Below are 115,343 nucleotides of genomic sequence, written 5' to 3'. Positions count from 1 at the left end.
CGGCCCGCCGTGCCAGGAAGCCATCGTGCCCGTTGGCACTGTCGGACGGTATCAGGAGACTGATATTGGTCCCGATCAACGCGTCAGCACGGTAGTTGAACATTCGCTCGCAGGCCGGGTTGAAGGTTTCGATATGCCCCGCCCCATCGATGACGATCACGCCTTCGGCGATACCTTCGATAATGGCGCGGGTGCGGGCTTCGCTGGATACCAGCCCGGCCGTCACGTCGCTGAATGCGCGCGCCAGCGTGCCCACCTCATCCACCCGCTCGATCGGAAAATCCTCGATCTGGCGGAGTGAGCCCGCACTTTCGATCCGTGTCGACAACGCCCGGAAGGGGCGCATGACATGATTGATCGCCAGAACGGTGACGCTCAGGCTCGCGAGGATCAGGATGACCGAACTGATGACGATCACCGGCAGGTTTTCGAGCGCGGCTGCATTTACGGACGCGGTATCACGCAACACCGTGACGCGGAGGTCGAGCGGGGTTTCGATGTCGGAAAACTCGATCTGCCGGGTGGCGAATATCTCGCCATCGAATTCGCCGCGCGTTGGCCCGTGCGATGCTGTGACGTGACCGAGCAGTGGGTGGGCTTGGTAGGTGTGGTCTGCATGATAACCGAAGCGGATGTGTGTCTGGCCGGGATCGGTCGCCAGAAAATCGCCATTCTGGTTGGAAATGAGCAGACGGTTGGCCAAGGTTGTGGTCGCGATTGCCTGCCGCAGCAGTGCCTCATAGTCAGCATTGATGGCAATAAATCCGAATGGTGTGCCATCGCTTGTCGCGATGGGTAGCAGCAGGCGGATGGTGGGAATTTCGCGCGGGTCGACCTCGCCGAATTCCCGGTTCCACGTCACATCGGACAGATAGGCGCCATCCGGCGCGACGGCCAGGCCAGCCTGGAAATAATGCTCATCGCCCTTTTGCTGCAAGAGATTGGGTTCAACGACGAAATTCTCGCCATTGACATGATTGACGCGGACCAGCTCGCGACCTCCATCGGATAGACCGATATAGCGCATTTGCATGTAGGACGGGCGGGTTTGGGTTTGCATGGTCGAACTGAAGATCGACGCAAGTCGCGTTCGCCAGGTTCCATCGGTCGCGCCGCCAAGGGGGTCAATTCCACCATTGGCTGCGGTGCGGGCGAGGCCTTGAACCGGCGGAGTCTGGCCGATGATTTGCGCGTCGTTACGCAAGTTCCGAATGGCTTCTGACAAGGCAGCGGCGACCAGGTCGGCTTCGCTGGCGAGTTGTTCGATGGTAGCGCCGCGGGCCACACGGTAGGTCTGGACCTGGTTGACCCACGTCATGATCAGGGCAGAGAGCAGCGTGATCGTGCAGACAAGCAGCAAGAGCTTTGCCTGCATCGAACGGAATGCCGTCCACGGATGTGTCCGCTTGCTCACCTGGTTAAACCTCCCGCCGAAAAGTGCATGCGCATGTCGATAGCCCCTGGATCAGGCTTTTATCGATGCGAGATTATTGCAATTTCAGCGGGAGCGATACCCGGTCACAGCTCGAGGCTAGTGTGAGGCGGATGACCGGCGGCGCGAATTCTGTGCCGACGCCAGGGGCGCGCCAGCCTGCCAAGTGTCGGCAATGTTGAAATCTGTCGTCAACCGGACGAAATCGGCCCGCCGTCCCGGCGCGATCCGGCCGATGGCGGAGCCCAGTCCCATGAAGTCAGCCGGATTGGCGGAGGCCATTGCAAGCGCTGTCGCGATGGGAATGTCCATCAGGTGCGTCGCATTGCGGACCGCGTCGATCAGGGTGAGATGTGCACCTGCCAGCACGCCATTGGCATCACGGCATTGGCCGTCGGCGACGTGGATTGCCCGGCCTTGCAGCGTGAATTCCTTCATCGTGGTGCCGGCATTCGGCATCGCATCGGTGATCAGGATTAGCTTGTCGGCGGGTCGCAGCCGGGATGCCAGTTTCAGCATCACCGGATCAACATGGTGGCCATCGACGATCAGGCTGGTCCAGGCCGAGCCGGATTCCAGGGCGGCGCCGACAATACCCGGCTCACGGCTGTGCATTTGTGGCATGGCGTTGAACAGGTGGGTGAAGCCGGTCGCCCCGGCGGCCAGGGCTGACTGTGCGTCGGCATAGCGGCCATTGGTATGTCCGAGGGAGACCGTGACGCCCGCCTCGACGAGTTTGCGCACCTGGTCAGGCCGGCACATTTCCGGCGCCAGCGTGACCAGGGTGCGCCCACTGCGGAGGGAGGTCAGCAGTGCAATCGCGTCGTCATCGAGCGGAATGAAACGATCCGGATCGTGGATGCCGCACTTTTTGGGATTGAGGAACGGGCCCTCGATATGGATGCCGGCGATCATTGTTTCGCCCGCATCCCTGGCGGCTTCGACCGCGCGCATCCCGGCATCGACCACGTCCAGCGTGTCGCTGATCAGGGTCGGCAGCAGGCTGGTTGTCCCGTTGGCCAGGTGCGCCCGGGCGATGGCTTGCAACCCCTCGACGTCAGGCGTGTCATTGAACAGCACCCCGCCGCCACCATTGACCTGGATGTCGAAGAATCCGGGAACCAGATGATCACCCTGAAAATCGACGAAAACATCGGCGTCCGCGGTGTCGGCGTTCAGGGCCAGGACACGACCGTCCTCCAAGAGGATGGAGGCATCATCCTGGAAACCGGTGTCCGTCAGGATGCGAGCATGGGCTATGACTGTTCGCATCAAACTGTTTCCGTGACCTTTTTCAGCGCTGGCGGCTCGTCCGGATTGCGCCCGCGACTGATCGCGATGTCGGCTACGGCGCGATAGAAACTCTGGATCATCAGGACCGGCTGCACCATCGGGTGGGCGTCCAGTGTCGGCAGGGCAACCGTGCCCTCCTGTTCGCCGCCGGCTAGATAGACCGGCACGTCCATGCCGCTCAGGCGTTCGACCAGCGCTGACACGCTGGCACGCGTATCGTCACTCTGGGAGAAGATCAGGACCGGGAATTCCGGACCCAGCAGGGCCAGCGGGCCATGGCTGCATTCGGCGGCGCTGAAGGCTTCGGCGTGGATCTGGCAGGTCTCCTTGAATTTCAACGCGGCCTCATTGGTCACACCCAGGCCGACACCACGCCCGACAACAAACAGGTTCTCGGCGAAGGCGAGCGGGGCGAGCGGGGTTGTCCAATCGAGCGCCCAGGCGTCTTCCAACTGGTCAGGCAGGCGCTCCAGGGCGGCGATCAGAATGTCATCCTGGCGCCATTCGGCGGTGATCCAGAGCAGGTTGATCAGCGAGGCGATATAGCTCTTCGTGGCCGCGACGCTGGTCTCGGCACCGGCCAGGAGCGGAACCGTGATGTCGGCCGTGTCGCCGAGCGGCGATCCGGCCTCATTGACCAGGGCGAGGCAGAAGGCGCCGGCTTCGCGCATGGCGGCACCGGCGCGCACGATGTCCGGGCTGCGGCCGGACTGGGAAATGGACAAGCCAATCGCTTGTTCGAGGCGCATCGGTGCGCCGTAAACCGAGCTGACTGACGGCGCGCCCGATGCGACGGGAAGGCCAAGCCGTGTTGAAATCAGATACTTGCCGAAAACGCCGGCATGGTCGGAACTGCCGCGGGCATTGGTCATGACCAATTTTGGATCGCGCTCGCGCAGACGGGCGCCGACCTCGCGGAACAGGGTCCGGTTTTCGCTGTTGATCCGGCGCGCCGTTGCCGCCGATTCCGCTGCCTCCCGGTGCATGCGGGTGGGCAATGCGTCACTTTGCTTGCTCAATTCCATCCCCAGATCGGACAGGCTATTGCCCGATTCCCAGTTCCGCGACGAAGTCATATGCATCCCCGCGATAATAAGATTGTGTGATTTCAACGGTCTGCCCGCTTTCCAGATAGCCGCGCCGCTCGATATACAGGCCCGCAGACCCGTCCGGCACGCCCAGTTGCCGGGCAATTTCGCCCGTGAATGGTATGGCCCGCAGGCGCTGCAGGGCGCGAACCGGGCGATGGCCCGAGGCTTCCAGCGCCGCATAGAGTGATGAGCCGACCTTGTTGAAGTCACCGATCGAGGCGGCCGGAATGGTGGAATACTCCAGCGCCATCGGATCGCCGTCGGCCATGCGCAGACGGTGGAAGCGGAAAACGGCGGTGCCGGGGCTGAGACCCAGGCCGAGCGATTCGTCCGGCGTCACCGAGCCCCGGTCGCGCAGGATCCACTCACTGGTGGGCTTGCGGCCGCGTGCTTCCATGTCTTCGGTGAAGGAACTCAGCTTGGCGAAATTCTTCTCGATTCTCCCGGCCACGAAGGTGCCGGCGCCCTGACGCCGGGTCAAAAGTCCTTCGGCGACGAGGTTCTCGACCGCCTTGCGCACCGTGACCCGCGATACGCTGAGCGTTTCGGCGATCACGCGCTCGGTCGGCAGCATGGATTCCGGGGCGAGTGCCTGGGATTCCACCGCCTCACGCAGATTGCGCTGCAGCTGGACATAGAGCGGTTCGCCGCTTTCTGGTTCCAACGCTTTGAAGATGAGGTCATGTCCCATCAATGGCATCCCGTCTGTTATCGCCTTTTCCATAATTGGCATCGTACCATTAAAGTCAAATCCTCATGTGTGCACCCCGTAAAAATTCGAAATAGGGCTTGAAATGGCACATTTTTCGTGCCCTTTTGAAATTGGAAGCATACAAATAGACCAGCCACAGAGCATTGGTATTATCGTTTCCGGGGAGCAGAGGGGAAGGAGATCTCATGTTGAGCTTCAAGAGTGCCCTGTTGGGCATGACGAGTTTGAGTGTCGTTCTGGCCGGGGCCGCACAGGCCCAGACCAGCGATCAGGCCGAGGACGTCATCACCGTCCAGGGCATCCGCCAGTCCCTGGCGGCCGCCATCGATCAAAAGCGCGATTCCGATGCGATCATGGAAGTGATCAGCGCCACGGATATCGGGCGTTTTCCGGACAAGAATGTCGCAGAATCCCTGCAGCGTCTGACCGGTGTCACCATCCAGCGTGAATATGGCGAAGGCGAGCGTGTCGCCATTCGCGGTATCGCGTCGAATCGCAACCTGACCCAGTTGAATGGTCACGCGGTGGCCACGGCCGACTGGTTCATCCTGGACCAGCTGTCGGCAACGCGCAGTTTCAACTATCTGATGTTGCCGTCGGAAATCGTGTCCTCGGTCAATGTGTACAAGTCCGGCCAGGCCAATATCGATGAAGGCGGCGTCGGCGGCACGGTCAATGTCATCACCCGTCGCCCGCTTGATCTCGATGCCGGCGAAGGCCGTGTCAGCCTGCAGGGCGCCTATTCCGAGCTGGCCGACTCGATCACGCCTTACGCATCGGGCCTGTTCAGCTGGAAAAACGAGGCCGAAACCTTCGGCATCCTGTTCTCCGGCGTCTATCAGGAACGTGACCTGCGTCGTGACGGTCTCGAAGTGCTGGGCTATTCCGAGCGCGCGATTGCCGATCAGGGCGGGGCGACGTTTGAAGTGCCCGATCTCATCGGTTCGGCCCTGTTCCAGCAGACCCGCCAGCGCATCGGCGGCAATGTCACGGCGCAATTTCGTCCCAACAACCAGCTCGACGTGGTGGTGAATGCCTTCCACACCGAGATGGAAGCCAATAATGTCAACCACAACTACATGGCCTGGGTGTCCCAGGCGATGGGGTCCGGCGTGCAGCCGACCAATACTCAGGTTGGCGCCAGCGGCACATTGCTGGCCGGTGACTTCGCGGCCGGGACGGCCAACGGTGTTGTCTATGACGCCATCGTCCGCGATGCCCGCACGGAGACGTCGGCGTTTGATATCGATTTCGACTATCAGTTGTCCGACAATCTCTCGGTCCATGGTCTGGTCGGTTATACGACCGCGGAAGGGGCCACCTCGGCGCAACCCTTCTGGGAAACCAATGCACCGACCTCGTTCAGCTATGACCTGACCAGCGGTGTGCCGCAGGTGTCCTTCGGCGATATCGATCCCACTTCGATGACCGACGCCGAGTCCATGGTCCTGGGTTGGGCCTCGCACAACATCATCGAGAATTTCGACGAAGAATTCTTCGCCTATGGTGATATCACGCGCGAGTTCGACGACGGGCCGTTCACCAATGTCCAGGCGGGCCTGCGTTATTCCAGCCATGAGCGCGATGTTGTCGTGACCTATGGCCAGACCCGCTCGCTTCTCGATGCGGCTGGCTCACCGGCTTGCGGCGGGGCGCGTTGCACCCTGGCGACCGTGGCCAATGGTGCCACCACGCCGGGTAATTTCCTGTCCGGTCTCGGCGGCAATCCGCTCGACAGCTATCTCATCGCTGACGAAGCGGCCATTCGTGCGGTCTATGACCAGATCAGCTATGGCACGGACTTCCCGGACTTCTACCATTCCGGCCCGCTCGACAGCTTCACCGTTACCGAAGATGTCTTTGCCGGCTTCGTGATGGGCGAGTTCGACGTCGACCGTATCCGCGGCAATGTCGGTGTGCGCATCGTCAATACCGACCAGACGGTCGACGGTTATTCCGTCGGTGTTGACCCGGCGACGCCGGGCAGCTTCGACAATCCGTTCGGTCGCACCGTCCGCACCACGGAGAACCGCAGCTATACCGACATCCTGCCCAGCGCCAACCTGGTGTTCGAGCTGAATGACGACATGCTGCTGCGTGGTTCGGCGTCGCGGGTCATGGCCCGGGCCGACTACAACCAGCTGGCCGGTGCCGTCAGCCTGAACCCGACCCTGTTGTCGGGCGCCGGTGGCAACTCGTCGCTCGATCCTTTCCGGGCGACCGCCTTCGACTTCGGGCTCGAATGGTATCCGGGCGAGGATTCCCTGCTGGCTGTGGCGATCTTCTACAAGGATATCGGTTCCTACATCACCAATGCGACCTTTACCGAGCAACAGCCGGTCTCGATCGCGGATCCGGCAACCGATACCCGCGTTCTTGATCCGAGCAATAATTGCTCGTCGACACCGTCTGCCGGTGATCCCAATCTCTATACCTGTGACTTCGCGATCACCCGACCGGTCAACGGTCTAGGCGGCACGAACCGCGGTATCGAGATCAGCTATCAGCAGCCGGTCGGTGACAATTTCGGCTTCATCGCCAACTACACCTACTCGGATGCCGAGTCGGATGCGGGCGATCCGATCCCGGAAAACTCGCCGCACGCCTATAACCTGATCGGTTATTACGAGAACGAGGTGGTCAATGCCCGCCTGTCGCTCAACCATCGCGACCAGTTCTTCATCGGTGTGGATCGCAATCGCGAACTCTACCACCAGCCGATCACCACGATCGACGGGTCGGTGACCTGGTATTTCAACGATACCTATGCCTTCACCGTTGAAGCGGTGAACCTGACCGAGGAAACCCTCGAGCAGTACTATGTCGATGAAGGCCGGCCGGCCCGTCTCTATGACAATGGCCGGGTTGTCTTCTTCGGCGTGAAAGCATCCTTCTGATGTGAGCCGGGCCGGCTGGACTTTGTCCGGTCGGCCCCGTTCCCTGGGTGGGGACGCGTCCAGGCGCCGGGTGGCTCGCTCGCGAGCCGTCTGGCGTCTGTGCCATTATCCCCGTCGGTCAGAATGTGCGAATCCATGAACCAGACCTGCAATTCCATTCTCATCCTCGGCGGCGGAAGTGCCGGCTGGCTGACGGCTGCCTATCTGGCGCGCCGTCTTGGCAGTGGCCGGCCGGATGGGCCGACCATCACCCTGGTCGAGTCGCCGAATGTGCCGAGTGTCGGTGTCGGTGAGGGCACCTTGCCGTCGCTGCGTCTGACCCTGGCCACGCTGGGCGTGGATGAGGCCGCCTTCATGCGGGCGAGCGAGGCGACGTTCAAACAGGGCATCCATTTTTCCGGCTGGAGCCAGTCCCCCGACGGTTCGCCGGCCAGCTATTTCCATCCGTTCAACTCGCCGCGCCAGTTGGGCGGGATCGATCTCGCCCCCTATTGGTCACTGGGCGCAGCGGGCAAGGGCGACAGCTATACCCGCGCGATCACGCCGCAGCATGACGTTTACACCGCCATGAAGGCGCCCAAGCGCCTTGAGGATGCACCCTTCTCCGGTCCCCTGAACTATGCCTATCATCTTGATGTTCACCGCTTCGGCGAGTTTCTGAAAGCCTATGCGCTCGGGCTCGGTGTTAAACACGTCTCCGACCACATCACTGCCGTCGAACGCGCTGAGACCGGTGATATCGCCGGGCTGGACGGGGAAGCGTCCGGGCGTCTGACGGCGGATCTCTATGTCGATTGCAGCGGCTTCAAGGCGCGCCTGATCGGCGACGCCCTCGGGGAACCGCTGGTACCGGTCGGCGACAGTCTTTTCTGCGACAGGGCGGTTGCGATCCAGGTCCCGTGGGAACGGCCCGACGCGCCGCTGCCCTCGGCCACCATCTCGACCGCGCACGAGGCCGGCTGGACTTGGGATATCGGTCTGCGTCAGCGTCGCGGTGTCGGCTATGTCTGGTCCTCGGCACACAGCGATGCCGACGCGGCCGAGACCATCCTGCGACGCTATGTCGGTCAAGACGCCGACGATCACCCGGTCCGGCACCTGACGATGACCACCGGGTTTCGCCGCCGCCAATGGGTCGGAAACTGCGTCGCCGTCGGTCTTTCCGCCGGCTTTCTTGAGCCACTGGAATCAACCGGGATTCTCCTGATCGAGGCTGCCGCCCACCTGATCGCCGACAATCTCCCCCGCCGCGGCGACTTCGCCCCCGCGGCCCGGCATTTCAACAGTGCCATGGGTCAGCGCTTCACGTGCGCGGTCGACTTCCTCAAGCTGCATTATGCCTTGAGCAATCGCCGCGATACCGCGTTCTGGCGCGACAATGCCGACCCGGCGAGTTGGCCCTTGAGCCTGCGTGACAAGCTTGATCGCTGGCAGGTCCGGCTGCCCAACGCCCATGATCTCGACAGCGCTCACGACAGTTTCCGCCATATCAACTACGCCTATGTCCTGATCGGCATGGGCGCCGCGCCGGACCTTGCCGGCGACCGCGCGCGCTACCCGTTCATGTCCGAGGCGAGCGCCGAATTTGCCCGTATCCAGGACGCAACCGGTCGCGCCATGGCGGCCTTGCCGGATCACCGGACCCTGGTTGAAAGCCTGCAGACACACAGATTTGGCGCCGCCGCGCCGCGTACCGCATCAATGGGAGGGGCGCGATGAGCGCGATCACGAACCAGATATTCAAGCCCGGCCGGACCATTGTCATGGCGCTTGTCGCCAGCCTGGCCGCGTGTTCGCAATCGCCGACGGCGCCCGATGATGCCGGCAATATGGCAGCGACGCCGACTGTCCTGCCGACAAGCGAGGTCGCCATCATACCGCGCCCGATCGTGATCGAGGCAGGTGAGGGCGGGTTTGTGCTCGGCCCTGACACATACATCCTGACGGTCGGGGACCAGGCGGCCACGCGGCGCGTCGCGGATGAGCTGGTGTCACGGCTTGAGTTGGCGGGCGGTCCCGCGCTGGCCGTGGCGCATGATGCCCAAGCCGGCTCGCTTGTCCGTCTGGAACTCGATCCCGAGCGTGATTTCGCGTCTGAGTCCTACGCCCTGCGGGTGACAACGGACGGGGTCGACATCGTCGCGGCGGATGAAGCGGGCCTGTTTTACGGCATGATCAGCTTCTGGCAGATGGCCACACCCTGGTTGGGTGCGGCCGATGCCAATGCCGTTCGCATCCCGGCCATGGAGATATCGGACGGACCGGCCTTTGCCTGGCGCGGCGTGCTGCTGGACAGTGCCCGCCACATGCAATCGGTCGACTATATCAAGGACTTCATCGACTGGATGGCGATCCACAAGCTCAACACGCTGCATTGGCATCTGACCGATGACCAGGGCTGGCGGATCGAGATCAATGCCTATCCGCGTCTGACCGAAATCGGTGCCTGGCGGGTTCCCGCTGGCGCGGCTCCGGCGGCTGATATCGATCCGCCCACTGGCGAACCGCGCCTTTATGGCGGGTATTACACCCAGGACGAGGTTCGCGAGATCGTCGCCCATGCCCGCGCGCGCCATGTCACCATTGTCCCTGAAATCGACATGCCGGGCCACGCGCTGGCCGCGGTGATTGCCTATCCCGAGGTCGGGGTGAGCGATGACCTGCCCGACCAGGTGCTCGCCGATTGGGGAGTCTATCCCTATCTCTTCAATGTCGACGAGCCGACCTTCACCTTCATCGAGACGGTGCTCGACGAAGTGCTCGATCTGTTCCCGTCGACCTATATCCATGTCGGTGGCGATGAAGCGCCGAAAGTCCAATGGCTTGAGTCTGAAGCCGTGCAGGCCCGCATGGCTGAACTCGGGATCGCCGATGTCGATGCGCTGCAGGGCTATTTCACCCACCGGCTGGATGAATACCTGACCGCACGCGGCCGCCGCCTGGTTGGCTGGGACGAGATCGTGGAAGGCGGGCTGAGCGCCAATGCCACCGTGATGTCCTGGCGCGGTCTTGAGGGTGCAGAGGCTGCCGCTGCTGCCGGTCTGGACGCCGTGGTCGCGCCCGGCTCCAACCTCTATCTCGATTACCGCCAGTCGACCCTGGACAGTGAGCCGCCGGGCCGTGGTCGGGTCATCGCCTTGGCCGACGTGTTCAATTTCCGTCCCTTCGACGGTGAACTCGATGCCGACGTTCGCGCCCATGCGCTCGGCTTCCAGGCCAATCTGTGGAGCGAGCATATCCGCACCGAAGCCCGGATGTCGCACATGGCCTTTCCGCGCCTGGCAGCGCTGGCCGAGCTTTCCTGGTCAGACACCGCGTCGACGGATTTTGACGATTTCCTCGCTCGCCTGTCACCGATGATGACGCGTTATGAAGGTCTTGGCATTGCGGCGGCGGATAGTGCCTTCCGGCCGGCAATACATGTCGCCCAGGCCGGCGACGGCTATGCCGTGAGCCTGTCCAGCCAGACCGGCTTTGGCGATATCCGCTACACGACGGACGGGAGCGACCCGACCGCCACGGCCGCATTGTATGCCGACGCGTTCAGCGTCGTCGCCGGGATCGAGGTACGAGCGGCCACATTCGATGGCGCGCGCGTACTTTCCGGGATCGCCCATGGCGTGGTTGGGCCAGAGACTTTGCGCTACCGCAATGACAACCAGCTGCGTACTTGTGGCGATGCGCTGGTCCTCTATCTGGAAGACGATGCGCCGCTCGACGGGCCGCGCGATTATTTCCAGGTCGATATCATGGATCCGTGCTGGATCTGGCCGGATGCGCCGCTTGCCGGCATGTCCGCGATCCGGGTCGGTGTTGGCCAGGTGCCGTATAATTTCCAGCTCATGGCGGATATCGACAATGTCGTGGTCCGCCCGCGTCTGGCCGAGCATGACGAGTTGCTGATCCACACGCAGGACTGTGACGGGCCGGTGGCGGCCCGCCTCGATCTGGGTCCGGCATCGGAGGATCACGGGGTGACCCGTTTGACTGCCGATCTCGACACCGATGAGGCCGTCTCCGACCTCTGCTTCGTCTTCCACACCGGCGAAATGGATCCGATGTGGACGCTTGCCGATGTCCAACTTCTTGAAACCCGTCCGTGAGGCCAGCCATGAATTATCCGGTCAAGGATGTCCCTGCCATCACTGATGCCGCGCTGGTGATTGTCGCGCCCTGTCGCGGCGTGATCGTGCCGCTGACCGATATCCCGGACGCGGCATTCGCGTCCGGTACGCTTGGCCCGGGTCTGGGGATTGAGCCGTTGGAGGGTGTGCTCCACGCGCCCTGCGACGGCGAGGTCATTGCCATCAGCCGGACCCGGCATGCGATCACGCTGCGGGCCGGCAATGGTGCCGAAATCCTGCTGCATGCCGGGATCGATACGGTCCGTCTGGATGGCGAGGGATTTGAACCCAGGGTCATGGTTGGCGACCGGGTCGCGACCGGCGATCCGCTTCTCACCCTTGATCTCGACCTGATCGCCGGCCGGGCACCGAGCCTTTGCACCCCGCTCATCATTCTGGACGGGAGCCTGGCCGACGACGCCATACTGGTCCCGTCGGGACTGGTGGAGACGGGCACGCCGATCCTGCAACTCGCTGCCGGTTCACAGCCGGGGCCGGCGGATACCGCTGAGGGCGACGACCAGACCGTCACCGCGTCCATCCTGATCGAAATGGCCGATGGCATCCATGCGCGTCCGGCGGCGCAGATCGCCCGCTGCGCCAAGGCGCATCAAGGCCTTGTGCGGATCAGCACCGGTACGGACAGTGTCAATGGCAAGAGCGTTGCCGGCTTGATGGGGCTGGGCGTCAAACATGGCGACCGCGTCGAAATTTCCGTGACGGGCGCTGATGCTGACAAGGCGCTGACGGCGCTGCTGGAATTGATCCGTGACGGCGCTGGCGACGAAATTGTCCCGCTTGCCGCAAATGGCGATGGCGCGGCCACAGCCAACACGGCCGCGCCGGCCCGGGTGTTGAGTGGCGTCGCCGCAAGCGCCGGCGTGGTCGTCGGTCCCTTGGCCTTTCATGTCGGCGACGCGATTGATGTCCCCGACCAGGGTGATGGCCCCGCCGTCGAGCGCACCCGCCTCAGCGAAGGACTGGCGGCGCTGATTGCCGAAATCGATGAAGAGGCGTGCCCCACCCGCGGTGAACAGGCGGCCCTGCTCGCCGCCCACGCAGAAATGGCTGATGATCCGGACATGATCGACGCTGCCCGCCTTGAGATCGCCACCGGTCGGTCGGCCGGTCGGGCTTGGCAGGTCGCCACGGCGGCCCAGATCGCGCAGCTTGAAGCGACCGGGGACAAGCGGACGTCCGAGCGCGTCGCCGATCTTCGCGATGTCGAGGCCCGCCTGTTGCGCACGCTTTACGGCGCGTGCGGCGCGACCGATCTGTCGCATCTGAACGGGGCGATCCTGGTCGCAGAGGACCTGCTGCCCTCCGATTTCATGCGCTATGCCGCCGCCGGCATTGCCGGCCTTGCCCTGTCGGCGGGCGGGGCGACCTCGCATGTCGCAATCCTGGCCGCAGCCGAGAATATTCCGGCTCTCGTCAGCTTGGGCAGGGATGTGCTGCGTCACGCCGCCGGGGCAATGGCCCTGATCGATACCGCCGCCTGCCGTCTCGAGGTGGAGCCGGGTGACGAAGAAGTCGCCCGCATCCAGGCCAAGGCCGGGCGTCGCCGCGAAGCCGAAGCGCTCGCCGCGCTGGCGGCGGGCGATGCAGCGCGCACGCGGGACGGGCAGCGCATCCACGTCATGGCCAATCTGGCCTCGGTCGATGAGGCGGCCAGCGCCCTGCGCAATGGCGCCGAAGGCTGCGGCCTGTTGCGGACCGAATTCCTCTTCACCCATCGCCGCCAGGCGCCGGACGAGGCCGAGCAGGCGGAAGTCTACACGGCCATCGCCCAGTGCCTGAAAGGGCATCCCTTGACCATCCGCACGCTCGATATCGGCGGTGACAAGCCAGTGCCCTTCCTGGATCTTGGCGATGAACCCAATCCGGCGCTGGGTCTGCGTGGCATCCGGACACTGACGGCCCATCCGCAGATCATGCGCGACCAGGTTCGTGCCCTCCTGAAAGCTGCCAAGGGACGCGATGTCCTCGTCATGCTGCCAATGGTGTCCGGCCCGTCGGAGGTCACCGATTTTCGCGCCGTCGTGCGCGATCTCGCGCGAGAGATGGAGATCGAGACGCTGCCGAAGATCGGCACCATGATCGAGACACCGGCCAGTGCTGTGATCGCGGACCAGATCTGCCGCGTGGCTGATTTCGTGTCGATCGGGACCAATGACCTGACCCAGTACACATTGGCGATGGATCGCGGTCATGCGGCCCTGGCCGGGCAGATGGATGCCTTGCATCCGGCCGTGGTGGCATTGATCGGGCAGGTCGGGGCGGCTGCGGGTCGCGCCGATATTCCGGCCAGCGTCTGCGGCGGCCTGGCGTCGGATCCGCTGGCGGTGCCGGTCCTGATCGGTCTGGGTATCGGAAAATTGTCAGTGGTTCAGTCGATGATCGGGCCGATCAAGGCGATCGTGCGGGATCTGGATGCCGCCCATTGCCGCGAATTTGCCCGCGAGCTGCACACGCTCGACAGTGCCGCGGAGATCCGTGCGCGCATCGTGGCCGAATGGCCGCAACTTGATTGCTGGCTCTAGGGGGACAGGCGATGAAACAGATGATGTCAGGCGTACAGCAACTTGGTCGGGCGCTGATGCTGCCGATTGCCGTCCTGCCCGCAGCCGCGCTCCTGCTGCGCCTCGGCCAGCCTGACTGGCTGGAACTGATCGCCCCGGACATGGTCGGACAGGGCGATAACGCGATCAGCATGCTGCACGCGACCCTGCCCTTCATCGGCGCAGCGGGCGGTGCGCTCTTCTCGCAGCTCGGCATCCTGTTTGCCATCGGTGTCGCGGTCGGCTTTGCGCGGGAAGGGCATGGCGCCGCCGCACTTGCCGGCGTGGTGGCTTATTTCGTCACCCTGTCCGGGGCCGAAGCGCTGTTGACGGTGCCGCCGGACGTCCTGGCGGGCGTGCCGGACGGGCTGGCTGGTCTGGTTGCCAATGATTATCGCGACGGCCTGATGGCGCGCGTGCATGTGCCGGTCGGTATTATCTGCGGTGCGACGGCGGGCATGCTCTACAACCGTTACGCCAATATCGCCCTGCCCGAATATCTTGCCTTTTTCGGCGGTCGCCGCTTTGTGCCGATCGCCGCCGCGGTCGCCGGGCTGGGCTATGCCCTTCTGCTCGGCCTGACAGTCGAGGCAATCGTCGCCGGAATGGAGCAGGCGAGCCGCGCCATTCTCGATGCCGGCGGGATCGGACTATTCGTGTACGGCCTGCTCAATCGGCTGCTGATCGTGACCGGATTGCATCATATCATCAACAACTTGGCCTGGTTCCAGGTCGGTAATTTCCAGGGCGCGGCCGGTGACCTGAACCGTTTCTTTGCCGGCGACCCCGAGGCCGGCGGCTTCATGAGCGGTTTTTTCCCGGTCATGATGTTCGGCCTGCCGGCGGCTTGCTATGCCATGTACCGACAGGCCCGGCCGGAACGCCGAAAAGAGGTCGGCGGCATGCTCGGTTCGATGGCGCTGACGTCATTTTTGACCGGTGTGACCGAGCCGATCGAGTTCACCTTCATGTTCCTGGCACCGGCGCTCTTTGCGTTGCACGCCGTCCTGACCGGTGTCGCCATGGCTTTGATGGACTTCCTGCAGGTCAAGCTGGGCTTCGGCTTTTCGGCCGGTCTGTTCGACTATGTGATCAATTTCGGTGATGCCACCAATCCGTTGCTCCTGATCCCGGTCGGCCTGGCCTATGCGGCGATCTATTATTTCGTCTTCTCCTTTGCGATCCGCTGGCTCGACCTGAAGACGCCAGGGCGCGAGCCGGCTGCGGCCGGCATCGCGGCGGCATCCGGCAGCTCCGCCGCGGCATCCGGTGGCGGCTTGACGGCGGCGACCGGCTTCGTCGTGGCGCTGGGCGGGGCCGGAAATCTGGTCTCGATCGGGGCGTGCACGACGCGTCTGCGGTTGGAAATCAAAAAACAGGACCTGGTCGACGAGGCCGCGCTGCGCGCGCTCGGCGCGAAGGGTTTTGTCCGGCCGTCGGCGAACACGCTGCAGGTCATCATCGGGCCGACGGCTGAGCGTGTTGCCGACGAGATCCGGGCCGCGATGTCGGGTCCCGCGGCGGCCACCGCGCCTGCCGAGATTGCCGGGTCGGCCAAGACCACTGCGGGCAAGGTTCGCGCCGATCTGCCGGAGGCCATCGCACATCTCCTGGCCGGTCCCGCGGGACTGGGCGCGGCTTGGCTGGCCGGTACCAATCGGTTGATCATTGAGTCCGGCATCAGGGACAATCTCGACACTGATGCTCTGGCCAAACTCGGCGTATATGCCGTCAAGCCAGCCGGCGATGCGGCGGTCTCCCAATTCCTGATTGTTGACGACGCCCTTCGACAGCAGGTGTTCGCTTCGGCAAGTCTGGGCGCGTGACCAAAGAAAGTGATTGCGCGCCGCAATCGAAGGTGTGATTGCTTCTCAGGCACACGGATTTATTAACCTCGTAGCGCTAGTCTCCACCGGCATTAAGGAGGGACACAGCGACATGCTTTGGAGGCAGATCGACCGTTGGACGGGGGCCGACCCGCAAATCGATTTCGATTTTGCGGTCAAATCCCGCATTGCCGTTGCCTACACAGCGATCTTCACGCTCATGGGCCTGGTCAACGCCTCGGTGCTCACCTTTATCCTGGACGGACGACCGGGCATGGCCGAACTCGGCTTGGCATCGGCGGCCCTGGCAGCGACCGTCGGCTTTACGGGCCTGCGACTGCGCCGACCCAATCTGACCATTCTGGTCATGATTACCCTGGCCTCGATCGTGCTGTTTGCGGCCGCCTGGGCCAATCGCGGATCCTTCCCGCCTGCCACGCTCTACCTGCCCGGTATTGTACTCGGCGCCTATATTGCCTGGGGCGCCCGTGCGGCCCTGTTCGCGGTTTTGCCGCTCACCGCCTATTTCAGCCTGATCCTGGCAACCGCCGAATATTCGAGTACCGGACCGCTCGGTTTCAGGCCGACAGAACTGCTCAACATGCTGATCGCTACCGGGGCCCTGTCCTGCGTCTGGATCGTGTTGTTCGGATCGAGCTTCCGTTCGGCGACCACTGACGCGCAAGCGGCCCTCACCGAAGCCAACAAGCAATTGGAAACGGCGCTGATTTCGGCGCAGCAAGCCAATCGCGCCAAGTCCGATTTCATCGCCAATATGAGCCATGAAGTCCGCACGCCGCTGAACGGCGTTTTGGGTATGACCAATGTTCTCCAAGCCGATGAAAGCCTGTCGGACGAGCATCGCCGCAGCCTTGATCTCATTGATGACAGCGGCAAGGCACTGCTGGAATTGCTCAATGACATTCTCGACCTTTCAAAGATCGAGGCCGACGCGCTCGAGCTCGAAACGCGCGAGTTTGACCTGTCGGCGCTGGTCCGCAACACCACTGATCATTGGCGTCCGCAAGCTGAAGCCAAGGGCGTCGCGCTGACAGTCAACAACCAACTCGGCGAACCGGCCTTCGTGTCAGGCGACCCGATCCGGCTTCGCCAGGTGATCAACAACCTGCTCGGCAATGCGGTCAAATTCACCCATACCGGTCGCATCAGTGTCTCGCTGGCCACGGTCGGTGAAGTGCGTGATGGCAAGACCCGTATTCGTTTCGCGGTCCGTGACACCGGGATCGGTATTCCGGGCAATAAGCAGGACGCGATTTTCGACCCGTTCAAACAGGTGGATGCTTCGGTCACGCGAAGCTATGGCGGCACCGGGCTGGGTCTGGCGATCTGCCGCCGCCTGGTTGCGAAAATGGATGGCAAGATCACCCTGTCGAGCAAGATGGGGCGTGGCTCCACCTTCACCGTCGATGTGCCGATGGAACGTGTCGTGGCGTCCGAGCCGGATGTCGCCAAGCGTGACCCGGCCAGCATAGCGCCGCTGGCTGTCGCCGGACGCGTCCTGGTGGTCGATGATGTCATGACCAATCAGCTCGTGCTCAAGGCGATGGTGCAGCAGATCATCAAGGCCGACGAGCTGATCGTCGACTGCGCCTCGGGCGGTCGAGAAGCCGTCAACAAGGCCACCTCTCTGGCCTATGATGTCGTACTGATGGACATCCAGATGCCGGAGATGGACGGGGTCAGCGCGATGCAGTGTATCCGCGAGACCCGCAAATCGGCCGACGCCCGCATCATCGCGGTCACCGCCCTTGCCTCCGACGATCATCGCCGCGAATTCCTCGCCGCCGGCTTTACTGACTATCTGCCCAAACCGGTCGAGATCGCCGAACTGCGTCGGGTCCTGAAAACGGTGATGCCGCCGCAGTCCGCCGACGCAGACGCGCAACCGGACGAAGCGCGCCGCGCCGGCAGCTGACGATCAGATCTCCGCGACGATCAATTGTGGTCCGCTGGCCGCGAGCGCGCGCTTGAGGGCATCGTCGAATTCACCGGCGGTTGCCGCGCGCTGACCCGGCACACCAAATCCTTCGGCGAGCTTCACCCAATCCATTTTCGGATTGTCGAGTGACAGCATTTGCTGCGCGGCCGGTCCGGGATCTCCGGCCCCGACGCGGGCCAGTTCGACATTGAGCACCAGGTAGGAGTGATTGGCAAACACCACGTTGATCACGTTCTGCTTCTCGCGCGCCTGGGTCCACAGGGCTTGCAGCGTGTAGGCCGCCGCCCCGTCGCCGCACAGGGCGAAGACTTGCCTGTCGGGACAGGCGAGGGCGGCGCCGACCGCTTGCGGCATGCCGGACCCGATCGCACCGCCGGTCAGGCACAGCCAGTCATGTCGCGGACCATGTTCGATCCAAGGGAACACGCCCATGCCGCTTGTGGTGGCATCGTCACAGATCACCGAGTCCTCCGGCATGTGGCGGAGCAGGGAAATTCCGACATAGCCGGGATTGAGCGCTTCGTCCGGGAAGAGTTTCGGCGCTTGCGACAGGTCGGGCAGGTCCAGCGGCGTGGCGGTGATGTCCAGGGCGTCGGCGACCGCTTCCAGCGCTGCTATCACGTCATCAGCGGGTCCGGCCAGGGTCTCGCTGCGCGCGCTGCCCGGCGTCAATTCCCCCGGCTGGCCGGGATAGGCGAAGAAAGCGACCGGCGGTTTGGAACCGGCGATGACCAGCAAGTCGGCGTCGCCCAGCTCCTCGATCGCCTGCTCGCCGAAATAGGCAAGGCGTTTGGGTGAGACCCGGCCATGGCCGCGGGCGATGCGCGGCACGAATGTGTCCATGAACAGTCGGGCGCCGGTCGCTTCGGCAATCCGTCCGGCAGCGCTGAGACCGGCTTCGCGGCAGGCATCATTGCCCAGCAGGATGACCGGCTTGTCCGCCGCTTTCAGTGCGGCGGCGATATCGGCGATCCGGTCGTCGGCGACCGGTGTCGGGCCGGGCATGGCGACGGCATCGAGCACATCCGGCTCCTCGTCCGACCAGGCACAATCCGCCGGCAGGATCAGCGAGGCCACGCCGCGCTCGGGGCCATAGGACTGGCGGACCGCCTCGACGGCCATGGTCGACAACTCGGCGGCGTCGCTGACACATCCGACCCAGCGTGACATCGGCCGGCAGACCCCGGCTGCGTCCGATGTCAGCGGGGCGTCCAGCTTGATGTGGTCGCGGGCATGATCGCCGACAATGTTGACGACTGGCGCATGGGCGCGGCGGGCATTGTGCAGATTGGCCAAGCCATTGCCGGCGCCCGGGCCGAGATGGAGGAGGGTGCAGGCCGGCTTGTCCGCCATGCGGGCATAGCCGTCGGCCGCTCCGGTCGCGACGCCCTCGAACAGGCACAAAACCGATTGCATGCCCTCGGTGCGGTCGAGGGCGGCGACCATGTGCATTTCCGACGTGCCCGGATTGGTGAAGCAGACCTCGACGCCCTGATTGATGAGCGTGCGGACAAGGCTCTCGGCTGCAAACATGGATCGACCCCGTTGTGATGATTTGTTTGTTGGTTTGGTGTGAGCCTAGCGTGGCTGGCGGACAAAGTCCGGCGTCAATTCCGACAGGCGAGCGGCGCCGACCAGCGCCATGTCGCGTTCCAAGGCCGTCAGCAGGATGTCGAGCGCGCGCTCGACGCCGGCTTGGCCACCGGCGCCCAACCCGTACAGGTAGGGACGTCCGACCGCGACCGCATTGGCGCCCAGGGCCAGCGCCTTGATGATGTCGGTCCCGCGCCGGATGCCGCCATCGAGGATGATCTGGGCCTGGCCGCGCACCGCCGCGACAATGTCGGGCAGGGTGTCGATGGTGGCCGGGGCGGTGTCGAGCTGGCGGCCGCCATGATTGGAAATCCACACCGCATCGGCACCGGCATCGAGGCAGCGCCTGGCATCATCCGGGCGGGCGATGCCCTTGATCGCGAAAGGACCGCCCCAGATGTCCTTGATCCATTTCGCATCTTCCCAGCTCACCGTGCGGTCGAATTGCGAGTTCAGGAATTCGATGATGCCCATGCCGCCGGTATCCATGTCGGCCCAGTTGGCGGCGAGGATGTCCGGCGTTGTCGCCATGTCCCAGAGATAGCCGGGCCGGGCGAGGACCTGGCTGACCGTCTTGGCGTTGATCTTCGGCGGGATGGTGAAAGCGTTGAGATGGTCGCGTTCGCGATTGCCGGCCACCGGCACGTCGACGGTCAGGATCAGACCGGTGAAACCGGCGGCCTTGGCCCGCTCAAGCGCCTTTTCGACAATCGCCCGGTCCTTCCAGACATAGACCTGGAACCATTTCGGCCCGTCAGTGTGCTCTGCAATGTCTTCGATCGTGGTCGAGGCGAGGGTGGAGAGGCAATAGACCAGCCCCTTCGCCCTGGCGGCCCGGGCCACGGCGGCTTCGCCAGCGCGCGGGTTGAACAGTCGCTGGGCGGCGGTGGGGGTGACGATGATCGGCGCCTTGCTGGGCGCGCCCATGATCGTCGTTTCCAACTCGATATTCGAGATGTCGACCAGGGATTTGAAGTTCAGTTCGTAATCGCCATAGCGGCGGTCATTGCGTCCCAGCGTGATCTCGTCGTCGGCGCCGCCATCGATATAGTCGAACACCATGCGCGGCAGGCGTTTGCGGGCCAAGGCCCGCAAAGCCTCGATATTGTGGGCCTGGTCAATCGCTGTCATGGGCGCGAGCGTTGTCCGCTTCCCGCCACAGCGTCAAGCCTCGACAGGTGCTGGCAGCGCGTCATCCTTGCGGGGCTTTTCCGGTTTGATGCCGAAGAAGAGCGCGTACAGCACCGGCACGGCGATCATGGTCAGCACGGTGGCGAAGGTCAGCCCGCCGATAATCGTCACCGCCATGCCCTGGAAGAAGGCATCGCTGATCAGCGGCGTCATGCCCAGGATCGTGGTGCTGGCGGCGAGAAGGACCGGCCGCAAGCGGCTGATCGAACCATCGCGCACCGCCACCAGACGGTCAGACCCGCCGCGGATCCGCATATCGATCTCGTCGACCAGCACGATCGCATTCTTGATCAGCATGCCGGACAGCGACAGCAGGCCCAGAAGGGCGGTGAAGGAGAAGGCGACATTGGTGGCCAGAAGACCGATCACCACCCCGTTCACCGACATCGGCACAACCGCCCAGATGATCAGCGGCTGGCGGATGGTCGCGAACAGCAGGAAGGAGATGGTCAGCATCGCAATGAAGGTGAGCGGCAGCTGTCCGCCCAGCGAGGCATTGGCTTCCGCCGAGGCTTCATACTCGCCGCCCCATTCCAGCGAATAACCGCGCGGCAGGTCGATGGCCGCAATCACCGGCTGGAAGCGGGCAAAGCCCTCCGCCGCGGTCTCCCAGCCATGGGGATTGGCGCGCACGGAAATTGTCCGGGTCCGGTCCCGCCGCTGGATCAGCACGTCTTCGAACTCAAGCGCGAATTCCGACACGATCTGGCTGATCGGCACATAGGCGGCCTGTTGCGGGCTCCACACCAGACGGTCATCGAGATAGGCCGGATCGGCGCGTTCTTCTGCCGGCGCCCGGGCGAGGATCGGGATCAGGGTCTCGCCTTCACGATAGACGCCGATCTGATTGCCGTCGGTCGCGAAGCGCAGCGCATTGGCGATATTCTCACGGGTCACACCGATGGTTTGTGCTGTTTCCTCGATGATGACCGGACGCAGGACCGGGGTGCGATTGCGCCAGTCGGTGCGGATGTCGATGACATCGGCATCGGTGTGCAGCGCGGCCATTGCCTGTTCGGCCAGTTCGCGCAGAACATCGGCATCCGGTCCCGAGAAACGCGCTTCCAGCTTGGCGCCCGATGGCGGGCCGAAGACGATCCGGTCGGTGCGGATTTCGGCATCGGGGACCGTGTCGCGGACATGGGTCAGGATGCGGTCGGCCAGGCCCGGGATGGACTCAAGGTCGCGAGCCCAGACGATGATCTGGCCATAGGCGGTATTGGGCTGTTCGGCCGTATAGGTCAGCATGAAGCGGGTCGCGCCGGCGCCGACAAATGTATCGATGGCCGTGGTTTCCGGCTGTTCCGAGATGAAGCTGCCAATCTCCCGCATGGTGGCGTCGGTGGTCAGGATGTCGGTGCCTTCGGGCAATTCGACATTGACGTAGAAGACCGGCGTGTTGGTTGCCGGGAAGAAGGAATTGCGAACCGATCCGAAGCCGGCATAGCAGACAATCGTTATGACGATCAGCAGGGCCAGCACGATCCAGCGCCGTGACAGGGCGAGGTTCAATATCCCGCGATAGCCGTTGAACAGGCGGCCGGTATAGAGGTCTTGCTCATCATGGCTGTGATCGGCGGCGGCTTGCGCTGCGGCGCGTTGGGCCGAGAAGAGATGGAAGCCCACCATCGGCACGACGGTGACAGCGATGACCCAACTCAACAGCAGCGAGATCGCGATCACGGCGAACAGGGAGAACAGGAATTCCCCGGTCGCATCCGGCGACAGGCCGATTCCGGCAAAGGCAAGAATGCCGATCACGGTGGCACCGAGCAGCGGCCATTGCGTGGTGGCGACGGCCTCCTCGGCGGCCTGCATGCGCGGCTTGCCCCGCATGACGCCGGTCAGCATGCCTTCGGTCACCACGATGGCATTGTCGACCAGCATGCCCATGGCGATGATCAACGCGCCCAGAGAGATGCGCTCCATCTCCAGCGAGAACAGGCTCATGAAGAAAATCGTGCCGGCGATGGTCAGGAACAGCACGGCGCCGACGGTCAGCCCGGCCCGCCAGCCCATGAAGATGCACAACACGCCGATCACGATGGCGATCGACAGGGCGAGGCTGACAAGGAAGCTGTTGATCGCGCCATCGACGACCAGGTGTTGCTGATAGATCGGATGCAGCTCGACACCCAGCGGCAGGCTGGATTCAAGCTCTGCCAGACGCGCTTCGACCGCGTGGCCGACATCGACGATATTGGCGGTCGGCAGACCGGCCACGCCGATCGTGAAGGCCCGCACATTATTGTGATAGATCAGCTGGGTGGGGCGTTCGACCGTGTCGCGGCGGACTTCGGCAATGTCGGACAGTCGGATCGCCTGGTCGCTGTCGCGCGGCGTGATCAGCAGGTTGGAAATCGCTTCCGTGCCGCCAAGCGTTTGCGGAATGTCGACCCGGACAAGCCGGTCATTCAGCGGCGCCGACCCGGCCGCGACGACGGCATTTTCCTGCTCCAGATCCTCGAGAAGGTCGGCGTAGGACAGGCCGAGGCGGGCGAGATTTTCCTGCGGTATCTCGATATAGATGCGCTCGTCCGGTTCGCCCTCGACGGCGACCTTGGCGACGTCCTCGACGGTCAGCAATTCGCGCCGCAACATGCGCGCCACATCGCGGATACGACTGTCGGAATAGCCTTCTGCGGTGACAGCGTAGAAAATCCCGTAAGTGTCGCCGAAATCATCATAGACGACGGGCTCGCCGGCACCGGGCGGCAGGCTGCCGACCGTGTCGTTGATCTTGGCCCGCAGCCGGGTCCACACGGCCGGCATGTCGCCGCTGTCGATCGTGTCGTCGATCGTGACGTGGATTTCCGAGATGCCCGGCGAGGATTCCGACCGGATTTCATGCACTTCACCAAGCTGCTGGATGGCGATTTCCAGCGCCTCGGTGACTTCCTGTTCGACTTCTTCCGCAGTCGCGCCCGGATAGGCCGTGAAGATGATGGCTTCCTTGACGGTGAAGGCCGGGTCTTCCAGGCGGCCGACATTCATGAAGCCGGCCAGCCCGCCGAGCAGGCAGAACAGGATGACCATCCAGGTCAGGACGGGCTTTTCGATCGACAGGCGCGCAAGGGCGCTGGACGGGGTCGAGGCGGTACTCATTGCGGTTGTCCGAAACGGGTGCTGTCGGAGAGGGGACGTACGGGCATGCCTTCATGCAAGGCGTTGACGCCCGCCGTTACCACCCGGTCGCCGGCTGCGATGCCGCTTGTGACAATGATCATGTCGCCATCATATCCGTCGGACGTGATGGCCCGCGCGTTGACCACGCCGCTTTCAGCGTTGAACACCCAGACCCGCTGCCCACCATCCGGGGCCGCGGTGACGGCCGGCAAGGGCACCCGCAGCCCGGAAACCGACGCGCCATTGCTCGCGAACTCGGCATACACAGTCGCCGTCATGCCCGGCAGAATATTGGCCGGCATGTCGGCTGGCAGGGCGGCAATGGCGCGATAGGTGCGCGATGCGGCGTCCGGTTCGGACACCAGTTCGCGGGGTTCGAGGGCGAAGGTCTGACCGGGCAGGAAGGCGAAGGCGGCTTCGAGCGAGACGAGGGAGTCGCGGTCGAAGGTTGCGACCATGCTTTCGGAGATCGGTATCGAGACGCGCAGCTCCGAGACATCCATCAATCGTACCACCGGCTGGCCGGGCGAGACGATGGTGTAATTGTCGACGAGCCGGCGACTGACCAGCGCGTCAAACGGTGCCGTGAGGGTCGCATAGCCAAGATTGCGGCGCGCCGTCTGCAACGCCACTTCCCGCAGATCGTAATTGGTCTGGGCACTGTCCAGCGCCGCCTGCGAGGCAATGCCGCGCTCGTGCAGGGTCCGCTGGCGTTCCAACTCGGTATTGGCCTGCTGCAATTGGACGCGAGCTTCGCGTTCGGCGCGCTGGAAATCTTCACGGTCCAGTGCTGCGACCAGCGTGCCCTGTTCGATCAGGACGCCTTCATTGAGCGGCAGTTCGGCCAATTGCCCGCCGACCTGAAACGCCATGTCGACATTGAGGCGAGCCTCGACGCGGCCGACGAATTCATGCCGTGTCTCGCCGCTGTCGGCGACCACTTCGGCAAGCTGGACCAGGCGCGGCGGCGATGGCGGCGCGGCAATCTCCTCGGCGCAGGCCGCGAGGAGGAGGCTGGTGCCGAGGGCGGCGAGGAGCGGGAAGCGGGTCATTGATAAAGCTCGTGGGTCAGGCGCACCAGCCGATCGCGGATCTGGGTGAGCTGATTTTCAGGAATGGTGTCGAAGCCAAGCAGGGCAGAAAGTTTCAGCCCGTCCATGGCGAGAAGGAGAAGCCGGGCGCCGATCGGGTCCGGCGTGTCGTCGCTGAGGCGCTGGAAGGTCGATGACAGGAAGTCGCGCGCCGGGTCCAGCAGATCAGGGTGTTCCGCCGAGGCGGCCAGAAGCGCCATCGACAGGGCCTTGCGCGCGTCGTGCCGGTCGAACATGGCGTTGAAAACATGGACGAGCGGCGGCTCGCCGGCGGCATGGGCTGCGGCCTCGCAGTTGGCGAAGTCCTGGCTGACATCCGCCATCATCCGTTCGACCATGCCCTTGAGCAAGGCGATCTTGTTGGGGAAATGATAGAGGACACCACCCTTTGAGACACAGGCTTCGGCGGCGACCGCGTCGATCGTCAGACGGCGTGCGCCATCGCGACCGACCACGGTTTCCGCCGCGTCGAGAATGGTGTCACGGGTGGAGGGTTTGTGCGCAGTCATGTCGGTTCGGTCCTGAATTGTTGCAGCGCACATAAACCGTCCAGACGGTACAGTCAACACCGTCCAGACGGTATAGTCATGGTGGTCTGCACAGACCGGTCGACGCGCCGGGGCGAGGCCGTTCCAGGGCCTGCAGAATTAAATTTTCCCAAACCGCGACTATGGGTTGCGCCAGAGTCGCTCTGCCCGCCCTGACTAGTGGAGGTGGGCGGTCAGCTCTTCTAGAGACCGGGCAGGCACCGGGCGGGTGTCGCCATACCGGAGAGCTCGATGTCTGTCTTCCTGCGCACCCTGGCGGCTGCCAGCCTGTTGATCACCCTTGTCCCGACGGCGTCCGTGGAGGCCTATGGCCGCGATGGCCACCGTATCGTCTGTGACCTGGCCTATCGCTATCTCTCCGATGAAACCCGCGCTGAAGTCGATCGGTTGGTGGCGCTGGATACGCAATTCGACCATTTCCGCGATGTCTGTTCATGGGCCGATGAAGTGCGCGGCTCGACGCATCGTCACACTGCGCCCTGGCACTATATCAACCAGACCCGCAACGACCCGCATGTTGACCCCGAGGATTGCGCCGAAGGCGGCTGCATCACCTCCGCCATCGACTTGCATGCCGGTATCTTTGCTGATCGGGCCCGCGCCGACGCGGAGCGTCTGGAAGCCCTGAAATTCCTCGCCCACTGGATGGGGGACATCCACCAGCCGCTGCATGTTTCGATCGAGGGGGATCGTGGCGGCAACGACATCAATGTGCTGTGGCGCGGCGAACGTCACACCAATCTCCACCGGGTCTGGGACAGTGAGATCCTGCTCGACTATATGGCCGAGACCTGGCCCTACCTGGCCGAGGAAGACCGCTGGCAGCCGCTGGTCGAGGAGCTTGCCGCTGACATCCCGCTGACCGGCGTTGATGTCTATGCGCCGCTGGCCCCGATCGCCTGGGCCCAGGAAAGCCATGACATCGTCCGTTCGCGCGGCTTTGCCTATTATTGGGCCAATGCCGAACAGACGATCGAGCCGGGCGATGCCTATTACGAACGCAACCTGCCGGTCAGCATGCAGCAGCTCAAGCAGGGCGGCGTGCGTCTGGCCGGCCTGCTCAACCAGCTGGTCGAGGAGCGCCAGGTGTCGGGTCGGACCGCACCGGCTGCGGTGTCCGGCGCGCTGAACTAGCGCCTATTCGATTGCAAATACCGCACAGACGCGGGTCTCGAACCGCATAGGCTCGAAGTCGGCGGCGAGTGCGAAATTGCCGGATGCGGCGACCAGAGTGGCGGGATCGATGAAGCCGATTGCATTCCGCTGCTCCGCGTCGACAGTGGTCAACGGCGACGGGGCCATGACGTCGGTCCCCTGGATGCGACTGCCGGTCACAACCACGCGGTCGCCGTCATCATTACGACCAATCTGGCCGTAGTCGCGATTATCGAACCCGGCCGGTGTCGCCGGCGGGCGCAGGCAGGGTTGCTGGCCTTCCAGCAGGATCTGGACCGGTCCCAAGCGTCCACCGGCTGACTCGGCGACGATCCGGGCCCGCTCGGTCGCGTCGTCCACCGCTGCGGCAAACGCTTCGCGATAGAGTTCTGCGCTGGGTTGGATCGAAAAGCCAACATCGCCAGCGTTTGCTGGCCCGGCCGCCATAGCGGCACCGCGGACGGCGGCGAGGTGTTCAAGGTCAAAGGCGACGATGTTTACCGTGACGGAAGCTGTATAGCCAAGAAGGGCATCAGGGTGCTCGTTCTCCACCAGCTGGTTCTGATACCTCCCGGTCTGCCGCGTTAACTGCTCATAATAGGGCGAGACTGACAGGTCGGAGGTGATCCGGATATTGTCGCCATCGATCTCGCGCATGGCCTGGGTGGCCGAGTTGGCGCGGGCCACAGCTTCCGCGACCGCGTCCTCGCTGACTTCATTGCGCGCTTCAAACGTGACCGAGAACTGGCCGCGATTGGGCAGGACTTCGATATAGGCACGGCCAATCGCTTCGACAGACGCGGTGCGCGCCCAGACCGGCGCCCGTGTATCGGTGGACTCGCTCTTGGCGCCAAAGCCGCAGCCGGCCAGGGCAAGGGCTGGCAGGGTGGCGGCCAGCAAGACTGGTTTTTTCATCGGTGATCCCTCTCATTCCGGAAGGATTTGGCGGGCGATTCCCGCTCGTCGCCAACCACCATTGGTGCGCACCCGCAACGCCAGCGGAGATAATTGGTCGGTCATGGTCACCGCTCACGCTTTTGCTTGTTGCCGCCGTTAGCGTTTGGTTAATATCCGAGGCGGGCGTTGTGCGCGTTTGGGGGGTGGGTGTGATCGACGGTGTGGACAATACGGTGCTCTACGGTGTGGCCGGGGCCGGGCTGTTTGTCCTGATCCTGGCGATCAGTGCCATCTCGATGCATCTCAACCGGCAGCGCGCGGTCTCCGACGAGCGGCAGGTCTACAAGCTGCGGGCCAAGCGGGTGGCGCGCTATGAGGATGCCAAGAAGGAATACGAAAAGCATCGCAAGAAGATCGAGAGCGGCAATACCGTCCTGATCGATCTCATCCATGACCTTGGCGATGATTTCGTCGGCCGCGACAGCGCCCAGCAGCAGATCGCCTTTGACGAGGCGTTCGAGGCCGTTGCCTCGATCCGCCAGGCCAATCCGCGGGCGAAGATCGTGGTCGTGCTGCACACGCTGGGCGGTTATGCCCGCCCGGCCCACATGATCGCACTGGCCCTCAAGCAGCATTTGGCGAAAGCCAAGGCCAAGGGGCATTACAACCCCAAGCGCGAGCCGCAGGTGATCGCCTATGTTCCCTATGTCGCCATGTCCGGCGGCACGATGATCGCACTGGCCGCCGACAAGATCATGATGGACCCGACCGCCTCGCTGGGGCCGATCGACACGATCTATGGCGGCTTCCCGACCGAAGCCTACAAGGAGCTGCTGGCCCAGAAGGGGCCGCTGGCGACCCAGGATGTTCTGGTCATGCTGGCCCACGAGGCCGAAAAATATGACCGCTATGCCGGCAAGGTGGCGCGCGACATCGTCAATCCGGTGCACCGGGTGGATGAAAAGGCCGAGCACCACATTGCCGACACGCTGTCAGCCGGCACGCTGTCGCACAGCCAGGCCATCACGCCCAAGGACGCCAAGGATCTGGGCATGAATGTCTCGGCCAAGATCCCGGACCTGATTTACGGCCTGGTCGATGCCCGTATCCGCATGATCCACACCCGGCTGGAATTCGAGGCCCGCCGGATGGAGAGCGAGGACGGGCCGAATGAGGGCAAGGGGGATGAGGCCGAGCAGGCGATCGAGCGCGCCATACGCCAGTCGCTGCGCGGCAATGTCCGGCTCTGACATCGGCAATGATGACAGTTGAGAATATCCGGTGACTGTGGCGCGGGCTTGAACCGGCCCGCCGCCGACCCGATCTTCCCCGCGACCAGCGAGGAATGAAGTCATGAGCGCCAAGGCCGAACACTATATCGATGTCCGCAAGCAGATCGCCGCCGTGATCGCCGGCGAGACCAGCCGCACGGCGCGTCTCGCCACCGCCAGTTGCCTGCTGCGCGAAATGTTTGGCGAGCGCTTCTTCTGGACCGGCTTTTACGAGGTCGATCCGGCCAAGCCGACCGAGCTGGTCGTGGGTCCCTATCAGGGCACGATGGGCTGCCTGCGCATCCCGTTCGGCAAGGGCGTCTGCGGTGCGGCGGCGGCGACCGGCGAGACCCAGCGGGTTGAAGACGTGCACGCCTTTCCCGGCCACATTGCCTGTGACAGCCGCTCCAATTCCGAGATCGTGGTGCCGGTGCGTGATGCCGACGGCCGGCTGGTCGCCGTTCTGGACATCGACTCGACCGAGTTCGGCGCCTTCGACGCCGAGGACCAGGCCGGGCTCGAAGCCATTTGCGGTGAACTCCTGACGATCGCCTGACCGGTCGTCCGGAATGGGTCGGGGGCAGCGCCGGTTCGGGTTTGGGCATGACGCTGCCCCCTGTCCCGCCCGTTTGGGGCCCGCCATGATGGCGGCGAGCGGGATGTCGGTTGGGCGTGTCTAGCGCGCCACGATCTCGACCCGTCGATTGCGGGCGCGCCCGTCCTCGGTGCCATTGCTGGCCTCCGGCGCCAACGGACCAACGCCGGCGGAAACCAGCCGCTCCGTATCGATCCCGAATTGCTCGACCAGGGCTGTGACGACTGATGCCGCACGCCGGTCTGACAGGGACATGTTGTAGGTGAGCCGGCCGGTCATGTCGGTATGGCCGACGACGTAGAGCGACAGGTTTGGTCGCGCCGCCAGCAAGTCCCGCAAGGCTTCCAGCGCGACTTGCGATTCCGGTAGCAAGGTGTCGCTGTCATGGGCGAACAACAGGCCATCGACACGGACATGGCCGTCAGCATCCAGCCCGGCCGCCAGGGCTTCCGCTGAGACGGTGACCATGCCGCGATCCATCTCGTCGGTCTCGACGATGACGATCGAGGTGGTGTGGCGGCCGACGCCAACGGCGATATAGGCCAGTCGCCCGTCATAACTCAGGGTTCCGGCGGTGTAGTGGGAGTTCGGTCCGTTGATCGCGCGCATGCCATTGGCCTGGTAAAAGGCGTTGCGGGTCGAGCCGGTGGTGCAGGAGCCGTCGCGGGCGCAGGACCAGATCGCTTCATAGCCGGCGGCGTCGAGAGCCTCGCGGTAGTTGGTGAAAATCTCCAACTCCGAGCGATCATCCGGATTGTCATAGTCGAGGCGGGTGACGCGGCCCTGCACGGGCCGGGTGATTGCGGCACGGGCCTCGAAATCAAAACCGGTGACCAGTGCGTATTCGTCAAACTGCCAGAATTCGCCATCACCTTGCGAACCTTCATAGGGGGTGATCAGCGGGTGACCGCTCACGCTTTGCTGGGCAAGTACGGCCGTCGCGGTCGCGGCAAGGATGAGGGCGAGGGTGAGGCAGGCGGCGATGGCGCGGATCATGGCAGATCTCCTTCGCATTGGCTCATGGCGGCGAATGTGTTGGTCGGGGCGTGATAACAATGGGCGATGCGGTTATCGCCCTCGGCGCTTTCCGCGATCCGGTTGGTCGCATCGAGCACGACTTCGACCCGGACGAATTCATAGTCCTGGCCCCACTCGCCCGCAAAATCATCGCCCGCGCCCAGCAGGTTGGTGTCGACAGCGATCTCGGCAATGGCATTGGCGGCAAGATCGGGAATGCGTGCTGTCCACGGTGGTGACCAACCGTCTCCGCCGCGGGCGTCCGGTCCTTCATTGACGCGGACATGGACCTCGACCGGGCAATGATGGATGGCATTGAAGTCCCGGCTGCCGGCATTTTCGACCCGGATGTGGTGGGTCAGGCGGTTGCGTGTCATGTCGCCGCCGCCATTGGTCCGCGTCTCGATGCGCATGGCCATGTCTGACGAAAGCGGACCGGGTGTTGCCGGCATCTGGCCGAAACGGAACTCGATATCGAGATCGATCGGCAGGCGGTAGACATGGCAGGGATCGGCCTCCAGCGTCGCGCCTGTGATGTCCGGTGCGGTGCCGTCATCATCGGCGTCGCCATGGGTCAAACCAGGGTCGGCGGGCTGGGCGACCGGGCCCCCATTTTCGTCGGCATCATCATTGCTCCAGAACAGCGGCGGGTCGCCGATATTCTCGATGAAGATGACGCCATCACCGCGAAACTCCCCGCTGAGAACGAGATTGCCGAGGGTGACGGCGTGAACCGGTGCCGGATTGAACAGGCCGACATGATCGGAATGACCGGAGCGGGATTGCTGGTGGACCGTGCGCCAGCTCATGCCGGTGTCGTAACTGCGGACCTGGACGCGAAACTCGCGCGCGGTCTGGCAGTCCGGATCGGCAAAGGCGATGGCAGAGGTGATGCGGACGAAACCGTCGCTGTCGGCGGTGGTCGCGGGCCAGTTGGCGGTGTTCCAGAACCCACCAGGCGTGCGGGCCTGGACGCGGGTCTGAATCCCGTCGAGCGGCCAGGTTTGACCGGCAATGTTCCCGACGCCCGGCTGGCTGCCGACCAGGCGGGTCGCGACCTGCCAGCGGCAATTGGCCTCGGCCGACGCGGCAACAGCCAGCGTGGCGACCAAGCTTGCCAGAAGTACCAGAATCCGCATCGCGTCCTCCTGTCCCGTGGACGGGAATGAGAATACAGTTGTTGAATAAATATTCAATGAATATATTTTCAATGAACTTGTAACAAGCTCCGGAGCCGTGTGTGGCCAAGCGTAGAAGCGACCAGAAAGACGAAACCCGGGCCAAGCTGCTCTCGGCCGGCAGTATCGTGTTCGCGGCCAAGGGGATTGAAGGTGCCCGGATCGGCGATATCGCCCGCGAGGCCGGCGTCGCCATGGGCACGCTCTACACCCATTTTCCGGACAAGGAGGCGTTGTTCGCCGAGGTGATGCGGGCCGGCAAGGAAACGGTCCTCGCCGGTCTGGCGATTGCGCAGCAGACGCCGGGGTCGCGCGAGGTCAAGGATCGGGCGGCGATGGAGGGCGTGGTTGCCTTCGCCAGTCTTTACGGTGCGCTGTTCCGGCTTCTCCTCAGTCGCGGCGCCGGCACGGATCCCATGCAGCGCGAAGTCGTGGATGCGATCGCACAATTGCGGGTCACCGAGCTGGAGGCGGGCCAGCGCGATGGCTGGGCCCGCAAGGACCTCGACCCCCAAGCGGCAGCGCGTTGCGAGGTCGGCGCCGTCTTCCACCTTCTGGACTGGTGGCTGGATGACCCGACCCGGATGCGCGATGAACAGGTCGTCGAGCAACTCTGCCTGATCCGGCGGTTCGGCGTTGAAGGCCTGATCCCGGGCGGCGGCGCATGAGCGATCAGATCATCGAGCTGGCCGGCCGCGAGGTCCGCTTTTCCTTGCGGCGCTCGGCACGGCGAACCATCGGTTTCACGATTTCCCGCGACGGTCTGGCTGTCGCCGCACCGCGCCAGGCCAGTGAACGCGAAATCCGCCGGGCGCTGGAGACCAAATCGGGCTGGATCCTCGCAAAGCTCGACGCCTGGGCCACCCGTCCGGCAGCGCCCGAACTGGTACTGGAAAGCGGTGCCATCCTGCCCTGGCTGGGCGGCGAACTGACCCTCAATCTGCGCGGCGAGGGCGTGCGCACCATCGTGCGCCGCGAGGATGACAGCCTCGTTCTCAAGCATGATCCCGACCTTGCCGGGGAACTCCGCACCCGCACGCTGACCCGGGCCCTGCAGCGCTTCTACAAGCGCGAGGGCGCGGCGCTGATGACGCCGAAGGTCGAAGCCTATGCCCGCCAGCTTGGCAAGCCGGTGCGCAAGGTGATCGTGCGCGACCAGAAACGCCGCTGGGGCTCGTGTGCGTCGGATGCCACCATCCGGCTCAATTGGCGCCTGATGGGCTTTCCGGAAGACCTGATCGACTATGTCTGCGCCCACGAGGCCGCCCACCTGGTCGAGGCCAACCATTCGCCGGCCTATTGGCGTGTGGTGGAAAGCCTGATGCCGGACTGGAAACCGCGCCGCCAGCGCATGCGCGACGAGGCTGATCGCTGGGTGGTGTTTTGACTTTAGTCCCGGACAGGCGGATGGGGCGTGACGCCGGCCGGGCAATCGAGGCCGCGCCGCAGCTGGCCATGGCATAGGGAAACCGGCCCGAAATAGCGCTCAAGATTGATCGACAGGCGCTCGAAATAGGCGGGCCGTCCGGCGATCCAGCAGCCGGCCGAAAAAACACGCCCGTCCATCTGACCGTCTGCGCAGTACTGTGACCACTGGCCGGCCGGCAGGCCGGGCTCGACGCCGCATCCTGATTGGGCGACGAGCCAGCCATTGCAGTTGGTGACCCGGCCTGTATAGCCATCCAGATCGACCCAGACCGTGCGGGTGCTGCCGCTGTCTGTCCGGCAGCTTGCCTGCAGTCGGTCCGCTTGTGGCCAACTGGGGGAGTGGCAGGTATGGCGCCAGACACCGTCCGGAAAAGGCCGCGTTCCGGGCTGTTGTGGAGCTTGCCGTGCGGGAGCCGGGCTTGGCCGCGAGCGGGTCGGCGGTGACGGATTGTTGGCGACGGCCGGGCTGGTATTGCCGCAGCTGGTGCCGGCGGTCAGGCGGCCATCGCAATTGCTGAGTGTCGTGAAGTAAAGGTTGGTGTCGAAGCTGGCGCGGACAATTCCGCCATCATCCGTCCGGCAAAGGGCGATGAGATCACGGTTTTCCCAACGCGGGCTGGAGCACGAGGCCTGCCAGGACCCGGACGGAAAACCATCAAAGGCGGATGCGCCGACCGGTGTCGATGAGCCGGGGGGCCGGGGCGGCGTATTGGGTGTCTGAGGTCTGGGTTGGGGCGGTCGATTGCCGGGCGATGTCGACACCGGGGCTCCGGGTTTGACGCCTGTGCCGATTGTTGAAGTGATTGCAGACGAGGATTGCGGAACGGCCAGGCTGTCACAATTGGCACCGGCCATCAGTGCGCCATTGCAGATCGCCAATGGTCCCGACCATGTGCGGGTATCAAACCTCAGATATTGCGAGCCGCCAGCCTGCTCATAGCATCCCACAACAAGCGTGGTGCCTTCGAAGCGTGTGAACGCGCAATCGCGGCGCCACGAGCCCCCGGGGGCACGCATTTCCGGTGCGCCATCGCAGCGAGCTCGGGCAGTGAGTTCGCCATTGCAATTGAGCAGATCGGGCGTGCCGTTTCGCGTGTCCCAGCGGGTGTAGGCCATCTCCCCACGCAAATCGCGGCACTCCGCAACCAGGACGGGGCCGTCAAATCCGCGGATCTGGCAGGACTGCTGCCAACTGCCGCTCGGGACTGTGACCTCCTGGGCGCCTGCGGTTGCGATGGTAACCAGGCCAAAGCTGATCGTCAGCGCTTGGCGTGCGGCATGCCCGAGAGTTCTCATCATTTCAATTGCCCCAACTTTGTCAGGGTAGTGTGGCGGGCTATCAATGACTGCGCAATGATTGGTGCACCTGTCCCCGCTCAGCACCAATCGCGCCACGGCGCTTGCGCCTGGCGTTTTGGGCAGTTGAGGGGTGCGAGGTGCCTTGCCGGTGCCTAGCTATGTAAGTTTTGTGGGTGGCGCCGGGGGCACCTCGCACACGGAGATTTGGTCAGGTCCCTTGCGGGTCCCGTCTCGAAACCGACAGGAACAAACGGTCGAGCTTTGTGCCGCCGTCCTGCCGATGGCCACGCCGGGTTGGTCTGGCGGTGTTTCCAGGCAACCGGACGAGCTCCGTACTCCCAACGCCCCCGGATCACCAATCCGGGCCTCGAGTGACGCGGGACAGGGGGATTATGGGATGGCGCAAAAGGGGGGCGGATAAGTTTTTTGATTTTTCTCGCGGGGAACGCTTTCCCTCTCCCTGGGGAGAGGGGCAGGGTGAGGGGTAAATCCCGGTGGTCGCAGGAGAATTCCCCCTCATCCGGCCTTCGGCCACCTTCTCCCAAGGGAGAAGGAAAGGGGTGCACAGCGGGGATAAGCTCATGTTTTGCGAGCAAGCCTCGCCAAAATACAGCCCTTTCAAACCAAAACACATTTTTCCCGGCCGCAGCCCCGCAAAAGCGGGGCGGAGAGCCGGGACCAACGAAACCCTCCGGCAAGCGATGAGTCTCCGGTCGGTCCCGGATGGTGCTGTGCGCCTCCGGGAAAAATGAAAGGACGAGCAAAGCGGGAAGCCCCATGGCGCCTGCGGCACCACCCCTCCGTCCCGCCCTTCGGGCGCGACACCTCCCCACGATGTGGGGCGGAAAAGGCGGCCATCGCTTGGCGACAATCCCCCACACCCTTACTGCATTGCCCTTGCAGCCGCTCTCCGCTACACGGTGCGGCTCAAGATTCCCTGCCTGACAAGAGAGCCTCTCCCCCATGGCCGCATACAAATTCGTCTATCACATGGACAAGCTGTCGAAGACCTATCCGGGCGCTGCCAAGCCCGTCTTCGATGGGATTTCCCTGCACTTCCTGCCCGATGCCAAGATCGGTGTTGTCGGCGTCAATGGTGCCGGTAAATCGACCCTGCTGAAGATCATGGCCGGCATGGACACCGAATTCACCGGTGAGGCCTGGGCGGAAAAGGGTGTGAAGGTCGGCTATCTCGCCCAGGAGCCGCAGCTCGATGAGAGCAAGACGGTCTGGGAAAACGTGATCGAGGGTTCGGCTCCGAAACAGTTGCTGGAAGAATTCAACGCCATCTCGATGCAGCTCGCCGAGGATTATACCGACGAGCTGATGGAGAAGATGACCGAGCTCCAGGAGAAGATCGACAACGAGAACGCCTGGGACATCGACTCGAAGATCGAGATGGCAATGACGGCGCTGCGCTGCCCGCCTGCCGACTGGCCGGTCACCGACCTGTCCGGTGGTGAGCGCCGCCGCGTCGCCCTGTGCCGCCTCTTGCTGTCCGACCCGCACATGCTGCTGCTCGATGAGCCGACCAACCATCTCGACGCCGAGAGTGTGCAGTGGCTGCAGAATTATCTGGAAGACTTCAAGGGCGCCGTCCTGGTCGTCACCCACGACCGTTACTTCCTCGACTCGATCACCACCTGGACGCTCGAGCTCGATCGCGGCCGCGGCGTGCCCTATGAGGGCGGTTATTCGGCCTGGCTGGAACAGAAGTCCAAGCGCCTGGCCCAGGAAGACCGCGAAAAGAGCGCCAAGGATCGCGCCCTGATGCGCGAGCTGGAATGGATCCGCTCCTCGCCGAAAGCCCGTCAGGCCAAGTCCAAGGCGCGTATCAAATCCTATGAGGATCTGCGCGACGCGGCCGAACGCGCCGAGATCACCACGGCCCAGATCACCATTCCGCCGGGGCCGCGCCTGGGCGGTGTCGTGGTCGAGGTCGAGAACCTCAAGAAGGGCTTCGAGGACAAGCTGCTGATCGACGGCCTCTCCTTCAAACTGCCGCCGGGCGGTGTGGTCGGTGTGATCGGTCCGAACGGCGCCGGTAAATCCACCCTGTTCAAGATGATCACCGGTCAGGAAACGCCCGACGAAGGCACGATCCGTCTCGGCGAGACGGTCAAGCTGGGCTATGTCGACCAGTCGCGTGACACGCTCGACCCCAACAAGACGGTCTGGCAGGAAATCTCCGGCGGCAATGACATGATCGAGCTGGGCGGCAAGGAAGTCCCCTCGCGCGCCTATGTCGGCACGTTCAACTTCAAGGGCGGCGACCAGCAGAAAAAGGTCGGCCTCCTGTCCGGTGGTGAGCGCAATCGCGTCCACCTCGCCAAAATGCTGCAGACCGGCGGCAACCTGCTGCTGCTCGATGAGCCGACCAATGATCTCGACGTGGAAACCCTGGCGGCGCTGGAACAGGCGCTGGAAGCCTATCCGGGCTGTGCCGTGGTCATCTCGCACGACCGTTTCTTCCTCGACCGTCTGGCCACGCACATCCTGGCTTTTGAAGGCGACAGCCATGTCGAATGGTTCGAGGGCAATTTCGAGGACTATATCGAGGACAAGAAGCGCCGGCTCGGTCCGGACGCCGACATGCCCAAGAAGATCAAGTTCCAGAAGTTCGGGCGATAATTTGCTGTCGGACGACGAGCTCCGTGAATTGAGGGCCTGGCGGTCGCGTCAGGTCCTTTTCATGTTTGCTCTGTTTGTTTTGATTTTGCCGTTTCTTGGTATGTCGATTCACGGCGCCGTGCGCGACCCATCGGCTCTTTTTAACAGTCCCTCGGGACTCGTCCTGCTCTCGTTTCTTGGCCTCGCCATATTTCTCGCCCGCGCGCCACTGCGCTGGCGGCAGGCCAAGCGAGATGAAGCGGCGCGCCTTGTCCGGGAGGTTCGCGGGCATGCCGATATTCGCGGTCAGCGCGGAATTGGTCTGATCGCCCCGACACATGAAACACTGCATATCGGCGGTCAGCGCTTTCCGCTGGCCCAATTCTGGCGAGACCAGATCATGCCTGGACTGGTCTACAAGGTCCGCTTTGCGCCAGAGAGCCGGGCCATCCTGTCGATCTCGGCGGTAGAGAGCCGCGCTGTCCCGACCGATCACGAGCCGCTGCCAACGCATTTCGCCGAGCTTTCGGCGCGCGAGCACGCCCTGATCCGCCTGCTCGCCCGGGGCCTGACCGACAAGGATATTGCGCGCGCGCTCAATCTCTCGCCGGCGACGGTGCGGACCTATAACTCAGAGCTTTACCTGAAGCTGGGCATCCAGCGCCGCGGTCAGGTGCGCGCGCTGGCCGAGCGCTTTGGCCTTCTGGACGACCCGGCCGACAAGGCCTGACATCTGTTGACTGACAGATTGCCGACATCTGTCGATGGTCGGCTGAAGCGCGGCGCGACAACCTCCTTGTGAACATTCAGGGAGGCAACATGTCCGCCAAATCCGAAAATTTTGACAGTCCGTGGCGTTTCTGGCCCGGTGTCGCCATCCTCGCATCCGCCATGACGGGCTACATGCTGCTCAGCTGGGCGCACATGGAAATCGTGCGTCAGACCATCGGCATGGAGGCCTATCTGGGCGAGGGGCCGCGCCTGCCGCCCTCCATCCTGATGATCGGCCAGATCAACAAGGCCATTGCCGTGCTGGCCGCGGTTGCGATCGGGGCGCTGGCGTTGCACCGGGTCGGGCCGGGCCGGGTCGGACTGAGGTCGGTGTCCTGGCGCTGGATCGGGCTGGCCGTGCTGGTCGGTGCCATCGCCTTTGCCCTGCGGCTGGCCTTGGCAAAGCTGATGGTTGTTGTCATGCCCGACTGGATCGCCTTCATGGGCACCCCCTTCGCGCTCGACCCCGTCAACGGGTTGTGGATGAGCGTCGGCTTTCTGGTCATGACAGTTCTCGTCACGCCCTTCGCCGAGGAGGTCTTCTTTCGCGGTTTCCTGTTTCGCTGGATGTCCGGTCATCATCCGGTCTGGCTGGCAGCGGGGATATCGTCCGTGATGTTCGGCGTCGCCCATATCCTGCCGCCACAGGTCATTTCGGCGGCCTTGATGGCGCTGATCCTGTGCTGGCTCTATTGGCGCACCGGGTCGATCTGGCCGGCCATTGCCGCTCACATCACCAATAATGCGCTGGGCATCGGGCTGGGGCTGTTCTGGTCGCCCTAGAAACGCTTCGCCGAGAACGCCTCGGCCGGAACCGGCGGGGTCTCGCCAGCCATCAGTGAGGCCAGCACGTCCGCCGAACCCATCGCCTGGGTCCAGCCGAGATGGCCGTGGCCGGTGGTGATCCACAGGCCTTTGGCGCGGGTTTCGCCGATGACCGGTCGGCCATCGGCCGACATCGGCCGGAAGCCGCACCAGGCTTTTTCCTCGCCGGTCAACAGGCGATCGGCGAGGTCGGGATAGACCCGGCGCAGCAGCATGCGCAGATTGTTGACCCGCTCGCTGCGCATTGTGCGGTCTTCGCCGGCGAATTCGGCGGTGCCGGCGATCCGCAACGTGTCGCCCAGCGGGGTGACGATGGCGTGCAGCACATCGTCGACCACCGGCAGGGAGGGCCGCTGGTTGAGGTCTGACATGTCCAGGCTCAAGGAATAGCCCTTCACCGGGCGCACCGGAATGTGCAGGCCGAGCGGGGCGAGCAGGCGGCGCGAGGTGTGACCGGTGGCCAGCACGACCTGATCGGCCTCGATTTCCTCGGTCGGTGTGCGCACGCCGGTGATCTGCCCGGCCCGGTCAATCAGGCTCTCGACGGTCGAGCCATATTCAAACCGCACGCCCATGCCGGCGGCGATGCCGGCCAGGGCCTTGGTGAAAAGATGGGCGTCGCCGCTCTCGTCATCGGGAAAGAAGACAGCCCCGGCGAAAGCGTCGGCGACGTCGGCCAGCAAGGGTTCGCGGGCGACCATGGCGGCGCGGTCGAGTACTTCCCAGCGCAGGCCGGCATCGCTCAGCGCCCGGCTGGTCAGGCGGGCCGGTTCCAGCGCCCGCGCATCGCGGCAGATTTTCATCGTGCCGCGGGCGAGATTGGCAAACTCCAACGCATGGGCGTCGCGGGCCGCCTGGGTCAGGGCGAGCGAGTGTCGCGACAGGGCAAAATTCGCCAGCGACGCTGCTTCAAACCGTTTGCGGCTGGAATTGGCGAGGAATTTCAGGCCCCAGGGGATGAGGCCGGGCAGCGGTGCCAGGCGCAGCTTCATGGCGGAATGCGGATCGGGCAGGGAGGCCAGCAATTGCCAGTGCACACCCGGCGCATTCCATGGTTCCGGTTCGGACGGGGTCAGGGCGCCGGCATTGGCGAAACTGGTTTCCAGCCCGGGTCCGGCGTGGGCGTCCAGCACCAGCACGTCATGGCCGCGCTGACGCAGCGTGTAGGCGGCGGAAATACCGGCCAGTCCGGCCCCGACGATGATCACATCCTGTTTGGCCAAGTAACGCTCCTGAATCGGCCCGCCTGAGCGGCTCGGTTTGAACTTCGTGGGGATGCAGATAAAAGCAAGGCTGTTTTTGCAGGTTTTCCGGGATTACATGGACGCTGTCGTCACCCAGCTCAAAGCGCTCGCCGAACCGACACGCTTGCGCATCATTGCCCTCCTGTCGCGCGGGGAGCTGACGGTGTCGGAGCTTGTCTCCATCCTGGGTCAGAGCCAGCCGCGCGTGTCGCGGCATCTCAAACTCATGACCGATGCCGGCCTCGCCGAACGCCTGCCCGAAGGCGCCTATGTCTTCTATCGGCTCACCGATGCCGGCGGCGGTCGCAAACTGGCGCAGATGGCCAATGAGCTGGTGCCGGAAGATGACGCCGTGCTGACCCGCGACGTCTCCCGCCTCGAAGCGATCAAATATGCCCGCGCCCAGGCGGCGCAGGCCTATTTCGAAAGCGTCGCCGGGGATTGGGACACGATCCGCTCGCTTCACCTGGCCGATCACAAGGTGGAAGCGGCGATGCGCGAGCTGGCCGGTCCCGGCCCGTTCAGCCTGATGATCGATGTCGGGGTCGGCACCGGCCGTGTATTGGAGCTGTTCTCCGATCGTGTTGCCCGCGGCATCGGCGTCGACATCAACCATTCCATGCTCAATGTGGCGCGCCTGAATCTCGAGCGGGCCGGGCTGAAGCATTGTTCCGTCCGCCATGCCGATGTCGGAGCGCTGCCATTTGACAGTGCCGTCGCCGATCTCGTCACCGTGCACCAGGTGCTGCACTATCTCGAGGACCCGGCCCTGGCGGTTGATGAATGCGCCCGCGTGCTCAAGCCCGGCGGCAATCTCTTGATCGTCGACTTCGCGCCGCATCAGCTGGAAACCCTGCGCGAGGATCATTTCCACCGCCGGCTCGGTTTTGCCGATGAGGAAATGGCGGACCTGATCGGTCATGCCGGTCTCGAACTGGCGCATCAAAGCGCCCTGCATCCGGACGAGCCCAGCGGTCAGTTGACCATGAAGATCTGGATCGCCCGCCGCAAGCCAAGCGCTCCCGCCTGACGCGAATGCGCTTCACGCCCTCGCGATGACGGTGTAGCGTCTGCCTTGTCTTGCAGGGGGGGCAGACATGAAAACTGCGTTGAATCTTTTCAGTATCGTCGTTCTCGGTGCGATTGCCGGCGGCATTTATTTCGGGGCGGACAATCCGGAGACCGATCCGGTCGTGGTCGCTGACCCCGGGGCGGATCAATTGGCTGGCGATGATAGGGCGCCGGACCCGGCACCGGTCGTCGACAGCGTGCCCGACGATCCGCTGGTCGACGAGGTCATCGACCCGACCGCCAATGGCATTGTCTATACGGTCGAAGGCACCGCGTCGGGCTATTTCATCGCCACAGAAGAAATCCGCTTCGGCGATCTCGTCCTGGAAAATATCGAGCTGTGGCCGGCCATGCCGGAATGCGACGAGCCGGCCTATGTCCGCCTCGCCGTGGAGGACACGTCCGACCAGCTCGGCGAAAATGAGTACGGACCCTATTTCCGCCTCTACGCGATGACCATCGACAGCGCGTCCATCACTGATGACGGTGTGATGATCACCGCCACCGATGCCGAGATCGGCACGCTGGTCATCGAGGCGACCTATGTCGACGGTGCCCTGGCCGAATGGCAGACCGGGGCGGATTCGGTCGCTGAGCTTTTGGTCGGGACGGCAACGCTGAATGGCGACACCCAGCCGGCGAGTTTTGCCTTCTGGATTGGTGATTGATCGCGACGGGGCGCTCACCCTTCTTTCCTCCCCATTTCATGGGGAGGTGTCGCGCACGCAGTGCGTGACGGAGGGGTGACGCCGCTGGCGGCATGGGCCCTTCCTCGCTTGTGCTCGGACCCCATCGACCTCAGCTTCGCGATGCGAAGCTGAGCCCACTTCCCCACATCGTGGGGAAGAAAAGAAGAACCGGCCCGACCCTTCCCGCTTGCCTTTTTCCGCGCGCCGGTGCTTGCATGCCTTTGAACGCCCGACGGGAATGCCAGCGCCATGGTTCGCAAGACAAAATCGAAATCATCGGCCCAGCCGGGCGCGCCGTCGATCGTGGTGGGTTGGCGTGAATGGGTGTGTCTGCCCGATCTCGGCGCGGTCCGCGTCAAGGCCAAGATCGATACCGGCGCCCGCACCTCGGCCATCCATGCCTGGAAAATCCAGCCTTTCGACAAGGACGGCGAGAATTGGGTTCGCTTTGAACTGCATCCCAACCAGGACGACAACAAGACCCGTATCCCCTGCGAGGCGCGGGTGGTCGACAGCCGCTTGATCAAGAGCTCGAACGGGCAGGAACAACGCCGTTATGTGGTCCGCACCGCGATGCAGCTCGGCCCGCATGTCTGGCCAATCGAGTTGACGCTGACGCGGCGGGATGAAATGGGCTTTCGCATGTTGGTCGGTCGCACCGCCTTGAAGCCGGGTGCGCTGGTCAATCCGTCGAAATCCTTTCTGTGTCCGACCGTGGCTTAGGCTGCGGTCTGTTTCGTGTTACCCCGTCCCCAGGCAGCCGCCACACCGGAGATAATCTCGATGCATTTGCTCATGCTGGCCCGCAATCCCAACCTCTACTCGCACAAGAGGCTGGTCGAGGCGGCCGAGGCGCGCGGCCACGAGATCGACATCTATGATACGCTGAAGATGTATATGAACATCACCTCGCATCGGCCCGAGGTGCGCTATCAGGGCCGCATCCTGAAAGGCTATGACGCGGTCATTCCGCGCATCGGTGCCTCGATCACCAATTACGGCATGGCTGTGGTGCGCCAGTTCGAGATGATGGGTGTGTGGTCGGCGAATGAGTCCGTCGCCATCGGCCGGTCGCGCGACAAGTTGCGCTCGCTGCAGCTGCTGTCGCGCGCCGGCCTCGGCTTGCCGGTCACCGCCTTTGCCCACGACACCTCGATGACCGATGATGTGCTCGATATTGCCGGCGGTGAGCCGGTCGTGATCAAGCTCTTGGAGGGTACACAAGGCGTCGGCGTCGTGCTGGCGGAAACCCGCCGCTCGGCCAAGTCGGTGATCGAAGCCTTCCGCGGCGCGAAGGTGAATATCCTGGTCCAGGAATTCATCAAGGAAGCCGGCGGCGCCGATATCCGCACCATCGTGGTCGGCGGCAAGGTCGTCGCGGCGATGAAGCGCCAGGGCGCCGAGGGCGATTTCCGTTCCAACCTGCATCGCGGTGGCTCGGCCACCAAGATCAAGCTGACCCCGGAAGAACGCTCGACCGCCGTGCGCGCGGCCAAGGTCATGGGGCTCAATGTTGCCGGTGTCGACATGCTGCGCGGCAATCATGGCCCGCTGATCATGGAAGTGAATTCCTCGCCGGGCCTGGAAGGCATCGAAGCCGCCACCGGCGTCGATGTCGCCGACAAGATCATCGATTTCGTTGAAAAGACGGCTGTGCCCGGCAAGACCAAGACCCGCGGCACCGGATGATGCGCGAACCATTCGAGATTGCCGGCGAGCAGGTCGCGCCGGGGACCACGAAGATCGTCCAGATTCCGGTCTCGGTCCTGTCCGATCACACGCCGATGTCGCTGTCGGTGCAGGTGTTGCACGGCAAGCGACCGGGCCCGGTCATCTTTGTGTCCGCCGCCATCCATGGTGACGAAATCATCGGCGTCGAGATGATCCGCCGCCTGATCCGCACGCCGCAAATGCGCTCGATCGCCGGCACGCTGATCTGTGTGCCGGTGGTCAACACCTATGGCTTCATCACCCATTCGCGTTACCTGCCCGACCGGCGCGACCTCAACCGCTCCTTCCCGGGCGCGCCGACCGGCTCGCTGGCGGCGCGGCTGGCCGATATTTTCATGACCGAGGTGGTCGAGCGCTGCGAGGCCGGGATTGATCTCCACTCGGCCGCCGTCAACCGCACCAATCTGCCGCAGATCCGGGTCGACACGAAAGTGCCCAAGGCGCTCGAGCTGGCCCAGGAATTCGCCGCCCCGGTGATCGTGCATTCTTCCTTGCGGGACGGTTCGCTGCGCGAAGCCGCCCAGAAGCGCGACATTCCGGTGATCGTCTATGAGAGCGGCGAGGCGCTGCGCTTTGACGAGACGGCGCTGCGCATGGGGGTGAAGGGCATTCTGCGCGTGCTCGGCAAGCTGGGCATGATCCGCTCGGACAAGCGCATCAAGGCGACGCTGCGCTCGGAGATCGGCAACAAGTCGAGCTGGGCGAGGGCTTCAATGGGCGGCGTCCTGCGCATGCACCGCGATTGCGGCGAGCATGTCGAGGAAGGCACGCTGATCGCCACCCTGTCCGACCCGCTCGGCACCACCGAAGTCGAGATCACCGCACCCTGCGACGGCCTCATCATCGGCCGCACCGTCCTGCCCATCGTCAATGAGGGCGACGCCGTCGTCCATATTGCGGAAATCCTCAAACGCCGCAATGAGGAGCCGATGGTCCAGCTCGGCGAAGCGCTGAGCAATGACCCGCTGTTTGACGAGGACGAGATTATTTAGGCGGGGGGTGAGGGATGCACCGGAAACCGGGTTTGTCATCCCCGCCGGATGTCCGGCGAAGGCCGGACGCAGGGCGGGGACCTAACAGGTTACAACATTTAGGCCCCTGACTTTCGCCGCGCCGTCGCGGGGCGTCCATCAGGGATGACAACAGGCGTGCACGCGCTCTTTGATCCATATATCGCTTGTCAGCCAGCGGGCCGTATCCGCTTCTTCAAGTCAAGGGCGGCGCAGCCGCCGCTTCGCGGTTACACCCTTGACCTCAAGAACCGGATACGGCGATCTCTCGGCAAGCGGTTTATGGACGGGTGAGCGCGGGGCGCCTCTTGTTCACGCGCTCCTGCCACCGGTCGACTATGCCGCGATCTCGCGCCGGGCCAGGTCTGCGATGAAGGCCGAACGCGTGACGCCGCGCTCTCTGGCGGTCTCGTCGATGGCCTGAAGCAGGCCGGCATCCATCGTCAGGTTGGCCTTAACCGTGCGGCCGGTCATCGAGACGACCGGGATGGACATCAGAAACGCGCCGCTCGACATGAGCTTGGCATAAACGACGTCGTTGCGGATTTTCTCGTGCACGTCGGCGAGCGAACTCGGCGCGATCATCGCCTCATCCTCGAACCAGAGGGACAGCGCCTCACGTGCCTTGGCGGGAACCTCGTCGAGCGTATCGGCTGCCGAGAAGCAGCCAGGGAGGTCGGGGAAATGGATGCCGTGCGCACTGTCCCCCTCTTGGGTCACAATGGCGTAGAAATTGGGCATGGTTGAGCCTCCGTCCTAGTCGATCCAGCCGGCCTGCCGGTAGATCGCACGGACCAGACCGGTCGGCAGGTCCTTTTTGGGGTGCGGCACGACCAGGGTGATCATGCCCTTGCGATACTTGTGGTGCGACCCCTTCGTCGTGACGTGCTCGAAACCGTCTTTCTCAAGCAGCTTGATGAGCTTGCGGCTATTGGTTTCGAGCTCCATCAGGATCGCTCCATGTATACGCATTATTATGCGCCCTTGACCCTCCGTGGTCAATCGGTAATGCGCCTTTGCTCGGGCTGTCCTGGAGGCTGGGACAAGCACGATCCAAGGGCGCTCAGGTGTTGGTACCCAAAGCCGTTTTGCCAGACCAATTGTGTATGTCCTGGCTTTTCCTCGTTGCCTTCTCCCTTCCTTCAAGACATTTTTGTACCAATTCGATAGGTAGTGCGCGTGGGACGGGACTGCAGATGAATATCGAATTCGTGCGAGCCAATCTCGATCAGCACCGCGACTTGCTCATAGACTTCAATATTGAGTACCTCAGCTGGATCGATGACTCGGTGCAGGATCGGTACGGGCTCTCGCTGCCAAGCCTCCTGGGCATGCCTATCCCGGACTATGTCCACAGCTCGTTGGACAAGCTGTGTGAGGGAACGCCGCCAGACGGCGTTGTCTATCTCGTCTTTGATGGGGAGGTCGCGCTTGGGATGGGCGGGCTCCGCCGCATCCGAGACGGCGTTGGCGAGATCAAACGCATCTATGTCTCCCGCACGAGCCGCGGCGGAGGCGTGGGCGCAAAGGTCCTGAACCGGCTCGTCCGTGACGCGCGGAGCTTTGGCTATCAAGACCTGGTGTTGGACACGGGCCCCTTCATGACGTCCGCTCATCGTCTTTACGAGGCGGCGGGCTTTGCCGATATCCCGCCCTATCCGGAAGCAGAGGTGCCGGAAGCGCTGCACCATGGCTGGCGCTTCATGCGCTGTCGACTGGGCTGACCGATCGGCGGCCTTCGGCGCGACGCCGGCAATCCTGGGCTATTTGATGGCGTGCAGCTTGTCCCACATGTCAATCGGAGGCGCATCCTTCGTCATGTCGGCGACCATGGCGACAAAGTCGGCATTGAAATAGCCCTTGGTGACCTCCCAGAGCGCCCGACCGCGTTCCGTGCCAAGCACAAAGAAAATCACGCCGCGATAGGTCTCCCACGACTCCTTCGTGATCGCGCCGTTCTTGTATTGCAGCCACTCATATTCCCGAGCCCGCATCTGCCCGATCATCCAGAAAACGAGTTTCGTTTTTTCCTCGAAGCTTGGAGGTTCAGCCTTCGACATGATGAGGCCAAGTTCCGGGAAGTCGACGAATTTGTAGACGCCGGTCTGGTCATAGGTGAGCTGAGCCTGCCGAGCTTCGGACCGCATTTGCCGCGCGCCCTGGTGAACCTGCAGCGCGAGGTAGATAAGGGTCGCGGCAACGACGATAGCACCGACGATTTGCGCAACAAGTGCCGCTTGCTCAAGAGTCATGGTCGCATCTCCAAGTCCTTCTGAACCATGATAGGGCGCCAGAGTGTCGCCCGCCATCGAAAGCTCCGGCAGCGAAGCTCTTGTCTGGAAAAATGGCGACAGGAAAAAGGTGGTGTCAGGCACCAATTATTCGAAAGCCTGAGGGTTCACGTTCCCCGTCCTGCGCCCCGCGCGGACCCACCCATAAATTCCTTGTCAGCCAGCCGGCCGTATCCGGTTCTTGAGGTCAAGGGCGCCGCAGGCGCCGCTCCGCGGGCATGCCCCTTGAGCTCAAGAAGCGGATAGGGCTGTCTCCCGGCAAGCGGTTTATGGCAGGGTGTGCGCGGGGCGCCATCCCTTATAAGGGATGAATTTTGGCGTTGGTACCGCGCGACGGCCACTTTGAAACGCCACGAGGTTCCAGATATTGCGGCCAATTCAACATATTACAATGTCATGCGGGGGCTTGGGTGGCAAACTTGTAGTCCCTTATAAGAGGCAAGGCTGCCTTATAAGGGAAGCCTTCTCAGCGAGCGGTAGGCTTGGCCAGCGGTTTGACCGGTTTTTGACCGGGCTTTTCACCGGCTGAATCGATTTGTGATAGCTTGTGGCCTGCACTGGCCTGGGTCGGCCTGCACCGGGATTGCCGCGACTTGGTCCGATTGCCTGGCGTCATCCGCCACCTCGCCCCTATCAACCCATCCCGCCACCACCCGGCGTTTCAATCTCCACACTGTCGCCAGCCTCGACATCAATGCGGAACAGGCCGGGCAGGTCTTCGCTCTCACCGCTCGCCCGGATCACGCGCTGCCTGCCACTGAGGGCCTCGCCGCCGCCATCCAGTCCGAAAGGGCGCTCGATACGGCGGGAGGAGAGGAGGGCGACTTCCATGGGTTCCAGGAAGGTGAGGCGGCGGACCGATCCCTTGCCACCCGGCGCGCCGCCTTTACCGCCGGAGTCTTCGCGGATGCGGTGATGCTCGAGGCGGACCGGGAAGCGGCGTTCCAGGACTTCCGGGTCGGTCATGCGGGAATTGGTCATATGGGTGTGGATGGCGCTCTCGCCGGCGAAGGGTTTGCCGTCTGCGTCCTTGCCAGCGCCGGCGCCGCCGCAGATGGTCTCGTAATACTGGTGGCGGTCATTGCCGAAGGTGAGATTGTTCATGCTGCCCTGGCTGGCGGCGAGGCGGCCGGTGGCGCCGAACAGGGCGTCGACGACCAGCTGGCTGGTCTCGACATTGCCGGCGACCACGGCGGCGGGCGGTTTTGGGTTGAGCAGGCAAGCCTCGGGCAGGATGATCTCGATCGGCTTGAGACAGCCCTCATTGAGCGGGATGGCATCGCCCACCAGGCAGCGGAAGACATAGAGCACGGCGGCGCGGGCGACCGAGGCGGGCGCGTTGAAATTGCTCGGGCGCTGGGGCGCGGTGCCGGTGAAGTCGACGACGGCCGAGCGGGCCTCGCGGTCGACGCGGATGGCGACACGGATATCGGCACCATCATCCAGCTTCACCGTGTGAGACCCGTCCGACAAGGCGTCGATGACCCGGCGGACGGCGCGCTCGGCATTGTCCTGGACATGGCCCATATAGGCTTTGACCACGGCCAGCCCGTTGTCGGCGACCAGCCGGTGCAGCTCGCCCGCCCCCTTGGCGCAGGCGGCCAGCTGGGCCTTCATGTCGGCGATGTTCTGGGACGGTTTGCGGGCCGGATGCGGGCCGGAGGCGAGCACGCCCGTGACGACCTCTTCGAGGAAGCGGCCCTTCTCCATCACTTTGACATTGCGGAATTGTACGCCTTCTTCCTCGATCGAGGTCGAGAAGGGCGGCATGGAGCCGGGCGCGATACCGCCGACATCGGCGTGGTGTCCGCGGGCCGCGACATAGAAGATGCGAGTCCCGGTCTCGGGATCATGCACCGGGGTGACCAGAGTGATGTCAGGCAGATGCGTGCCGCCATCATAGGGCGCATTGACCGCGACCGCGTCGCCGGGGCCGAGGTCGGGATGCGCCTCGGCGGCGGCGCGGACCGAGGCCGACATCGAGCCGAGATGGACCGGCATGTGCGGCGCATTGGCGACCAGCCCGCCTTCGGCGTCAAAGACGGCGCAGGAGAAGTCGAGCCGCTCCTTGATATTGACCGAGTGGGCGGTGCGTTCCAGCGCCACGCCCATCTGCTCGGCGACTGACATGAAACGCTTGTTGAACAATTCCAGCCGGATCGGGTCGAGCGCGGTATCGCCGCTGGCCTCGGCGGCAGCAATGGCGCGTTGGAGGGAGAGGGTGCCGTCGTCCAGCCGGACCGCTTTCCAGCCGGCATCGACGACGATGGTCGCATTGGGGTCCATGATCAGGGCCGGGCCGATCTCCTCACCGCCGGGACCGAACTGGTCGAGCCTGTAGACCGGCACATTCTGCCAGCTACCCTTGTCGAACAGGCGGGCGAGGCCGGTGGGGCGCGGCGTGCCACCGCTTACCGGCGGCATCTCCACCGACCAGTCACCGGAGCCGGGCGGGGCGCATTCGGCCTCGGCGGTGACCGACTCGATGACCAGGTCACCTTCGGGCACGAAGCCGAACAGGCGCTCATGGGCGGTGCGGAAATTTGCGACCATCACCTCGGCATTGTCGGCGGCGACCGGGATGGAGGTGTCGGAACCGGAGACTTTCAGGCGCCATTCGCGGCTCACCCGGACCTCGGCGAGCGGCAGGCCCTGCGCGGCCAGCGCGTCACGGGCGTCGTCGGCCAGGCGGTCGGCGACGGCACAGGCGCTGTCGAACGCGTCGGCGAAGTCACCCTCGACTGCGGCCATGCGGGTCTCGCGAATGTCAGCCAGGCCGATGCCCAGAGCCGAGAGCAGCCCGCCATAGGGGTGGATGAGGACGGTTTTCATGCCCAGCGCATCAGCGACCCGGCAGGCATGCTGGGCACCAGCGCCGCCAAAGGCAGACAGGGCATAGCCGGACGGATTAACGCCCTGGCCGATCGAGATCTGCTTGATCGCCTGGGCCATGCTTTCCACGGCGACGGCGAGGAAGCCCTCGGCGGCGGCTTCCGGCGTGTCCAGGCCCATGGCGTCGGCGAGGTCACCCAGCGCCGCGCGCGAGGCGTCGACATTGAGCGGTTGGTCGGAGGTGTCACCGAAGACATGCGGGAACCAGTCCGGCTGGATGCGCCCGAGCACGATATTGGCATCGGTGACAGCGGCCGGTCCGCCGCGGCCATAACCGGCGGGACCTGGCATGGCGCCGGCACTGTCCGGCCCGACCCGGGCCCGTTCGCCGTCAAAGGTGAGGATCGAACCGCCACCCGCCGCCACGGTGTGCACCGCCATCATCGGCGCGCGCAGGCGATGGCCGGCGACCAGCGTCTCCTGGACCCGGTCATAGCTGTCGCCATCATAGCGCGAGACATCGGTCGAGGTGCCGCCCATGTCGAATCCGATGACCTTGCGATGCCCGGCCTGTTTCGCTGTCTTGGCCATGCCGACCACACCGCCGGCGGGACCCGAGAGCACGGCGTCGCGGGCATGGAAGGCTCCCGCCGGAGCGAGACCGCCGGACGATTGCATGAAGAAGAGTGGTGTCCCCTCCAGCCCGCGATCCACGCGGTCGACATAGTCGCGCAGCACCGGGGTCAGATAAGCGTCGAGCACGGTGGTCGAGGCGCGCGGCACGATCTTGACCAAAGGCGAAGCGATGGAGGAGCGGATCACCGTGGCAAAACCGGCTTCGCGGGCGAGCGTCTCCAGCCGCGCTTCGTGGGTGTCATTGCCATAGGCGTGCATCAGCGCGATGGCGACTGTGGCCAGCCCGTCCTTCCTGGCGGCATCCAGCGCCCGGCGGGCGGCCTCCTCGTCCAGCGGGGTCAGGACCTCGCCATTCGCGTCCAGGCGTTCGTCGATTTCCACCACGCGGTCATAGAGTGGGCGGGGACGTTTGAGGTCGAGGGCGAAAATGTCGGGCCGGGTCTGGTCGCCGATGATCAGCAGATCCGCAAAGCCGCGTGTGACCAGTAAGAGCGTGCGGGCGCCCTTGCGTTCCAGCAGGGCATTGGTGGCGACGGTGGTGCCCATTTTCACAGCGCTCACAGCGGCACCCGCCGACAGGCGCCGCACGCCTTCGGTCGCAGCATCGCGATAGTCGGGGCTTTCTGACAGGAGTTTGAGCGCGTGCAGGCGGCCATCGGGCGCGCGGCCGATCACATCGGTGAAAGTGCCGCCCCGGTCGATCCAGAATTCCCACGCCTCGCGCCCGCGCTCGCTCATGCCGTCGCACTCCGTTTCAATCTGTCGCGGAGGTTAAGCATGGCATGGCGTGGTGCAACCGGCTTAAGCTGGTCACCAACTGCACAAGACCGGCTCCGCCCACTCGCGCAATGAGTGCGCGCTTCCTACATGGGCGACCGGAGGGTGACGCGTATGGGATTTTGGCGAAATCTGGCCGACCGTATCAGTGGTCGCGATTGTTTCCTGGAGTGTGATGGCTGCGATGACCGCGCCGCCGCACACAAGGTCAATGACGCCGATTTCGCCATGGCATTGATCGGGCTGGGCGCCAAGATGGCCAAGGCCGACGGCATGGTCTCACGCAGCGAGATCCGCGCTTTCTACGAGGTCTTCAAGCCGCCGCCTGAAGGCCGCGACGCGCTCGACCGGGCCTTTGAACTGGCGATGCAGACCACGCTCGGCTTTGACGGCTATGCCCGCCGGCTGGCGCGCCGTTTCCGCTGTTATCCGGCGATCCTGGAAGATGTGCTCGACGGGCTTTTCCACGTCGCCAAGGCCGATGGCACGATCACCCCGGACGAGATGGATTATCTGCAGCGCGTGGCCGACATTTTCGGCTTCTCCGAAACCGAATTCCGCCGCATCCTGGCCGGCCATGTCGAGCCGGACGACAAGGACCCCTATGTGATCCTGGGCATCGAGGCCGGCATCTCCGACCTTGATCTGCGCACGGCCTATCGCCGTATTGCCTCGCAGAATCACCCGGACCGGTTGATCGCGCGCGGCGCACCGCTCGAAATCCAGCGTCTGGCCGATGAAAAAATGGCAGCCATCAACGCGGCTTACGGCGAGATCCTGGCGCAGCGTGGTTTGGTCACACCGCTCACCAATTGACCTTTGGCCCATTGATGCCAACATGGTGGGAAGCGGGGGCGAACACGGAAAGAGGTTCATGACGGACGCTCGACATACATTCGCATCAGGTTTCTCCGGACGCGCCGGCCGGGTGGTACGCGATATTCTCGCGGCCCTCATCGCGCTTGCCGTCGTCGGACTTGTGATCTTCCTTGCTGCCATGCTGACGGCCGCCTTCCTCGTGGTGGCCGGTATTGCCGTGCTTGCCGCGGCGGGTTTCTGGGTCTGGCGCAAGCTGCGCGGTGGCCGGGCCTCGGCCCGCACGTCGCAGGCACGCTCCAGCGGTCCTGAAATCTTGGTCGCCACGCGCGGTCCGGAAGGCTGGACCGTCGATGGCGTCGGCCCGAGCTCGCGCTGACGACCGGATAAAGCCCGGTTTCCACACACGATTGTGATTGGGTCGGGCGTCGGCTGCGGCTAGGCTTTGATGATGCTCCTTCTGACCATCCGGCCTGCCTCATGATCCGTGCGTTCCTGTTCCTTGTCGGCATCACCCTGCCGTTGATGCTGGTCGGCTGTGTGTCGATGGTCCTGCCACGGGTGTCGCCGGAGACGGCGGGCCCGCCGGCTGTCCCAGCCCTGCAATCCGATGACCTGACGCGCGAAGGCTGGGAGGCGGGGCGGGACGACCTGCTGGCCCGTTTCGAGGCCGAGGTTTACGGCGCCTGGCCGGGCGACGCGCCGGTCCATGTGACTGAGCGCCGCGAGATCGAGGTCGACGCCTTTGGCGGCCGGGGCCGGATCGAGGAATGGGATGTCGCGATGGGTTCGCTGCAGACCCGCCTCGTCGTGGTGCTGCCGTTAGCGGCCAGCGAACCCGTCCCGGTCGTTGTGATGCAGACTTTCTGTGGCACCCGCACGGCTTTTGGCGGTCGGACCGACCTGTCGGCGCCCACCAATCCGTCGGCCCGTGAGTGTGGTTCGGGTGGGGGATGGCAAAACCAGCTCATGTCCATGATCTTCGGGCGCTACATCGCCTCGCCACCGTTCGAACAGATCCTCGATCGCGGCTATGCACTTGCCTTCCAGCATCCCGGTGAGATCGTGCCGGACAATCCGGCCGGCGCGGCGCCGGCGCTGGACGCGTTGATGCCGGGGCGCGAAAGCGGTGCCATCATCGCCTGGGCCTGGGGTTACGCCCGCGCCATTGATGCGCTGGAAAGCGATCCGCGCTTTGACCCGGAACGGATGGCGGTGTGGGGGCATTCGCGCAACGCCAAATCGGCGCTTGTTGCGGCAGCCTTTGATCCGCGGATCGACCTGGTCTTGGCGCATCAGGGCGGAACCGGTGGTACGACGCTGACCCGCAGTCATGCCGGCGAGAGTGTCGCCCAGATCACCGAAACCTATCCGTATTGGTTCAACGAGACCTACGCCGGTTATGCCGGCAATGAAGCGGCCATTCCCGTCGACCAGCACCAGCTGATTGCCCTGATGGCGCCGCGTCCCTTGCTGATCAGTGGCGGTTGGCGCGATGCTTGGTCCGACCCGCAGGGCAGTTTCCGGGCGGCGCAGGCGGCCAGCCCTGTCTATCAACTCTATGGCTCGGACGGGCTGCGACAATCACGCCTGGGCGGTTTTGAGCCGGGCGCTGATATCGCCGCTTTCATGCGCCGCGGGCTGCACGGGGTGCAACCCTCGGACTGGGACGCTTTCCTGGAATTTCTCGACGCGCATTTCCACCATTCGCAATAAGCACTTGCTGCCGATGGTGTCGGAGTCCATGACTGGGGGCATGCGTCTCAAGGATTTTCTTCTCCTCGTCGCGGTTTGTGTCGTCTGGGGTTTCAACTTCGTGGTGGCAAAATTCGCGGTGACCGGTGCGCCGGGCTGGGTGCCCGGCTTTGACGGCGTGCCGCCGATCTTCTTTGCCTTTTTGCGCTTTGCGATGCTCTACGCCTTCCTGGCCCCATGGCTGCGTCCGCGGCCGACCGACATCAAGACGATGATCGGTGTGGCGCTGTGCATGGGCGCGCTGCAATACGGCCTGCTGTTTATGGGCATGCGCTGGGCGACGCCGTCGGGCATGGCCATCGCGGTGCAGATGGGCGTGCCCTTCGCGACCATCCTGTCGGTCATTTTCCTGAAAGAGACGGTCGGCCTGCCGCGCATTGCCGGCATGATGCTGGCCTTTGCCGGGGTGATGCTGGTGATCGCCAATCCGGCGGCGCTGGACATGTCGATCGGCATGTTGCTGGGCGTCGGCTCGGCCTTCGTTGCGGCGATGGGCATGATCCTGGTCAAACGCCTGCCGATGGATTCGATCCGCATGCAGGCCTGGATCGGCTTGTTGTCCTGGCCGCCACTCCTGCTCTTGTCGCTGACCTTCGAGCAGAACCAGATTGCCAGCGTGCTCGACGGTGGCTGGGCCTTTGGTCTGGCGCTTCTGGTCACGGTCGTGCTGGTCAATATCTTTGGCCATGGCGTGTTCTACAATCTGCTGCAGCGTTATGATGCGACCCTGATCGCGCCGATCACCCTGCTGGCGCCGCTGGTCGGTGTGGTGTCGGGCATCTTGCTGACTGGCGATCCGACGGGTTGGCGCTTGTTCGTGGGCGGCGCCCTGACCTTGGCCGGTGTCGGGATCATTGCCCTGCGTCAGAACAAGAAACTGCCAGCCGCGGCGCTGGCGCGGGAGAAGACCCTTTGATTTCCGATATAAGCCCGGATGTCGGCCTTGATGTGAGGGCGGCGCCGTCGCCGAACTTCAATGATCGCAAGACGGCGATCCGCCTGATCGTGCTGCACTATACCGGCATGGAGAACGGGGCGGTCGCGATCGAGCGCTTGTGTGACCGCGCGGCGCAGGTCAGCGCTCATTATGTCATCCGCGAGGATGGCGGCATTCTGCAACTGGTCGGCGAGGACAAGCGCGCTTGGCATGCCGGTGTCGCCAGCTGGCAGGGCGAAGGCGATGTGAATTCGGCCTCGATCGGGATCGAGATCGTCAATGGCGGGCATGATTTTGCTTTGCCGGCCTATCCGACGATCCAGATCGACCGCTTGATCCGGCTTCTGAAGGATGTGATGGCCCGGCATGGCCTCGGCCCGGAGTGCGTGATCGGCCATTCCGATGTGGCGCCGGGCCGCAAGCAGGATCCGGGCGAGCATTTCCCCTGGGGTTTGCTGGTCGCGGCGGGCTGTGCCCGTGCGACACCGCCGGCGGGTGAGCCGGTGGACGATATTGCCGCCGGTCTCGAGCGGATTGGGTACGGGCTCGAGCCGGGTCTGGATGCGGTCATCGAGGCCTTCCAGCGACGCTGGCGCCCGGCGCTGGTGAATGGTGTGGCGGACCGGGAAACCCGCGGGCTCATCGCGGCGCTGGCCGGGCGCTCTTGACGCTCGGCCCGGTCTGACCGATCTAGACCGCGATCAGGTGGCTGGGCGGTCGCGGCAACAAGGCCGGAAACGGTGTTGTCGAGGAAAGTCCGGGCTCCACGGAGGCAAGGTGCCGGGTAACTCCCGGCGGGGGTGACCCCAGGGAAAGCGCAGCAGAGAACAGACCGCCGGGCCTTCGGGCCGGGCAAGGGTGAAACGGTGCGGTAAGAGCGCACCGCCCCGACCGCAAGGAAGGGGGCTAGGCAAGCCCCACCTGGAGCAAGACCGAATAGGGACAGGCCGCAGCTTCGGCTGCACGTGCGCCTCCGCATGCTGTCCGGGTAGGTCGCACCAGGTCGTGCGCAAGCACGATCGCAGATGAATGACCGTCGCCCCGGCTCGTCCGGGGGACAGGACCCGGCTTACAGGCCGCCTGATCACTTTTTCCCAATCGGAACAGACCCGCCAAACCGGGACGCCTGGCGGCGCCCGGAACGGTTGCTTCATGCGTCTTTTTCCGGATCGGAACAAATCCACAAAAATCGGGAAACCATGGGAATTCGTGGGTTGATGCGGATCGAGCCTGTGGAAATTAACTTAATGTTCCGCGTCTGTTCTTGAATTTCGCATATTTGAATACTTCGATTGGCCTGCATATCCATGAAAAACGGGCTTCTCGTCATTGTTTCCCATCTGATCCCATGTTATCCCATCATTAACCATGCGGGGTAGCGTGCAGGGTCCGGGGAGCCACAAAGCGTGTTTTTGTCCACCACCATCAACGGCGTCGACGCCAAGGGGCGGGTTTCCGTTCCGGCCGATTTCCGTGCGGTGGTTCGGGGTGGGCCCTTTGACGGCATCATCTGCTGGCCCTCCTTCGATGGTCCCTATCTGGAAGGGGGCGGCCAGGCCCTGCTCGAGCGCTATCAGGCGCTGATCGAGGAGATGGACCCCTATGATGACGCGCGTGTCGCTTTCGAGCGCGCCATTTTCGGTGCCGCCCGCCCGTTAGCTTTTGACTCCAATGGCCGCGTCACCCTGCCCAAGGAATTCGCCGATCATGCCGGTCTCGATACCAAGGCGACCTTTGTCGGCCTCGGTTCGCGTTTCGAGATCTGGTCGCCGGAGCGGTTCGAGGAGCACAAATCCAGCGCCCAGAGCTTTGCCCGTGACAACAAGCGCGCGCTGAAACTGCCGCCGCGCCCGGGAGGCGTGTGATGAGCGCGGCGCCGCATATTCCGGTCATGCTGGATGAGGTCCTGCACGCGCTCGAGCCGCGCGGCGGGGCCTTGTATATTGACGGCACGTTCGGCGCCGGCGGCTATTCGCGCGGCATTCTCTCCGCAGCCGACTGCAAGCTGATCGGTATTGATCGCGATCCGGCTGTCCAGCCTGCCGCGACGCAGCTGGTGCAGGCCTCCGGCGGCCGTTTCTCCTTCGCCGAGGCGCCATTCTCGGAGATGGGCGAGGTTCTGGCCTTTCGCGGTATCGAGCAGGTCGACGGCATCGTGCTGGATATCGGCGTGTCCTCCATGCAGATCGACCAGGCCGAGCGCGGTTTCTCCTTCATGCGCAAGGGTCCGCTGGACATGCGCATGGCGGCCAGTGGCCCGACGGCGGCCGATGCGGTCAATCGTTTGAAAGAAGAAGAGCTCGCGAACATATTTTATGTTTACGGCGAAGAGCGTCGCTCGCGCCGGATCGCGAAATTCATCTGCACCGCGCGTTCGGAAGCGAAAATCGAGACGACGGACCGGCTCGCGGAAATCGTCACGCGCGCAACTGGCGGAAAACATTCCAAAATTCACCCGGCGACAAAAGTCTTCCAGGCGCTGCGCATTTTCGTCAATGACGAGTTGGGCGAGCTGGCCCGGGCGCTGGAGGCGGCGGAGCAGCTGCTGACCCCGCTGGGGCGGCTGGTCGTGGTTACCTTCCATTCACTGGAAGACCGCATGGTCAAGACCTTCCTGCGAAGCCGTGCCGGCCTCGCCGGAGGTGGTGGTTCGCGCCATGAGCCGGCGGTGGAAGCCGGTCCGGCGCCGAGCTTCTCCCTGCTGACCCGTCGCGCCGTGGCGGCCAGCGATGAGGAAGCCGCGGAAAATCCGCGGGCCCGTTCAGCCAAGCTGCGTGCCGCCATTCGAACCGAAGCGCCTGCCTGGACCGACAGTCCGGCGCTTCACACGAGTATTGTTCCGCTCGCCCGTCTGGAGGCCGCGCTATGATCCGCACGCTCAATGCGATTGCGTTCGTCGTTGCCGCAGCCCTCGCGGTCGCGCTCTATATCGCCAAGGCCGAGGCCAAGAGTTCGCAGGAGCGGCTCGAGGACATCCAGGCCCAACTCGCCGAAGAACGCCGTCAGATCAATGTGCTCAATGTCGAGATCGCCCATCTGGAAGACCCGGAGCGCCTGCGCGCCCTGGCCCGGCGCTATCTCGGTTTTGAGCCGCTGGACCCGTCGCGGGAGGTCGAATTGAGCGATCTGCCCCTGCTCGCCGATGCCCGCCCGGAAGAGACCGGCATGCGCCGTGACCAGACGCGGGTGCGTCAGGGGGAGGGCACCATGGCAATGGCCGAGCCGACCCAGGTCGGAGGTCCGGACTGATGCGTCTGTGGCCGTTCCGCAAACAGGTATCGGCCGAGGCGCGCACCCTGGCCCCGCCGCCGCTGGCGGAGGCGGCGCCGGCCGACATGCAGCGCCTGCTGCGGATTGAAAGCGACGAAACCCGGGCCATGGATGCCTCGCGCGGGCGTTTGCGTGTCATGGGCCTGTCCCTGGCGCTCGGCTTTGCCGTGCTGGCCGGTCGGGCCATTGAAGTGGCGGTGACCGGGCCGGCCGATGCCGCTTCGCCGATACGTCAGGCCGTGGCCGACACGGCCCGCGGCGACCTGTTTGACCGCACCGGCCAAGTGTTGGCCACAACGCTGGAAACCCACTCCCTCTACGCCGATCCGGCCCTGGTCTGGGATGCGGCGGAAACCGCGGAAATGCTGGCGACCGTGCTGCCCGGTATCGATATCGAGGCGTTGACGGAAGATCTCGGCTCGCGCCGCCGCTTCGTCTGGGTACGCCGCAATCTCACCCCGCGCCAGCGCCAGGCGGTATTCGCGCTCGGCCTGCCGGGTCTGGAATTTCGTACCGAACCGCACCGGGTCTATCCGCGTGGCCGACTGGCCTCGCATGTGGTCGGTTATACCAATCGCGACATGGATGGCCTTGCCGGAGCCGAGCGGGCTTTTGACAGTGCGTTGATGTCGGGCGATGGCCGCCCGGTGGCCCTGTCGATCGACATGGCGGTGCAATTCCATGTCGACGAAGTCCTGCGCGCTGCCATGACCGAATACCGGGCGCTGGCCGCCACCGGCATCGTCATGAATGTCCGCACCGGCGAAATCCTCGGCATGGTCTCGCTGCCTGATTTTGATCCCAACCGGCCCGCCGATGCCAGTCCCGGCGAACGCCTGAACCGGGCCGCACAGTCGGTCTATGAGATGGGCTCCACCTTCAAGGCTTTTACGGTTGCCGTGGCGCTGGAAGCGGAGACGGCCACGTTGGAGAGCCGCTATGACGCCCGCGCGCCGCTTGCCGTCGGTGGCTTTCGCATCAATGATTATCACGGTGAGGAGCGCTGGCTGACTGTGCCGGAAATCTTCACCCATTCCTCCAATATCGGCTCCGGCCACATGGCGCTGGAAGTCGGCGCCGAGGCCCAGCGCGGCTTCCTGGGCGATCTGCGTCTTCTCGAGCGCGCGCCGATCGAGCTCGCCGAAAGCGCCGACCCGCTATTGCCGCGCAATTGGGGTCCGACCGAGACCGTCACGATTTCCTATGGTCATGGCATCGCGGTCAGCCCGATCGCGACGATTGCCGCCTTTGCTGCGATCGCCAATGACGGTGTCTATGTGCCGCCGACCCTGCTGCCGGTGGCTGCGGACGAGACCATTCTCGGCGAGCGGGTGATGCGCTCCGAGGTCGCGCGTGATGTGCTGGCCCTGATGCGTGAGAATGTGGTGGGTGGAACCGGTGGCAGTGCCGAGGCTGTCGGCTATCTGGTCGCCGGCAAGACCGGCACCGCCGACAAGCCCTCGCGCGGCGGCTATGATGGTAACCGTCTCATCTCCTCATTTTCGGCGATTTTCCCGGCCAATGATCCGCAATATGCGATCCTTGTGCTGCTCGACGAACCGCAAATGCCCGAACCGACCTATCTTCGCCCGACCGGCGGCCGTGTGGCCGCACCGGCGGTGGGTGAGATCGTGGCACGGATCGCGCCCATTCTTGGTGTTGAACGGTCGAATGAAGACCCGGTCGGTCGCGCCGCCCTGGTTCGCGCGGCCCTGATGCCGGAGATGATCCCGTGACCCTGGATGAGTTGCTGCGCGGCGAAGATCTGGCAATCGGCAATGCCGACCTGGTCGTGCGCGGGCTGACGCTGGACAGCCGCAAGGTTGAGCCAGGCTTTGTGTTTGCGGCTCTGCCGGGCGTGAAAGTGCATGGGCGTGATTTTATCCCCAAGGCGCTGGCCGCAGGCGCTTCGGCCATCCTGACCGATGCGCCGGTCGAGGCGCCTGTGCCGGTGATCACCGTGCCGGAGCCGGCGGCGCTGCTGGCCCGCATGGCGGCGCGTTTTTATCCGCGCCAGCCGGAGCACATCGTTGCCATCACCGGCACCAATGGCAAAAGCTCGACCGTGGAATTCCTGCGCCAGATCTGGGCCGGGGCGGGGCTGGAGGCGGCCTGTCTCGGCACGCTCGGCGTCACCCGCGGTGACACGGTGGAAGTGACCGGATACACGACGCCCGACGCGGTGGCCTTGCAGGCGGCGCTGGACCGGTTGGCCGGCGAGGGCGTCACCCATCTCGGCATGGAAGCCTCCAGTCACGGCCTCAAGCAGCATCGTATGGACGGGGTCCGGCTCAGTGTGGGCGCTTTCACCAATCTGACCCAGGACCATCTCGATTATCATCCTGATTTTGCCGATTACTACGCATCCAAACTAAAGCTCTTCACGGAACGTCTGCCCGCCAATGGCCGGGCCGTAATCAATGTCGACAGCGAGTGGGGTGGCAAGATGGCCGAGACGGCCCGCGCGCGCGGTCTCGACGTTTTGACGATGGGTTGGCGCGGTGCGGACCTCACCATCCGCGAGATCACGCCGCGCCCGGCCAGCCAGAGTGTCGTTTTCGCCTGGCGCGGCCGTGAGCATGCGCTCGACATCCCGCTGGTCGGCGAGTTCCAGATCCTCAACGCGCTTGGCGCGGCCGCCATTGCCCTGGCCGATGGCGTGGATGAAGCCAGCGTGCTGGCGACGCTGAAAACCCTGACCGGCGTGCCGGGCCGGTTGGAGAAGGTTGGCGAAACGGCCGAGGCGGCGCCGGTCCTGGTGGATTATGCCCACACGCCGGACGGTCTCGACAAGCTGTTGCGCGCGGCGCGTCCGCACACCCGCGGCCGGGTGATCGTGGTGTTCGGCTGTGGCGGCGATCGCGATGCCTCCAAACGTGCAAAAATGGGCGTGATCGCCGCCAACCAGGCCGATCATGTCATCATCACCGACGACAATCCGCGCTCGGAAGACCCGGCCCTGATCCGCAAGGCCATCCTGAAGGGCTGTCCCGGCGCCGAGGAGATCGCCGACCGGGCGCAAGCCATTCGCCGCGGTGTCACCATGCTGCGCGCCGGCGATTGCCTGCTGATTGCCGGCAAGGGGCATGAGACCGGTCAGACCGTCGGCGATGTGGTGCACCCGTTTGATGATCGCGAACAGGGCCGTGTCGCCCTGGCCGAAAGGGAGGCAGCCAATGTCTGAGGAGGCGAAGCGCCCGCTCTGGACATCCGGTCAGGCGATGGCGGCCACGGGTGGCATGTTGATCGGCGAGCCGGGCTGGACCGCGACCGGGGTCTCCATTGATACCCGAACGCTGGAACCGGGCGATCTGTTCGTGGCTCTGCAGGACGCGCGCGACGGGCATGACTTTGTCGCTGCCGCCATGGAAAAAGGCGCCGCCGCCAGCCTGGTCGAGCGCGGTGATACCGGCGTCGAGCCGGCGCTGCTGGCCAAGGATGCGCTGCAAGCGCTGCGGGCGCTGGGCACGGCAGCGCGTGACCGCAGCTCTGCCATCCGGGTCGCCGTGACGGGCAGTGTCGGCAAGACCAGTGTCAAGGAAGCCATTGCTGCCGTCTTCCGCGCCGCCGGTCCGGCCCATTGGAGCGTCAAATCCTACAATAATCACTGGGGCGTGCCGCTGACCCTGGCGCGCATGCCGCGCGACAGCGAACGGGCCGTTTTCGAGCTGGGCATGAACCATGCCGGCGAGATCCGCGACCTGGCCTCCCTGGTCCGGCCGCATGTCGCCCTGATCACCCGCATCGCCCCGGCCCATTTGGAACATCTCGGCAGTGTCGAGGCGATCGCCGACGCCAAGTCGGAAATCTTTGAGGGGCTGGAACAGGACGGGGTTGCCATTTACCCGTCCGATGATGCGCTGGCCGAACGTCTGGCCCGCCATGCCAAGCATTCCTGCGCCGCCTTCATGCTCGATTTCGGGACCGACGCGAGCGCGGCGATCCGGATTGAAAGTTTCGAGACCGGTCTGGACGGGTCTCGCGGTGTCGCCAATGTGCTCGGCATCCGGGCGCCGTTCCGCCTTGCCGCGACCGGTGCCCACTGGGCCTGGAATGCCGGCGCCATCTTTGCGGCTTGTGCCGGGGCCGGCCTCGATGCGCGGGATGTTGCGGAGGCGCTGTCCGGTGTCGGTGCCGAGCCGGGCCGCGGCCGGGCCGTGCGGATCGCCTTGCCCGGCGGCGGTGATTTCACCCTGCTGGACGACGCCTACAACGCCAATCCTGTGTCGATGGCAGCGGCCATCGAGGCGCTGGGCTCGGCATCGCCGACCGGCGCCGGACGCCGGATTGCGGTCCTCGGCGACATGCTGGAACTGGGTCTCGACGAAAACCGGCTGCACGCTGCCTTGGCCGACAATCTCGCCGCTGCAGGTGTGGACGCCGTCCTGCCGTGCGGTCGTCGCATGAAGCATCTGCATGATGCCTTGCCGAACAATGTTCGTGCAGGCTATGCGCAGGATGCGGGCGAGGGGCTGGAACAGGTGAAATCCATGGTGCGGCCGGGCGATGTGGTGCTCATCAAGGGCTCCAATGGCTCCGGGCTTCACAAGATTGCCTCGGTTCTTGTCGATGGTACCGCATTCGGATTGACGGAGGCCTGATCCGCCCATGCTTTACTTGCTGTTTGCGCCGCTGGCGGAAGACCTGCAATTCGCCAACCTGTTCCGCTACATCACCTTCCGCACCGGCGGCGCGCTGATGACGGCGATGCTGATCGCCTTCATCTTCGGCAAGCCGATGATCGGCTGGTTGCGCCGCAAACAGGGCAAGGGCCAACCGATCCGCGCCGAAGGCATTGAGCGCCATGTGGTCGAAAAGGCCGGCACCCCGACCATGGGTGGCTTCCTCATCCTGTTGGGGGTGATGGTCGGCACGCTGCTCTGGGCCGACCTGACAAATGCCTATGTCTGGATCGTCATCTTCGTCACCGCCGGTTTCGGGGTGATCGGTTTCATTGACGATTATCTCAAGGTCACCAAGCAGACCACGGCCGGTTTCGGTGGCCGCTTCAAGCTGGTCGGCGAATTCGCCATCGCCTTGATCGCGGTCGTCTGGGCGACGCATACGGCCCGCACGCTGGGCGTCGAGCCCGGCGTCGAAACCTCGATCGCCTTTCCCTTCTTCAAGGATTTGATGCTCAATATCGGGCCGCTCTTTTTCGTCTTTGGCTGTATCGTCATTGTCGGCTCGGGCAATGCCGTCAACATGACGGACGGGCTGGACGGGCTGGCCATCGTGCCGGTGATGATCGCGGCGGCGACTTTCGGCGTCATCGCCTATGTCGTCGGCCGGGTTGATTTTGCTGAATATCTCCAGGTCCATTACACCGCCGGTGCCGGTGAGATCCTGATCTTCTGCGGCGCCCTGATCGGCGCCGGGATCGGTTTTCTGTGGTGGAACGCACCGCCGGCCATGGTCTTCATGGGCGATACCGGATCGCTGTCGCTGGGTGGCGCACTCGGCACGATCGCCGTCGCCATCAAACACGAGCTGGTGCTGGCGATTGTCGGTGGCCTTTTCGTGCTCGAACTGGTCTCGGTGATGGTCCAGGTCGCCAGTTTCAAACTCTTCGGCAAGCGTGTCTTCCGAATGGCGCCCATCCATCACCATTTCGAGAAGAAGGGCTGGGCCGAGCCGACCATCGTCATCCGCTTCTGGATTATTGCGGTCATCCTCGCATTAATTGGACTCGCCACCCTGAAATTGCGTTAGGATAGGCCCTTATGATCCCGATCCACGCATATGAAGGCCGCCGTGTGGCTGTGTTCGGATTGGGGCGCACTGGCATAGCCACGGCAAAGGCCCTCGAGGCAGGCGGCGCAGCGGTTTCGTGCTGGGACGACGCCGAGCCTTCGCGCGCCCGTGCCCAGGCGGAAGGTCTGACGCTGGACGACCTCAACCGACGCGACTGGGGCGATATCGCCGCGCTGGTCCTGTCGCCCGGCATCCCGCTCACCCATCCCAAACCGCACCGCGTGGTCGAGCTGGCCCGAGCCGTTGATGCGCCGGTGATCGGCGATATCGAATTGTTCGCCATGGCGATCGCCGACCTGCCGGACAAGCGTCGCCCGAAAGTGATCGGCATCACCGGCACCAATGGCAAGTCGACGACGACCGCCCTGATCGGCCATATCCTGCGCGAAACCGGCCGCAATGTGGTGGTCGGCGGCAATATCGGGGACGCCATTTTGGCGCAGGCGCCACCGCGTCCGGGCAGCTATTATGTGCTGGAGTTATCCTCCTACCAGATCGACCTGACGCAGACCTTGGCCTGCGATGTCGCCGTTCTGCTGAATGTATCGCCCGACCATATCGACCGGCACGGCGATTTTCAGGGCTATTTGCGCGCCAAGCAGCGCCTGTTCTCGATGCAACAGCCGGGCGGCGTTGCGGTGATCGGCATTGATGACAATGAGACATCAGCCTTTTACTCATCGCTGCGACAAGAGCGCCGGGAGGAGGAGGTCATCCCGATCTCGGCCGGCCGGGTGTTCGCGCGCGGTGTCTACGCGCTGGGTGACCGGGTTTATGACGCGCTCGATTGCGCCTCGCATCCGGTTGTCGATCTCGTCAAATCGCCCAGCCTGCCCGGTCGGCACAATGCCCAGAATGCGGCGGCGGCGCTGGCTGTGGTGCGGGCGCTGGGCGTGGCAGGGCGGGCGGCCGCCGATGCGATCGCCAGTTTTCCCGGCCTTGCCCATCGCCAGGAGCGGATCGCGACGATCAACGGCATCACTTATATCAACGACTCCAAGGCCACCAATGCCGAAGCCGCCGTGCAGGCGCTGGGCTGTTATGAACGTGTCCGCTGGATCGTTGGCGGGCGGGCCAAGGAGGGCGGACTGGCCGCAGCCCGAAGCCAGTTCCACCGTGTCGAAAAAGCCTATCTGATCGGCGAGGCGGCTGAGCGCTTTGCCCGTGAACTTGACGGGAATATCGCCTGTGAGCTGTGCGGTGACCTGGCCGGCGCCCTTACCGCCGCGACGCGCGATGCCGGAGCGGATCCGGCGCCTGGACAGATCATATTGTTGTCGCCGGCTGCCGCGTCCTTCGATCAGTTCACCAGTTATGAGGCGCGCGGTGACACATTCCGTGAGCTTGTCGGGACGCTGGTCCCGGCCGTTGCCGTGGCGGAGGGTGTTGCGTGATCCAGAGCTTCCCGAGGGCGCTGGGCATGTGGTGGCGTGGTATCGACCGGACCCTGCTTTTCGTCATTCTTGCCCTCATCGTAACCGGCCTTGTGCTGTCGATGGCCGCCAGCCCGGCTGCGGCCGAGCGCTTGGGCATTGATGACCCGTTTTATTTTCTCTACCGCCAGAGCGTCTTTGCCGGGGTCAGCCTGACCGCACTGCTCGGCATTTCCTCGCTGTCGCCCAAGGGCGCCCGACGTCTCGCCCTGGTGGCCCTGATGGGCGCTTTTGTCCTGATGGCGGCGACGCTGTTTGTGGGGCATGAGGTCAAGGGAGCAACGCGCTGGCTGCGATTTGGCCCGCTCTCGCTGCAGCCGTCCGAATTCATGAAGCCGGCGCTTCTGGTCACGGCGGCCTGGTTGTTTTCCGAAGAAAAACGCGGAGCGCCCGTGCCCGGGCGGATCATTGCCTTTGGCCTGTTCGCGCTCGCCATCGGCTTGTTGATGCTGCAGCCCGATTTCGGCCAGTCAGTCCTTTTGGCCCTGTGTTTCGGAGGGATTTTCTTTGCCTCAGGCCTGTCCTGGATCTGGGTGGCGGTGCTGGGCGGGCTGGCAGCATCGGGCTCGACGCTGGCCTATTTCACCTTCCCGCACATCGCCTCGCGGGTGGACCGTTTCCTCAATCCGGAGAGCGGCGACACCTATCAGATCGATCGCGCCACCGAGGCCATTTCACGCGGCGGCATCGCCGGCGTCGGGCCGGGTGAGGGCGAGGTCAAACACCTCCTGCCGGACGCGCACACGGATTTCATCTTCTCGGTTGCCGCCGAGGAATTCGGCCTGATCGCGTCGCTAGCGATCATCGGCCTGTTTGCCATCCTGGTGACCCGGGCCTGGATGCAGGTGATGCGATTGCAGGACGGCTTTGCGCAGTTGGCCGTTGCTGGACTTGCGCTGCAATTCGGACTGCAAAGCCTGGTCAATATCGCCGTAAACTTGAACCTCATTCCGCCCAAGGGCATGACCCTGCCCTTTGTGTCCTATGGAGGTTCTTCCATGCTCGCTCTTGCATTCGGCGCCGGCCTCCTTCTGGCCTTCACGCGCCGCCGTCCCGGCGCCTACACGCCGCGCTACGCCGCATGACACCCAGACGCTGCCTCATTGCCGCCGGCGGAACCGGCGGGCACATGTTTCCCGCGCGCGCGGCCGCCGAGGCGCTGATCGCCCGAGGCTGGCAGGTGCGCCTGGTTACCGATGCGCGCGGCCTGCGCCATGCCGCCGACTTTCCTGCCGTTGCGGTCGACGAGATCCATGCCGCCAGCCCTTCGACGAAAAACCCGATCAAGCTGGCCAAGGCGGCGCTGGAACTGACCCAGGGTTTTGCCCAGGCGCGGGCGATTGTCGGCAAATGGAAGCCCGATGTGATCGCCGGTTTCGGCGGCTATCCGGCCTTTCCAGCCTTGGCGGTGGCCCGCTCGATGGGCATCCCGTTTGCCATCCATGAGCAAAACGCCGTGCTCGGCCGGGTCAATCGTGTCTTCGCCGCCAAGGCTGGCTTCGTCGCCTCGGGCTTTGAACGTCTCGACCGCCTGCCAGCCAAGGCGAAGAAGCGTCATATCCTGACCGGCAATCCGTTGCGTGCGCCGATCATTGCCGCCCGCGCCGCCGGTTATCCTGAAATTTCCGGTGATGGTCGCCTGAACATTCTTGTCCTGGGTGGATCGCTGGGTGCGCGGATTCTGTCGGAGACCGTGCCGCAGGCGGTTGCCCTTGTCCCGGAAAAGCTGCGTTCCCGCCTTGATGTGGTCCAACAGACCCGCGAGGAATCCCTCCCCATGGCCCGCGAAACCTACCAATCAGCCGGCATTGCTGCGCGCTGCGAACCCTTCTTCGAGGATGTCGGCTCGCTCTATGCCGCCAGCCATCTCGTGATCGGGCGGGCCGGGGCCTCGACCGTGTCGGAAGTCGCGGGCGTTGGCCGTCCAGCCATATTCTGCCCGCTGGCGATTGCTGCTGATGATCACCAATCGGCCAATGTCGATGGTCTGGTCCAGGCGGTCGCCTGCGATGTCGTCCATGAGGGTGAGTTCACGGCGGAAAAGATCGCGACCCTTATTGAAACCCGTTTGTCCAACCCTGACGACCTTGCGAGCCGCGCCCAGTCGGCGCGCGCGCTGGGCCGCCCCGATGCCGCCGATGCGCTGGCGCGGGCGGTCGACGGCCTGGTCACCGGAGCCCTCGTATGAAATTCACTGCCCTGCCGTTTGAAGTCGGTCCCGTCCATTTCGTCGGCATTGGTGGCATCGGCATGTCCGGCATTGCCGAAGTCATGCTCAATCTGGGCTACAAGGTGCAGGGTTCCGATATCAAGGCGAACCCGAATGTGGAACGCCTGACCGGGCTGGGCGCGACGGTGGCGATTGGTCACAAGGCTGAGAATGTCGACGGCGCCGGTGCCATCGTCGTCTCCTCGGCCATCAAGCCGGACAATCCCGAACTGGTCGCCGCCCGTGCCGCCAAGATCCCGGTCGTGCGCCGGGCCGAGATGCTGGCCGAGCTGATGCGCCTGAAATTCGCGGTCGCGGTCGGTGGCACGCACGGCAAGACCACGACGACCTCGCTGGTCTCCGTGCTGATGGATGCGGCCGGCGTCGATCCGACCGTGATCAATGGCGGCATCATTTCCGCCTATGGCTCGAACGCAAAGATGGGTTTGGGTGACTGGATGGCGGTTGAGGCGGATGAGAGCGATGGCTCCTTCCTCAAGCTGCGCTCCACGGTCGCCATCGTCACCAATATCGACCCCGAGCACATGGAGCATTACGGCGATTTCGACACGCTGCGTCAGGCCTTCTTCCAATTCGTCGAGAACCTGCCCTTTTACGGTTTTGCCGTGCTGTGCACCGATCATCCGGAAGTCCAGTCCCTGGCCAGCCGGGTCGAGGACCGCCGCGTCATCACCTATGGCCAGAACCCTCAGGCCGATGCGCGGCTGGAAAATCTCACGATGGACCCGTCGGGTGCCACCTTTGACGTCCGCTTCCGCCTGCGCGGCCAGGAAGAGACGGTCTGGACCGGCATTTTCCTGCCGATGATGGGTGAGCACAATGTGCTCAACACCGTCGCGGCGTTGGCGACGGCACGCGAGCTGGGTCTCACGGAAGACGGCGCCAAGACGGCGCTGGGTGAATTTGGCGGGGTCAAGCGTCGCTTCACCCGGACCGGCGCGTGGAAGGGGGCGGCGATCATCGATGATTACGGCCATCACCCGGTCGAAATCGTGGCCGTGCTGAAAGCCGCGCGCCAGGCCGCCACCGGCAAGGTGATCGCAGTCATGCAACCGCACCGCTATTCCCGCCTGCACGATCTGTTCGACGATTTCTCGACCTGTTTCAACGATGCCGACAGCGTGCTGGTGGCCCCGGTCTACACCGCCGGTGAAAGCCCGATCGAAGGCGCCGACCAGGCCCATCTGGTGGAGAGCCTGCGCGCCCACGGCCACCGCGATGCCAGCGCCACGACGCGCGAAAGCGTCGCTGCTGATGTCGCCAGACGGGCCGGCGAGGGCGATGTCGTCGTCTGCCTCGGCGCCGGCGATATCACGCAATGGGCCTATGCCCTGCCGGGTGAGCTGGAGGCGTTGGGCACGTGAGGCGAACCGGCGACACTGTAGTTCTGCCCGATGGAGGGACATCGCTTGCCTTGTCATCCCGGCCGCATGCCCCGCGAAAGCGGGGCGCAGAGCCGGGACCCATAGCCACTGAATATGGCCGACAAGCGCTGCGATTCCGACGCCTGGCCTATCTCGGTGCGCGCCGGGATTATGGGTCCCGGCTCTCCGCCCGGCCCAGGGCCGGGCATCCGGCCGGGATGACAATTGGCTCTGTTTTTTGTTTGCTGGCTCAAGGCCGCGGATGGAAGACGGCATGACCCTGCTCGCCCAACTCCCGCCCGTCCGCGGCAAATATATCGAGGCCGCGCCGCTGAAGGACCTGACCTGGCTTCGGGTCGGGGGGCCGGCGGATGTGCTCTACCTGCCCGCCGACGAATCCGATCTGTGCCGCTTTCTGGCGGAAACGCCGGACGAGATACCGGTCACTGTGCTGGGTGCCGGGTCGAACACGCTGGTGCGGGATGGCGGGGTGCCGGGCGTGGTGATCCGTTTGGCCGGTGCCTTCGCGAAGACCGAGGCGCTGGACGGGCATCGGCTGCGCGCCGGGGCCGGCGCGCTCGACAAGATGGTCGCCAAGGCCGCGGCCAAGGCCGGGATTGCCGGGCTGGAATATCTGGTCGGCGTGCCGGGCACGATTGGCGGCGCGCTGCGCATGAATGCCGGCTGCTATGACCAGGAAACATCTGACGTGCTGGTCGAGGCGATCGCGCTCGACCGGATGGGGCGCCGCATCATCGCGACGCCGGAGGAGCTGGCCTATTCCTACCGCCATTGCGAGGCGCCGGAAGACTGGATTTTCACCGCGGTTGTCTTCCAGGGTCATGCCGATACGCCCGACGCGATCACCGAGCGCATGAATGCCATCACGGCGCGGCGCGAGACGACGCAGCCGATCCGCGAGAAGACCTCCGGCTCGACCTTCGCCAATCCCGATCCGCCCGGCACACCGAAGCAGCGCAAGTCCTGGGAGCTGATCGACAGTGTCGGCGGCCGCGGCTACCGCGTTGGCGGGGCGCATTTTTCCGAACAGCATTGTAATTTCCTGATCAATGACGGAAGCGCCAGCGCGGCTGATCTGGAACAGGTCGGCGAGGATGTGCGGGCGCGGGTCCGCGAACAACATGATATCGATCTGCGCTGGGAAGTCCGGCGTATCGGCCGGCCCGCCGGCGAGACCAAGAAAAGGGGCAATCCCGATGACTGATCCCATCGCCGCGGCCGTTGAGCCGATCCGCGAGAAATTCGTCCAGGCCTATGTGCAATGGCTGCCGGAAATGCAGAAACTTTTCCCGCAGGGCGTCAGTGAGCACCCGTTTGCGATCCAGCACGACAAGGCGCTGATCCGGAACCTGTACCGCATCGATTTTGCGACCCAGCTCGAGCCGAAGCCGGAATTCCGTGAATTCCGGCTCAATGACATGCTGGCCTTTAAGTCCTGGGACGGGCCGGTCGATGGCGTGCATATCCATCTCCACCCCTTCCGCTGGGACGCCATCGTGGTGCAGCTGCAGGGCGCAAAATGGGACATGGCGGCGTTGACGCGTTGGTTTGATCGCTGGTTCGGCCTGATGAAGGACACGCCGGTTGTCACACCCGGTGTCCAGACCGGCGGCTTCATCCACGCCGCCTCGGTCCAGGACGAGATCCTGCATGCCGATCTGGGAACGGCGCCGGTCGAGGCGCTGACCGAGTTGATCGCGGTGGCCCGCGCGTCCGGCGCGATCGCGATCGCGATCAGCGATCCGGTCGCCAAGCCGACCACCCCGAAAGACCAGTTGCAGTAGTGATTCCACCGGCCGCCGAAGGCCGGATGATCGCGCCAGCCAGGGTAGACAAATGAGCAAACGCGTTGCGGTTCTTCTCGGTGGCCTGTCACCGGAACGGGATGTGTCCCTCGTCTCGGGCGCAGCCTGCGCCAAGGGGCTGCGCGATGCCGGCTATGAGGTGGTCGAGATTGATGCCGGCCGCCATCTCTCGCAGCAACTCGCCGAGGCCGCTCCGGACATCGTTTTCAATGCCCTGCACGGCGAATGGGGCGAGGACGGCCTGGTCCAGGGTGTACTCGAACATTTCGGCGCGCCCTACACACATTCCGGTGTGCTCGCCTCGGCGCTGGCGATGGACAAGCAAAAGGCCAAGGACGTGCTGCGTGCGGCGGGAATTCCCTGCCCGGAGGGCGTCATTGCCAACCGCTTCGAGGCGGCCAGATCGCATGTCATGAAGCCGCCCTATGTCGCCAAGCCCAATGCGCAAGGCTCGTCGGTCGGGGTGCATATCGTGCTGGAAGGCGCCAACCGGCCGCCCGCCGAACTGGGCTCAACCGCTTGGGCGCTGGGCGATGAAATCCTGATCGAACGCTATATTCCCGGCCGGGAACTGACGGTCGCGGTGATGGAAGACAAGGCGCTATGTGTCACCGAGATCAAGCCGAACACGACCTTTTACGATTATGAGGCGAAATATTCCGCCGGTGGTTCGGATCATATTTTACCGGCACCGGTTTCCGATGAAATCGCTGAACTGGCAAAGGAACTGGCTCTGAAAGCCCATCGGGCCTTGGGATGTCGCGGTTTGACGCGGTCGGATTTCCGGTATGATTCGGCAGCCGATACACCACTATGGTTACTCGAAATTAACACCCAACCGGGCATGACTCCGACATCACTAGCGCCAGAACAGGCGCAGTATTGCGGGATCGAATTTTCCGATCTCGTTGCATGGATGGCGGAGAATGCGTCGTGTCGAAGGTGAGGCGTGCCGGATCGCGTAAAGCGGTCCGTCGCAAGACCAAACCCCAGTCCGCCGCGGTGTCCGCACCGCGGCGTTTGCGTAACTGGGCGGAGGCCCAGGTCCGGGGTGTCAGATACCGTATGGCGAATGCAGCCCGTTTCGGCGGGCTGGCCGTGATTGCCCTTTCGGCGGCCACGCTGGGCGGGCTTGCGCTTTTCGGACAGTTGGATGATGTCGCCGGCTGGGCCGGTGACCGGGTCGAGCGTCAGCTCACCGAGTCCGGTTTTGCCGTGCGCGCGGTCGACGTCACCGGTGCGGCCGGCGAGATGGCCCATGCCATCGTGTTGGCCTCGGAAATTCACGACGGCCAGTCGATCTTCTCTGTCGATCCGCAAGAAATCCGCACCCGTGTCGAGGCCATGCCGATGATCCGGCGGGCCCGCGTCGCGCGGCTGCTGCCGAACCGGATCGCCATTGTGGTGGAAACCCGCGAAGCCTTCGCCCTGTGGCAGGTCGAGGGCGGTCTGCATGTCATTGACCGCGACGGCGTCGTGATTGCCGATGCCGATGTCATGGATCCGCCGGCGCTGCCGCTGGTCGTCGCCGAGGGGGCCAATCGTGCCGCGACGGAGATCGTCGACGCGCTGGGCCATTATCCCGAGGTCGCCGGCCGGGTGGTCGGGGCGGTGCGGGTCGGAGAACGACGCTGGAATTTGCGTCTCGACAGTGGCGCCGATGTGAAATTGCCGGAGAGCGATGTGATGGCTTCGATCGCCATTCTCGCCCGCCTGCAGGCCGAGCGTGGCGTGTTGCGCCTGGCCGCCGAAAGTTTTGACCTACGCGGTGAGGGCGATCTGATCGTCCGGGCCCTGCCTGACCGGGCAGCAGCAGCCGGGATGCGGGAGCGTGAAGCGTGAGTGTGTTCGATCTTTTCCGGTCGCGTCAGCCGAGCGCTGTCAGCGGTGCCAAAGCCCAGGGCGTGTGCGCCGCGCTCGATGTCGGCTCATCGAAGATTGCCTGTTTTATTGCCCGTACCGACCAGACCATTGCCGGTCCGCGTCCGCGCGTGATCGGCGTCGGCCACCAGTCCTCGCGCGGTGTGCGCGCCGGTGCGGTGGTTGACATGGACGCCGCCGCCGAAGCGATCCGCTCAGCTGTTGAACAAGCCGAGCGCATGGCCGGCATTGCCGTCAATGCGGTCACCGTGACCCTGTCGGCCGGTCAGCCGGCCTCGACCCGCCTGGCGGCCGAGATTGACTTGCCGCAACGTGAAATCACCGAGCGCGAACCCCGCCGCCTGCTCGATGGTGCGTTGGCGGAATTCGAGATTGAGGATCGGGTCGTCCTGCACGCCATTCCGCTGTCCTGGTCGGTCGACGATCATCGCGGCATCAAGGATCCGCGCGGCATGTTCGGCAAGACGCTGGGCGTCGAAGTCCACGTGATCACCGCCGCCATCGGTCCGCTGCGCAATCTGTCGACCTGTATTGAACGCTGTCATCTCGATCTCAAAGGCGTGGTGGCAACGCCCTATGCCTCTGGCCTGTCGGCGCTCGCCGATGACGAGGTCAAGCTGGGGGCGACATTGATCGACATGGGCGCCGGCGCCACGACGGCGGCTGTCTTCGCCGAGGGCGCGCTCCTGCATATTGATGCCGTGCCGGTGGGCGGCTCGCATGTGACCTCTGATGTCGCGCGTGGCTTGTCGACGCCGCTGGCTGCCGCTGAACGTCTCAAGACATTGTATGGCTCGGCGCTCGACAGCCCGGAAGATGATCAGCAGATGATCGAAGTTCCCTCCGTCTCCGGCGAGAATGGCGCGCTTTATGACAGCGCTCCGCGGTCCTTGCTGAACTCGATCATCCGGCCTCGCCTGGAAGAAACCTTTGAACTGATCCGCGACCGTCTCGATGCCGCCGGTGTCGGCAAGACGTCGGGGCGGCGCCTGGTCCTGACCGGCGGCGGCGCGCAATTGCCGGGCGCGGCTGAGCTGGCGGCTCGCGTGTTTGGCAAGCAGGTCCGCATCGCCGGACCGTGCGGGGTCAGCGGGCTGGGTGATGCGGTCTCCGGGCCGGCCTTCAGTGCGGTTGCCGGTGTCGTGCGCCGCGAGACCCGCGGAGCGGCCGAAGCGATTGCCGGTCCGCCGCGCCTGAGCGGCTTGCCGCTGGTGCCGCGCCGGAGCCGGACCGAGGCCGGCAGCGGTCGTGCGGGATCGATGTGGCGCTGGTTCGCCGAGAGTTTCTGAGGCGCCACCACCCCTCTGGCATTTCATAATCAATTACCGGCTGCATTAAGGACATGCAGTGGTGTGACCCCTATGTCTTGCACCCTAGGTCGCATCAAGAGTGAAATGTCCTTCAACCGAATTACAGCCCTGCCGCAACACGCCTGTGTCGAAGCCATCATTGATGGCTATGAAGACTGGGACAGCGCCACTGACACCATCGTCGAGATGACGGAGATGGCCGAGGCGCACAATTGGCATCGCATCCTGATCGACTTCACGCGGGTCAACCTGCGGGTAGCGCTTGTGGAAGCGCCGGAGGTTGCGAAGTTTTTTGACTCTTTCGTTACCTCGACCAAGACGGTGGGGGTGGTGCTTCCATCAGATGAGCATGATGCCGCCGTGATCGGTGCCTTTGCCAATGCACTCTACGAGCTGGGCCATCTGATCACTTTTTTGCGCAACCCGATGGACCGTCAGGCTTGGCTGGATAACCACGGCAAGCGTGTGGTGAATGGTTGAGAAAAAGCCCGTGCTTGTGTGCGGGTGGTAACCATTTCCTGTCCGAATGACCGCCAGTTTAACCCCTGCTTAAGCGTATTGGCGCCAAACTTCATGGTGAATCGATGTTAACTCCAGTACCGAGCACGGGGTCTCCCATGACGCTGAACCTCTCAATCCCTGAAACGACCGAATTGCGGCCGCGTATTGTCGTCTTTGGTGTCGGGGGCGCCGGGGGCAATGCCGTCAACAACATGATCGAGGCCAAGCTCGAGGGTGTCGACTTTGTCGTCGCCAATACCGATGCGCAGGCACTGCAGCGCTCGCAGGCTGAAAAGCGGGTCCAGATGGGCGCGGCGATCACCGAAGGCCTGGGCGCTGGGGCGCGACCGGAAGTCGGTGAGCAATCGGCCGAGGACTCGCTCGAGGAAATCCGCGAGCATCTCGGCGGCGCCCACATGGTCTTTATTACCGCCGGCATGGGCGGCGGCACCGGAACCGGCGCCGCGCCTGTCGTGGCCCGCGCGGCCCGCGAGATGGGAATTCTCACCGTTGGTGTCGTGACCAAGCCTTTCCACTTCGAAGGCTCACGCCGCATGAAGCTGGCCGAGAGCGGCATTGAACAGCTCCAGGATCATGTCGACACGCTGATCGTGATCCCGAACCAGAACCTGTTCCGCATCGCGACGGAAAAGACGACCTTCGCCGAAGCCTTCTCCATGGCCGACCAGGTCCTGCATTCCGGCGTTCGCGGCATTACCGACCTGATGGTCATGCCCGGCCTGATCAATCTCGACTTTGCCGACGTCCGCGCCGTGATGAACGAGATGGGCAAGGCGATGATGGGTACCGGCGAAGCCGGCGGCGAAAAGCGCGCCGTTGAAGCTGCCCAGGCCGCCATCTCCAACCCGCTGCTCGATGATGTTTCGATGAAGGGCGCCACCGGCGTGCTGATCAACATCACCGGCGGTTATGACATGACTCTCTATGAGGTTGACGAAGCGGCGAATGAAATCCGCGCCGAAGTCGATCCGGATGCCAATATCATCGTCGGCTCGACGTTCGATGAAAACATGGAAGGCTCGATGCGCGTTTCGGTGGTTGCCACCGGGATCGACGCTGAATCCATGGTGCAGGCCGATCCGCGCGCCCGCCAACGCTCGGCGGCGCCGGCCCAGTCGAGCCCGAATGATGCTATCCTTCCGTGGAAGCGCTCCAACTCCGATCGCCCGGGCCGGGTCGCTGCCGAGCGTCCTGCCGAGCCGCGACAGTCCGAGCCTCGCGTCACTGAAAGCCGGCGTGAACCGGCGGTCCGCCAGGACGAACAGCCGGACACCGATCTCGACAATGAATTCCAGGTCGAACCGATGAAAAGGGCCGTCGGCGCTGAGGACTTGTCCGACGCCATCGCCACCAGCCCGATCAACACGGATCGCGACCCCTATGTTTCCGAGGTCCGTACCTCCCAGACCGATATGCGCGCGGAAGCGCCGCAGGTCGTGCAGGACCAGGCACGTCTCGCTGCCGAAGCCGCCCGCTTGAACCAGCGCTATGAAGAGCGTCGCTCGTCGAGTGCCGCGCCGCAGCCGGAAGCCACTGAAGAAAAACGCGGTTTCTCGCTGTTCGGACGTCGCAAGAAACCGGCCGAGCCGGCGCCGAAAGCGGCTCCGGTCACCAAGACAGCCCCGGTCCAGTCGGCGCCGCGCCAGGCCTCCGGTGACCTGTTCGGTGACAGTCTGGAAGAGGGGGATCTGGAAATTCCCGCCTTCCTGCGCCGCCAGGCCAACTGACGCGCGATAACCATCTGATTTTAAATTGCAAACGGGCGATCTGAAACGGTCGCCCGTTTTGCTGCAAGCGCGTAACAAACCGCAACAATGCTTTAATTGAAAGCAGACGGCGCCTGTCGTTCACTGCACAGGAGGGCGGCTGGTCAGTCGTCATTCGGACATTGGCGTAAACCACAAGCTAGATGGCGCGTAATTGTGATTAACCGGCACACCTTGGCGGCTCCTGTTGTTTTCGCAGGTATCGGTCTTCACTCCGGAGAGCGGGTCCGCATGGTGCTGCAACCGGCCAGCGCCGGTGCCGGCATCATCTTCGTGCGTTCGGACATCAACGATCGCGACAATCGCATCGCGGCGCGTGCCCACAATGTCAATGAAGTCCGCCTCGGTACCACGATCACGAATGATGCCGGCGTTTCCGTGGCGACCATCGAACATCTGATGGCGGCCTTGGCCGGCCTCGGCGTTGATGACGCGATCATCGAGGTCGAAGGCTCGGAAGTCCCCGTCATGGACGGCTCCTCCGCGCCTTTCGTGAAACTGATCCGCCAGGTCGGGTTGAAGTCCCACGCCATGCCGCGTCGTGCCATTCAGGTCCTGCGTCCGGTGATGGTCGAGGATGACGAGCGCAGCGCCGGTTTCCTGCCGGCCCTGAAACCGTCGATTGAGATCGAAATCAGTTTTGAACATGCCGCTGTCGGGCGCCAGTCCTGTGCCTTCGACATCGCGCCGGACATTTTCAGCGATGACATCGCTTCGGCCCGCACCTTCGGTTTCCGCAAGGATTACGAGGCCCTGCTCGCCGCCGGCCTGGCCCGTGGCGGCTCGATGGACAATGCGGTCGTGCTTGACGATGACGGCATTGCCAATCCGGAAGGCCTGCGCTTCAAGGACGAATTCGTCCGCCACAAGGCGCTCGACGCGCTGGGCGATATCGCCTTGGCCGGCGCGCCGATCCTTGGCTGCTATCGTGCCGCTCGTCCGGGTCATGCGATCAATAATGCCGCCGTCCGCGCCCTGCTTGATGATCCGACCAGCTGGAAATGGGTCAATTTGCGCGACGTCGAGGCCAGCGCCATGGCGATGGCGCACTGAGTCGCGCAACCGCCTGACGTCTTTCACGACCATCACGGTTTTCGGGACTGTCCCGACAGTTGTCGCAGGCAAGGCGCCTCGCTGTCTGTCGGTGCGGCAGGCCGCTCCTGCTGGTGCTTGCGGCCGGAAGACACGCTCATTTCGACCTTCACCTGACAGCGGCCTTTTGCCGGAGGCAATCATCCGCTACAAACCTATTCGAACGGGTGGCCCTTCCGGCCGCCAGAGCTGTTGAGCCGTGCTTTCATGACCCTTAAGTCGCGTTTTGTCCTTCCGCTTCTCCTGTCCGCCGCCCTGGCCGCCTGCGCCAACGGGCCGGACAATTCGGTTGCCTATGTCGAGCGGCCGGCCGAGACGATCTACGCGACAGCGTTTGAATCACTGGACCGGCGCCAGTATCCGCTGGCTGCGGCGCTGTTCGACGAGGTCGAGCGTCAGCACCCCTATTCGGAGTGGGCCCGTCGTTCGATGTTGATGGCGGCTTACGCCAACTATGAATCGACCAACTACGAAGAAGCGATCTCGGACGCCCAGCGCTTCATCTCGCTGCACCCGGGCAATCGCAATGCGGCCTACGCCTATTACCTGATCGCGATCAGCCATTTCGAGCAGATCATGGATGTCGGCCGTGACCAGGCCGCGACGCAACAGGCGCTTGCCGCGCTCGAGCAGGTGGTGCGCCGTTTCCCGGAAAGCCGCTACGCCACCGATGCGCGTCTGAAAATCGACATGACGCGTGACCACCTGGCCGGCAAGGAAATGACGGTGGGTCGCTGGTATCTGCGCCGTGGCTATCATCTCGCCGGGATCAACCGGTTCCAGAACGTGTTGCGCGATTATGGCAATACCAGCCATGTGCCCGAGGCCCTGCATCGCCTGGTCGAGGCCTATGTCTCGCTGGGTGTCGATGAGGAAGCCCGCCAGATCGCAGCGGTTCTGGGTTACAACTTCCCGGGCAGCGAGTGGTATGAGGACAGTTATGATCTCCTCACCCGCGAAGGGATTTCGATCGGTGAAACGATCGAGCAGGCCGATCCGACCTTCCTGGAACGGGCCATGCAACGTCTGTTCGGCTGATCCGGTCCGGGGGTGCCCAAGCGCTGAATGCTGCTCTCCCTCTCCATTCGAAATGTGGTCCTGATCGACGCGCTTGATGCGGTGTTCGAGGGTGGATTATGCGCGCTCACCGGTGAGACCGGTGCCGGCAAGTCCATCCTGCTCGGAGCGCTCGGCCTGGCCGCCGGTGAACGCGCCGAGCGGGCCCAGGTCCGCAGCGGTGCCGACGAAGCCCAGGCGACGGCCGAATTTGACCTGCCGGTCGGGCACCCGGCCTGGGCTGTGCTCGACGAGGCCGGCCTGGTGGTCGAGCCCGGTGAACCGCTCATCCTGCGCCGCCGCCTCGGCGAAGACGGGCGCAGCCGGGCGCATGTCAATGACCAGGCAGCCAGTATCGGATTGTTGCGAAGCCTCGGCGATGTCCTGGTCGAAGTGCATGGCCAGCATGATGGCCGGGGATTGATGAACCCCAAGAGCCATCGCGGCTATCTCGACATTTTCGCGGGCCATGATGACAAGCTGGCGGCTTGCCGCGATAGTTGGCGGGCCTTGTCGGCGGCGCGCAAACAGCATGATGCGCTGATCGCCGCAAACCAGGCCTCGGACAGTGAACAGGACTTCCTGCGCCACGCGCTGGAAGAACTCGACCGGCTCGATCCGCGATCGGGTGAAGAGGCCGAACTCGCCGACGAACGGCAATTCCTGCAAGGCGCCGAGCGCGCCCTGGGTGATCTGCAGGATGCCCAGCAGGCGCTGGCTGGCGAGGGCGGCGGGCTGGAAGCGCGTCTCAATGCGGCCCTGCGTGGGCTGGAGCGGGTGCGCGACCATATCGGCAATGGTGGCGGCGATGCCGGCAGTGCGCTTGAGCGCGCCTCGACCGCGCTCGACCGGGCCTTGATCGAATTTGCCGAAGCCGAAGATGCCCTTGGTGATGCGGCGCGCGCCTTTGATGTCGAACCGGGCCGGCTCAACGAGGTCGAGGAGCGGCTGTTTGCGCTGCGGGCGCTTGCCCGCAAGCATCATGTTGTGGCCGATGAACTGGCGGAGCTGCATGGCCGCCTGACCGACCAGCTCGACGGGATCGAGAATGCCGCCGACCGGATCGCCGAGGCGGAGAAGGCGGTCAAGGCCGCCAAGGCTCGTTATGACGATGCCGCCCATGCCCTGACCCGCAGCCGCGAAGCGGCCGCCAAGGCGCTGGCCGAAGCCGTCGCGGCCGAGCTGCCGCCGCTGAAAATGGACAAGGCGCGTTTTCGTGTGGCGATCACCACGGATGACGACCGCGCCGGCCCGGAGGGCCGCGACCAGGTCGTGTTTGAAGTGGCCACCAATCCCGGCTCCCCCTTCGGCGCCCTCGACAAGATTGCCTCGGGCGGTGAGCTGTCACGCTTCGGCCTGGCCCTCAAAGTGGCGCTGGCGGGTGATGATGACGGTCTGGTCCTGGTGTTTGACGAGGTTGACCAGGGTGTCGGCGGCGCCGTGGCTGATGCCGTCGGCCGCCGTCTCAAGCGTTTGGCCGCCCAAGGGCAGACGCTGGTCGTCACCCATTCGCCGCAGGTCGCCGCGCTGGCCGACCATCATTGGCAGATCGTCAAGACGGATGACGGCAAGGGCGGCGTGCGCACCACGCTGGTCAAGCTGGACGGTGCCACGCGCCGCGAAGAGATCGCCCGCATGCTGTCGGGCGCTGACATTACCGACGCCGCACGGGCCCAGGCCGATGCGCTGATGGCTGTCGAGGCCTAGACTGTCGGCCTGAATTGATTCCGCAGGGCAGGACCGATGAGCGCACTCAAGGATGTCGACCAGCTGACCGAGACCGAGGCCCGGGCTGAACATGCCCGGCTGGCCCGCGAGATCGCGGCCCATGACAAGGCTTACTACCAGGACGACGCGCCGAAAATTTCCGACGCGGCCTATGACGCCCTGCGCCAGAAGCTCGAGGCGATCGAGGCGCGCTTTCCGCAACTCGTGGACCTGCTCAGCCCGACCCAGCGGGTCGGCGCAGCGCCGTCGGGCAAGTTCGGCGAGATCCGTCATGCCGTGCCGATGCTGTCGCTGGGCAATGCCTTCAAGGATGAGGATGTCGCTGATTTTGTCGGCCGCATCCGGCGTTTTCTCGGTCTTGGCGAGGACGAGCCTGTCGCCATCACCGCCGAGCCGAAGATTGACGGGCTGTCGGCCAGCCTGCGCTATGTCGGTGGCAAATTGGTCAGCGGCGCCACCCGCGGTGATGGTCAGACCGGCGAGGATGTGACGCAGAACCTGCTCACCCTCGACGATATCCCCGACACCCTCCCGCCCGGCGACTGGCCCGATGTGGTCGAAGTGCGCGGCGAGGTCTACATGTCGCACGCTGACTTCGCGGCGTTGAACACCCGCCAGCTCGAGGCGGGCAAGGACGCCTACAAAAATCCGCGCAATGCCGCCGCCGGCTCGCTCCGCCAGATCGACCCGAAGATGACGGCGCTTCGACCGCTGCGCTTTTTTGCCTATGCCTGGGGCGAGGTGTCAGCACCACTGTCAGACACGCAGATGGGCGCGGTCGCGCGCCTCGGCGCGATGGGCTTTCCGGTCAATCCGCTGATGGCGCGCTGCGAAAGCGTCGACGGGCTGCTTGGTATTTATCGCGATATCGAGGCGAAACGGGCCGGGCTCGGCTATGATATCGACGGCGTGGTGTACAAGGTCGACCGGCTGGACTGGCAGGAACGGCTCGGCTTCGTCGCCCGTGCTCCGCGCTGGGCCATCGCCCACAAATTCCCGGCCGAGCAGGCGACCACCATGCTGGAAGCCATCGACATCCAGGTTGGCCGCACTGGCGCCCTGACCCCGGTCGCCCGGCTTGTACCGGTGACAGTGGGCGGCGTGGTTGTCACCAATGCCACCCTGCATAATCAGGACGAGATCGAGCGCAAGGATATCCGTGTCGGTGACACGGTGGTCATCCAGCGCGCCGGCGATGTCATCCCGCAAGTCGTGCGGGTCGTTGATGCGGATCGCGCGGGCCGCTCCGAGCCGTTTGATTTCCCCACCGAATGCCCCGTCTGCGGCAGCCAGGCGCTGCGCGAGCATGACGCCAAGACCGGCAAGCTGGACGTCGTCCGGCGCTGTACCGGCGGTCTGATCTGCGGCGCCCAGTTGAAAGAGCGCCTGAAGCATTTCGTGTCACGCAAATGCTTCGACATTGAAGGCCTGGGGATCAAGCAGATCGAGGCCTTCCACGAGGAAGGCCTGATCACCGAGCCGGCCCATATCTTCACGCTGAAGGCGCGTAACGAGGCCGGCGAGATCACCCCGCCGCTGCAGGACCGGGAGGGGTTTGGCGAGACCTCGATCGGCAATCTCTTCTCTTCCATTGAAGAACGGCGGACGATTGCCCTGGCCCGCTTTCTCAATGCGCTCGGCATTCGCCATGTCGGCGAGAACACGGCGGCCCTGCTGGCCCGAACCTATGGCAGTTGGGCCGATTTCAATACAGCTGCGGCCAAACTGGCCGATGAAAGCGTGCGCGCGGAGATGTTGGGCATTGATGGCATCGGTAACGCCGCCGTCGAAGCGCTCGACCAGTATTTTACCGAAGCCCACAACCGCGAATTGTTGGACCGCCTCGTCGCCCAGCTGACCATCGAAGACGCCGAAGCGGTTGCCAATGACAGCCCGGTCGCGGGCAAGACAGTGGTCTTCACCGGTGCCCTGGAACGGATGACGCGCGACGAAGCCAAGGCCAAGGCGCAATCGCTCGGCGCCAAGGTGGCGGGCTCGGTGTCGGGCAAGACGGACTATCTGGTGGCCGGGCCGGGCGCCGGCTCGAAGGCCAAGAAGGCGGCGGATCTGGGCGTGACGACGCTCACCGAGGATGAGTGGTTTGTGCTGATCGGGGAGTGAGCGGCGCCCGTCGGACTTATCCCGACGGCGACCCGGCCTGGCTGTCGGCGGGGGCGAGGTCTCGCGACATTTGCCAGTCCGCCAGGACCGATTGCAGGGTGGCGATCGAGGTCGGTTTTGGCAGGGTTGTCTGGAACAGTCCGGGCGGCAAAAGGCGTTCGCTCTGCGCCGCTTCCAGTGCCGAAAGCGCGACCAGCCAAGCCGAGTGACCATTTTCGCCCTGCCGGATGTGACGCGCAGCGGTTACACCATCCATTTCCGGCATCTGGATATCCATGAATATGAGGTCGAACTCGTTTCCACGTGCGGCTTCAATCGCGGCGGGGCCGGAATCGGCTTTCTCGATCGACAGTGAGGCGCCTGCGAGCACCTGTTCCAGTAGTGCCCGCAACACAATGTGGTTGGTCGCGACATCGTCAACCGACAGGATCCGCACCGGCCTCGAAAGGTCCAGCTCGGGTCGTTCAACCGGCGCCGGGGTGGCGGGTGTCTCGGCTTGTCCCGCTGTCAGGGACAGGGTGAGTGAAAAGCAACTTCCGCCGCCATCGGAAGACCTTACGGTCAGATCGCCGCCCATCAGGCGCGCAAGCTGGCGACTGATCGACAGGCCCAGGCCCGTGCCGCCATAGCGGCGCGTGATCGACGCATCGGCCTGATTGAAGGCCTCGAAGATTGTCTCGTGCTTTTCCGGCGGTATGCCGGTGCCCGTGTCGATAACGTCCAGCCGGGTTTCCCACCGGTCGAGGTTGGCGTCGGCAGCTTGGCTGACACGCAAAGTCACGTGGCCGGCTTCGGTAAATTTCAGGGCGTTGGAGATGAGATTGTTGAGGATTTGGCGCAGCCGGAGCGGGTCACCGGTGAGTACGGATTGTTGCAGCCCTGCGATGTCGAGGTGCAGGTCCAAGGCGCGGGCTTCCGCTTCCGGCCGCCAGCTTTCAGCTGTCTTCTGGGCAAGACGCGCCAGGTCGAAACTCACGGTCTCGGCGATGACCTGGCCGGTCTCGATTTTTGACTGATCCAGGATTTCATTCAGCAATTCCAGGAGCGTGGCGCCGGATTCCCGGATCAGCCGCAGGCGGTCATCCTGCTCAGGTGACAGACCGCCGACGTGGCGCATCACGTCCGCCATCCCCAGCATGCCATTGAGCGGGGTGCGAACTTCATGGCCGACATTGGCGAGGAATTCGCTTTTCGCGCGTTGAGCTGCCCGGCTGGACGACAGGGCCGCGGCCTGATCGGCATTGGCCAGCCGCAATTGCGACTCGGCCAGTTTTTGGACTGATCGGAAAACCGCAGCCAAGGATATCAGCCAGATGCAGGCGAGCATGAGCGCGACACTCAGGGGCACCACCGGGTATTCGGGCGGGGCGTCGACGATGTCGGCCAGCGCAAAAACGCCGAGAAAGGCCGCGCCGACTCCGGGCAGTGCGACATACAGGCTGCGCGGACCCCAGAATTGGTAGAAGCCGAGCAGGATGCACGGCAGATACGCGAAAGCTGGCGGCACGCCACCGCGATTGCCGTAGATGGCGGCCGCATAGACGAGTGCCACGCTGACAGCAATAAAGGTCATGGTGATCGATGGGCGTCGCAGCCAGATGCCAGCCAGCCCGCTGACCGCGACTGTCGCAGCGCTGGCCAGGCCCAGCAGCGCCATGCCGGGGCGGGCTTGGTCCGACAGTGCCAGCAGTGACGCATTGGCCAGCGAAATAAGGGTGAGCATGGCCGCAAACACCAGAGCGATGCGTGCGCGCAGGGTCGCCTTCAGATCGTCAGATCCGTTACAGCCGATAAGTCGATCAATCGGTGCCCAGATGGTCAATAGCCGACTCCCTGTGTGGGACGTTAGGCGGGGCGTATTAATAAACGGCTATTCGTCCTGCCGCCTATAAACGCCGTCTATCGGCATGTCCTCGCCCAAGGCGTCAACATAGCTCAACATGACACCGACCAGCCGGTCCCAATCATCGACCTGGCAATAGCCGCGCTCTTCTTCGTGCGGTGTGACGTCATAGCGATCGAGAATGGCGGCTTCGACATTGCGGCACTCGGGGGCGTGATAGGTGGCGATGCCGCCGGGGAAAACGCGAACCAGCCCGTAACTCCAATTGTCGTCATCGCGGCGCATGGCGATGAAGAGACCGTCGGCGATCTCTTTCAGGCGGATGCCGTCATGCGGAAAACCCTCATCATCGGAGACATAGCGGCCCCAGCTGCGCTCGATCTCGCCGGTCCAGGCCGGACGGTCGAACGGGGTGACGCCGTCGGCGAGATAGGGCGTATGGCTGTAGACGCCTTCCTCGAGCGGGTAATCCGCTTGGCCGCGACTGATCAGGGCATCCTCGGAATAAAAGCAGCCGCCCAGAAAGGCGGCTGCAATCAGGATCACACTGGGCAGGCGCACTAGGGCGTCGCTCCCGCGATCGGCTCGGTGGCCTTGATCAACCAGTCGGCGACCTCACCCTCGACCAGGGGCAGGACTTTTTCCCGCACCAGGGCGTGATAGCGGTCGAGCCAGGCGATCTCCTCGGCGCTGAGCAGATGGGTGTCGATCAGCCCCTTGTGGATCGGGGCGACGGTGACCGTTTCGAAGCCGAGCATGGGACGTTCGCCGCCGGGAATGTCGGCCGCTTCGGTGACAACCTGCAGGTTCTCGATGCGGATGCCGAACCCGTCTTCCTTGTAATAGCCAGGCTCGTTGGAGAGGATCATGCCCGGTTCCAGCGCCACCGCATTCGGTGCCTTGGAAATCCGCTGCGGACCCTCGTGCACGCCCAGGAAACTGCCGACGCCATGGCCGGTGCCGTGGTCATAATCAAAGCCGGCCTGCCACAGCGGGAAGCGGGCGAGAATGTCCAGCTGGGTGCCGGTCGTGCCCTTGGGGAAACGCACCATCGACAGCGCGATATGCCCTTTGAGCACGCGGGTATATTGCGTCTTCATCTCGGCGGTCGGCGTGCCGATGGGCACGGTGCGGGTGATGTCGGTCGTGCCGTCGGGATATTGTCCGCCACTGTCGACCAGGAAGAGCGAGCCCGGGGTGAGTTTCAGGTTGGAGGCTTCCGAGACGCGGTAATGGGCGAAAGCGGCATTGCCTTGGGCGCCGGAGATCGTGTCGAAGGAGAGGTCGCGCAATTCCGGCAATTGCTTGCGCAGGCTTTCCAGCTTCTGGGCCGCCTGGATTTCGTCGACCTCGCCGGACTGCGCCTCGGTGTCGAGCCAGTGCAGGAAGCGGGCAATGGCGCCGCCATCGCGGATATGCGCCTGGCGCGAGCCTTCCACTTCGGCCGGATTCTTGGCCGCCTTGGGACGCATGACCGGGTCTTCCAGCGTCTGCACCTCGGCGCCGCCGGATTTCAGTGTTTCAAGCACCCAGGCCGAGGCCGTGGTCGGATCGACCCGGACCTTCTTGCCTTCAAGCTCGCTGAGACCGGCGCCGAATTCACGCTCCGGACGGATCGCGATTTCATTGCCGAGATGACTGCGTGTCTCGGCGGTGAGCTTGTCCGGGTCGACGAAGAAAGTCGCGGTGCCGTCCTTGTGGATCAGGGCGGCAGACAGCGGCAGGGGAGAGCGGGACACATCGCCGCCGCGCACATTGAACAGCCAGGCGATGGAGGGCGGCGCGGTGATCACGGCCGCATCGGCGCCGCCGCGTTCAATGGCAATGCCGATCCGTGTCCGCTTGGAGGCGTGCTCCTCGCCGGCAAACTCGATCGGATGCGGGATGATGTCGGCTTTCGGCGCGGCCGGACGGTCGGTCCAGGCGACATCAATCGGGTTCTGCTCGACCGAGACCAGTTCGACGCCGGCCCGCATGGCGGCCGTCTTCAGGAGTTCCAGCGCGGCCGGGCTGTGCAGACGGGCGTCATAGCCGATCTTCTCGCCCTTGCGGGCGTTTTCCTCGATCCAGCCATACAGGCCAAGACCCACGAGGTCGCACTGTTCAAACAGCGTGGTGTCGGTCTGCTGGCGGCCTTGCGCGGTATAACGGCCATCGACCAGCAGAGCGGCCCGATCGGTCATGACAATCGCGGCGCCGGCAGAGCCGGAAAAACCGGTCGCCCACAGGAGCCGCTCATTGCAGTCCGGCAGGTATTCATTGTCATACTCGTCCTCATGCGGGACGAGGAAGCCATCCAGGCCAAGCGTTTTGAGCGCAGCGCGCAGCTTGGGCAGGTTCTCGCGGCCGTAGTGCGGGCCGCCCTTAACGTCGAAAGTCTGGGAGATCATCTGGGTCATGGGCGGCAAGGTATGCTCCTCGCGAAGCCGGTTCAATGCCTGTGATCGGGCCAGTGACAGGGCCAGAGAGAGGGCCGGGGCAGATGCCGATACAGACTCGGTTACCGGCGTGTGACAGGGGTCATGCAATTGCGCAGTCCGGGCTTGCGGAAGCGCTGCTTCGCAAGTGCAGCAATCCATGGCTAAAGCGCGGGGAATTCACAGGAGTTTCCCATGCTGTACGGGATTGATGACTGGCGCTCGATGAACGCCAACGACATGCTGAACCGCTCGCTCGACCGCAATCGCGAACGCGCCGGCCTGCGCCGCATGCCGCGCAATACCGACGTCAACGCCCTGCTGGCCAGTTTCGGACTGAAGGGCAAGCGGGCCTGATCAGGCCTTTCGGCCGGCCAGGCGTTCACGCAATCCGGCCACTTCGCGGCGGCTGGCCGGGATCGACGTGCGTGTTGCCAGAACGATCTGGTAACGGCTGCCGACCTCGCTGGTCAGCGCCTCGACATACGCCAGATTGACCGCATGTGAGCGATGAACCCGGACGAATGCGTCGGGTAGGAGATCGAGCAGGGCGCTCAGATTGCGATTGTCCAGATGGGTCACGCCAGCGCGCGTGTGCACCTCGGTATAATTCCCGGCCGCGGTGAGATGGACAATATCCGGGCAGGCCAGCCGTGTCAGGCGCCCGGTGGCCTGCAGTGCCAGTATCTCCGGCGGTGCGACCGGCACCGGCTGGAGCAGGTCCGGCCAGCGGATGGCCGGCAGCGCCAGCAGTCCCACAACAAGCGCGTACACGCCGCGGTCGATCAGGTCCGATGGCAGGGCCAGTGCGTAGAGCGGTATGATGGCCAGCCCGACCGCCATGGCGCGGGCCGGACCATCACCACGCCACGCGATCCAGACCACGGCTGAGCTGATGAGACTGGCGGTCACCGCTGCGGATTTGGCGTCATAGCCGGTCAACGCCAACAGGCCGGTCAGGGCGACGAGCCCGGTCGCCCCCATCCAGATCCAGGCCAGACGTCCGGTCGCTGTCCAGCGCGATTGCGCAAAGCGCAGAAGGGCGAGCCCGAACAGGGCGAGGCCGAGCAGGCTGAGCGCCTGGCGTGGCTGGTGCCAATCATAGGGGTAGTTGATCATCGCCCGTGAAATCTCGGCCAGCCCGGCCAGTGTCAGACCGGCCAGCGAAACCGACAGCCAGATGCCCCGCCCGTCGCCGAGTCGGCGAGACCGCAGGGCGAAGGCCAGTGCCAGGGCAACCAGTCCGGCACCGAGTATGACCAGCGGCAGATAGTAGCGCACGGATCGTCTCGTCTCCGAGCTGTAGGGCATGACGAACAGCGACTGGACCAGGCTGTAGGGCGTGTAGCCGGCGCGGTGGCTGGACAGGCGCATGACCAGCTGATTGCCGTCTGGTTCGATCAGGCGGGCCGGAACGGCAAACAGGCTGTCGATCGGCCCGGCCGTTTCGTCTGCGGGGGTCGCACCGGGCTGACCTTTTTCACCGATCCGCACACCATTGAACCAGAGTGTCGCCGAAAAGGGGCCGGAGGTGCTGATCGCTGGCGGCGGACCGTCCTGCGCAATCGGGACGTCATCCCAGACCAGCCAACCCGTCGTCTCGGGGCGTTCAATGGAACGATAGGCCAGCGGCTGTCCGGCGCCTGGGTCTGACAGGACGGTTTCCAGCCCGGCATCGACGTCGATATAGCGAACCGTTTCCGGCATTCGGGCGTCGATCCGGGGCGGCGGTGCGGTCAAGAGGAGGGCGAGCGCCACCAGAGCCAGCCCGGCACTTTCCAGGCCGGGCCGCAGGTCTGCCATCGCTTTGAGCCATCCAGCCATGATGTGAGCCATTCATCCTTTTGCGATGGGCGTGTCCCCGATTGCACGGCATGAGCGCCCCTTGCCGGGGGGCAAGTCAACAACAGGAATGCATATGCTGATGATTGGAAGTCTTTGGATTGCGAGTGCCGGTGCGGCAAGTCTCTGGCTGGGCGCTGCCAGCCAGGTCGCGACGCCGGTTCTCGCCGAACAGGCGCAGGCCGTCTTTGACCCGGTTGCCGAAACCTACCCCGCGCTCAACGCCACCGTAATGGTTGGCGGCGAGATTGTCTGGGAGGCCGAGGGCGGCTGGTCACGCGATGCGGCAGACGGTGTCGCCGCGTCCTACAATGTCTACTCGGTCGCCAAAATGTTGACCGCGCTGGCTTTTGTCCGGCTGGCCGAGACCACCGGGCTCGACCTCGACACGCCCGCCCGGCAGATCGACCCGAACTTGCCGGCACACTATGGCGCCGTCACCTTGCGCGAGCTGCTCGATCACCGTGCCGGGGTCCGCCATTACGCCTCGCGTGAGGACTGGATCGCCTTTTCCGACCGGCGCTGCGAGACACCGGCGGATGCGCTGGGCCATTTCATCGACGCGCCGCTCGCCGCTCCGTCCGAAGGCGAGATCGCTTACAGCACCTATGGTTACGTCCTCTTGAGCCACCTGCTGGTGCAACTGACCGGAACCGGCAGTTTCGATGCGGCAATGCAGGTGGCGCTTGGCGATACCTACCTTGCGCGGCGCGATCGCATCGATGCCGACAAGGCGGCCAACTGGGTTGATATGGGCGCGGGGCCCCAGCTGATCGAGGGCCTGTCAGCCGAGTGCAAATTCGGGGCGGGTGGCCTGCTGGCCAGTTCGCGGGAGCTGGCCGCGATGGGACACGCCCTGGCGGCCGGCGAGATGGTCGAGCTGGAGGGCTGGTCGGACCTGCCGGGGCCCTGGGCCGGTTATGCCGAGAGCGTCGATCTGCACTACGCTGCCCATTCCGGCGGTTCGCCGGGCGGTCGGTCTTTCCTGCTCGTCTATGTCGAGCCGCAGATCGCGGTCGCGTTGGCCGGCAATGCCGACAGTGAAAACCTGCAGGCCCTGTCGATTGAACTGGCCGACCTGTTTGCAGGGATCGACGAGGCGCCGACTGAGTAAGTCGCTAGGTCTTGCTCGCCACCAGGGTTTCCCAACCTTCCAGCGGTGGCTGGCGGTGGACGCTGAGGCCGGCGGCCTCATAGGCGGTGCGCACCATGGCTTCCTGTTCGGTCAACAGGCCGGACAGGATGACCTTGCCGCCGGGTGTCAGGATATCCGCGATGCCCGGGGCCAGTTCGACCAGCGGACCGGCCAGGATATTGGCCAGCACCAGCTCGAACTGGCGACCCGCCAGCTTGGCATGATCGAGGCCTTCGGCGACAAAACAATCAATGCCCGGCGTTTCGTTCTTGCGGCAGTTCTCGAGGCTTTCCTCGACCGCTTCCGGATCAACGTCGGAGGCCAGGATGTCGGCATCGGGCAGCGCCTTTGCGGCCGCGATGGCCAGCACGGCAGTCCCGCAACCCAGATCGAGGATACTGGTCGGTACGGCGCCGGCATCCAGCATTTGCGAGAAAGCAATCAGGCAGCCGCGTGTGGTGCCGTGATGGCCGGTGCCGAAAGCGGGGCCGGCCTCGATCTCGATGCCGATCTGGCCGTCAGCCACGGCGTCCCGGTCATGGGCGCCAAACAGGGTGAAGCGGCCCCCCTCGACCGGCTTGAGGCCCTTCAGCGAGAGGCGGACCCAGTCCTCTTCCGGCATTGGCGCGCAGGACAATTCCATTTCGGCCGGGAAACCGGCTGTTGCGCGCACGACCTCGATATCCGGGTCTTCGGTGAAGATCAGGTCGAGCCGGGCAATATCGCCTTCGTCAAACAGTGACCAGGACGACATCGCCTCCAGGCCCACCGCATCGAGATGTTCGACCACATTCCCCAGAAGGGCAAAATCGGCCTGCGTCGTCAGTCGCCAGAATTGTGTCATGGGCACTCCTTATGGCGCGAGGGTTTGGACGGTGATGGCGGGGAAATCAAGCGGGCAGGGTTTTGGTGCTGTCGCTGGAGGCTTACTCGCCGCCCAATGCCTCAATCAGCTCCGCCCGGATGTCCTGCCAGGCCGGGGAAGTCGGATCGATCAGTTCGAAATGTCCGGCCTCCGTCAGCACGACATGGCGGACTGTGTCACCGCGCGCCTGCGCCAATGCCGTGTAGTGAGCGCCCAGGGACAGCGGCACGATCGGATCGAAATCCCCGGACATGATGATCTGTTCGACGCCAATCGGCCCCATGGCCGCGGGTGAGACCTGCGCCATCAGCGCCGGCGTCTGGGTCTCCACCGGTCCGATCAGCTCATCCACGGTCGCGGGCTCGCCGCAGCGGCCCGGACCATTGGCGCGATAATCGGCCAGGTCATTGATGCCCGCAAGGGTGACCACGGCGTCCGGCAGCAAGGGGGTTTCGCGCCAGGCGGCACTGTTTTCGGGCAGATTGCCGCGCGCGGCCGCCCACAGCGCCAGATGGCCGCCCGCCGAATGTCCCGTGAAGACCAGCCGGTCGAGATCGAGCGGATGGTCCTGTGCGACCAGGCGCAGATGATCGATCCCGTCGGCGATGTCTGCAAATGTGCCAGGCCAGCCGCCGGTCTCATGCCCGATGCGGGCATATTCGAGATTCCATACGGCGATGCCATGCTCTTGCAGGTCCGCGGCGACATAGTCCTGCAGGATGGTGCCGGGTATTTGCGAAAGCCAGCAGCCGCCATGAATCATGGCCACGACCGGGAAGGGACCGTCGCCGTCGGGCAGCCAGAGTTCGCCAAACTCTAGCTCCCCCTCGCCAAAGGCGATGCGTGCCGTTGCGGCCTCGCGTGGCCGGTCGAGGAGCTGGTCCCAGCTGATCGGGCGGGCATCGGCATGCGGGTCGGCATACGGCACCGCCGTTTCAGGCTGGCAGGCGACGAGGAGGGTGCTGGCGAGCAGGAGGGAACGGATCATGGTGGCGCTTCGGCTGACTTCGAGCTCTCAACCTTCCCCGAAACGCAAATTTTGTCATCCCGGACGGACGCCCTGACTTGATCAGGGCACAGATCCGGGACCAGTACGCTCAATCCTGCAAGAGCGAGTGCTTACAGGTCCCGGCTCTCCAGCCCGCGTTCGCAGGCTGAAGCCTGCGCCCGCGAAGGCGGGGCGCCGGGGTGACAATGTGTGTTGAGGTGGTGCGGAATGAGGCCTTTCCCATTGATGGTGAAGGTGGGCCGGGTCGGTGGCCTGACGCGTCACCTTCGGCCTGCGTCGTTCAAAGGCGTCTTGCCGCTGAGGCGGCAATAATGTCTTCGGCGAGCTTTGTTGGAACGAGGGTGACCCCGAATGGGGCAAGAGCGACCGGTGCCAGTTTGAAATGAGCGAGGGCGTTGGGAAGGCAAATCGGGATGGTAATGAGGATGATGCAGGCGGCCAGGTTTGCCAAACCGGCAAGGATATGGGTGATGGCGAGAAGCAACCCGAACGTGAAAACCCAGACGAAATTGGCGAGGAATTTGATGACGGCTGATGCCCGTGAAAAGCCGTCATCCACAATCGGCATGTTGTTGGCTTCCTTATAGGCGTTCACCGCATCCCGGGAGACGGGCCGGCGGCCGAACGGCCAGTAGGAATAGCCGACCATCGGCAACAGGAATGGAAGCAGCGGAAAAAAGATGATGGCGCCGAGAAGGTAGAGGCTGCCCACAACGAAGCCGCCCAAAACGAACCATACGATGTTTCCGAGAAAGGCCATCGAGGCGCCGCTCCTGTTTGCAACCAATCGATTGTATAGCTAATATGTACGAGTTTTGGTTGTGGAGTCAATCAATGGTGTGCTGAGTCGCTCCGGTGCAGCTTGGCCATGCGAGTGCCGCCCTATGGCAATTCCCGCAAGAAATTCTCCACCACCTTCTTCTCGCCGGCCTTGTCGAATTTCACGGTGTATTTCGAGCCATCGGCCTTTTTCACCGTGCCGTAGCCGAACTTGTCGTGGAAGACGCGGTCGCCGGCGCGCCAGGTGCCTTGGGTGTCGGAGCCGCCGCTCTCGATGAGCGTGGCCTTGGCATTGATGGTGGGCGGGGCGGAGCGGCGGCCGGATTGCTGGTTGGCCTGATAGCGTTTCCAGCCGGGGCTGGAATAGCTGGACGCCATGGCGTCGGGCTTCTGGCTGAGGCTTTCAAAGCCCGGACCGCTGTCATAATAGCCGGTCTCCGAGCGCGCTTCGACATGGTCGACGGGCATTTCATCGATGAAGCGCGAAGGGATCACCGTCTGCCAGCGGCCATAGATCATGCGGTTGGCGGTGAAGGTGATGATGGTGCGTTCTCGGGCGCGGGTAATGCCGACATAGGCGAGGCGGCGCTCTTCCTCGAGCGAGCGCGTGCCGCCCTCATCCAGCGAGCGCTGCGAGGGGAAGACGGTCTCTTCCCAGCCGGGCAGGAAGACGAGCGGGAATTCCAGGCCCTTGGCGCCGTGCAGCGTCATCAGGGAGATCTCGTCTTCATCCGGCTTGCGGTCGGCATCGGTCAAAAGGGCGACGTGTTCGAGATAGGCTTCCAGCGTGTCGTACTCGCCCATTGAGCGGACGAGTTCCTTGAGGTTTTCCAGCTTGCCGGCGGCCTGGGGCGTCTTGTCCTCGCGCCACATGGCGGTATAGCCGCTCTCGTCGAGAATGATCTCGGCCAGCTCGTCCAGACGGCTCTGTTCAGACTGTTCACGCCAACGCTCGACATCGCGCAGGAAGACGGAAAGGGCGGTGCGCGCCTTGCCGCGGATCTCATCGGTGCCGAGCATGAGGCGGGTCGCCTCGGTCATCGGCACGCCCTGGGCACGGGCGGTCATGGCGATCTTCTGGACGGTGGTGTCGCCAATGCCGCGCTTGGGCGTGTTGACGATGCGTTCAAAGGCGAGATCATCTTCCGGTGAGCGCACCAGACGCAGATAGGCGTGGGCGTCGCGAACCTCGGCGCGTTCGAAAAAGCGCGGTCCGCCGATCACCTTGTAGGGCAGGCCCAGCATGATGAAGCGGTCTTCAAAGGCGCGCATCTGCCAGGCGGCACGGACCAGCACGGCACTGTCGGAATAAGCGCGCTGACCTGAGACCCAGTTCTCGATTTCCTCGGCGACAAAGCGGGCCTCGGCCTCGCCATCCCAGATGCCGCGCACCTGGACTTTCTCGCCCTCGGCATCATCGGTCCACAGCGTCTTGCCAAGGCGCGACCGGTTGGCGGCGATCAGGCCGGAAGCCGCACCGAGGATATGCGCGGTTGAGCGGTAATTGCGCTCCAGCCGGATCACGGTGGCGCCGGAAAAGTCCTTTTCAAAGCGCAAAATGTTGTCGACCTCGGCGCCGCGCCAGCCATAGATCGACTGGTCGTCATCGCCGACGCAGCAGATATTCCCCGTGCCCTGGGCCAGAAGGCGCAGCCACAGATATTGGGCGATATTGGTGTCCTGATACTCGTCGACGAGGAGATAGCGGAACTTGTCGTGATAAAGCTTCAGGACGTCGGGATTGTCCTTGAAGATGTGCAGCGTGTGCAGCAGCAGATCGCCGAAATCGCAGGCATTGAGGGTTTTCAGGCGCTCCTGGTAGATCTGGTAAAGGCCCTGGCCGCGCCCCTCGGCAAAGGCCCATTTGTCGTCCTCGCCCAGCTGGTCGGGCATCAGGCCGCGGTTTTTCCAGCCATCGATCAGGCTGGCGAGATGGCGCGGCGTCCAGCGCTTCTCGTCGATATTCTCGGCCTGGATGATCTGTTTCATCAGGCGCAGCTGGTCGTCGGTATCGAGAATGGTGAAGGAGGATTTCAGATCCACCAGCTCGGCATGGCGGCGCAGGATCTGGGCTGAGACCGAGTGGAAGGTTCCCAGCCAGGGCACGCCCTCGACCGCTTCGCCAATGATCTTGCCGACCCGCTCCTTCATCTCGCGCGCCGCCTTGTTGGTGAAGGTGACGGCCAGGATTTCCCACGGCCGGGCGCGGCCGGTGGCGAGGATATGGGCGAGGCGGGTGGTCAAAACGCGGGTCTTGCCGGTGCCGGCGCCGGCCAGAACCAGGACCGGGCCGTCCATGGCTTCCACGGCGGCGCGCTGCTCGGCATTCAGCCCGTCAAGATAGGGCGTCGGCGGCGCGGGACGCGCCATGTCGGAGATGGAAAGACCGGACATGCAATTCCCTGCTGCTTGGACGGCGGGTTCAACGCGGGTCCGTCGAACCGATTCAATCCGTCATACTGGACTGATTGGCGCCGGTCCCCAAGGGAGGGATGTGTGATTGTTCGTTTTTTGTTCGCATTGGGGTTGGTGTTGAACAGGTGAGTGGCTGATCCGCTCGTCGGCCCCGGATCTGCGCCCGGCTTTCGCCGGGCTTCGTCCGGGGGAAATGAGCTGGGATGTTTGCAGTTATCAGCTTTGGCATCCGGAGTTGGCAAGCTTCTCGTCGCAGATGACACACGCCTTCTTCTCAATCCACACGCATTTTTTCCGGACGCGCAAAGCGCGATCCGGGAGCGACGTTGGGCTTATCATTGCAGAACAGGCTCAGTCTTCGAGACACGTGACGATCGGCACCGCGTCGATCGAACTCACCCGAACAGCGCGTCCACATTGGCTTGGGCGGCTTCGTCGTCGAGTTCATCTTCGGTGGTGGAGCCGCCATGGATGGTGCCGGAGGCGGCGGAGATCAGCGGGCGGATTTCTTCGCTGGCCAGTTCCGCGATCCGGGCGCAGGCCTCGGGGCTGGTGGTCTCGCGCAGCACGGACTGGGCCCGCTCGACCTCGCCATTGATCTGCAGGATCAGGGTTTCCAGATGGGCGCGCACGGCATTCGGCGCCGCCCGGTAGGCGAGAATGGCCAATTCCTTGTCCTTGAAGGAGGAATTGGCGAAGTGGCTGGGATAGTCGGCCGGCGCCCAGTCCAGCACATCCTCGGCGCAATCGGGCATGTCGGGCAACATTTCCATCAACATCACCACTTCATTGAAATGGTTGAGATAGTCGGTCGCGAGCCCGGTTGTCGGGTTGATATTGGCCGTCCGCAACGCCTCTGCAGTCAGTGGCGCTTCGCCGAGCACGGCGCGCTCGCTGGCAGGAATGTCAAACCCGTTCGGTTCCATTGCGCGACCTTATCCGCGACATTCTTTCCAGAGCAATAACCTTGCTGAAGCCCGGCGAACGGTCTCAGCGATGCTCTTCTTCGCTGATCTCAGCGAGGCGGCGGGCATAGGCCGCCTGGGCATCGGCCTTGGTGATGATGCCGGTCACCGCCTGGGCGTCGGATCGTTCGCGTACGATGGCGCTGTCGATCTGTTCGGCGTCCAGCACGGCGAAAGCGCGGCCCAGCGTGTCGTCTTCATAGACGCAGGTGCCGTCCTGGATTTCCGCCTCGCTCCAGCTGCCCAGCGGTTCCATGACATCGCGCACCCGGACCATTTGCAGGACAAGGCGGCTGGCGCCGCCGGCAATATCATAACCTCGGCGGCGCATTTGCAGCTGGAAGAGCGAGCCGCCCAGCGTTGACTGGCTGAGAACGGTGGCGAGCGAGACCGCGACCAGCACCGCGACCGAGGCCTCATAGCTGGCCGTGAGTTCGAACACGATCAGCGTGGTCGACAGCGGCGCGCCCAGCACCGCGCCGGCCACAGCCCCCATGCCGATCACCGCGAAAAAGCCCGGGCCGGCGGTCTGGTCGCCAGCCAGTACGGCCAATGCGATGCCAAAGGCCGAGCCGAGCATGGCGCCGAGATAGAGCGAGGGCGAGAACACGCCGCCGGCAAAGCGGCAGGCCAGCGAGATGATCGTGGCCAGTGTCTTGAGAATGAGCAGGAGGGCGAGAAGGCCGAATGTGTACTCCGTCGCCAGCGCATTCGACGTTGCCTCATAGCCGACGCCGAGAATTTCCGGCGCCATCAGCGCGATCAGGCCGATCACCAGGCCGCCGGGAATGGGCAGCAGCCAGCTGGGCATGTGGATGCGTTCGGCCCAGCCGGCAAACAGGGCGGGCAGGTGCAGCGTGCCGCGATTGAAGATGATGGCCAGTCCTGCCGCCGCCACACCTAGCAGCGCCGCGGCCGGGAAGTCCCACAGGCTGGCAGCAGCCATTTCCGGCACGCCGAAAACCGGGGCCTGGCCGAAATGGAAGCGCACGATCAGGGCGCCGACCACGCTCGCGGTCGCCACCGGCGCGATCGAACGCAGGGCGTAATGGCCGAGGATGACTTCGAAAGCGAACAGGGCGCCGGCAACCGGCGCGTTGAAACTGGCCGAGACCGCCGCCGCCGCGCCGCAGGCCAGCATGATGCGCGAACCGCGCGCCGCCATGCCAATACGGCTGCCGATGAAGGCTGCGAGGGTGGCGCCGAGATGGACGGCGGGGCCCTCGCGTCCGGCACTGGCTCCACCGCCCAGCGAGACGGCCGACATCAGGGCCGAGTAGAGGCCGGAGCGCAGGTCGATGCGTCCGGCTTTCACGGCCCGCGCTTCCAGCACGTCGGCGACGCCGAGCCCGCGCCCGTCCGGGGACAGTCCGAAACGACGCCCCAGACCCAGCATGATGGCGATGATGATGCCGGTCATGAAGGGGATCAGAACCAGGCGCCAGGCTGGCAGGTCAGCAGCGGTGCTGGCCAGGCGTTCCTCAGTGGCGCCAAAGGCAAATTGCTCGACCCAGCCAATGCCCAGACGCAAGCCAAGCGTGGCGTAGCCGGCACAGATGCCAACCAGTATGGCCAGCCCCCAAAGGGCCGGGCCGCGACCATCGCGAAAGGCCTGTCCGATCCGGCTGATCACATCGTCCCGCCTGGAAGAATCAATCCTGTCCCCGGTGTGGCGCGGGTCGCGTGTCAGGGTCAAGCGAAGGTCGGTTTCGCACTGCCCTTGACATGAAACCAAACGGTATCATATAAGCGAAACCAGTTGGTTTCATGAGGTGGTGATGACGATCCAGGATCACGTGTTCAAGGCGCTCGCCGACCCGACCCGCCGGTCCATTCTCCTGCTGCTCGCAGAGGGGGACCGGACGGTGGGGGAGGTGGCGAGCCGGTTCGACATGACGCGGCCGGCCGTGGCCAAGCATCTCAAAGTGCTTGGCGATGGTGGTCTCGTCTCGGTCGAGGCACGCGGCCGGGAACGCATCAATCGTCTCAATCCGGAGCCGCTGGCGGATGTGGCCCGCTGGGTCGCCCGGTTCGAGGTGTTCTGGGATCAGCGCCTCGCAGCTCTCAAGAAAGAAGTGGAGACGACGCATGACTGAAGCCCGTATCGAAAAATCGGTCTTCCTGAAAGCCAGCCCGCAACGGGTCTGGGATCATCTGACCCGGCCGGAATTGCTGGCACGCTGGTTCCACCCGTCCGACACGGAATTGACGACGGATGCGGCCTTCGCCCTGCTCAGCAATAGCGGCGACGGATCGAAGGTTTGCTGGGGCGACGTGCTGGAAGCGGAACCGCCGACCCGGCTGGTCTACAGCTTCACGCACAAATGGCTGGAAGGTCATGAGACGCGGGTTGAATGGACCTTGTCGGCCGTCGCTGAGGGGACATTGCTGAAGCTCGTGCATGACGGGTTTGAGGGCGCGAACGTCGATGTCTTCGACAGCCTGTGTGACCATGATGCCGGCTGGGACGAACATTTCGTCAAGCTGCGTGAACGGGTCAAGGAAACGGAGCCCGCGACGGCCTAAGTTGGCGCTTGTGCCTCCGCATTGAGCCGGTAAGCTGACCGCTCAATGCGGGGGTATCATGCATAAATCACTCATTTTTCCAGTCAGCCTGTTGGCGCTTGCCGGGATAGGCAGTGGTGCTTTGGCGACGCAGGGCGAAGGCCTGACCAGCCAATATACGCGGATCGACGAGTCCTGCGTCGAAAGCCAGCTCCCGGACGAACCTGTGTATGAGACCGTCTGCCCGGGACACGACGGATGGCGGGTCCATATCGTGTCGGGCGAGCACGGTTCGGCGTCGGCCTATGCCCGCCCGGGCATTGACCGTTCCGACTATATCAACGCGCCGACGCGGGGCCTGTTTGGCGGCTTTCATGATGTTGTCGAATGGCGCTTGGACGATGGTGAGGCCTTCGCCACGATCCACCGCTATGTCCATTACAACACGCCCGATGTGATGGAGTTCTACGACGGTATCGAAGCACCCAACACCTTGATTGTGACGGCGCTGGCGGCGGAAGGGGGCTATACGGTCTGTCCGGTCGCCTTTGTTGATGCCTCGGTCCTGCCCGACGCCAACATGATTGCCCGGGCGGCTGCGGACGAATTGGCTCGCGGTTGGGATTGCGGCAATGAGCCGATCCGCTTCAATGACGCCATGCCCGATGTCGAGACTTATTTCCTCTCGCTGGGCAGAAAGCGGGCGGGTTAGTCGCCATTGATCTCACGGCGCAGCGCCGTCAGGATCCAGACCCGGACCGAGGAGGCCAAAGGCTCGTCATTGCGTGCCGCATCAATCTCCCCGATCAGGCTGGCGAGCGAACGCGCCTGGAGACCGGCCAGCCGGTCTATCTCGGCCCAGAATTCCGGTTCGAGCGAGATCGAGGTGCGATGACCGGCAAGTGACAGGGAACGTTTGATCAGGGGCATGACGGCAAGCTTGTGTCCTGGAGGCTGAAAGGCAAGACCCGGTGTGCGGTGGCAACAGTCAGGCGTTGGCGGGTTCGTTGCGCGCAAGCCGGGCCCAGCTGGCGGCGCCGACAATCCCGTCGGCAACGAGACCGGCCTGGTTCTGGAACGTGATCACCGCCGCCTTGGTTCCCGGTCCGAAATCCCCATCCAACCCGACCGTGATGCCAGCCTCGCGCAGACCATGTTGCAGCCGTGCGACGACCGGGCCGCGGGTGCCCTGGCGCAGCACCGGAAGGGCTGTGGCGGGGGCAAACAGGTGTCTTGCCAGCTCGGCCTTTGCCTTGGCCAGGCAGGCACGGCGATCATCCAGCCCGTTCAGACCGCCATTGACGGCCCAAGTGGCGGCGATGATGTCATCGCGATCGGCATGGGCGTTGATGTCGCGGCGGCGCCAGTATTCGCAGGCGATGACAAGCGACAGGGCCGGTTCGGCGGCTCGTTCGGGTTCGTCCTCCAGGGCGATGCCGACGGCCTCGCCGAAAGCACGGTAATTGGCGCGGCCGGTCAGCTGGATCAGGCCGCGGCCCTTGTAACGCATGCCGTCGCCCGGCTCGGTATTGCCGAGATCCGACCTGCCTTCATAGGCGTCCCCCGACGCGAATTCCTCGGTGGTCCGAAAGCCGGCGCTTTCATGCGCTGTCTGGGCCAGAAAATGCGCGATGCGTAAAGCCGTGTTGATGGCATAGCGCTCAAGCGTGGTGGCCAGCTCGTCATTGATCCGGGTCAGGATTTCGTCCTGGCGGGCAGCCTTGTCGCCGGAAAAGCGTGGAGCAATCGCGCGAAGCGTGTCGGACGTGACGGTCAGCATGGCGGAACTCCATTGGGTGACTGCAACTTTAACAATGATTTATGGTCTATTCAATCTTTGAGGGAGGCCTTGCCCGCTTGCGTCCGGCACCAGGTTCACCATCTATAGTGCGGGGAGAGCACCATGAATTCCTTTGATACGATCCGCGCCCTCGCGCGCCAACATCATCCCGATCTCGACACGCGATTGGCGGCCCATGATGGCCCGAAATCCCCGGACGCCCTGCGCGCCGTGCCGGATGATCGCTGGCTGGCGCAGATGACGCGCTGTGTCTTCCAGGCCGGTTTCGTCTGGAAAGTGATCGAGGCCAAGTGGGACGGGTTTGAAGCGGCGTTTGAAGGCTTTGATCCCAACCGCATCAGCTTCTTCTCCGATGACGATATCGCGCGTCTGGTGTCGGATGAACGCATTGTGCGCAATGGCCAGAAGATCACCGCAACGGTTGAGAATGCCCGCATGGTCGCCGATCTGTCGGCCGAGCATGGCGGTTTCGGCAATTTCATGGCGCAGTGGCCACGCGATGATCAGGCCGGGCTTCTGGCCTTGTTCAAGGCGCGCGGCTCCCGCCTTTCCGGCATGACCGGTCAGTATTTTCTGCGCTTTTCCGGCTGGGATGCGTGGATACTCTCCGGCGATGTTGGGGCCGCCCTGGCGCGCGAGGGCGTGGTCGACAAGCCGCCGACGTCGAAATTCGCGATCTCGAAGTCTGCCGCCGCAATCGCCGCCTGGGCGAAAGAGGGCGGGTGTTCGCAGAGCGAAGTCAGTCGGGTCCTGGCGCTGAGCGTCGGATAAGTTATTGGGGCGAACTGAGCTTTCCCTCTGGTATTGGAAAGCAACCTGGACCAATTCGGTTTGGTTGGGTCCGTTGAGCGAGGCGCCGCATGTTGCGTTGGTACAAGCCTGTCCACCTGTCAAAGCTGCGCGTGAAGGACGTGCCGGACCTGCCGGGCGTCTATGTGTTGCTGCGCGATCCGGACGATCTGTCCAGCGTCCTGAAAATCGGGCCGGCCCGTTCGCTTCGGGCCATGTTCGAACGGGAATTGGCCATTCCGGACAAGGGGCGTGGCCTGCACCCCAAGGCGATGATGTTTGCTGAAACCTGGGCCGATGCCGAAGAGGCGCAACGCCTGATCGTCGCCTACAAGCGCAAGCATGGCCGTCCACCGGTGATGAACTCGCCCTACTAGGCCGCTTCAGCTGTCATCCCGCTTCTTGCCATCGAGCTCGGCCTTGCGGCGGGCAGCCTCGGCCTCGGCCTGCTCGCGCAGGACCCGCGGCGTGCCGTGGATGACCCGATTGGTGTCCGCGACCGCCGCCTTGTCCTTGCGGGCCTTCTGCTTGCGGTATTGGCGAAGATTGACCGGCTTGGTCATGGCAGGCGCGTTCCTCTACCCGTGCCCGGCGATCAGGCCTTCGGCCCGATCATCTTTTCCGGACGCACGATCTCGTCGAACTGTTCGCCGGTGACAAAGCCCAGCTTGACCGCTTCCTCGCGCAGCGTGGTGCCGTTCTTGTGGGCGGTCTTGGCGACGATGGTGGCATTGTCATAGCCGATGGTGGAGTTGAGCGCGGTGACCAGCATCAGCGAGCGCTCCATCAGCGCGGTGATATTGTCCTCGCGGGCCTGGATGCCGACCACGCACTTGTCGGTGAAGGTGTTGGCAGCGTCGGCCAGCAGGCGGATCGACTGCAGCACGTTGAAGATGATCACCGGCTTGAAGACATTGAGCTCGAAATGACCCTGTGAGCCGGCAAAGCTCACCGTGGTGTTATTGCCCATCACCTGGGCGCAGACCATGGTCATCGCCTCGCACTGGGTCGGGTTGACCTTGCCCGGCATGATCGACGAGCCCGGCTCGTTCTCCGGCAGGGCGATCTCGCCGAGGCCCGAGCGCGGGCCGGAGCCCAGCAGGCGGATATCATTGGCGATCTTGAACAGGGAGACGGCAGCCGAATTGAGCGTGCCATGCGCCTCGACCAGCGCGTCCTTGGTTGCCAGCGCTTCGAACTTGTTCGGCGCGGTAACGAATTTCAGCTTGGTCAGCGCCGCGACTTCATCGGCGAAGGTTTCCGCAAATCCCGGCAGGGTGTTGAGACCGGTGCCGACAGCCGTGCCGCCTTGAGCTAGCTCGAGCAGGGCCGGCAGGGCCGCCTCGATGCGCCGGATCGCATTGCCGACCATGGCGACATAGCCGGAGAATTCCTGACCCAGTGTCAGCGGGGTGGCATCCTGCAAATGCGTCCGGCCGATCTTGATGATGTCCTTGAAGGCATTCGCCTTGTCGTTGAGTGCATTATGCAGCTTCTGCAAGGCCGGCAGCAGGGCATGGGTGATCTCTTCGGCGGCGGCGATATGCATCGCCGTCGGGAAGGTGTCGTTCGAGGACTGGGACCGGTTCACATGGTCATTCGGGTGGATCGGATCCTTCGAGCCGACCACGCCGCCGAGCATCTGAATAGCGCGGTTGGAGACCACTTCATTGGTGTTCATGTTGGACTGTGTGCCGGAGCCGGTCTGCCAGACAGACAAGGGGAAATGATCATTCCACTTGCCCTCGGCGACCTCGAGTGCGGCGGCGGCGATGGCGTCGGCCTCGCGGGCCTCCATATTGCCCAGCTTCTTGTTGGCCAGGGCAGCGGAACGCTTGACGATGCCCAGGGCCCGGATCAGCGGAACCGGCATGGTCTCGACGCCGATCGGGAAGTTGATCAGCGAGCGGGCGGTCTGCGCGCCAAAGAGTTTTTCGGACGGGACTTCAAGCGGTCCAAAGCTGTCGGTTTCGGTGCGCATCTCGCTCATCAGGGGAGGCTCCTTGCAGCGCCATGGGCGCGGGTCGATGATGGTGACGGTTGATTCGAACGTGTATCACTCGCACATGAACGATCAAGACGATGATGCGCATCGCCGGGGGGCGTGACGCAAATCCGGGTAACAGGTAGAGGGCCAATCCGTGATGGGGAGGTTGCAGGCGACCATGTCTGGCGATGAACTCAGTCTGCGCGTTGATGCCGTCACCACGCAGACCCGGCGATTCAGGTCGCTGATCGGCGAGTTCTTCCGCCTTGAATTCAAGCGCGCGCGTCCGACATGGGGGCCGTATGAGGTCTGTATCGAGATCCAGCGCCCGCCCGGCAGTTCGGCTCATGATGTCGACAATGTCGCCAAGGCGGTGCTGGACGCACTGACTGGTGTCGTCTTCCACGATGACAGCCAGGTCGAACGCCTGTTGGTGACCAAGATCGACGGCGACAGCCCGCGAATTTCCGTGACGGCGCGGCCAATGCAGGAAGTCCGGGTGCTCGAAGACGCCTGATGGGCCTGTCGCGCACGGCGTGTCGTCGCCGCACGCTTTTGCGAGCGAGGGCGACCGCGCCAGCCCTTGCCTCCGGGACACAGCTTTGCTTTGCTGGTGGCATCAGGGGGAATAATCATGAAACGCATGAGTTTGGCTGCCGTGCTCGCGGCAGGCGTCGGTATGGGCGCGATCGCGATGGCGCAGGATGCTGTCTACACCTACACCGATGAGCGAGGCAGCTGTGCCGGTCAGGAGCTGGTTTCCGACGATGAGCGTGTCACCTATGTCCAGGCGTGTGACGGGGTTGCCGGCTGGCGCTGGATTGCCGAAGCGTCCGAGCACGGCCAGACGTCGCGCTTCAGTGATCGCAATGATCCGGAAACGGGTGGCCAGTATGGCGGCTATATCGGCAATTTCGGCCAGTATCACACGGTGATCGAATGGCGCGTCGGCGTGACCGGCACGCCCTATGCCACCATCCATCGCTACATCTCCGCCACCTTCGAGACCGGTGAGCCGGAACGTCAGGAAACCCTGATCGTCACCGCGCTGCGACCGGGCGGGACGCCAACCTCCTGTCATGTCGGCTATGTCGATGCCTCAGCGGTCGCGGATGCCAACCGGATTGCCCGTGACATGGCCGATCAATTGGCGTCGGATTTCGACTGTGACAGCGGTGAGATCTGGGTCGTCGATGCCGCCTCGCCGAGCCTCGACGCGGCGCTGGCGAACGGCTCGACCCGGTCGTCGCACTAGGACCGACAGGCCCGCGCCCTGTCAGCCACGTCCGCCGGCCAGCTTGCCTGCCTCCGGCCGGGCGCGCAGGCGGGCCATTGCCCAGACACCGACCGCCGGGCCGATTGCCAGCGGCGCGAAGCCCCAATTCCAGCCCACCCAACCGATCCAGGCGCCAAGCGCCTGTACCGTGATGACGGTGAGGGCAAAGCCCATCGCGGTCTGCAGGGTGAGCAGGGTGCCGGTGCGCTCGGGCGGGGCAAGCTCGGTTATGGCGGCCGAAAATTGTGCGCTGTCGGCGATCACGGCCATGCCCCAGACGATCAGCAGTGGCAGCATGATCCACGGCGGCAAGCCGAACGCCGGGCCGACCAGAAGGGCGCAACTGCCGGAGATGGCCAGCGCCAGCATCGCGATCCGGGTTCGACCGAGCCGGTCGGCAAGACGACCGGCTGCGAGGCAGGCGAGGGCGCCACTGGCGACCACGACGAAGGCGGTCAGATCGCCCAGCCGGGCCGGCGCGTCATATTGCTGCCAGTAGGCGTGCGCAAACGGGCCGATCCAGGCCCACATCGCATACAGCTCCCACATATGCCCCAGATAGCCCAGATTGGTCAGGCGCAAGGCCGGATCGCGGATCGCGAGCAGGGCGGCGCCGGGGTCGAATGGTGCGGCTGGTCGCAGGCCCGGTCCGCCGCGGGCGAACAGGATCGCCGCGGCCGCCAGCAGGGCCGCCAGCGCTGATGCCGCGAAGGGCAGGCGCCAGTCCGGCACTGCATTGGCGAGGTTGAAGGCAAAGGGCAGGGCCGAACCCAGGGTCAGGGCGCCGACCAGAAGACCGACCAGGAAGCCGGCATCGCCACGCGCCCAACTGGCGGCCAGCTTCATCCCGACCGGATAGACAAGCGCGAGCGCGGCTCCGGCAACCATCCGGCTGGCAATCATGGCGATGCCGCCGGGGTCCAGCATCAGGGCGAGGAGATTGGCCAGGGCAGCGATAATGGCGCCTGCCGCAAACAGGCGCTGCGGGACAATGCGGTCGGCAAGGCCGAGCCCGGCGCTGGCCAGGGCACCGGCCACGAAACCCAATTGCACGCTGCTGGTGAGCATGGCCTGCCGCAGCGGGCTGATCGCGGCGGCGTCGATCAGGGCCGGCAGGGCGGCCGCGCCTGCGAACCAGATGGACAGGGCGAGGATTTGCGACAGGGCGATCAGGCAAAGCGCAGCGCGCTTGCCGGGCAGGGAGGCGGGCGCCGGCGGGGCCGCTGTCACGGTTTGGCGGCGGGTTTTACCCGGCGGACCTGACAGGTCGCGCTGGCCTTGGCGGCGATCTCGCCGGCGGGTGTCCACACCGTGCCCTCCATGAAGGCGACGCGGCCGCCAATGCGCATGGCTTCGCCGCGCGCCCGACACGGCTCAACCGGGAGCGGATTGTAATAGCTGGTCTTGATTTCCAAGGTCGGCACGCCGCAGGTGAAGCGTTCGGCGATCAGGACCGACAGCGACATCACCTCGTCCAGCATGGCGGTGATGATGCCGCCCTGGACACTGCCGCGCAGATTGGCGAGTTGCGGGGTCGGGTTGAAGCGGGCCTCGATCCAGCGTTCCTCAATCGAAAGATCGACCAGTTCGAAACCCAGAAGGGTGGAGACATTGGTGCGAACGTCGCGTGATGTCAGGCGCTGGCGGATCTCGTCCGCGTCCAAGGGTTGCGGGGGCGGACCCTCCACCAGATCGGGGGCCAGCAAAAAGGGCCGTTCACTCACTTCTTGCGGAAGCTGTCGAGGCTGACGACCTGGGCGCCATCGCCAGTGTCACCGGACCCGCTGCCGGTGGCGTCGCCCTTGCCCTTTTTCGGCTTGGGATCATCGCCCGGGAAGCCGGTCTCGTCCTCGGTGCCTTCATGCTCGAACTGGAGATGGAAGCCGACGCTGGGGTCGTGGAAGCGCGAGATCGCGGAATAGGGCATTTTCAGATATTTCGGCACGCCGGAGAATTTCAGCGTCACCTCAAAACCGGTGTCGGTGACATTGAGGTCCCAGAACTGGTGTTCGAGCACGATCGTCATCTCTTCCGGGTATTTTTCCAGCAGGGTCGGGTCGATATCGACACCCGGCGCGGTCGTCCGGAAGGTGATGTAGAAATGGTGCGGACCGGGCAGGCCTTCAGGGGCCGCTGCCTTGAGCAGGGCCTGGCGCACAACGCCGCGTAGCGCGTCCTGCGCCATCAGGTCGTAGCGCATCAGGTCTTTGGCCATGTTGTACTCCCCCGGGTATCCCTGTCGAAGGGTACTCCAAGCCTCAAAGAGGTCAACGAGGAAGGGCGGCGCCTCTGCACATGGTGAACAGGGTGTTTACGGATGGGCGGTGTCCGGTCGACAGGCGTCGGGCCGCACAGGTCGGGGCGTCGATGATGAGGGTAAGTGGAGGCTTCTGTTGCCAGGCGCCTCCGGGCCCCGCCTATACCGGCTAAAGGGTATAGGAGTTTAGTGCGAGATTACCCGCGCTGACTACGCAGCGAGAGCGACCTCTTCAGCAAAGTTGTCGTTGGCAACTCTGAAAATGAGCCTGTAAGGGGCCTCACCCCGGCGAAAGCCATCTTCTTTACCCGTCCGTCGATCCTGTTTCGGCCCCAGGCATGTCCGCCAACGCAGAACAGTTATGGTGGAGCCGCCGGGTACTGCCCCCGGGTCCGGTCCGGTTATTACAAGCGCGTTTATCGCCATAGTCGGCAAGCCGACCTGTTTAATATAGGCCATCCGGCGGGTGGATTGAAGGGGGTAGCCCAGCGCCGTGCCCGATCCGCGGGTGACCCGGCGATGTGTCCCGAACGCGACAGGCGACTCCCGGTGTGAAACCGGACCGGCCGTGGGGCGCAAGCGGGCGCGCGGGACAACACCTTTGATTGCAAAGTTAAATCAACCCGGTTGTTCGGGTCATTCCGGCACGCTTGGGCGCGTGTCGCGGGGCGGACGTGATAGTCATATATTATAACTCATGACGATGGTGTGTGGACCCGTTTACGCCTCGTTCGCAAATACCCGCTTAGGTTATGATTAACAGGCTCGACTTTGGGGAGTGATTGGTCTGTGGCAACCATGAGGATGTTGACTATGGGACTTTTTGCTTCTTCTGACCGAGCCGTACTGAACGCGCTTCACAACGCCTACGCCGTGATCAGCTTCAGGCCTGACAGCACCATAATCGAAGCCAATGCCAATTTTTGCCAGGTGATGGGCTATCAGCCTGACGAGATCATCGGCCGCAAACATCGCATGTTCGTGCAGGATGGCGACGCTGACAGCGAGTCCTATATCCGTTTCTGGGACGATCTGCGCGCCGGCAAATTCCATTCCGAAGAATTCTGCCGTATCCGCAAGGACGGCCAGTCGGTCTGGATCCAGGCGACCTACAACCCGGTGACCGATAGTGCCGGCAAGGTGGTGCGGATTGTCAAACTGGCCTCGGACATCACCGAGAGCCGGGTCCGGCGTTTCAAGTTCCAGAGCACGATGGAAGCCATCGAGCGTTCCCAGGCGATGATCCGGTTCGACATGCAGGGCAATGTCCTGGCCGCCAATGCGGCGTTCGGTGAGGCGATGGGGTATTCCCCCGCCGAGGTGGAGGGGCAGCACCACGCCATTTTCTGTGATCCGGAGCATGTCAGGACCGCGGCCTATCGCGAATTCTGGGAAAGCTTGCGAGCCGGAAACTTCCAGTCTGGCGAGTATTGCCGCTACCGCAAGGATGGTTCCGAAATTTGGCTCCAGGCGACCTACAATCCGGTCGTTGATCTTGATGGCAAGCCGATCAGTGTCATCAAGCTGGCGATCGATGTGACGGCGTCGGTGCATGCGCGCCAACACCGTGACCACGTGCGTCAACAGGTCGGCAAGGGGCTGGAGACGGTTTCCCGAAACATCGCCGAGGCTGGCACCAAGACAACGTCGGCATCGACCGCATCGGGAAAGGCGGCGCAGATGGTCCAGAGTGTCGCTGCGGCAGCCGAGGAATTGTCGGCCTCGTTCCAGGAGGTCGGGCAGCAAGTGACCGGAGCCCTCAATGTTGCCAAGGAGGCGGTCGGCGAGACCCGGCAGACCGCGGACGTCATGGATACGCTGTCGACGGCGGCGCAATCGATCGGCCAGGTGGTCGAGTTGATCAATTCCATTGCCGAGCAGACCAATCTTCTTGCCCTCAACGCTACCATCGAGGCGGCCCGGGCGGGCGAAGCCGGCAAGGGTTTTGCGGTCGTGGCGTCCGAGGTGAAAAATCTCGCCGGCCAGACCGCCAATGCAATCGAGAACATCACCAAGCAGATCACCGCGGTACAGGACAATACTGCTGGCGCGGTGCAGGCCATCACGCGGATCGGCAGCGTCATCGGCCAGATCGAGGAGATCGCCTCGGGCATCTCCGCGGCGGTGGAGGAACAGGTCGCCGTGACCCAGGACATCAGCCGCAATATGGGCGAGGCGGCGTCTGATGTGTCGCTGGTATCCGATGCCGTCACTGAAATCGCGCGTGGCAATGAGGCCCTGCAGGTCTCGGCCAATGAGATCGCCGCCGCCGCGCAGTCGCTGTCGGAAAGCCGGGCCGCCTGACACCCGGATACCCGGGAGACCGGACATCCAGGAAGCGGGCGGGCGCCGGGCAATGACGCGCCATGGTGTTCGTGGACCGCGATTCCGCCTATCCTGCCGGCAATTGTCGGGACGAGGTCTCCATGTTGCAATCAATCGGCGGGGCGGCATTTGCTCGCCTGCTGGGTGCTGTCATCCTGATCCGGGCGCTCTATGCGCTCGGTGTGTGGGGGTTTGGTGTTGCGGTGTTCGCCGGATGGGTTGTGACCGATCCGGTGATGACAGTCTTTTTCGCCAGCGGTCCGCCCCTGATGCTGCTGCCCTGGCTGGGTTATGTGCTGGGCTATGGCGCGGCGGCGGCCCTGCTCTGGCTGGGCCGGCCCGGCGCCGCACTGGGCTGTTACGCCAGCGCCTTTATCGTCGATACCGCGATCTGGATCGCCTACACCTCGATCCGGCTGCCGGATGTCAGCAATACCGTCTGGACCGGGTTTGCTGATCTCGTCACCAATATGGTCGATCTCATCGTGCTGGCGGTCCTGGCCCTCCTTCTGGTCCGGCGGCTGCAGGCGCGGAGCTGAGACCTGTCCGTCCGCTCGTCCCTGGAGGCCGACCGTTCCGGTGCAGCTGCAGCCTGCCCCGGTGCTGGAATCGCGTTAGCGATTGGCGATGTCCAAGCTCTACTTCACCTATTCCGCGATGAATGCGGGCAAGTCGGCGATCTTGCTGCAGGCGGCGCACAACTACCGCGAACGCGGTATGCAGGTCATGCTGTGGACCTCGGTTCACCACGCCGCTGCGCCGTCCGACACCATGGGCGAGATCGAATCCCGCATCGGCCTGCGTGCGCCGGCCCACATCTACCGGCCCGATACCGCCGTTTTCGCCGCCATTGCCGCGCGCCAGGCCGACGGTCCCCTCGACGCTGTATTTCTCGATGAGGCGCAATTTCTCACGGCCGACCAGGTGCTTGATCTGGCCCGTGTGGTCGATGATCTCGGCCTGCCGGTGCTGTGTTACGGGTTGCGCACTGATTTTCGCGGCGCACTTTTCCCCGGCTCGGCCCAGTTACTGGCCTTGGCCGATCATCTGCGTGAAGTCCGCACCGTCTGCCATTGCGGCCGCAAGGCGACCATGAATTTGCGCCGCGATGCGTCCGGCACGGCCATTGCGGAAGGCGAACAGGTCGCCGTCGAAAAGTCAGACTATGTGTCCCTGTGCCGCAAACATTTCCGCGAGGCCCTGGCGGGATAGGGCGTTGAGATGTTGTGGCAGGCGCGCGGCGGGGCGAAACCGGTCGCGGGTTCGTGTGACGGCCAGGCGAGGCGAGGTTTGGCGTGCCGATCAATTCGCGGAAACTGTGCTGCCCCCCGCGCATGCGCGGCGGGGGGCAGGCTGATTGTCTAGAGATTGACCTGAAGCGAAACACCAAAGGTCTGAGGCGGCTCAAGAGCCCGGCGCATGGAGGCCGGTGCCGTGACTTCAGGACCGACCCTCAGCCAATAGACCTCATCGAAGACATTGCGCGCCCAGGCCGACAGGCTCCACCGGTCATCCGGGGACAGATAGGTCACGCGTAGATCCGTCCGGTCCCAAGCGGGGGCGTGGATGTCCTGATCATTGGAAACCCTTTCGTCCTGCCAGACATAGTCACCCCGGAAGATCAGCGTGCCCTGCGGGATGGCCTGCACGTATTGGCCGCTCAGGGAGGTGGTCCATTCAGGAATCCCCCGCATCCGCTCGCCGTCGCGAACCCGCAATGCGCCTTGTTCGAACACGGTGAAGTCCTTGAACGTGGCGTCTATATAGGCGGTCGATCCCGACAGGGTGAGGTTGGGCGTCGGAGACCAGGAATACTCGAGTTCAAACCCGGTCACTTCCGCGTTGGCGGCATTGGCGGTGAAGGGGCTGCCGATATCCGGGACCGCCGAAATCTGCAGGTCCTGGTAGTCCGTTTGGTAGATGGCGCCGTTGATCCGGAGCCGGTTGTCGAACAGGTCCGACCGCCAGCCGAGCTCGATCTGTTCGGCATATTCCGGCTCGAAACCCATGAGCGCATCGGCATTGGTCACGGGCTGGCCGTTGAAACCGCCACTTTTGAAGCCCTGGGCCAGATTGAAGTACAGCAGGATGTTGCTGGACACGTCATAGTCCAGTCCGAACCGGAAGGAGGTGTCCTCCCAGGTGCGGGAGGTGCGGGCATCAATGACCTCTTCAATCAGCGGGTTGCCCGGCCCCTCAGAGCCTTGGGGTATACCTTCGCCGGTCGCGGAGAAATCCTTGGTCTCGCGGGTCCAGCGCGCACCGACCGTGACGCCGAGCCGGTCTGTCAGGTCATAGCTGGCCTGCCCGTAGGCCGCGAAGGCGTCGGTTTCCACCGCATGTGTGACGGATGTGCCGGCAATGCCGAACGGGGCAAAGAGCGGCAGTTCGAACAGCACGTGCTTGTCGGCTTCTTCGTGGAAATGGAACAGTCCGGAAGTCCAGTGCAGACGGCCCCCCATCGATGCGGATCCACCGTCCGTCGATGATAACCGCAGCTCGGCCGTGCGAGAATCCGACCGTTCGGCCTGCTGCTCCGCGACCTGCGACAGCGGTGAGCCGTCAATATCCTCGCGGAAAAACGTCTCACTCGACCGCACGCCCGCGATGGCCACGAATGTCGTCGCCTCGCCCTCAAGGGTGAAGCGTCCCATATAGCCGTGGGCATCCAGCCATTCATTGCCGGGGTCATCGACATTGGCCGAGAAGACCGGGTCGCTCGGGGGGACCTCGACCGTGATGTCACGCATCTGGAACGGGCCGTCCGGGCCGACGCTCTTGAGGTTCGGGCCGGGCCGGGTCTCTTCCATATCCGCGCTCAACAGGAGTTCCGAATGGGTCGTGGGGGTCCAGCGCAGTGTCAGGCGCGCGGCGGTGGTGTCGATACGGCGGCCATCCTGCCCGTCGAAAAGATTGGTCATATAGCCGTCGCGTTGCCGGCTCATTGCCGAGACGCCGATAAAGAGGCGGTCTTCGACAAGGGGGCCGCTGGCATAGCCGCCGAGATTGATGGCTCCCAGATTGCCGACCTCCGCGTTGAGCGTGCTTTCAAACGTGTTGGACGGCTTCCGGGTGATGATGTTGATCGAACCGCCGATCGTGTTGCGGCCGAACAGGGTGCCCTGGGGCCCTTTGAGGACTTCGACGCGTTCGACATCGAGCATGGACAGGTTGGCGCTGGACGCGCGTGGAAGATAGACGTCGTCCAGAAACACGCCAACGCCGGAATCCGACGAGACGTCGTCATTGGCAAAGCCGATGCCGCGAATGGAGTAAGCCGGATTGTTCACTTGTGATGATGTGATGGACAGGCCGGCAACGAAGTCCTGCAAGCCCTGGGTCGACTGGACGCCGCGCTCTTCCAGTTCGCCGCCGCCCACAACCGTGAGCGAGATTGCAACGTCCTGAACGTCCTGTTCCCGGCGTTGGGCGGTCACGACGATCCGGTCGACCTGCGCGTCGTCAGTGTGGGTGTCATCATCCTGCGACCAGGCGAGCGGCGCCGGACCCGTTGCGACGGCGAGCGCCGTCAGGCCGACGCCCAGGATCAACCGGGATTTGCTGGAAACGGGCCGGCGGCGGTGAACCGGTCGGCAATCAATGTTCGTGTTCAAGGTCTAAGTCTCCCCTCAACGCCGTCACCCTGTTCCGGGGCGGCTGTTTTGTGTTCCGGCCACCTCCCGATTCGTGCGGATGAATGACCAGGGGGCGAGGCAACTAGCCACGGAGTACCGCTTCCATCTTGATTGCACGGGCGGACCCGCAATTTTCACCAACCTTGCCCAAGTCCCGTTGATGTCGCCCGAACGGACAAGAAATGGCCCGGTTGGCGACGTGTGCGGTGACCACGTCAGGTGATGCAGGCGTTCAGGACAATGGGAGGTCGAGCTTTTTCACGCTTTCGACATGCGGGCGGCTGACCGGTATTCGCCGATTGTCGAGGGTCTCGACATACCAGCGACGTCCGTCCCGTCGGACCGCGGCAATGGCATGGCGGGCAATCCAGAAGGAGCGGTGCACCTGGAGCCCGTCCTGGCTCGCCAGCTCCGCGAGCGCGTCACCGAAACGGTAGTGCACCATTTCCGCGCCGGTATCGGTGTGCACAAGCACATAGTGTTGTTGCGCCTCGACCATGTTGATGACCTGCGCGCGCCCCTTGCCCAGCCTGGACAGAAGTCCGTCCGCGCTGCCGGTCTGCGACAGGGGTTGATCAAGGCGCGCTTGCGTCGATGGGCCCGCTGCCCGGCGCAGCCCGCTTTGGCGCACTGCGATCAGTATTGGCGCAAGCGCCAGGGAGGGAAGAGCCAGAACTTGGACTTCATGGACGGTCTCGGCAGCAAAGGTCGCTATGCGGTCCCACGCCAGGTGATCGGGGATGGCCAGAACGTCCGACATTCCAAGAACGACATCCAGTCCTGACGAGAAGGGGGCCGCGATGATCGCCCCCAGCAGCCCCGACAAGACCGCCTGAACCGGAACAGGCGCGGACGCGATACGCGCATTCCGCAGCAGGCCGGTCAGCGCCGCAGTCACCCCGCCCCACAGGCACACAAGTTCCATCGCCAGAAAAAGCGCGGCCGGCCGGCCAGTCAGGGCTTGCAGCGGCGGCGCCTGGACGGCCACGAAAACAAGCAAAAGGATCGCTGGAGGAACCAGCCACCCCCCGCCACGCAGTTGATCCTGCAATCGGGTTTCGCTTGTCGGGTACATCACATGCCGATGCTCCCTGCTTACCCAGGCCACGTCAAGCCGCGTTGTCCTTGTTCAATAGGGACAGCGCAATCTCCCGGTTCGAACGGCTGACGGGAATGCGCGACCTGTCTTTCAGGACGATTTCGAGCTGGCGTCCGCGCCGGATCACCGTCTGGACGCCGCATCGGGACACCCAGTGCGAGCGGTGTACCGCAGCGCCATCGATCGCCGCCACATCCTGCAAGGCGTCGGAAAACCGGTAACGCAGCCGGGCGCGCCCGGCGTCAGTGGTTACGAGGATATGATGGTGCTCGGCCTGAATGGCCCACAACTCCCCGCGACAGGACTCATCGAGCCGGTTGAAAAAACCGGCGCTGAAACGGCCGGGGTCCGAAGCGGCGACATGGCTCGAGGGCGCAGATACGTCGGCATCCTCACGGGTTTCGAGCGGCATGGGTTCGGACTCTTCCGGCAGACTGCCTGTCCGGCTGGTGATTGCTTGCCCGCGGCTCAACCGGCGCAGGTCCAGGACCGCGGCGGTCAGCACGGCTAGCCGGAGGCCGGCGGCCTGGGCCTCATTGAGCGTGGCGGCGGCAAACCCGGTCAGTCGCTCCCAGCTGTCACCGGTGGAGACCAAGGGGCGGTACTGGATCCCGAAGACAATATCGAGAATTTCGGCGAATGGCGCGAATATGACGATGGTCAACAGCGCGACGCCGGCACCGTGCACCAAGGGATGAATCACCGCGCGCCGGGCCAGGCCGTCGAACACGGCAATGCTCGTGAATGCGGCGCCCACGGCCAGGCCGAGTATTCCGATCCAGAACATGTAGGTCAGCAGGGGCGCGGCACCGGCCAGCGGACCGGCATTCAGGGTCGACTCCGCGACGACAATGGTCAGCCCCGAAAACCACAAGACGGGCCGCAAAACACGGTTTGAATTGTCACGCCAAGACGTCATGAACCAGTCCCCTCGACCCGAACGGTATCCCGAAACGGCAAGCGCGTTCAATTCGTGCGCAGATGATGCCAATCCGTGGAAAACCGGTATCCCCGCGCATCCGCCCCGCATTGGATATCTGTTCGGCCGGGTATCCGGCTGCGGCGGGGGACCTTTGCATGTCCGTACCGCTGGTCTCAAAAACTGCGATCAAGGACTCGATCATGGAGTTACTAAAGAAGCGGCAGAGCCTGGCGCATCGTCTCGGATGCGTTTGGGGAGGAATCGCCCTGGCGCTCGGACTGTCAGGTTTGGCCATGGCGGCCGACCCGGTCTCGACGCCCAGCTATACAGGGATGATCATCGAGCGGAATGTCGAAATCGTCACGCGCGACGGTACGACATTGCGCGGCGATGTCTTTCGTCCCGACACGGATGAAGCCTTGCCGGTCATCATGTCGATGACGGCCTATCAAAAGGACATGCCATGGCGGCCGTGGGAGGGCATTGATGCCCTGTCCACCGAAAACCAGAACTGGGAAACCCCGAATCCGGACCGGTGGGTGCCCTATGGCTATGTGATTGTGCGGGTTGATACCCGCGGCACCGGACAGTCACCCGGCATATTCGAACCGCTGTCGGCGCGCGAGGCGGAGGATTTTTATGACGCCATCGAGTGGGCCGGCGACCAATCCTGGAGCAATGGCAATGTCGGCCTGTCCGGCATTTCCTACATGGCGATCAACCAATGGCGGGTGGCCAGTCTTCAGCCCCCCTCGCTGCGGGCCATCATTCCCTGGGAGGGATTTTCCGACCAGTACCGCGACGGCGTGTTTCAAGGGGGAATCCTGAGCTACGCCTTCCTGGTCAACTGGTACAATGGTGTCATGTACGACAACATTCTGCGTGGCTGGGACAATAATGATCCTGATGCCTTCGGGAACAGCTTCCTGTTTGAACTGATGCGGCACCGTTTGGACGGTCCCTTCTGGGAGGCTCGCCGTCCGATCTGGGAAGATCTGACAGTACCGGTGCTCAGTGCCGGCAACTGGACCGGATTTTATGGCGCGCAGCACTTCCGCGGCAATACCGAAGGCTACAAGCTTGCGGCGTCGGAACACCGCTATTTGCGCATCCATACCGGCGGACACCAGGACGCGTTTTATTCGGAAGAGGGCTTCCAGACCCAGCTTGCCTTCTTTGATCATTGGCTGAAGGGCCACGATACCGGCCTGCTCGACGAGCCGCCGGTCCGTCTGGCCATCCGGAGAAGTGTGGCCGATCCGGCGGATTTCGAATGGCGCTCTGAAAATGAGTGGCCGATTGCGCGCACCGATTATCAGCGTCTTCACCTGACCTCGGACGGCGGGCTGTCACCGTCAGCGCCGGGGCGGACCGGACGTGTCGATTACATGTCGCCCGCGATCGATCAGCATGACGAGATCATTCCGGCCGGGATGGCGACCTTCGTGTCCGAACCCTTTGAGGCGGAAACTGAAATCACCGGCGAGATCATGGCCGGACTGTGGGTTTCCACCAGTCGGGACGACATGAATATTCACGCCGATGTCTACATCGTTCACCCGGACGGCACCGAGGAAAGGCTGACGCGTGGTCGTCTCCGCGCATCGCAGCGGCGTCTCGATCCGGAAATGTCGACACCGTCGCGGCCCTGGCTCGCGCACGACCGGATCGAACCCCTGGTCGCCGGCGAGGTCTATCCCGTCGAGTTCGAGATCTGGCCGACAAGCATGATCTTTTCACCGGGCTCGCGTGTGAAGCTCGTCATCGCGTCCGGCGCCTACCATACCCGCACATGGGACCGGCAAGAGCCGGAGGCGACCAACACCATCCATGTCGGAGGCGA

General features: G+C 64.0%; 98 protein-coding genes and 2 other RNA genes (1 of these 100 cut by a window edge). 61 read left to right on the top strand and 39 right to left on the bottom strand.

The window, feature by feature from the left end:
- The 4 genes from C7435_RS07670 to C7435_RS07655 form a co-directional block, all read right to left on the bottom strand.
- Positions 1-1,414 carry the 5' portion of a PAS domain S-box protein gene (locus C7435_RS07670; protein WP_147422653.1) on the bottom strand. 194 nt of this gene lie to the left of the window's left edge, so the window shows 1,414 of its 1,608 coding nt (coding positions 1-1,414); it begins with the start codon at positions 1,412-1,414; the stop codon falls past the left edge of the window.
- Positions 1,415-1,531: 117 nt separating this feature from the next.
- The gene (gene nagA, locus C7435_RS07665; protein WP_121210657.1) at positions 1,532-2,704 is read right to left on the bottom strand and encodes an N-acetylglucosamine-6-phosphate deacetylase; all 1,173 of its coding nucleotides are present in this window, start codon (positions 2,702-2,704) and stop codon (positions 1,532-1,534) included.
- Positions 2,704-3,750, bottom strand: coding sequence for an SIS domain-containing protein (locus tag C7435_RS07660; RefSeq protein ID WP_121210656.1), 1,047 nt, complete (start codon positions 3,748-3,750; stop codon positions 2,704-2,706). The genes nagA and C7435_RS07660 overlap by 1 nt, the downstream gene beginning before the upstream one ends.
- Positions 3,751-3,766: 16 nt before the next feature.
- On the bottom strand, positions 3,767-4,507 hold the full coding sequence (locus tag C7435_RS07655) for a GntR family transcriptional regulator (protein ID WP_075190324.1): 741 nt from the start codon (positions 4,505-4,507) through the stop codon (positions 3,767-3,769).
- A gap of 206 nt (positions 4,508-4,713) precedes the next feature.
- Between C7435_RS07655 and C7435_RS07650 the strand changes: the two genes are divergently transcribed.
- The 6 genes from C7435_RS07650 to C7435_RS07625 all read left to right on the top strand — a co-directional run bounded on the left by C7435_RS07650 (position 4,714) and on the right by C7435_RS07625 (position 17,872).
- Positions 4,714-7,425: a TonB-dependent receptor gene (locus C7435_RS07650; RefSeq protein WP_075190325.1), complete on the top strand. Its 2,712-nt coding sequence runs from the start codon at positions 4,714-4,716 to the stop codon at positions 7,423-7,425.
- Between the two features lie 135 nt (positions 7,426-7,560).
- A complete protein-coding gene (locus C7435_RS07645; protein WP_121210655.1) occupies positions 7,561-9,144 on the top strand; it encodes a tryptophan halogenase family protein in 1,584 nt (527 codons plus the stop codon).
- Entirely contained in the window at positions 9,141-11,528 is a 2,388-nt protein-coding gene (locus C7435_RS07640; RefSeq protein ID WP_121210654.1) for a beta-N-acetylhexosaminidase, read from the top strand. Before C7435_RS07645 ends, C7435_RS07640 begins: the two co-directional genes overlap by 4 nt.
- Before the next feature lie 8 nt (positions 11,529-11,536).
- Positions 11,537-14,092: a phosphoenolpyruvate--protein phosphotransferase gene (ptsP, locus tag C7435_RS07635; protein ID WP_121210653.1), complete on the top strand. Its 2,556-nt coding sequence runs from the start codon at positions 11,537-11,539 to the stop codon at positions 14,090-14,092.
- A gap of 11 nt (positions 14,093-14,103) precedes the next feature.
- A complete protein-coding gene (gene nagE / locus C7435_RS07630; RefSeq protein WP_121210652.1) occupies positions 14,104-15,936 on the top strand; it encodes an N-acetylglucosamine-specific PTS transporter subunit IIBC in 1,833 nt (610 codons plus the stop codon).
- A gap of 112 nt (positions 15,937-16,048) precedes the next feature.
- Entirely contained in the window at positions 16,049-17,872 is a 1,824-nt protein-coding gene (locus C7435_RS07625; protein WP_121210651.1) for an ATP-binding protein, read from the top strand.
- A gap of 3 nt (positions 17,873-17,875) precedes the next feature.
- On the opposite strand, the gene C7435_RS07620 is transcribed toward C7435_RS07625, so the two are convergent.
- Genes C7435_RS07620 through C7435_RS07600 form a run of 5 tightly spaced genes read right to left on the bottom strand, consistent with a single transcriptional unit; the run spans position 17,876 to position 25,406 of the window.
- Positions 17,876-19,429, bottom strand: a complete 1,554-nt coding sequence (locus C7435_RS07620; protein WP_121210650.1) for an acetolactate synthase large subunit — start codon at positions 19,427-19,429, stop codon at positions 17,876-17,878.
- Positions 19,430-19,474: 45 nt separating this feature from the next.
- Positions 19,475-20,620 (bottom strand): alpha-hydroxy acid oxidase, encoded by a 1,146-nt coding sequence (locus C7435_RS07615; protein WP_121210649.1) that lies wholly within the window; start codon positions 20,618-20,620, stop codon positions 19,475-19,477.
- A 33-nt stretch (positions 20,621-20,653) separates the two neighbouring features.
- On the bottom strand, positions 20,654-23,785 hold the full coding sequence (locus tag C7435_RS07610; protein WP_121210648.1) for an efflux RND transporter permease subunit: 3,132 nt from the start codon (positions 23,783-23,785) through the stop codon (positions 20,654-20,656).
- Complete coding sequence (locus C7435_RS07605; protein ID WP_075190332.1) at positions 23,782-24,858, bottom strand: efflux RND transporter periplasmic adaptor subunit; 1,077 nt, start codon at positions 24,856-24,858, stop codon at positions 23,782-23,784. Before C7435_RS07605 ends, C7435_RS07610 begins: the two co-directional genes overlap by 4 nt.
- On the bottom strand, positions 24,855-25,406 hold the full coding sequence (locus C7435_RS07600) for a TetR/AcrR family transcriptional regulator (RefSeq protein ID WP_083635120.1): 552 nt from the start codon (positions 25,404-25,406) through the stop codon (positions 24,855-24,857). Before C7435_RS07600 ends, C7435_RS07605 begins: the two co-directional genes overlap by 4 nt.
- A 270-nt stretch (positions 25,407-25,676) precedes the next feature.
- On the opposite strand from C7435_RS07600, the gene C7435_RS07595 reads away from it, so the two are divergent.
- The gene (locus C7435_RS07595) at positions 25,677-26,579 is read left to right on the top strand and encodes a S1/P1 nuclease (RefSeq protein WP_121210646.1); all 903 of its coding nucleotides are present in this window, start codon (positions 25,677-25,679) and stop codon (positions 26,577-26,579) included.
- 3 nt (positions 26,580-26,582) lie between these two features.
- On the opposite strand, the gene C7435_RS07590 is transcribed toward C7435_RS07595, so the two are convergent.
- Positions 26,583-27,515 (bottom strand): SIMPL domain-containing protein, encoded by a 933-nt coding sequence (locus C7435_RS07590; RefSeq protein ID WP_121210645.1) that lies wholly within the window; start codon positions 27,513-27,515, stop codon positions 26,583-26,585.
- Between the two features lie 191 nt (positions 27,516-27,706).
- Here C7435_RS07590 and C7435_RS07585 point away from each other — a divergent pair, with 191 nt between their 5' ends.
- On the top strand, positions 27,707-28,747 hold the full coding sequence (locus C7435_RS07585) for an SDH family Clp fold serine proteinase (protein ID WP_147422652.1): 1,041 nt from the start codon (positions 27,707-27,709) through the stop codon (positions 28,745-28,747).
- A 103-nt stretch (positions 28,748-28,850) separates the two neighbouring features.
- Complete coding sequence (locus tag C7435_RS07580; RefSeq protein WP_121210643.1) at positions 28,851-29,324, top strand: free L-methionine (R)-S-oxide reductase MsrC; 474 nt, start codon at positions 28,851-28,853, stop codon at positions 29,322-29,324.
- 120 nt (positions 29,325-29,444) lie between these two features.
- On the opposite strand, the gene C7435_RS07575 is transcribed toward C7435_RS07580, so the two are convergent.
- Both C7435_RS07575 and C7435_RS07570 read right to left on the bottom strand, forming a co-directional pair.
- A complete protein-coding gene (locus C7435_RS07575) occupies positions 29,445-30,359 on the bottom strand; it encodes an OmpA family protein (RefSeq protein WP_121210642.1) in 915 nt (304 codons plus the stop codon).
- On the bottom strand, positions 30,356-31,519 hold the full coding sequence (locus C7435_RS07570) for a hypothetical protein (protein WP_121210641.1): 1,164 nt from the start codon (positions 31,517-31,519) through the stop codon (positions 30,356-30,358). Before C7435_RS07570 ends, C7435_RS07575 begins: the two co-directional genes overlap by 4 nt.
- A 101-nt stretch (positions 31,520-31,620) precedes the next feature.
- On the opposite strand from C7435_RS07570, the gene C7435_RS07565 reads away from it, so the two are divergent.
- Positions 31,621-32,226: a TetR/AcrR family transcriptional regulator gene (locus tag C7435_RS07565; RefSeq protein WP_121210640.1), complete on the top strand. Its 606-nt coding sequence runs from the start codon at positions 31,621-31,623 to the stop codon at positions 32,224-32,226.
- Positions 32,223-32,945 (top strand): M48 family metallopeptidase, encoded by a 723-nt coding sequence (locus C7435_RS07560; RefSeq protein ID WP_121210639.1) that lies wholly within the window; start codon positions 32,223-32,225, stop codon positions 32,943-32,945. The genes C7435_RS07565 and C7435_RS07560 overlap by 4 nt, the downstream gene beginning before the upstream one ends.
- A 2-nt stretch (positions 32,946-32,947) precedes the next feature.
- Here C7435_RS07560 and C7435_RS07555 read toward each other — a convergent pair whose 3' ends face one another.
- Complete coding sequence (locus tag C7435_RS07555; protein WP_121210638.1) at positions 32,948-34,285, bottom strand: hypothetical protein; 1,338 nt, start codon at positions 34,283-34,285, stop codon at positions 32,948-32,950.
- 963 nt (positions 34,286-35,248) lie between these two features.
- Here C7435_RS07555 and ettA point away from each other — a divergent pair.
- From ettA to C7435_RS07540, 3 genes are all read left to right on the top strand, one after another.
- The gene (ettA, locus tag C7435_RS07550) at positions 35,249-36,916 is read left to right on the top strand and encodes an energy-dependent translational throttle protein EttA (RefSeq protein WP_075190342.1); all 1,668 of its coding nucleotides are present in this window, start codon (positions 35,249-35,251) and stop codon (positions 36,914-36,916) included.
- A 1-nt stretch (position 36,917) separates the two neighbouring features.
- Positions 36,918-37,625, top strand: a complete 708-nt coding sequence (locus C7435_RS07545) for a helix-turn-helix transcriptional regulator (protein WP_170150383.1) — start codon at positions 36,918-36,920, stop codon at positions 37,623-37,625.
- A gap of 89 nt (positions 37,626-37,714) precedes the next feature.
- Positions 37,715-38,449 carry a CPBP family intramembrane glutamic endopeptidase gene (locus C7435_RS07540; protein WP_121210636.1) on the top strand — a complete coding sequence of 245 codons (735 nt, stop codon included), beginning with the start codon at positions 37,715-37,717 and terminating at the stop codon, positions 38,447-38,449.
- On the opposite strand, the gene C7435_RS07535 is transcribed toward C7435_RS07540, so the two are convergent.
- Entirely contained in the window at positions 38,446-39,714 is a 1,269-nt protein-coding gene (locus C7435_RS07535; RefSeq protein WP_170150382.1) for a D-amino acid dehydrogenase, read from the bottom strand. The two genes, C7435_RS07540 and C7435_RS07535, sit on opposite strands and share 4 nt — an antisense overlap.
- 97 nt (positions 39,715-39,811) lie before the next feature.
- Between C7435_RS07535 and C7435_RS07530 the strand changes: the two genes are divergently transcribed.
- The 5 genes from C7435_RS07530 to C7435_RS07510 all read left to right on the top strand — a co-directional run bounded on the left by C7435_RS07530 (position 39,812) and on the right by C7435_RS07510 (position 44,218).
- The gene (locus tag C7435_RS07530) at positions 39,812-40,765 is read left to right on the top strand and encodes an ArsR/SmtB family transcription factor (RefSeq protein WP_121210634.1); all 954 of its coding nucleotides are present in this window, start codon (positions 39,812-39,814) and stop codon (positions 40,763-40,765) included.
- A 67-nt stretch (positions 40,766-40,832) separates the two neighbouring features.
- On the top strand, positions 40,833-41,474 hold the full coding sequence (locus C7435_RS07525; RefSeq protein ID WP_121210633.1) for a hypothetical protein: 642 nt from the start codon (positions 40,833-40,835) through the stop codon (positions 41,472-41,474).
- 270 nt (positions 41,475-41,744) lie between these two features.
- The gene (locus tag C7435_RS07520) at positions 41,745-42,218 is read left to right on the top strand and encodes an ATP-dependent zinc protease family protein (protein ID WP_121210632.1); all 474 of its coding nucleotides are present in this window, start codon (positions 41,745-41,747) and stop codon (positions 42,216-42,218) included.
- A gap of 60 nt (positions 42,219-42,278) precedes the next feature.
- Positions 42,279-43,184, top strand: coding sequence for a 30S ribosomal protein S6--L-glutamate ligase (gene rimK / locus C7435_RS07515; RefSeq protein WP_075190346.1), 906 nt, complete (start codon positions 42,279-42,281; stop codon positions 43,182-43,184).
- The gene (locus tag C7435_RS07510; protein ID WP_075190347.1) at positions 43,181-44,218 is read left to right on the top strand and encodes a succinylglutamate desuccinylase/aspartoacylase family protein; all 1,038 of its coding nucleotides are present in this window, start codon (positions 43,181-43,183) and stop codon (positions 44,216-44,218) included. The genes rimK and C7435_RS07510 overlap by 4 nt, the downstream gene beginning before the upstream one ends.
- A 354-nt stretch (positions 44,219-44,572) precedes the next feature.
- On the opposite strand, the gene C7435_RS07505 is transcribed toward C7435_RS07510, so the two are convergent.
- Entirely contained in the window at positions 44,573-44,977 is a 405-nt protein-coding gene (locus C7435_RS07505; RefSeq protein ID WP_121210631.1) for a type II toxin-antitoxin system HicB family antitoxin, read from the bottom strand.
- Positions 44,978-44,992: 15 nt separating this feature from the next.
- A complete protein-coding gene (locus C7435_RS07500) occupies positions 44,993-45,208 on the bottom strand; it encodes a type II toxin-antitoxin system HicA family toxin (protein WP_233350709.1) in 216 nt (71 codons plus the stop codon).
- A gap of 224 nt (positions 45,209-45,432) precedes the next feature.
- Here C7435_RS07500 and C7435_RS07495 point away from each other — a divergent pair, with 224 nt between their 5' ends.
- Complete coding sequence (locus C7435_RS07495) at positions 45,433-45,960, top strand: GNAT family N-acetyltransferase (protein WP_170150381.1); 528 nt, start codon at positions 45,433-45,435, stop codon at positions 45,958-45,960.
- 39 nt (positions 45,961-45,999) lie between these two features.
- Here the strand turns inward: C7435_RS07495 and C7435_RS07490 are convergent, their stop codons facing one another.
- Both C7435_RS07490 and C7435_RS07485 read right to left on the bottom strand, forming a co-directional pair.
- Positions 46,000-46,611, bottom strand: a complete 612-nt coding sequence (locus C7435_RS07490; protein WP_233350708.1) for a hypothetical protein — start codon at positions 46,609-46,611, stop codon at positions 46,000-46,002.
- Positions 46,612-47,160: 549 nt separating this feature from the next.
- The gene (locus tag C7435_RS07485; RefSeq protein WP_121210628.1) at positions 47,161-50,733 is read right to left on the bottom strand and encodes a hydantoinase B/oxoprolinase family protein; all 3,573 of its coding nucleotides are present in this window, start codon (positions 50,731-50,733) and stop codon (positions 47,161-47,163) included.
- Positions 50,734-50,886: 153 nt separating this feature from the next.
- Between C7435_RS07485 and C7435_RS07480 the strand changes: the two genes are divergently transcribed.
- From C7435_RS07480 to ligA, 28 genes are all read left to right on the top strand, one after another.
- Positions 50,887-51,588, top strand: coding sequence for a molecular chaperone DjiA (locus tag C7435_RS07480; RefSeq protein WP_121210627.1), 702 nt, complete (start codon positions 50,887-50,889; stop codon positions 51,586-51,588).
- Positions 51,589-51,646: 58 nt separating this feature from the next.
- Positions 51,647-51,967, top strand: coding sequence for a hypothetical protein (locus tag C7435_RS07475; protein ID WP_121210626.1), 321 nt, complete (start codon positions 51,647-51,649; stop codon positions 51,965-51,967).
- A gap of 101 nt (positions 51,968-52,068) precedes the next feature.
- Complete coding sequence (locus C7435_RS07470; protein WP_121210625.1) at positions 52,069-53,304, top strand: alpha/beta hydrolase family protein; 1,236 nt, start codon at positions 52,069-52,071, stop codon at positions 53,302-53,304.
- 40 nt (positions 53,305-53,344) lie between these two features.
- Positions 53,345-54,259, top strand: a complete 915-nt coding sequence (locus C7435_RS07465; RefSeq protein ID WP_121210900.1) for a DMT family transporter — start codon at positions 53,345-53,347, stop codon at positions 54,257-54,259.
- The gene (locus C7435_RS07460) at positions 54,256-54,948 is read left to right on the top strand and encodes an N-acetylmuramoyl-L-alanine amidase (protein ID WP_233350707.1); all 693 of its coding nucleotides are present in this window, start codon (positions 54,256-54,258) and stop codon (positions 54,946-54,948) included. Before C7435_RS07465 ends, C7435_RS07460 begins: the two co-directional genes overlap by 4 nt.
- Before the next feature lie 33 nt (positions 54,949-54,981).
- An RNA gene (gene rnpB, locus C7435_RS07455) (RNase P RNA component class A) lies at positions 54,982-55,368 on the top strand.
- A 318-nt stretch (positions 55,369-55,686) separates the two neighbouring features.
- On the top strand, positions 55,687-56,145 hold the full coding sequence (locus C7435_RS07450) for a division/cell wall cluster transcriptional repressor MraZ (RefSeq protein ID WP_121210624.1): 459 nt from the start codon (positions 55,687-55,689) through the stop codon (positions 56,143-56,145).
- Positions 56,145-57,149 (top strand): 16S rRNA (cytosine(1402)-N(4))-methyltransferase RsmH, encoded by a 1,005-nt coding sequence (gene rsmH / locus C7435_RS07445; protein WP_121210623.1) that lies wholly within the window; start codon positions 56,145-56,147, stop codon positions 57,147-57,149. The genes C7435_RS07450 and rsmH overlap by 1 nt, the downstream gene beginning before the upstream one ends.
- Positions 57,146-57,529, top strand: coding sequence for a cell division protein FtsL (gene ftsL / locus C7435_RS07440; RefSeq protein WP_121210622.1), 384 nt, complete (start codon positions 57,146-57,148; stop codon positions 57,527-57,529). Before rsmH ends, ftsL begins: the two co-directional genes overlap by 4 nt.
- Positions 57,529-59,286: a peptidoglycan D,D-transpeptidase FtsI family protein gene (locus tag C7435_RS07435; protein WP_121210621.1), complete on the top strand. Its 1,758-nt coding sequence runs from the start codon at positions 57,529-57,531 to the stop codon at positions 59,284-59,286. The genes ftsL and C7435_RS07435 overlap by 1 nt, the downstream gene beginning before the upstream one ends.
- Complete coding sequence (locus C7435_RS07430) at positions 59,283-60,734, top strand: UDP-N-acetylmuramoyl-L-alanyl-D-glutamate--2,6-diaminopimelate ligase (protein WP_121210620.1); 1,452 nt, start codon at positions 59,283-59,285, stop codon at positions 60,732-60,734. Before C7435_RS07435 ends, C7435_RS07430 begins: the two co-directional genes overlap by 4 nt.
- On the top strand, positions 60,727-62,151 hold the full coding sequence (locus tag C7435_RS07425; RefSeq protein WP_121210619.1) for a UDP-N-acetylmuramoyl-tripeptide--D-alanyl-D-alanine ligase: 1,425 nt from the start codon (positions 60,727-60,729) through the stop codon (positions 62,149-62,151). The genes C7435_RS07430 and C7435_RS07425 overlap by 8 nt, the downstream gene beginning before the upstream one ends.
- A 7-nt stretch (positions 62,152-62,158) precedes the next feature.
- The gene (mraY, locus tag C7435_RS07420; RefSeq protein ID WP_075190357.1) at positions 62,159-63,262 is read left to right on the top strand and encodes a phospho-N-acetylmuramoyl-pentapeptide-transferase; all 1,104 of its coding nucleotides are present in this window, start codon (positions 62,159-62,161) and stop codon (positions 63,260-63,262) included.
- 11 nt (positions 63,263-63,273) lie between these two features.
- Complete coding sequence (gene murD, locus C7435_RS07415; RefSeq protein ID WP_121210618.1) at positions 63,274-64,698, top strand: UDP-N-acetylmuramoyl-L-alanine--D-glutamate ligase; 1,425 nt, start codon at positions 63,274-63,276, stop codon at positions 64,696-64,698.
- Entirely contained in the window at positions 64,695-65,822 is a 1,128-nt protein-coding gene (ftsW, locus tag C7435_RS07410; RefSeq protein WP_083635125.1) for a putative lipid II flippase FtsW, read from the top strand. Before murD ends, ftsW begins: the two co-directional genes overlap by 4 nt.
- Positions 65,819-66,925 carry an undecaprenyldiphospho-muramoylpentapeptide beta-N-acetylglucosaminyltransferase gene (gene murG / locus C7435_RS07405; RefSeq protein ID WP_121210617.1) on the top strand — a complete coding sequence of 369 codons (1,107 nt, stop codon included), beginning with the start codon at positions 65,819-65,821 and terminating at the stop codon, positions 66,923-66,925. The genes ftsW and murG overlap by 4 nt, the downstream gene beginning before the upstream one ends.
- The gene (gene murC, locus C7435_RS07400; protein ID WP_121210616.1) at positions 66,922-68,331 is read left to right on the top strand and encodes a UDP-N-acetylmuramate--L-alanine ligase; all 1,410 of its coding nucleotides are present in this window, start codon (positions 66,922-66,924) and stop codon (positions 68,329-68,331) included. Before murG ends, murC begins: the two co-directional genes overlap by 4 nt.
- Before the next feature lie 274 nt (positions 68,332-68,605).
- Positions 68,606-69,556, top strand: a complete 951-nt coding sequence (gene murB, locus C7435_RS07395; RefSeq protein ID WP_121210897.1) for a UDP-N-acetylmuramate dehydrogenase — start codon at positions 68,606-68,608, stop codon at positions 69,554-69,556.
- On the top strand, positions 69,549-70,136 hold the full coding sequence (locus tag C7435_RS07390) for a hypothetical protein (RefSeq protein ID WP_121210615.1): 588 nt from the start codon (positions 69,549-69,551) through the stop codon (positions 70,134-70,136). The genes murB and C7435_RS07390 overlap by 8 nt, the downstream gene beginning before the upstream one ends.
- 52 nt (positions 70,137-70,188) lie before the next feature.
- Positions 70,189-71,103 carry a D-alanine--D-alanine ligase gene (locus C7435_RS07385; protein ID WP_121210614.1) on the top strand — a complete coding sequence of 305 codons (915 nt, stop codon included), beginning with the start codon at positions 70,189-70,191 and terminating at the stop codon, positions 71,101-71,103.
- A 119-nt stretch (positions 71,104-71,222) separates the two neighbouring features.
- Entirely contained in the window at positions 71,223-71,999 is a 777-nt protein-coding gene (locus C7435_RS07380) for a cell division protein FtsQ/DivIB (RefSeq protein WP_075190364.1), read from the top strand.
- On the top strand, positions 71,996-73,327 hold the full coding sequence (gene ftsA / locus C7435_RS07375) for a cell division protein FtsA (RefSeq protein ID WP_083635128.1): 1,332 nt from the start codon (positions 71,996-71,998) through the stop codon (positions 73,325-73,327). Before C7435_RS07380 ends, ftsA begins: the two co-directional genes overlap by 4 nt.
- A gap of 105 nt (positions 73,328-73,432) precedes the next feature.
- Positions 73,433-73,828 carry a hypothetical protein gene (locus tag C7435_RS07370; RefSeq protein ID WP_121210613.1) on the top strand — a complete coding sequence of 132 codons (396 nt, stop codon included), beginning with the start codon at positions 73,433-73,435 and terminating at the stop codon, positions 73,826-73,828.
- 137 nt (positions 73,829-73,965) lie between these two features.
- Entirely contained in the window at positions 73,966-75,597 is a 1,632-nt protein-coding gene (gene ftsZ, locus C7435_RS07365) for a cell division protein FtsZ (protein ID WP_121210612.1), read from the top strand.
- Between the two features lie 195 nt (positions 75,598-75,792).
- Positions 75,793-76,689, top strand: a complete 897-nt coding sequence (gene lpxC / locus C7435_RS07360; protein WP_121210611.1) for a UDP-3-O-acyl-N-acetylglucosamine deacetylase — start codon at positions 75,793-75,795, stop codon at positions 76,687-76,689.
- Between the two features lie 246 nt (positions 76,690-76,935).
- The gene (locus C7435_RS07355; protein ID WP_075190369.1) at positions 76,936-77,766 is read left to right on the top strand and encodes an outer membrane protein assembly factor BamD; all 831 of its coding nucleotides are present in this window, start codon (positions 76,936-76,938) and stop codon (positions 77,764-77,766) included.
- A 27-nt stretch (positions 77,767-77,793) separates the two neighbouring features.
- Positions 77,794-79,491, top strand: coding sequence for a DNA repair protein RecN (gene recN / locus C7435_RS07350; RefSeq protein ID WP_121210610.1), 1,698 nt, complete (start codon positions 77,794-77,796; stop codon positions 79,489-79,491).
- A gap of 36 nt (positions 79,492-79,527) precedes the next feature.
- Positions 79,528-81,633 (top strand): NAD-dependent DNA ligase LigA, encoded by a 2,106-nt coding sequence (gene ligA, locus C7435_RS07345; protein WP_121210609.1) that lies wholly within the window; start codon positions 79,528-79,530, stop codon positions 81,631-81,633.
- A gap of 16 nt (positions 81,634-81,649) precedes the next feature.
- Here the strand turns inward: ligA and C7435_RS07340 are convergent, their stop codons facing one another.
- Genes C7435_RS07340 through C7435_RS07330 form a run of 3 tightly spaced genes read right to left on the bottom strand, consistent with a single transcriptional unit; the run spans position 81,650 to position 85,875 of the window.
- The gene (locus tag C7435_RS07340) at positions 81,650-83,455 is read right to left on the bottom strand and encodes an ATP-binding protein (RefSeq protein ID WP_121210608.1); all 1,806 of its coding nucleotides are present in this window, start codon (positions 83,453-83,455) and stop codon (positions 81,650-81,652) included.
- A 48-nt stretch (positions 83,456-83,503) separates the two neighbouring features.
- Positions 83,504-84,037: a hypothetical protein gene (locus tag C7435_RS07335; protein ID WP_121210607.1), complete on the bottom strand. Its 534-nt coding sequence runs from the start codon at positions 84,035-84,037 to the stop codon at positions 83,504-83,506.
- On the bottom strand, positions 84,037-85,875 hold the full coding sequence (locus tag C7435_RS07330) for an aminopeptidase P family protein (RefSeq protein ID WP_121210606.1): 1,839 nt from the start codon (positions 85,873-85,875) through the stop codon (positions 84,037-84,039). Before C7435_RS07330 ends, C7435_RS07335 begins: the two co-directional genes overlap by 1 nt.
- 213 nt (positions 85,876-86,088) lie before the next feature.
- On the opposite strand from C7435_RS07330, the gene C7435_RS17120 reads away from it, so the two are divergent.
- On the top strand, positions 86,089-86,250 hold the full coding sequence (locus C7435_RS17120; RefSeq protein WP_158025608.1) for a hypothetical protein: 162 nt from the start codon (positions 86,089-86,091) through the stop codon (positions 86,248-86,250).
- Here C7435_RS17120 and C7435_RS07325 read toward each other — a convergent pair whose 3' ends face one another.
- Positions 86,251-87,717, bottom strand: a complete 1,467-nt coding sequence (locus tag C7435_RS07325; protein ID WP_170150380.1) for a LytTR family DNA-binding domain-containing protein — start codon at positions 87,715-87,717, stop codon at positions 86,251-86,253.
- Positions 87,718-87,817: 100 nt separating this feature from the next.
- On the opposite strand from C7435_RS07325, the gene C7435_RS07320 reads away from it, so the two are divergent.
- The gene (locus C7435_RS07320; protein ID WP_233350705.1) at positions 87,818-88,849 is read left to right on the top strand and encodes a serine hydrolase domain-containing protein; all 1,032 of its coding nucleotides are present in this window, start codon (positions 87,818-87,820) and stop codon (positions 88,847-88,849) included.
- A 4-nt stretch (positions 88,850-88,853) separates the two neighbouring features.
- On the opposite strand, the gene C7435_RS07315 is transcribed toward C7435_RS07320, so the two are convergent.
- The 6 genes from C7435_RS07315 to C7435_RS07290 form a co-directional block, all read right to left on the bottom strand.
- Entirely contained in the window at positions 88,854-89,714 is an 861-nt protein-coding gene (locus tag C7435_RS07315; RefSeq protein WP_121210603.1) for a 50S ribosomal protein L11 methyltransferase, read from the bottom strand.
- A gap of 82 nt (positions 89,715-89,796) precedes the next feature.
- Positions 89,797-90,723, bottom strand: a complete 927-nt coding sequence (locus C7435_RS07310; RefSeq protein WP_121210602.1) for an alpha/beta hydrolase family protein — start codon at positions 90,721-90,723, stop codon at positions 89,797-89,799.
- Positions 90,724-91,024: 301 nt separating this feature from the next.
- Entirely contained in the window at positions 91,025-91,504 is a 480-nt protein-coding gene (locus C7435_RS07305) for a YccF domain-containing protein (RefSeq protein ID WP_121210601.1), read from the bottom strand.
- Positions 91,505-91,626: 122 nt separating this feature from the next.
- The gene (locus C7435_RS07300) at positions 91,627-93,918 is read right to left on the bottom strand and encodes an ATP-dependent helicase (protein ID WP_121210600.1); all 2,292 of its coding nucleotides are present in this window, start codon (positions 93,916-93,918) and stop codon (positions 91,627-91,629) included.
- 416 nt (positions 93,919-94,334) lie between these two features.
- Positions 94,335-94,865: a hypothetical protein gene (locus tag C7435_RS07295; protein ID WP_199288361.1), complete on the bottom strand. Its 531-nt coding sequence runs from the start codon at positions 94,863-94,865 to the stop codon at positions 94,335-94,337.
- 64 nt (positions 94,866-94,929) lie between these two features.
- Positions 94,930-96,537 carry a chloride channel protein gene (locus C7435_RS07290; protein WP_233350704.1) on the bottom strand — a complete coding sequence of 536 codons (1,608 nt, stop codon included), beginning with the start codon at positions 96,535-96,537 and terminating at the stop codon, positions 94,930-94,932.
- 145 nt (positions 96,538-96,682) lie between these two features.
- Between C7435_RS07290 and C7435_RS07285 the strand changes: the two genes are divergently transcribed.
- Genes C7435_RS07285 through C7435_RS07275 form a run of 3 tightly spaced genes read left to right on the top strand, consistent with a single transcriptional unit; the run spans position 96,683 to position 98,121 of the window.
- Entirely contained in the window at positions 96,683-97,000 is a 318-nt protein-coding gene (locus tag C7435_RS07285; RefSeq protein ID WP_121210598.1) for an ArsR/SmtB family transcription factor, read from the top strand.
- Positions 96,993-97,430, top strand: a complete 438-nt coding sequence (locus C7435_RS07280; protein WP_170150379.1) for an SRPBCC family protein — start codon at positions 96,993-96,995, stop codon at positions 97,428-97,430. The genes C7435_RS07285 and C7435_RS07280 overlap by 8 nt, the downstream gene beginning before the upstream one ends.
- Positions 97,431-97,488: 58 nt before the next feature.
- Complete coding sequence (locus C7435_RS07275; RefSeq protein WP_121210596.1) at positions 97,489-98,121, top strand: hypothetical protein; 633 nt, start codon at positions 97,489-97,491, stop codon at positions 98,119-98,121.
- On the opposite strand, the gene C7435_RS07270 is transcribed toward C7435_RS07275, so the two are convergent.
- A complete protein-coding gene (locus C7435_RS07270; RefSeq protein ID WP_121210595.1) occupies positions 98,118-98,339 on the bottom strand; it encodes a ribbon-helix-helix domain-containing protein in 222 nt (73 codons plus the stop codon). The genes C7435_RS07275 and C7435_RS07270 overlap by 4 nt on opposite strands.
- A 58-nt stretch (positions 98,340-98,397) precedes the next feature.
- Positions 98,398-99,189 (bottom strand): peptidoglycan-binding protein, encoded by a 792-nt coding sequence (locus tag C7435_RS07265; protein WP_121210594.1) that lies wholly within the window; start codon positions 99,187-99,189, stop codon positions 98,398-98,400.
- A gap of 123 nt (positions 99,190-99,312) precedes the next feature.
- On the opposite strand from C7435_RS07265, the gene C7435_RS07260 reads away from it, so the two are divergent.
- Both C7435_RS07260 and C7435_RS07255 read left to right on the top strand, forming a co-directional pair.
- Positions 99,313-99,981 (top strand): DNA-3-methyladenine glycosylase I, encoded by a 669-nt coding sequence (locus C7435_RS07260; RefSeq protein ID WP_121210593.1) that lies wholly within the window; start codon positions 99,313-99,315, stop codon positions 99,979-99,981.
- 89 nt (positions 99,982-100,070) lie between these two features.
- Complete coding sequence (locus C7435_RS07255) at positions 100,071-100,376, top strand: hypothetical protein (RefSeq protein WP_121210592.1); 306 nt, start codon at positions 100,071-100,073, stop codon at positions 100,374-100,376.
- 6 nt (positions 100,377-100,382) lie between these two features.
- Here C7435_RS07255 and C7435_RS07250 read toward each other — a convergent pair whose 3' ends face one another.
- Together C7435_RS07250 and fumC are read right to left on the bottom strand one after the other, a co-directional pair.
- Entirely contained in the window at positions 100,383-100,562 is a 180-nt protein-coding gene (locus C7435_RS07250) for a DUF4169 family protein (RefSeq protein ID WP_121210591.1), read from the bottom strand.
- A gap of 32 nt (positions 100,563-100,594) precedes the next feature.
- Entirely contained in the window at positions 100,595-101,989 is a 1,395-nt protein-coding gene (gene fumC / locus C7435_RS07245) for a class II fumarate hydratase (protein ID WP_121210590.1), read from the bottom strand.
- 175 nt (positions 101,990-102,164) lie between these two features.
- Between fumC and C7435_RS07240 the strand changes: the two genes are divergently transcribed.
- Both C7435_RS07240 and C7435_RS07235 read left to right on the top strand, forming a co-directional pair.
- Entirely contained in the window at positions 102,165-102,503 is a 339-nt protein-coding gene (locus tag C7435_RS07240; protein WP_075190390.1) for a RusA family crossover junction endodeoxyribonuclease, read from the top strand.
- Between the two features lie 117 nt (positions 102,504-102,620).
- Positions 102,621-103,241, top strand: a complete 621-nt coding sequence (locus C7435_RS07235; RefSeq protein ID WP_075190391.1) for a hypothetical protein — start codon at positions 102,621-102,623, stop codon at positions 103,239-103,241.
- Between the two features lie 21 nt (positions 103,242-103,262).
- On the opposite strand, the gene C7435_RS07230 is transcribed toward C7435_RS07235, so the two are convergent.
- The 4 genes from C7435_RS07230 to ssrA all read right to left on the bottom strand — a co-directional run bounded on the left by C7435_RS07230 (position 103,263) and on the right by ssrA (position 105,999).
- Positions 103,263-104,492: an MFS transporter gene (locus C7435_RS07230; protein WP_121210589.1), complete on the bottom strand. Its 1,230-nt coding sequence runs from the start codon at positions 104,490-104,492 to the stop codon at positions 103,263-103,265.
- The gene (locus tag C7435_RS07225; protein ID WP_121210588.1) at positions 104,489-104,986 is read right to left on the bottom strand and encodes a PaaI family thioesterase; all 498 of its coding nucleotides are present in this window, start codon (positions 104,984-104,986) and stop codon (positions 104,489-104,491) included. Before C7435_RS07225 ends, C7435_RS07230 begins: the two co-directional genes overlap by 4 nt.
- Positions 104,983-105,477, bottom strand: a complete 495-nt coding sequence (locus tag C7435_RS07220) for an SspB family protein (RefSeq protein WP_075190393.1) — start codon at positions 105,475-105,477, stop codon at positions 104,983-104,985. The genes C7435_RS07225 and C7435_RS07220 overlap by 4 nt, the downstream gene beginning before the upstream one ends.
- Before the next feature lie 164 nt (positions 105,478-105,641).
- Positions 105,642-105,999: a transfer-messenger RNA gene (ssrA, locus tag C7435_RS07215) on the bottom strand.
- A 333-nt stretch (positions 106,000-106,332) separates the two neighbouring features.
- On the opposite strand from ssrA, the gene C7435_RS07210 reads away from it, so the two are divergent.
- The 3 genes from C7435_RS07210 (at position 106,333) to C7435_RS07200 (ending at position 109,056) form a co-directional block, all read left to right on the top strand.
- Positions 106,333-107,823 (top strand): methyl-accepting chemotaxis protein, encoded by a 1,491-nt coding sequence (locus tag C7435_RS07210; RefSeq protein WP_075190586.1) that lies wholly within the window; start codon positions 106,333-106,335, stop codon positions 107,821-107,823.
- Between the two features lie 122 nt (positions 107,824-107,945).
- Positions 107,946-108,383 (top strand): hypothetical protein, encoded by a 438-nt coding sequence (locus tag C7435_RS07205; RefSeq protein ID WP_147422651.1) that lies wholly within the window; start codon positions 107,946-107,948, stop codon positions 108,381-108,383.
- An 88-nt stretch (positions 108,384-108,471) separates the two neighbouring features.
- Positions 108,472-109,056: a thymidine kinase gene (locus C7435_RS07200; protein ID WP_121210585.1), complete on the top strand. Its 585-nt coding sequence runs from the start codon at positions 108,472-108,474 to the stop codon at positions 109,054-109,056.
- 149 nt (positions 109,057-109,205) lie between these two features.
- On the opposite strand, the gene C7435_RS07195 is transcribed toward C7435_RS07200, so the two are convergent.
- The 3 genes from C7435_RS07195 to C7435_RS07185 form a co-directional block, all read right to left on the bottom strand.
- Entirely contained in the window at positions 109,206-111,458 is a 2,253-nt protein-coding gene (locus C7435_RS07195; RefSeq protein ID WP_121210584.1) for a TonB-dependent receptor, read from the bottom strand.
- A 253-nt stretch (positions 111,459-111,711) separates the two neighbouring features.
- Complete coding sequence (locus tag C7435_RS07190) at positions 111,712-112,479, bottom strand: LytTR family DNA-binding domain-containing protein (RefSeq protein WP_233350703.1); 768 nt, start codon at positions 112,477-112,479, stop codon at positions 111,712-111,714.
- A gap of 109 nt (positions 112,480-112,588) precedes the next feature.
- Positions 112,589-113,497: a LytTR family DNA-binding domain-containing protein gene (locus C7435_RS07185; RefSeq protein ID WP_170150378.1), complete on the bottom strand. Its 909-nt coding sequence runs from the start codon at positions 113,495-113,497 to the stop codon at positions 112,589-112,591.
- 158 nt (positions 113,498-113,655) lie between these two features.
- Here C7435_RS07185 and C7435_RS07180 point away from each other — a divergent pair.
- Positions 113,656-115,343: CocE/NonD family hydrolase (locus tag C7435_RS07180; protein WP_170150377.1), on the top strand; the 1,688-nt coding region annotated here is incomplete at its 3' end.

Origin of the sequence: Maricaulis maris (assembly GCF_003634045.1) — a bacterium.
Classification (GTDB): domain Bacteria; phylum Pseudomonadota; class Alphaproteobacteria; order Caulobacterales; family Maricaulaceae; genus Maricaulis; species Maricaulis maris.
This window is presented reverse-complemented; position numbering and strand designations above follow the sequence as displayed.

Coding starts and splice junctions, on each gene's coding strand:
- nagA (WP_121210657.1), bottom strand. CDS start 2,704: ATGCGAACAGTCATAGCCCATGCTCGCATCCTGACGGACACCGGTTTC.
- C7435_RS07265 (WP_121210594.1), bottom strand. CDS start 99,189: ATGCTGACCGTCACGTCCGACACGCTTCGCGCGATTGCTCCACGCTTT.
- rsmH (WP_121210623.1), top strand. CDS start 56,145: ATGAGCGCGGCGCCGCATATTCCGGTCATGCTGGATGAGGTCCTGCAC.
- murB (WP_121210897.1), top strand. CDS start 68,606: ATGACCCTGCTCGCCCAACTCCCGCCCGTCCGCGGCAAATATATCGAG.
- C7435_RS07625 (WP_121210651.1), top strand. CDS start 16,049: ATGCTTTGGAGGCAGATCGACCGTTGGACGGGGGCCGACCCGCAAATC.
- C7435_RS07525 (WP_121210633.1), top strand. CDS start 40,833: ATGAAAACTGCGTTGAATCTTTTCAGTATCGTCGTTCTCGGTGCGATT.
- C7435_RS07560 (WP_121210639.1), top strand. CDS start 32,223: ATGAGCGATCAGATCATCGAGCTGGCCGGCCGCGAGGTCCGCTTTTCC.
- C7435_RS07380 (WP_075190364.1), top strand. CDS start 71,223: ATGGCGAATGCAGCCCGTTTCGGCGGGCTGGCCGTGATTGCCCTTTCG.
- C7435_RS07540 (WP_121210636.1), top strand. CDS start 37,715: ATGTCCGCCAAATCCGAAAATTTTGACAGTCCGTGGCGTTTCTGGCCC.
- C7435_RS07305 (WP_121210601.1), bottom strand. CDS start 91,504: ATGGCCTTTCTCGGAAACATCGTATGGTTCGTTTTGGGCGGCTTCGTT.
- C7435_RS07580 (WP_121210643.1), top strand. CDS start 28,851: ATGAGCGCCAAGGCCGAACACTATATCGATGTCCGCAAGCAGATCGCC.
- recN (WP_121210610.1), top strand. CDS start 77,794: ATGCTGCTCTCCCTCTCCATTCGAAATGTGGTCCTGATCGACGCGCTT.
- C7435_RS07200 (WP_121210585.1), top strand. CDS start 108,472: ATGTCCAAGCTCTACTTCACCTATTCCGCGATGAATGCGGGCAAGTCG.
- C7435_RS17120 (WP_158025608.1), top strand. CDS start 86,089: ATGCTGTACGGGATTGATGACTGGCGCTCGATGAACGCCAACGACATG.
- ftsL (WP_121210622.1), top strand. CDS start 57,146: ATGATCCGCACGCTCAATGCGATTGCGTTCGTCGTTGCCGCAGCCCTC.
- C7435_RS07620 (WP_121210650.1), bottom strand. CDS start 19,429: ATGTTTGCAGCCGAGAGCCTTGTCCGCACGCTCATCAATCAGGGCGTC.
- murC (WP_121210616.1), top strand. CDS start 66,922: ATGAAATTCACTGCCCTGCCGTTTGAAGTCGGTCCCGTCCATTTCGTC.
- nagE (WP_121210652.1), top strand. CDS start 14,104: ATGAAACAGATGATGTCAGGCGTACAGCAACTTGGTCGGGCGCTGATG.
- C7435_RS07325 (WP_170150380.1), bottom strand. CDS start 87,717: ATGGCTGGATGGCTCAAAGCGATGGCAGACCTGCGGCCCGGCCTGGAA.
- C7435_RS07480 (WP_121210627.1), top strand. CDS start 50,887: ATGGGATTTTGGCGAAATCTGGCCGACCGTATCAGTGGTCGCGATTGT.
- C7435_RS07370 (WP_121210613.1), top strand. CDS start 73,433: ATGTCCTTCAACCGAATTACAGCCCTGCCGCAACACGCCTGTGTCGAA.
- C7435_RS07465 (WP_121210900.1), top strand. CDS start 53,345: ATGCGTCTCAAGGATTTTCTTCTCCTCGTCGCGGTTTGTGTCGTCTGG.
- C7435_RS07210 (WP_075190586.1), top strand. CDS start 106,333: ATGGGACTTTTTGCTTCTTCTGACCGAGCCGTACTGAACGCGCTTCAC.
- C7435_RS07275 (WP_121210596.1), top strand. CDS start 97,489: ATGCATAAATCACTCATTTTTCCAGTCAGCCTGTTGGCGCTTGCCGGG.
- C7435_RS07470 (WP_121210625.1), top strand. CDS start 52,069: ATGATCCGTGCGTTCCTGTTCCTTGTCGGCATCACCCTGCCGTTGATG.
- C7435_RS07500 (WP_233350709.1), bottom strand. CDS start 45,208: ATGCGTATACATGGAGCGATCCTGATGGAGCTCGAAACCAATAGCCGC.
- C7435_RS07610 (WP_121210648.1), bottom strand. CDS start 23,785: ATGAGTACCGCCTCGACCCCGTCCAGCGCCCTTGCGCGCCTGTCGATC.
- C7435_RS07205 (WP_147422651.1), top strand. CDS start 107,946: ATGTTGCAATCAATCGGCGGGGCGGCATTTGCTCGCCTGCTGGGTGCT.
- murG (WP_121210617.1), top strand. CDS start 65,819: ATGACACCCAGACGCTGCCTCATTGCCGCCGGCGGAACCGGCGGGCAC.
- C7435_RS07260 (WP_121210593.1), top strand. CDS start 99,313: ATGAATTCCTTTGATACGATCCGCGCCCTCGCGCGCCAACATCATCCC.
- C7435_RS07250 (WP_121210591.1), bottom strand. CDS start 100,562: ATGACCAAGCCGGTCAATCTTCGCCAATACCGCAAGCAGAAGGCCCGC.
- C7435_RS07645 (WP_121210655.1), top strand. CDS start 7,561: ATGAACCAGACCTGCAATTCCATTCTCATCCTCGGCGGCGGAAGTGCC.
- ptsP (WP_121210653.1), top strand. CDS start 11,537: ATGAATTATCCGGTCAAGGATGTCCCTGCCATCACTGATGCCGCGCTG.
- ligA (WP_121210609.1), top strand. CDS start 79,528: ATGAGCGCACTCAAGGATGTCGACCAGCTGACCGAGACCGAGGCCCGG.
- C7435_RS07495 (WP_170150381.1), top strand. CDS start 45,433: ATGAATATCGAATTCGTGCGAGCCAATCTCGATCAGCACCGCGACTTG.
- C7435_RS07590 (WP_121210645.1), bottom strand. CDS start 27,515: ATGAAAAAACCAGTCTTGCTGGCCGCCACCCTGCCAGCCCTTGCCCTG.
- C7435_RS07285 (WP_121210598.1), top strand. CDS start 96,683: ATGACGATCCAGGATCACGTGTTCAAGGCGCTCGCCGACCCGACCCGC.
- fumC (WP_121210590.1), bottom strand. CDS start 101,989: ATGAGCGAGATGCGCACCGAAACCGACAGCTTTGGACCGCTTGAAGTC.
- C7435_RS07255 (WP_121210592.1), top strand. CDS start 100,071: ATGTTGCGTTGGTACAAGCCTGTCCACCTGTCAAAGCTGCGCGTGAAG.
- C7435_RS07270 (WP_121210595.1), bottom strand. CDS start 98,339: ATGCCCCTGATCAAACGTTCCCTGTCACTTGCCGGTCATCGCACCTCG.
- C7435_RS07300 (WP_121210600.1), bottom strand. CDS start 93,918: ATGTCCGGTCTTTCCATCTCCGACATGGCGCGTCCCGCGCCGCCGACG.
- C7435_RS07315 (WP_121210603.1), bottom strand. CDS start 89,714: ATGACACAATTCTGGCGACTGACGACGCAGGCCGATTTTGCCCTTCTG.
- C7435_RS07390 (WP_121210615.1), top strand. CDS start 69,549: ATGACTGATCCCATCGCCGCGGCCGTTGAGCCGATCCGCGAGAAATTC.
- C7435_RS07640 (WP_121210654.1), top strand. CDS start 9,141: ATGAGCGCGATCACGAACCAGATATTCAAGCCCGGCCGGACCATTGTC.
- C7435_RS07520 (WP_121210632.1), top strand. CDS start 41,745: ATGGTTCGCAAGACAAAATCGAAATCATCGGCCCAGCCGGGCGCGCCG.
- C7435_RS07330 (WP_121210606.1), bottom strand. CDS start 85,875: ATGACCCAGATGATCTCCCAGACTTTCGACGTTAAGGGCGGCCCGCAC.
- C7435_RS07595 (WP_121210646.1), top strand. CDS start 25,677: ATGTCTGTCTTCCTGCGCACCCTGGCGGCTGCCAGCCTGTTGATCACC.
- C7435_RS07485 (WP_121210628.1), bottom strand. CDS start 50,733: ATGAGCGAGCGCGGGCGCGAGGCGTGGGAATTCTGGATCGACCGGGGC.
- C7435_RS07605 (WP_075190332.1), bottom strand. CDS start 24,858: ATGACCCGCTTCCCGCTCCTCGCCGCCCTCGGCACCAGCCTCCTCCTC.
- C7435_RS07240 (WP_075190390.1), top strand. CDS start 102,165: ATGTCTGGCGATGAACTCAGTCTGCGCGTTGATGCCGTCACCACGCAG.
- C7435_RS07435 (WP_121210621.1), top strand. CDS start 57,529: ATGCGTCTGTGGCCGTTCCGCAAACAGGTATCGGCCGAGGCGCGCACC.
- ftsZ (WP_121210612.1), top strand. CDS start 73,966: ATGACGCTGAACCTCTCAATCCCTGAAACGACCGAATTGCGGCCGCGT.
- C7435_RS07650 (WP_075190325.1), top strand. CDS start 4,714: ATGTTGAGCTTCAAGAGTGCCCTGTTGGGCATGACGAGTTTGAGTGTC.
- C7435_RS07220 (WP_075190393.1), bottom strand. CDS start 105,477: ATGGCCAAAGACCTGATGCGCTACGACCTGATGGCGCAGGACGCGCTA.
- C7435_RS07310 (WP_121210602.1), bottom strand. CDS start 90,723: ATGATCCGTTCCCTCCTGCTCGCCAGCACCCTCCTCGTCGCCTGCCAG.
- C7435_RS07320 (WP_233350705.1), top strand. CDS start 87,818: ATGATTGGAAGTCTTTGGATTGCGAGTGCCGGTGCGGCAAGTCTCTGG.
- rimK (WP_075190346.1), top strand. CDS start 42,279: ATGCATTTGCTCATGCTGGCCCGCAATCCCAACCTCTACTCGCACAAG.
- C7435_RS07655 (WP_075190324.1), bottom strand. CDS start 4,507: ATGGGACATGACCTCATCTTCAAAGCGTTGGAACCAGAAAGCGGCGAA.
- ettA (WP_075190342.1), top strand. CDS start 35,249: ATGGCCGCATACAAATTCGTCTATCACATGGACAAGCTGTCGAAGACC.
- murD (WP_121210618.1), top strand. CDS start 63,274: ATGATCCCGATCCACGCATATGAAGGCCGCCGTGTGGCTGTGTTCGGA.
- C7435_RS07235 (WP_075190391.1), top strand. CDS start 102,621: ATGAAACGCATGAGTTTGGCTGCCGTGCTCGCGGCAGGCGTCGGTATG.
- C7435_RS07530 (WP_121210634.1), top strand. CDS start 39,812: ATGGACGCTGTCGTCACCCAGCTCAAAGCGCTCGCCGAACCGACACGC.
- C7435_RS07600 (WP_083635120.1), bottom strand. CDS start 25,406: ATGACTGCGCACAAACCCTCCACCCGTGACACCATTCTCGACGCGGCG.
- C7435_RS07510 (WP_075190347.1), top strand. CDS start 43,181: ATGATGCGCGAACCATTCGAGATTGCCGGCGAGCAGGTCGCGCCGGGG.
- C7435_RS07280 (WP_170150379.1), top strand. CDS start 96,993: ATGACTGAAGCCCGTATCGAAAAATCGGTCTTCCTGAAAGCCAGCCCG.
- C7435_RS07425 (WP_121210619.1), top strand. CDS start 60,727: ATGTCTGAGGAGGCGAAGCGCCCGCTCTGGACATCCGGTCAGGCGATG.
- C7435_RS07295 (WP_199288361.1), bottom strand. CDS start 94,865: ATGGAACCGAACGGGTTTGACATTCCTGCCAGCGAGCGCGCCGTGCTC.
- C7435_RS07575 (WP_121210642.1), bottom strand. CDS start 30,359: ATGATCCGCGCCATCGCCGCCTGCCTCACCCTCGCCCTCATCCTTGCC.
- C7435_RS07555 (WP_121210638.1), bottom strand. CDS start 34,285: ATGATGAGAACTCTCGGGCATGCCGCACGCCAAGCGCTGACGATCAGC.
- C7435_RS07185 (WP_170150378.1), bottom strand. CDS start 113,497: ATGACGTCTTGGCGTGACAATTCAAACCGTGTTTTGCGGCCCGTCTTG.
- C7435_RS07475 (WP_121210626.1), top strand. CDS start 51,647: ATGACGGACGCTCGACATACATTCGCATCAGGTTTCTCCGGACGCGCC.
- C7435_RS07505 (WP_121210631.1), bottom strand. CDS start 44,977: ATGCCCAATTTCTACGCCATTGTGACCCAAGAGGGGGACAGTGCGCAC.
- C7435_RS07355 (WP_075190369.1), top strand. CDS start 76,936: ATGACCCTTAAGTCGCGTTTTGTCCTTCCGCTTCTCCTGTCCGCCGCC.
- C7435_RS07660 (WP_121210656.1), bottom strand. CDS start 3,750: ATGGAATTGAGCAAGCAAAGTGACGCATTGCCCACCCGCATGCACCGG.
- C7435_RS07385 (WP_121210614.1), top strand. CDS start 70,189: ATGAGCAAACGCGTTGCGGTTCTTCTCGGTGGCCTGTCACCGGAACGG.
- mraY (WP_075190357.1), top strand. CDS start 62,159: ATGCTTTACTTGCTGTTTGCGCCGCTGGCGGAAGACCTGCAATTCGCC.
- C7435_RS07615 (WP_121210649.1), bottom strand. CDS start 20,620: ATGACAGCGATTGACCAGGCCCACAATATCGAGGCTTTGCGGGCCTTG.
- C7435_RS07570 (WP_121210641.1), bottom strand. CDS start 31,519: ATGCGGATTCTGGTACTTCTGGCAAGCTTGGTCGCCACGCTGGCTGTT.